This is a genomic window from Ensifer sp. ENS11 (genome assembly GCF_014851895.1).
GTDB classification, from domain to species: Bacteria; Pseudomonadota; Alphaproteobacteria; order Rhizobiales; family Rhizobiaceae; genus Ensifer; species Ensifer canadensis.
The window spans coordinates 1-115,343 of the sequence record NZ_JACVAN010000010.1; the positions used below are offsets into that span (position 1 = coordinate 1).

Consider the following 115,343-nt stretch of genomic DNA (forward strand, 5'->3'; position numbering starts at 1 on the left):
GTAGATCAGGCCTGTCTTCGACGAGCTCATTGATCCGCTCCTCGAATTTGATCTTGCCGACCAATCCGACTTTCAGACCGAAGTTGCGCAACAATCCGCGAATGTCATTCGCGATGGCGATGGCTTTCTCCTGCAAGAGTTTGCGCGCGGTCAGCAATGCTCGGTGCTTCTGGCTCGTCAATGTCTTCACATGCACAGGCCGATAGAGATTGACGCGCATCATCTGGGCGATGCCACGCGCATCGTTGCGGTCCGTCTTATTCGGTTGGGCTTTCAAAAATGCCTTGGCATGCCTGGTCTCGATGCAGATCACCGGCAATCCTGCCTTGGCAAGCCCTTCATAAAGCCATTGCGACAGTGGTCCGGCTTCAAGACCGATCCGCTCAATCTGCCACTTCGAATCCTTGATCACCGAGATCAAATCCTCAGGGTGAGTGGCAACTTTCGTCTCCCGGCAAATCTTGCCTGTCTCATCAACAATGCAGACCGCGGTCTCTTTCACCGATACATCCAGTGCACAATAGTGTTTCACTGCGCTTCTCCCTCTGATGTTTGAGGCTGTTGAAAGACATGACCTCATTTTACCATCAGTCAGAAGCGCAGCACCGCAATCCACAATGGTCAACGCTGAAACGCAAAGCCGAATATCCCATCTATCCGCGATGGTTCGTGGATGGGGAAACGCCACCTTCCCGTCGTCAACGACGATCAGGCTAACCTCTCAAGCCTGGGCGCACTATGGAACGAGGTGCGGCGAGACTACCCCCCGGGCCTAACCATTTTCCGAGTTGGCGTCACCCTCTACGACCCGTCACCGTCGCATGAGCGGCAACCCGATTTGCTGCTCAACGACGATCGGGCGGCGGAAGCGCTGGGAAAGCGCTAGCCGAGGGATCGACGCGCTCAATACGCGTTATGCCGGCACGGTGGTCAATCTCGGTGTTTGGCGGCCGCCGGCAGGCGGTCATGTCTCATGTCGGCGGTAAGATCAGCTACATGCGCATTCCATCTGCGGATGGATTTCTGGTGATGAAGAGCGGGAAAAGAACATTCGTGTCGGCGACCTGGCCGACAACCAAAAGCTCGAGGCGCTGCAGGCAGTGCTGTTACACGCACTTTGACACGCTCGATTGTCTGCACTTCGCGGGAACGTGAATTCCTCTACATCGACGAGCTCGAGCGTGAAACGTTATGCGGAGCGCGCTTGCCATGTGGGTCCACGGCGCCGCGCCCTGTCGAGGCACGGCGCGGCCTTCTCACTTCGGCTTGTTCTCGTTGTCGGCCTTGGCGTTGAAATCGCACTGATAGCTGACCTCGATCTTGGCGATGGGCGGAAGCGAGACCGCGATCGAGATTTTCAACTGGCCCTTAGGGGACAGTTTGGCGACTTGCCGATTGATGGCGCGTCCACGCCTCTGGTCCTCATGCAGCCAACTCTGACTTCAAGGTGATATGGGCGGAAACCTCCTTGGCTCCGGCTTCCCACAAGGCTTCTGCAGTATTGATCAACGTCGTCGCCGGCCAGCGCGGTGTCATCCGGGGTGCCTCCATGGCCGACGATGGCCTGCACACCACGCCTTCCGGATGACGATCGGGCAGGGGGGCCGGTTGCGGCGGCCTTCTGGATACGCAACACTTTTGCGCCGCCGAAAACGATGAAGACGAGCATCGCGATGGTCAGGTTGAAGAGGAAGCTGGACAGGAACAGCGATGTCGGCGCGAAGGGCAGCCCGGCCCTTTAACAGTTTCTTGACACGATTGGATTTCCAGCGATTTTTGCACCGCGACTTCAACCGAAATCCCCGCGCTCGATGGGGCAGGGAACATCGCGGCACATGCTTGGACATCAACCCTGGAGTCCAGCTTATGGATGTGGATCTGGGAACCCATGCCGTTCGGACAGAGCGGCAAGGATCTTGTCCTTTTCGGAAATGAACGCTCTTCCTTGAAAAACATCGGTTTGATGCTTCGATGCTTCGCCGTCCGCCAACACAAGCAGCGGCAGGGACTGGTTCTTGTCTCCCACCAGAGCAATGACGGGCGATCGCGGACGAGGCCACGCAACCCGTTCAACATCAATCTTTCGCGCTAAATCAGGAAACGAGGCCAGCACTCCCTCCATGAGGGCACAATGCCAACAGTAAAATTGCTGGCCCGGATAGGCGGGATCTTCGAAACCTGGTCGAAGCAGAAACAGTCTGTCTTTTTCCATCAGTTCAACTCGTCTATGCCGGTGTTATGGCTTTGATTATCTGCCCGATTGTCTGGTTCGGCCTGCCCGCGACCGGTGGCGCGATCGCCCACGGCCATTCACCAAGGGCGCAAGAGAAGGTGGCCCACCTTCGGCCTGCTGGTGGCAGCCATCGCCTTGAACACGTTTGTCACCTTCGGCGTTGAGGCGATGGGTATCCAGCTTTTGCAGGCGATGGGCATGGGCCTTACCGGGGCCGTCGCGGTTGCCTCGCTCCTTGGCGTCTTCAAAGTCGGCGGGCGTGTGATCGACCTTCCAGTTCACCACTCCCGCGGTTGAACTCCAAACGGAACCGGAACTGGCCTTCCTCATCATACCAAGCGGGAAAGTTCGTTCCCCAGACATTGTTGTGAAGATTAATGCTGATGCCTTCAAAGCCATTTGCCGGACGCTGGAAATTGAGAAGCTGAGGATAGCCCGGTGCTATCAATGGCGCATCTGGCGTCTCAACCGTCACGATGCCATCATGGCTGGCATAACGCGCGCCCGACATAACACCGTGGAGGTGGAAGCCGCCCCCGCTCGCCACCTCGAACGGCGAGATCCATTGGTCCATCTTATCGAATGCCCAGGCTTTTGAATCGGCGAGTGTGGGGGTGAACCGCAGCCAACTGGCTTCCGGCAAGCGAGTGGCAAGTTTGCCCTGCCAATTCACCCGCAACTCGACCTGCTCCCCGTCGGCTGGAAAGCTATAAAGCAATTGCCAGTCTCGGGGGGCGCCTATCGCAGTCGCTTCATCCGCGATCTCAAGGCTAACAAGAACCTCTGTTTTGCCCGCAACCTCTCGACACAAAACGGTTTTTAGCGCCGGACGCCATGCTTCGCCCGTTGCCCTATGCGCCGCCAGCCCGGGTTTGCGATAGTCCTTGGACGACCAGGCAACAATTTCAGGGCGGTCCCGATTGGCAATGTACTGCGACCAGAACCGGTCGTAGTCGTCCTCGCCAAAGCCCTGATAGAGAATGTCGACCAAGCCTTCGGCACTGGCCCATTCCCGGCCATCAGCTTGCGATTTGAGACTTGCAATTCGCCCGTTGCGACCAACCCTCAAGGTGAAACACCCTGCTGCAATCTCTTTCTCCGGATCGATCGCGCGCCAGTCTTCCCCGATAATTGCCACAGAGGGCATCACCGCCGCCAACGCAGTCTCTGCCTGTTTGGCGCGCGCCTCATCAAGGGTTGCGACGGCTGCGCCAAGATAGGCGCGCTGTTCTTCCCATGATTGTTCCACAATGCCGAATGCTCCTTTCCCGCGTACGTCGGCGAGCTGCGCCGGCGTATAGGACGCCCACTCGGGAAGATAGGTCTTGTGATCCATGCTCCAGGTATGTTCAGGTACCATCATTAGGTGATCGCTAAAGGCGACGATTGCTGGATCATCCGCCAAAGAGGCGTCTTGGTCGATCCAAGACCGACGCAAACGCAGAAGACTTCGATATCGGGCCATTTTAAGTGGGTCACTGCCGGCACCATGGATCCAGCTGTCACCGATCTCGTTCTCAACAACAGGGAGATCTTCGCGCACACTGCGCAATGCCAAGGCGAAGTCATCCAGTGACGAGGCACGAACCTCCGCGTCAGGAAAACGGTTACGCGCGCCTTTGAATACTTGCAGGATTTCATCGACTGACTGCGGGCCTAGATTGTCGTTCGTGTGGCCGAAACCAAGGAGGTCGTTGAGCCCCGCAACACGGCAATCCTCGCCATAGGCGTGCTGACAAATCACTGTGACTGCATGCTCGCCGACCTTCCATCGAAATACCGGTGGGACGTCAGGCATGGTTGATGCCTCATTGATGCCGATGTGAAGAAATTCTACCCCTGCTTCTGCGAGGATGGGAACAATACCCTTCGTATGCCCCGGGACGTCCGTCATTTTTGCTGCAATTGTCGTGCGTCCGAAACGATGATCGAGGCGACGCGACACGGTCAATCCATGGCGGAAAAGGGATGCGTCCATCAATTCGCTGTGGAAGGTAAAAGGCAAGGCATGCCAGACAAGATCGCCAGCTAATATACCTGCCTCAAGCGCCCGTCGGCGGGACGTGTCACTCACTTCAAGCGCGTGGAAAATCATCCAGGCCGGCAACGTCCACACGAGACGTTCCATGCCATTGGCCTGCCGCAGTTCCGCTGCGGCTTGGAGAGCGTTCGGAATATATTGCGTAACATACCGGTCCACAACCCGGGCGGCTGTATCTGTGAACCCCAAATCAACGTGGGTTTTAAAAATGAGATGCACGCTTTTCACGACGTAGTTTCCGATCTCGAACTTGGTCTGTGGGTTAAAAGTTCCGTGCTAGCTGCCTGAAACAACGTTGCCGTTAGCCCCATAAAGCAGGCATTGGTCCACCTTTGGACGCGCGTGTACCACGTCTGATAAGTGGCCCGGTTCATTCATATTCGGCCGAACGATGATCAAAGTTTCCTCAATTTCAACTGAAACAAGCGTCTCGGCGCCGAGGACATCCAGAGGGCGAAGCCTGCCAGCTGTTGCCATGGCGCGAACACATTCCGTTCGGCAATCAAAGTTCCCCGCCAAGGGCCGCAAGGCCTCGCGCAGGGTGTGCGATACCAGGCGTCAAGGGATAGAGCACCGCCTGGATGGAGTGGTAGAGGTCGGGCTTTCCCCGGAATTGCTTATCCGTTGGGCGGTTATCGGGATCAAGCTCCGGAAACCAGCCGCCATTCTGGTGATCAATCAGCCGGTCTGCTGCGAACTTCCACAGGCGCCGGTACCACTCCTCGTCTTCGTTCCGCCGCTCCAGTTTGATGAAGGCGGCAACCGCGCCGATCGCTTCGGTCACCGGCCACCAGTAGCGGTCCGCGCGAGCAACGGTCCCGTCATGGGCAAGGGTGTATATGAAGCCGCCGCGTTCCGTGTCCCAGGCATCCTGCAAAGCCTGTTCCATCAGGCGCCGTGCCTTGGCTGGCGAACCGTCGTCCGGGCGGCCGGAAAGGTCCCAGTATTGCAACAGAAGCCGGCTGAGCTCGAAAGAGTGGCCCGGTGTGCTTCCGGCGGGCCGGAAGATGGGATTGCCTTCGTAGAAGCGGTCGATCTGCCAGTCTGCTGTATAGTGTTCTGGCAGGCGCCACCCCTCGCGGGGAGCAATCCGTTCGATGAAGAAATCAAGGATTCTGCTGGCTTTGCGGAGATAGGAGGTCTGGCCCGTCGCCTCGAAGGCGGTTAGCATCGCTTCGATTGCATGCATATTGGCATTCATGCCGCGATAGGTGGAAAACGGGGTCCAGTCCCGGTTCCATTCGTCGGCGAAGAGACCCGGCTCCTCCTCCCAGAAATACCGGTCCAGAACATCGGTCACATCCTCCAGCAGATATTTCGCATCGGGATGACCGCAGGTCAGGGCGCTTGCGGCGGCCAGGAGCACGAAGACATGGCCGTAGGCGAGCTTTCGGCCGTCGGTCACCTCGCGGCCCCGCGTGGCATAGACATAACCGCCATGATCCCGATCCCGATGGACATTCAGCAGATGACGCATCCCTTGCTCGATCATCACATCGGCCCCCGGCGTGCCAATATGCCGTCCAAGGGCGAAGGAGTGCACCATGCGAGTGGTCGAGTGCAATTCTTGCGTGCGATCCTGCAGCGGGTTGCCCTGGCTGTCCAGATTGAAGAATCCACCCCTGGGATCGAGGCTTTTTCGGAAGAAAGCGAATTGTTGCCTGGCGTCGGCAATCAGCCATGCGCGGCGCTCTTCCCGGTCGAGCCAGAAGTCGGGCAGCGTTGGGCCGGTTGAAATGGCGGTCGTCGTCATGGAGTACTCCTGGAATCAGGCCCGGTCAGGCTGGAAGCTCGGGGGCGCGGTATCATCCGGCAAAGGTTGCAGAAATTGGCAGGATTCGGCTGGTGCACCCTCGATCCGGCGCAAAAGCCGTTCGCCGAGATAGAAGCCGGCCTCGGTCAGGTTTTCGTAGAGGCTCAGCATTTTCGGCCGCACGAGGTCGAAGATACCCGACGTCTGCTTGACCGCGAGATGGATGTCGCGACCGGGTACGAGCCCGCAGTCGGCGGCGGCGGCCATGGCGGCAAGACCGGACACTTCACCCGGACAGATCAGGCCGTCCAGTGGCGGTCTGGCCGACAGCCGGTCGCCCATCCAGCGAACAATCGTATCGGAAGGGCTGTCGAGCGTAATACCCTCGAGAATTTCATGCTGCATGCCGGTCTCGTGGATGACCGACATGAAGCCGTGCAAAAGATGGTTGGCGAAGGTGAAGCGCCGGGGCGGCAGCAGTAAGCCGATATGCCGCGCGCCGGAAGCGATCAGCGATTGCGCGGCCTTGCGGGCAAAGGCGAAATTGTCGAAATCCACGTAGGGATGGGCAGTCGCCAACTCGGTCCGGCCGTGCGAGATGAAGGGGAAACCTTTTTCCAGTAAATAGCGGACGCGTTGGTCGCTAGGCTCGGTTCGCGAGAAGATCACGCCATCGGCCAGTCTGTTGCGAACGATGCGGTCCACCTCATCGTTCCCGGGCTGCTCCTCGAATTGCGGCAGGATCACCAGGTGATACGGCGTGCCGCGCAAGGCCGTATTAATGCCCCTGATGATCGACGTTCCAAATCCCAGCACTTCGTCGTGCGGGTTGAGCATGAGAGCGATGACATTGGTCTTGCCGGTCCTGAGGCGCTGTGCGGCGCGGTCCGGAGCATAACCGATTTCCCGTGCAATCTTCTGGACGACCTCCCGGGTATCCCGCGCGATCTGGGGGTCATCGGCCATCGCCCGGGAAACCGTCGTCACGGCCAATCCGGAGATACCCGCGATGGTGCGAAGGGTCGGGCTCTTGTCCGCCACGCAATTTCTTCCTTTTCAAGTTGCCGATTTTCTAAATTTGCAACGATACAAACTTAACGCTTAATCGCTTATATAAAGCAATATCGCAATCCATAAAAATCTCCAACCAATTGATAAATATGTAATATAAAATCCTCAGAAAATTCCTTGTTGACACATTCTCATTTGTAACGTTACAAATTCCATCACTTGATCACGGTGAAGTGATCAATATCGCAAACCCTAAACTCGCAATTTGCTGCCGGCGCGACGTCTTCAAGGGAGCTGAACTGATTGGCGATACCGTGGCCTGTGCAGAAAGCCGCTCGGGCTCGACGTCGACGCCACTCACGCCTTCGATCGCCTAGAAATCAAAGTTACTGAACCTAACCGCCGCAGCATGGAGATGAGGATAGGTCAACAGACTGCCAGGCTGCATTCGTTCAACATGGGGAGGAGACCATCATGATCAGAGCTACTATCAGCGCCCTCGCGCTGAGCACTGCGTTATTCTCATTGCACACTGCGTCAGCCCAGGAGTTGGCGACAAAAGACAGGATCGGCCTGGAGAATGCGCCAAAGTCGCTTGTCGTCAGGCTGACCGGTGACAGCCCGAACAATGCCGATCTGGCTATAGCTGAGGGCTATCAGAAGATCTTCGTCGACTTCATCCAGAAGCATCCGGACTGGAAGTTGCAACTGCAGTTCATGTCCGCCGATATCGGAACAGAACAGGCGAAGATGCTCGAGCAGGCAAAGGCCGGCAATGCGCCCGATTGCGCAGCTGTCGATTCCTTCGTGTTATCTCAGTTCATGGTCAATCACGTGCTCGCCGACTTCACGCCCTACTTCACCAAGGACGAAGTCGCTGATCTCTTTCCCTTTATCCGCGACGGCATCACCGACAAGGATGGCACTGTCCGCGCCTGGTGGTGGGATACCGACTTGCGTGTCCTCTATCGCAACAAGTCGATCGTTCCCGATGCGCCGCAGACCTGGGACGACCTGAAGACGGCGGCATTGTCGTCCGTGCAACAGGGCATGGAGGGCGCGCTCTTCAATGGCGGCCGTTTTGAGGGCACAACGTTCGATTGGCTTGCCACTTACTGGGCGCTCGACGGCAAGCTGGTCGATGATACCGGCAAGCCGGTCTTTGGTGAAGGCGACAACAAGGAAAAATTCCTCAAGGCTCTCCGCTACTACAAGGATCTGGTCGATACGGGTGCAGCGCCGAAACGCGTGACCACAATCGCCAATTACGACGACCTCAATGCTGCTGCTGCAGCGGGTACGTCGGCCCTCTTCATCGGCGGCAATTGGCAATATGCCCAGCTGAAGTCCACGCTCGATGAGGACGATTTCAACAACTGGACCTTCTCGCCGATTCCCGGGCCGACAGCAGACCAGCGCTCGACTGGCACCGGTGGCTGGACGATCGCCTCGTTCAGCAAGGACAAGGAGAAGGTTGAGATGTGCGCCAACCTCGCCCGGGAAGTCTACATGGGTCCGGCGAACGCTCTGCAGCAGCAGCTGCCGACACGCAAGTCGCTCTTCGACAAGTATCCAGTCTTTGCGACAGACGCCAACAAGGTCTTCGCCAACGCGCTCGCCGACGGTCAGGCGCGTCCCGGTGCTCCGATCTATCCGGAAATCTCCAATCAGATCCAGATCATGATGGGCGACGTTCTGTCAGGCACCAAACAGCCCGAAGAGGCGCTGAATGCCGCCTTCGATGCGACCATGGAGGCTTACAAGCGTCTCTAACCCTCGAGATCGCGGCGGCGCCGAAGGGCGCCGCCAATGACCATCAAAATCCGGATAGAGAAGCCTTATGAGCACAATCGCAATGGAGGCCGCAAGTTCGCCTCATCGCCGCAGATCGTTCATGCGCAGTTTCGCAGGCGCGCCGTTGCCGTGGATGCTGCCTACCATCATCGTCATCGGGATCTTCTATCTCTATCCCGTTTTCGACGTCTTCCGCCTGTCTTTCACAAACGCCACGCTGATCGGTGACAATCAGCAATACACGTTCGGATCGATAACCAACGCGCTGACCTCTCCACAGCTGCCCGGTATTCTCTGGGCCACCCTTATCTTCGTCGGCGGCAGCGTCGTCGGCCAGCAGATACTCGGGCTTGCCGTGGCCGTCGTCGTGATCCGTGGCGAAGAGCGTGGTCTGTTCGGCACGACCATCTTGCGCACGACGGCGCTCGTCGCCTGGGTCGTACCGGGCATCGCCGGTGGCATCATCTGGCAGATGCTATTTTCCGAAGCGCCTTACGGGGCGCTCAACAGCATCCTGCGCCTGATGCACATGCCAACCGTCGCCTGGCTTTCCGACCCTTCGATCGCGCCCTGGTCGGCTCTGATATCCAATATCTGGCGCGGAACGGCCTTTTCCATGGTGGTGATGTATGCGGCGTTGAAGGCCATCGATCCGTCGCTCTACGAAGCCGCCGAAGTGGACGGTGCGACGTCCTCGCAGCAGTTCGCCTTCGTCACCCTGCCGCAGCTGCGCGCGGCGATCCTCGTCAACATGATCCTTATCACCATCATGACGCTCAACACATTCGACGCCATCATCACGCTGACCGGCGGCGGACCTGGACGGGCGACCGAGGTGATCTCGCTCTACGTCTTCAACATTGTTTTCAGGAATTACGATCTCTCGGGCGGCAGCGTCTTGTCGGTCTTGATGCTGCTGATCAGCCTCGGTCTCGCCTTCGTCTACGCCTCGTTTCTGCCCAAGGAGGAAGAACAATGAGTGCCAGAACCGGAAGCCGGTTTGGAGACCTGCTCAGCTACCTCTTCATGATCGTGATGTTCGTTTTTTTCGCAGGCCCGCTGTCCTATCTTCTGTCGCTGGCGATGCGCGACCGGCGGGAGATCTATCGCGGCGTGGCGCGCTACATCCCGGACAACCCGACTTTCGACAATTTCATAACTGTACTGACCAACGGCTACTTTCCGCTTTATCTTTGGAACGGTCTGAAGCTCGCGGCACTCAGCGGCGTAGGAGTGCTCATCGTGGCTCTGCCGGCGGCTTATGCCTTCTCCCGCTTTCACTTTCGCGGCAAGGGACTGTCGATGATGGGGCTGCTGCTCTTCCAGATGATTTCGCCGCTTGTCATCATGGTTCCCTTGTACCGCTACATGAACCGCCTCGGCCTGCTCGACACGCATTTCTCGGTGGTCATGGTCTATGTGGCGCTCGGCGTGCCATTGGCGACCTGGCTTCTGAAAGGCACCGTGGACGGCATCCCACGCAGTCTCGACGAGGCCGCGATGATCGACGGCTGCAACCGCTTCTCGGTGTTTTGGCGGATCGTGCTGCCTCTGTCGGCGCCTGGCATCGCGTCGGTGTTCATCATTACCGTGATCGCCGGCTGGTCGCAGTTCCTTGTTCCCTTTCTCCTCCTGACGCACAACAACCTGATGCCGATTGGTGTCGGCATCTTCAATTTCAGGGGGATGCAGACGGATTCATCGGTGCAATTGCTTGCGGCTGCTTGCCTGATCTCGGTCGTGCCTGCGATTGCTGCCTTCCTATCCCTGCAGCGGCTCATTCTAAGCGCAATGACGAGCGGTGCCGTAAAAGGCTGACATGAGTTCGCAAATGTCTTCGAGGTCAGCATGGAAAAACGCGACGAGGGTCCGATGACGCGGCACGCACGCGGCAACAGTGAATTCGCAGATCTTTCGACCGGCAGGGTCCATGTATCACGCGGGCTGAGGCAGATGAGCGTCTATGTCGCCGAAGCCGTCACGCGGAGGCGCCGTCATGCCGATGTCCGCCGCCCTGATGCTCGCACCCGCCGATCCCGAACACGTACCCGGTCACCGCTCAAGTTCATGGACAGGCTAGGTGCCTGAAGCAGCAATCGATCGGTTTGAGGAGGAACTGATATGAAAGTTGGATTTTACACATCGACCTTCGACGACCGGCCCTTCGAGGAGGTGGCTGATTTTTCTGGCACGCTTTCGATCGAACACGAGGACGCGGCCTATAGATGGCCCGGCAAGGACCTCGACGCACGCAAAGAGGGCGAACGGCTTGGCCTTGCCTATCTGCGCGACGTTCTAAGCACAATCTGACACCGGTAAATAGGGAGAACAACGATGGCGAATGTGTCGGTTAGCGATGCGCGCAAGGACTACGGCGCCTTCAAGGTGATCAAGGGGGTGTCTGTCGATATCAGCGACGGCGAGTTTGTCATTTTGGTAGGCCCTTCCGGTTGTGGCAAATCCACCCTTTTGAGGATGATCGCCGGACTTGAGGGCATCACCGGGGGCGAGATCCGGATCGGCAAGCACGTGGTCAACGAACTTGCCCCCAAGGACCGTGACATTGCCATGGTTTTTCAGAACTATGCGCTCTATCCGCATATGACGGTCGCCCAGAATATGGGGTTTTCGCTGCGGCTGAAGCGTATGCCGAAGCCCGATATCGCTGCGCGGATCGACAGGGCGGCTCGGATTCTTGGTCTCGAAAGCCTCCTGGAGCGTTATCCGAAGCAGCTCTCCGGCGGACAGCGCCAGCGTGTCGCGATGGGCAGGGCAATCGTGCGCGATCCGGCTGTTTTCCTGTTTGACGAACCCCTTTCCAATCTCGATGCGAAGCTGCGCGTGCAGATGCGCTCCGAAATCAAGGAACTGCATCAGCGGCTGAAAACGACGACGATCTACGTGACCCACGACCAGATCGAAGCAATGACCATGGCAGACAAGATCGTTGTCATGCGTGACGGCCGTATCGAACAGTCGGGATCGCCGCTTGATCTTTATGACCGGCCGAACAACCTCTTCGTTGCCGGCTTCATCGGTTCTCCCGCGATGAATTTCATCAAGGGCAGCATGACACCGGAGGGTTTTCGGACAGAGCAGGGAACCGTCCTTCCTGCCGACTTCAAGCCTGCAAATGCAGTCACTTACGGAATACGGCCCGAACACCTCCGTCTGGATCCTCAAGGCATCGAAATCGATATCGTTGTATTGGAGCCAACTGGCTCCGAAACACTCGTCATTGCGCGCCTCGGCGAGCAGACGCTTTCCTGTGTGTTCCGCGACAGGATCAGCCTGAAGCCCGGGGATAAGCTACGCGTGTCGCCGATCATCTCTTCTATCCATTTTTTTGACGGAAACGGGGACCGGATCGTGCCGACGAACGGCCACTAACGTTGCCAATGCGGCGAGACCCGGGATCTCGTCTTGGCCGCCGGTGGCTTCTCCGATGGCTCAAACCAATGCCTCACCCTTGATCGCCATGACCCCTAAGGGACACGTCAACGGCGTAAATATACGAAGACAGGATACGCGCCATGCAGCATCTGACACTTTCCCAGCGCCTCGATCGCCTCAAGGTTCGTACAGCCGAACTTGCCCATTGGCGCAACCGAGACACGATCGAAATCGACGGCTGGACCTTCGAGGGCAAACCCATCGCGCATCACGAAGATTGGCCCCACCGTGAGGGCATCGTGCATTTTGCAGCGATTGCACAGGCGCCGAAGGAGTGGCCACTCGAGGATATCCGTTTGCAGCTCGACCTCGGCGGCGAAAGCCTGATCACGCTTTCTTATCCCGGCGGTCAAACCGAGACCTTCGGCCTCGATCCCTATCACCAGGAGTTCGAGGTAAAAGACCGCGAGCTGTCGATCACGACCGACAGCGTCGCGCGCTTCCCCTTCGGCGAGCCCAATCGACATCCGAAGCTCAACCGTGCGAGGCTCGCGTGGTTGGATCCTTCGGTGCACCGCCTGCACCTTCTCTTGCGTCAAATCGCAGAGGCAATCGACGTTCTAGGCGAACACGAAGTGATCCCGCATCTCATGCATGCGTCCGAACAGGCGCTTCGAAGCCTCGACTGGCCCTCCGCCACCGCGGCCTACGTTTCCCGTACTTCGGGAGCGGAGTATCAGCAGAAAATATGGCAACTGCCGGAGCTTGAGGCCCGCCCCGCCGGCCTGGCAAGCGAGCAGAGCGCATCGGCCGGCGCGGCCTTCGAAGCGTTGACGACGCGGCTGAAGGAACTGCAGAAGCGCTACCCGCCGAATGGCGAGCTGATGCTGACGGGACATGCGCATATCGATCTCGCCTGGCTTTGGCCCTACGACGAGACATGCCGAAAGATGCGCCGTACCTTCAATACTGCGCTGTCCCTGATGGAGCGTTCGGAGGACTTTCGTTTCAATCAATCCACCGCGCACTACTACGCGCAGATGGAGGAAGACGATCCGGAGCTTCTGGAGCGCATCAAGAGGCAGGTTGAAGAGGGCAAGTGGGAAACCGTCGGCGGCATGTGGGTCGAGCCAGACACCAACATGCCGACCGGTGAGAGCCTCGCCCGCCAGGTGCTTTACGGCCAGCGCTACTTCGAGAGGATGTTCGGCACGCGCCATACGGTTTGCTGGTTGCCGGATTGCTTCGGCTTTTCGGGGGCTCTTCCGCAGATCCTTCGTCTCGGCGGGATCGACAGCTTCTTCACCATCAAGGTGAATTGGAGCGAGACGAACCGCTTTCCCTCGGATCTCTTCTGGTGGAAGGGTCTCGACGGCAGCAAGCTCCTGACCCATACATTCGACAATCCGATGCATGGCTACAACGGCTTCGTGCAGCCGGATTGTTTCGTACCAACCTGGAAGAATTTCCGGGGTAAGACGCAGCACGACACATCTTTGCTTGCGGTCGGATACGGTGATGGCGGTGGCGGCGTAACGCCCGAGATGGTGGAGCGCGAGGTGCAGCTGCGCGATTTTCCAGCAATCCCGCAAGCGCGCTGGGGCACCGTAAAGGCATTTTACGAGAAAGCCCATGAGACGGCTTCAAAAAAGGACCTGCCCGTATGGGACGGTGAAATCTATCTCGAGTTGCACCGCGCGACACTGACCACGCAGAGCGGTGTCAAGCGGATGCATCGCCAGGCAGAGCGCGCATTGATCACTGCCGAGACGCTGGCATCCCTGGCAAATCTGATCGGCGGCGAGGCGCCACGGAGCCTTGAGAAGGACTGGCGTTTCGTTCTGAAGAACGAATTCCACGACATCCTGCCGGGGTCCAGCATCCGCGAGGTCTATGTCGATGCCGAGCGGGAGCTTGGGGGCGTGATCGAGAACGCCAAGTCCGAACAGGACAAAGCCATGGCAGTGTTGATCTCGAAGCTTCCGAGCGGGACCATTGCCAATGCCGTGGTAGCCGCAAACCCGTCCCTTAGTGCCCGGTCGTTAAACGTCAGATTGACGGATGGCACGGTGCTCTCGACGGGCGACATGGTCGCGCCGCTTTCGGTTGCGGTTTTCGACCGCGCCGCACTGCGGCCCGCAAGCGAGTTGAAGGCGAGCGCGAACACACTTGAGAACGCCCATCTGTCCGTCACGATCGGCAAGGATGGCGCAGTGTCCAGTCTGGTTCACAAAGCGACCGGCCGCGAAGCGCTTGACGGCTCCGCAAATCAGCTCTGGGTGTATCCAGCCGACAAGCCGCGCAACTGGGACGCCTGGGATATTGAAGCTGACTATGCCGAGAAGGGCATTCGTCTGGAGAGACCTGAGAGTATAACGCTCGTCGAAAGCGGGCCGCACCGCGCGTCTATCCGCGTGGCCTATCGCTACCGGGATTCGAGCGTCACGCAGACCTATGTGCTGACCGCCAATTCGAGGCGTCTCGACATCGAGACGAAGATCGACTGGCATGACCGCCGCACGCTGCTGCGCACCCTCAATCCGGTTGCTGTGCAATCCCGCACCGCCACGTTCGAATGTGCATTTGGAGCGATCGAGCGCGCGACCCACACAAACACATCCTGGGATCAGGCCATGTTTGAGGCAGTGGCGCATCGTTTCGTCGATATCAGCGAACCGGGTTTCGGCGTCGCCCTTCTCAACAATGCGAAATACGGCCACAGTGCGCGTGGCAACGTGATTGGCATGAGCCTGGTGCGCGCGCCTGTCTATCCCGACCCGCTAGCCGACGAGGGGGAGCAAGGCTTCACCTACGCGTTGATGCCGCATGAAGGCACGTGGCACGACGGCGGCGTTCTCGGCGAGGCGATCGATCTCAATCAACCGCTCGTCAGCGCCGAGGCAAAGGGGCTCGCCGCCGGCGCCGTCCAGCCGCTTGTGGTTGAAGGTGTGCCGGTCGCCCTTTCTGGCCTGAAACGCGCGGAAGAAGGTGACGGCCTGGTTCTGCGTCTCTACGAGCCTGCCGGACGTCGCGGCGATCTTGCTCTCAAGCTACCTCATGGCTGGAAGCCTTCAGGTGCTTTGAACATTCTCGAAGAGCCGATGCAAAGACAAGGTCAGGCAGAGATCATGCCGTTTGAAATTCGCACCTGGAAGCTGCTGCAACACTGATCGAAAGTGCCCTACGGCCCTAGAGGGCGAACGACGATACGCGTTTCGGGCGGAAGGTCTTCGCCCGCCAGCAGGAAGCTTGGTTCAGTGCCAGGCTACGTTTGACGTCAAGCATGAACGTGGAGGAGCGGATCATGGCAGTTTCCAACACCAGCTAACCGGGACGAACGGTCCGGATTTGCAATTTGAAAAAGAGGGGCGCCGCGGGTGACTGCGGCTACCCTTTTCCAACGTCCATGGAGGACTTCATGCGTTTGCTTGTTCTCGGTACCGGCGGCATGGCCAACCAACACGCCGCGAATTTCAAGGCCATCAAAGGCGTGAGTGTCGTCGGAGGCGTCGATGTCGAGCCTGAGCGGCGCGCTGGGCGACATCGACATCCATATCGTCGATTTCGCTTCTTACGGTTCGGGGCTCGACGTCGCCCATGTCTTTGCGCGGTTGAAGACATTCGACAAGGCGCGTGGAAACAAGATCGGGGACTACGATCTCGATGCGAACGACAGCTTCACGATGAATGTCGATTTCATCGGCGGCGCGATCGCCACGATCCAGGCAACACGCACGGCCGCTGGCCAGTTCGACCAGTTGCGGCTGCGTTGCTAGGGTGAAACCGGCTCCATCGAGATGATCTACGACACCGGCAAGTAAACGCTGCGGGCCTGCCTTGGAGACGATGTACACACCTGCACGTGGCGTGACATCCTCTTCGATCCGGTCGAAACGAACTATCAGCGTTTCGTGCAGGCGGTCAGGGCCGGAAAAACACAGGAGCCATCTTTCCGCCGAGCCGCGAACATCCAGAAAGTCCTCGACAAGGCGCTTGCATCGGATGCGAGCCACAAGGACGAGGAGTTGGTTTGAGAGCCTCTACCCCGCGCTAACGGCAGGGACGCCCTAACCTGCCACTGGCGGCGGCAGCAACGCGTCGAGGAATGGCAGCAATGCCGCTCCGAGCGCGCCGCCGCCGCCGCTGAAGCTTGCCGGTTTGATCGGTGAAATCCACCCGTGTTTCCAATCGAGGTCTCGATAAAGGTTCGTCCAATCGAGTGGGGGCCAGAACAAGAACTGTTCCTGCAGGTCTCGCAAATCGCGCTTAGCAAGTACCGGCTGGGTTCACGGCCAGCTCTGACGACAGACACGCCATCCATCTTTGCGCGTTAGCTAAAGCCGCATGGTCGCATCAAATAGGCTAGTTGGTCTGCAGCAATGCCGGGGTGTATCAATGGCTTAAGAAACGGACTCGACAGGAGTGTCTCGGTATTGATCGCGTGGTGAGGGACGAAGCCGACGGGCGGGATTTCTCCTCTGTACAACATTGCCAACAACGTTGCGGCATACCCCGTGGCAACCGACGTCAATGCGTTCAATCTGCCTGACACCGGAATTGGCGAAAACCGGTGGCAAACAGTGCGTTCGATCGGCCGTTGCCGCTGATATCCACTTGCCGTCACGACCAGCAAGAGCACGTCGTCTTTGACGATCGGCAAACCGTTGTAAAGGAGTGATCTTAATGCGTCGCGACGATTGCGCAGGCCCAGATCATCGAGAAGGAAACGCATGTAATCGAGATGTCCCGGGTATCGGATCGTCTTGAACGTGACGTTCTTCGGACCCGGATCACCGAAGATCGATAGATCTGCAAGACCACCTGATGTCACGAATTCTTCGTAGCGCACTCCATCGATGCTCAGATGCCCGTAGTTCTCGAGCGGCGATAGCATGACTGCCTTGCCGTCGCGAACGGCCGCACTTGGTTGCGTATATTCATCGATGAGGCCATCGACGTTCCATATTTGCCCATAGCCTATGCGGTTTGTGGAAACCTTTGGTATGGCTCCGACCCGAATTGTCAGATCGGTGACTGGCGCAAAGGCCTCAAGAAGGCCGTAGGCGACATTTCCGATAATGCCTGGCGAGACCCCGCACCCCGTGAAGACGGCTCGGTGTTCGGCCAGAGGAGCCAGAATGGATAGCGTCTCCGGCGTCGCGCAAACGAAATCGAGATAGTGCGTGTCCGAACGAGCCGCAGCCGTTGCGATCTGCGGCACAATGCTTTGCGGGACGGCGGCGACAGCCACATCCTGGTCCGAGAGGATTTTCTGCAACTCTTCGTCATGCGTGTAGGTGCGCAGCTCCGCCGCGATGTTCAGGTCTTCCAACCTATCCAGGGCCTCTTCGGAACGGTCGAGGACCTGTATCGAAAATTCCTCAGGTCCGGCCAAGATCGACGCCAGGGCCGACCCGATATTGCCGGCGCCGACGATGGTCACTTTCATTTTGGGCATGGCACCTTATCCCTTGAACCGCGACACGAACGCTTGCAGCCGTGGATTCTGCGGATTGAGAATGACTTCATCGGACGTGCCGGTCTCGGCAATAACTCCCTGATCGAGAAAGAGAACCCGGTCGGAAACATCAGCCGCGAAGGCCATTTCGTGCGTCACGATCGCCATGGTCATACCCTTGTCGGCAAGATTGCGAATGACCGCGAGAACTTCGCCGACCAATTCCGGGTCGAGCGCACTCGTCACCTCGTCGAGCAGAAGAACTTCCGGCTCCATGGCAAGGGCACGGGCGATGGCAACACGCTGTTTTTGGCCGCCCGAAAGATGGTTGGGATAGGCGGCATGCTTGTCGGCAAGGCCGACCTGGCCGAGAAGGTCCATCGCCAGCTCTCGGGCCTCCCGCGGCGGGCGTTTGCACACGATAATCGGCCCCTCGGTCACATTCTGCAGGACGGTCTTGTGGGGAAACAAGTTGAAGTGCTGGAAAACCATGCCGACATGCCGGCGGAGCTTGCCGATGCCGATCTTTGTGCCCCGGTCGTTGAAACGGTCGCCGACTTGTTGCTGGCGGAAGCGGATCTCGCCGGCAGTCGGCGTCTCCATCATGTTGAGGCACCGGATGAAGGTTGACTTGCCCGACCCGGAAGGGCCGATCAATGCCACGACTTCCCCGCGTGCAAGACTGAGGTCCAGCCCCTTGAGGACCTCAAGAGCTCCGTAGTTTTTTCTGAGGCCGCGGGCCTCGAGGATAGGGTCAGATGTTTGGGAGTTCGCTATCATGTTCGGGCTCTCTTCCTTTAGTCGCTGACCCTGAGGCGTTTTTCGATCCAGTCCGCTGCCTGCGTCAAAGGCAGGAGCATGGCGATGTAGAGTGCGGCCATCACGGTGTAGGATTCGAGCGGACGATAGGTCTGGCCGTTCACGACCGCGGCCATATAGGCGAGATCGGCGACGGAGATGACCGAGACCAGCGAGGTGTTCTTGAACTGAATGACTGACTGGTTGATGAAGGAGGGCAGAACGCGTTTCAGCGCCTGTGGCAGGATGATCCGGCTCATCGACTGCATCGGGCTCATGCCGATCGCGGCGGCTGCCTCTCGCTGCCCCTTGTCGATCGAAACGATGCCGCCGCGGAAGATTTCCGCATAGAACGCACCGACATAGAGCGAGAGCGTCAGCATGGCCGCGACACGATTGTCAACGGAGCCCCCGATCAGCAGCGGGAACGCATAGTAGAACCAGAGCAACTGAACCAAAAGCGGCGTGCACCGGAAGATTTCCTGGTAGGCACGGGCCGTGAGGTTCAGGAGTTTCCAGCCAGACAGCCGTGCCGCGCAGGTTATGAAACCGATGATGACGCCGAAAAAGATCGAACTGAAAGTGTAGACAACGGTGATCCAGAGCCCCCAGAGGAAAAGATCGTAATACTGCCAGACGGAATGAAAGTCCCAGTTATAGCTCATCTCGTTCTCCTGTCTGGCCGCCGCGGATGCGTTGAGTTGCCGCGGTCCAAGTCAGGACACCGGCTATCAAGTGGGCTCGCAAACATAGTGTTCCCCTGGTCTGTGGTGTCGGTTCCTGAGATCGGCAGGGACCGACACGCGATACTCGTCTGTCCATTTCGTAGGGACAATGCAAAGCTGATGGTGAGCCTTACCGCATTTCTTGGAAGGCGGTAGCTGCGGACCCGAAGCGATTGAGAATGCCGGAAAGCTTGTTCCGGTTTGCATCTGAAATGGGAACCATCGGCAATCGCATTTCCGGACCTGCGAGATTGGCGAGCGCAAGAGCAGCTTTGACAGGGCCCGGGTTGGATTCAATGAACATGCCGTCCGTCAGCTCTGCGATCAGTTCGTGAAGCGCCAGCGCCTTGACGGTTTCGCCCGCATGCCAGGCATCGACCATCGCCACCATCTCGCGGGGTGCGATGTTGGCAACGACACTTGTCACCCCCACGGCGCCGAGCGAAAGGAAGGGCAACGTCATGCCGTCGTCACCGGAATGAATGACAAGCCGGTCGCCGCAGGCTGTACGCAGCTGGGTTACCCGAGCCGCCGTGCCGCCGGCCTCCTTGATGGCGACGACATTCTCGTGCCTTTCGACAAGCGTTGCGCAGGTTTCGGGCGCGATTTCCACGCCGCAGCGGCCGGGCACCGAATATAGCATCATCGGCAGTGAGGTTGCTGACGCGGCAGCACCATAATGCGCGATCAGTCCAGCCTGACTCGGCTTGTTGTAGTATGGCGTCACGATCAACACGGCATCTGCGCCTGCGGCCTCTGCACGCTTGATCTTGTCGACCGTCTTGGTCGTGTCGTTGGCTCCGGCGCCGGCCATCACCATGACCTGGCCGGCCGCGATCCGAACAGTGCGAGCGATGACTTCGACGGCTTCGTCATCCGAAAGGGTCGCTGCTTCTCCTGTTGTTCCAACGGGAACGAGGCCGGATACGCCGGCAGCAATCTGTCGTTCAACAAGCGCGTCATACGATGCGTAGTCGACGCCACCGTCCCTAAAGGGGGTAACCAGGGCGGTAAATACGCCTTTGAAGCGATCTGAAAGTGCTGTCATTTCGGTTTCCTCTCTCAAATTGTCAGTCGTTCAAGCTGTCTGCCAAAGTGTATCGGCCACGGGAAACGGCGCTCGAGACCAGCCATTGTGCGGCCGCAATGGCCCCTTCGGCGTAGGCAGCGACCGTGTGCACGCGATAGGAGAACACCGCCTCGGCCGCGCCCATGTCGAAGCGAACTTCGTTGATGCCGACGGTGTCGCCCTCGCGGTTAACCGCGATCGGCGGCTCAGGTGCATCGAAGCCCATGACGCGGCTACGCTCGGCTCGCAACTGTGCCGACAGAAGGCGGGATGTTCCCGAGGGATCGGTTTTCTTGGGGGCGTGGTAGGTTTCCAAGACCGTTATCTCTGCGCCCGGCATCCTGGAGGCAAACGCCAATGCCGATCGCTTGAAGGCTTCAAAGCCACATGCGAAGTTGGCGCTGATCATCATCGGGCGATGCATGCAGCATTTGTCCAGCAGCACATCGTCTTCTCTTGAGAAGCCCGTTGTCCCGATAACCATGGGAATTACCTTGGTCCCGATGTCTCGCTGCAGCGCCATGCTTGCAGCAGGCGTGGAGAAGTCGATCATGACGTCGCAATGACTTTTCATCGCTGCTTCGGCGGGACGATACTCGATGCTGCCGCCAGCTACAGGGACCCCGACGAGTCGAGATCCCGGTGACACCAGGGCCGCTGCCAATTCGAGCCCGGGACTTTCAAGAACCGCTTCGACGAGCCGTGTTCCCACCCGTCCAGAGGCTCCAACGATTCCGATGCGCATCGCGGCTGTTCCTCAGTCGATGACCACTTTTTGCTCCGACATCTCCCGAAGGGCGATACGAACGCCCTCACGGCCGAGACCGCTGCGTTTGACGCCGCCGAACGGGACGTGCTCCGCGCGGAAATCGGGGCCTTCGTTGACCATGACGCCACCAACCATGAGTTCGCGGGAGAACGTCTTGATTAGCGCATGATCGTTGGTGAAAACGCCGGCCTGCAGGCCAAAGGCTCCTGCATTGACTTCGGCAATTGCAGCGTTTGGATCGGTGAAGCTGCGGATGGCGATAACAGGACCGAATGTCTCGTCGGCGATAACAGCGGAATTCGGTTCGACGTCAGAGATTACGGTTGGCGAAAAGAGCGTGCTTTCGTGATTGCCGCCGGTCAGCAGCTTCGCGCCACCGGCAACGCTGGCCCTGACGCGTTGTGCCACCTCCTGGGCCGCCGGCAGATCGATAACCGTCCCCATGTCTGTGTCGTCGTTCGACGGATCGCCGAACTCGATGGCATCGACGGCGGCGAGGAGGCGTTGTGTGAACACCTGCTCGATGTCTTTATGGAGGTACAGCTTCTTCACCGCTGCGCAGCTTTGGCCGGCGATTTCGAACCGGTGGCCGACCGCAGTCGCGACGGCCTTGTCCAAATCAGCATCGGGTAGCACGAAGAGCGGGTCGTTGCCCCCGAGCTCCATCAGGCAACGGATGAGACCACTGGCATTCTTGAGCGCGAGACCGGCGCGCGGGCCCCCCGTGAAAGAAAGCAGATCAATAGGAGCACGGGCAAGCGATAGGGCGCAGTCCGCGCCACCATGGATGACCTGGAAAAGATCGCGCGGCCAGTTTGCCTTCTGCGTGAGTTCGAAGAGGCGAGCCGCAGCCAGCGGAGCCTTCGGCGAGGGTTTGGCGACGACGGCATTGCCGGCGGCAATGGCCGGTCCGAGCTTGTGGCACAAAAGGTTGAGCGGGTAATTGAAAGGCGTGATGGCGCCGATGACCCCAACGGGCTCGTATGTGATTGTGGCAAGACGATCGGCACCACCTTCAACGATCGCGCAATGCAGTGCCTCACCGTCGAGAAACGTTGCCGCATCTCCCGAGAGCTTCAACGTGTTCTGGGCGCGACGCACCTCGTTGCGCGCTTCGCGGATCGTCTTGCCCATTTCCGATGAAATGATCCGGGCCAGGTTCTCTGCGTCCTTGGCAATCTCGGCTGCCAGGGCGTTCAATAGTGCCCGCCGAACCGCAGGCGTGGAGTATCGGAATTCGCGCTGCGCTGTCTTGGCGCGCAAAACAGTGGCGGCGACGTCCGCTCCGGAATGCTCCGCAATCTCGCCGACGATCTGCCCGTTGAAAGGATTACGGACCATGATCGGGCGAGCTGGGGTGGGAGCGATTTTCTGCAGGGACGTCATTTGGAACCTCGTTCGTCGTTCGAATTGTGTTGGGAAATGGCGCGCGTCAAAGCGCCGATGGATACTGGGCGGATGGGCCAGCGCTGGCCCGTCAAATCGTTGGCCGCTGCTGGCGCTTGCGACGGGCTGATGAGGTTCAGCACTTCGGCAACATTTGCGGCGCAGAAGCGCCCTTGGCAGACCCCCATCGAAAATCGGCCGTTGTGTTTCACTTCACGTCCGGAGAGGCCATCGCTCCGTTGTGCAAGCAGCCGGAGATCCCCAATCGTGCGGCCTTCGCAGCGGCACAAGATAGTCTCGTCAGGAAGGGTGGCCAGCGGGGAGGTGGGGTCAACCGGCGCAAACAGCGCTGAGAGCAGGCTCTGAGCGCGACGCTGTTGTGCGATCGCGGCGTCGACGTCCTTGAGTGCGCGCGTTTTACCGGACAATAGGTTCACCACCTGGCGCCCCACGCGCCTGCCATCGGCTTCTGCTGCGATCGAACCGAGCGCTTCCCGGCAGTCGCCAGCCCTCATGATGATTGGTCGGGCGTCCGCCTTCATAGCGACATCGGGAAGGCCGAACTGGTTTGATCTCACGCCGTCGTGGAGGCCGACACGATCGACTATGATCGTCTGTGATTGACCTCTCCGATCACGCAGCGTCGCCTCCAGGCCCGTGTCGCATCGCCGAACCCCTGTGAGGACACAGCCTCGCAGCCAAGGGGTTCGGTTTGCCGTCATCTCGCACAGATAGGAAAATGCCTCGCTCAGAAGTCTGGGGTAAGCAAACAGGCCAAAGGTGACCAGCGGGTGCCGAATGGGATCGCCCGCTTCAACGACGGCGACTGGCGGGTTTCCCAACTTGGCCATTTGCGCGGCGACTGCGATAAGAAGCGGGCCGCCTCCGGCAAGTAGGATTCTGCCGTGCGGCGGTCGTCCTGTTTCCTTCATCATGACTTGCAACCCGCCGGCGGTGGAGACGCCCGAAAGTTCCCAGCCTGGACGAGGCAGTATCTTTTCGATTGCCCCTGTTGCGATCACGACCGCGCGCGCCTTGAGATGCACGACGGCGCCGTGAAGGCGATCCTCGACGAGGACGAGCCCATCACTGTCGATGCCGAGAAAGACACAGGAGTGGCGCAGTCGAATGCCCGATTGTCGATAGGCGGAAAAAAGTGCCTTCCATCGAGCCCGTGCCGTGCGGGGCTGAGGTACGGCTTCAACGCCGTCGATCGGTTGGCGATATATCGCGCCGCCGACATTCGGTCGCTGCTCGATGATCTCGACTGAGAGGCCAGATCCGCTTGCCTCTAGGGCGGCGGAAATCCCGGCAACCCCGCCTCCAACAACGATGATGTCCAGATCAGTCAAGGTCCACCTCCAATCCAACAATCACCATCCCATCCCATGCCGGGGTAAGGCAGGCCTCCGTAGCGACGCCATTGATGCTGACGAGGCAACATTGGCAGGCACCGATGCCGCAAAAATATCGGGTTTCGCGGTCAACGGCGTCGCGGCCGAAGCTCGTGATCCCGGCTGCCTCCAGTGCTGCCGCGACGCTTTCACCTTGGCGAAACGGGATATTCTGCGACATCCAGCGCAACGTTCTGGGACCGTTCATGTCATTCACACCCATGCGACGGTCTCACTTTTCCCAAACCGTGCAGGGTCGAATGCCGCAAGCGACATATCCGGCGTCTCCCCGCAGACCATCTGCGAAATTGCCTTTCCGGTGATCGGCCCGAGGCAAATGCCGTCGCCCTCGAAGCCGGTCGCGACATAGGCATTTATGAGATGCGGTAATCGCCCGACCAGTGGCAGCCCGTCGATCACCGCCGTGCGGACTCCGGCAAAGCTGCGCAGAAGCCTCACATCGGCAAGGCCCGGCACAAGGGCGACGGCATCTCGCAAGATCCGCGATACCGCGTCGATGTCATTGTTGCGGCGGTCCCCATGATCTTCGCGTGTTCCTCCAATCAGGAACTGCCCCGTTTGCAGGGGGTCGATGACAAGCCCCAGTCCCTTCGGGAGTTTGGCTTGTGGGGCATTTTGGCTGCCCTTGCTGAGCAGATATCGCCCTGACATGATCGCCCCGGGCATGGCCGCGTTCAGTGCGCGCGCCCTTTCGGTGATGAGAAGCTGACCCTTGCGTGGGATAAGGGCGTGTTCAATACCGAGCAATCGGGCCGATCCGGTGCCAGCTGCAACGACCACTGCGTCGGCTCTGACGTCGCCTTTCGCCGTGGCGACACCCTCGACACGGCTGCCGTCACTCGCAAGAAGCAGGCTCTCAACAGCGTGGCCGCGGTGAACAACGACACCGGCAGCTGTAAGGAAGCGGTGCACGATTTGATAGCCGATCGCGTGACCCTCATCATGCACCTCGACGATCATCAACGCGTCCGGCGACAGTACGGGAAATCGATTGCGGGCAGCCTGCGGGGCAAGTGTCGCCGTCCGCACGCCAGCACCTGCAAGTGCCTTCGAGTGGGCTTCAAGGACATCGCACTCCGCCTTGGAGGTTGCGACGATGAAGGTCGATCGGCTTTTGAAGCAATCTGCAAACAGACCGTCTCGCGCCAGCTGGCGATAGAGCGCGATGCCGCAAAGCGCCGCCTCCATCATCGGACCGGGGCGTTTGCTCGCCACGGAAACCGCACCGTCGGCTGCTCCCGTGGCCTGCGATGCCGGAACATCCGCATCGAAAAGGTCGACCCTCACTCCGCGGCGCGCAAGAAAATAGGCCGCCGCCGCACCGACGATTCCGGAACCGGCTATGACGACGGAAGATGGCTGTGCAAATGGCATCGTTGTTGAACCGGCACTGTTTCTAACTCGCCCTATGTTGCGGGCTGCCGGCGGCTGGCGTCGATACAAGAAGACGCCGTTGCTTGTTCACGAAATTTGTATCGGCTACTAACGAAGGGCCCCTTAATCCTCAGGGCGGGGGAATACAGTTATGGCCAAAATCAGCCTCACGCTCATCCAGACGTTCTACCAGGTCGCCAGATACGGGTCATATTCCGGTGCGGCGCGGGAGCTTAACTTGAGCTATCAGTCGGCCTCGAACCATGTTCGACGGTTGGAGCAATTGCTCAACGGAAAGCTCATAGATTCCGAGCAGGGTGCTAAGCGGATCACGCTGACCCCGAGGGGGCGCGCACTGTATAACCTCCTGCATCCCGAGCTGGACATCATGCTGGAGCGGCTGAGCAAGCTGATCGAGAGCCAACGGTCATCGCTGCGTGTTGGAATGCCGCAAGCAATTTTCTTCTACCTTTTTCCAAAGGTGCTTTCGAAATTTCGCGAGAGTTTTCCAGACATGGAGTTCGCAGTCTATGAACGCGATACGGTCTTGGCGGAGCTTGTCAAGAACGGAAGCCTGGATGTGTGTATTTCGGAGCGGTACTTCGGTGACCCGGTCGTGCCGCAGCGGCTGTTGGGTAGCTATCACCTCAGCCTTGTCTATCCTTGTCAATGGGGAGCGCCACCGGAGCAGAAGGACATCCCGTTATGGGCGAAGGATCGGCCGTTCATCACCTATGAGCCGGGTCAGACATTGCGCAATCTTGCGGTCGACTTCCTCGGTCGCGATGGAGCCGTCGTCCAGCCCGTGATTTCTACCTCGGGAAGTTCCAGCGTGAAACGCTGCGTCGAGGAGGGTATGGGCTTTTCAATCATCCCGTCCTGGTGCGTCCTGCCGGAAGACAAAACCATCGTCAGCACGAAGCTGGCAAACCTGCCAGAGGTCCGCGTGTACTTCGGTAGTGCAGGCTTTCTGCAAAAGCATCCGGCGGTACAGCAGCTTTTTGAGGAATGTCAGTCAGAGCTGGTCGGCCCCGTCCTGGATCCTCCGCGCAGCGGCGAACTCACTCCTGCAGCGCCGTAAACCGGCAACCTACAAAAAATGGGATAAGCGTGGTCGATTCTCTAGCATTGTTCCCGGCTGACTGCGCGGTAACCTGCTCGCGGTCGCAAGGACCAAAGAAGGCGCATGACTGATAAAATCAAACAGGGGAATATGGAGAACCGAGAATGAATGTTATTGCGAAAATCTGTAGTTGCGCCGCCGTCGCCCTGTCATTGCTGGGAACGACGGCGTCTGCTGGTACGATCGAGGATATAAGGGCGCGTGGTGCTCTTCGTATCCCCGCGATCCTCAATGAAGTTCCCTATTTCAACAAGGATCCGCGCACAGGAGAGTGGCAAGGATTTGTCATTGATATGGCCACCGACATCGCCAGAACGCTTAATGTGAAGCTTGAAGTGGTCGAGTCGAGTTGGTCGAATGCAATCCTCGATGTGCAAAGCGGCAAGGTCGATGTGGCTTTTGCGGTCACCGCAACCCCTGTGAGGGCGATGTCCGTGTCGTTCTCCGATCCGACCTACTACAACAGCTTTGTGGTCGTGTCGTCCAAGGATGAAGTCAATAACAAGACCTGGAGCGAACTGAACGATCCGAAATACACCTTCGCCGTCGACCTCGGTTCGGCTCAGGACTTGATTACGCAACAGTATCTGCCGAAGGCAAACATCCTTCGCTTCAAGACGCGTGACGAGGCGATCGTCGCAGTGACGACGGGCAAAGCCGACGGTCTCGTCAATACGATGCTGAATGGCCTTGTGATTTCAAAGAAGGCCCCGGCAGTTGGAAGCGTCAAGGTGCCAACCCCGGTTCTGGCCACGCCCTCGGTCATCGCGCTTAACTACGGTTCCGACGAGACCTTCAAGTCCTTTGTGTCTGCCTGGGCAGAGTACAACCGCCGCATCGGCAACAATCAGACATGGATCGTCAAGAGCCTTGAGCCTTTTGGCATCACCCTTGAAGATATGCCGGTCGGTTTCGGCTTCGGCGGCTGACGACGGTGACCCTGCTCAGTTTGCAACCACCCGTACTGAGCAGGGTCTTGAGTTGGAAGGGCGCCGTCGCGAACATCAGCAGGTCGTCGAGGAAGCTTTTGAGTGCGGGTCGGATGGCGGTCTGGACCGCGAACAGTCGAATTGGATCGCCTGCCTTCGTCGGCCGGATCTGAACGGATCCGTCCCGTGGTGGTCGTCTCCGACCATGCCGATCTTCTCTGCCACGCGTATTGACGGTAAATTGCCCGGGTCAATATCAGCGACAATACGGGTGAGGGCCGAGCGTATGAAATGCATGCTCCACGATTGGCCGAATTGCTTCAGCCGCAAATCCCTTTCCCCACGTCGAGCGACATAAGCGCCAGCCGATCTCTATTTCGGGACCAACATCGTCGTACGGTATGAGAAGAATCCAACCCGCGAACTGGTCAGGCTGCGCTTTCGGGAAGATTGACCAGTATCCGAGCCCTTCGCCGAACGAAGTTTCGATTCTGTCCTTCAGGAAGGCTTCATGCCTTGACGGCCCACGGGCCAGGAATGAATTTCGTTACCTCCGGGTCACGATCCATGGCAAGACACGCGTCAAAATCTGCCATTGTGCGACCTCGAACTAGAAGTCTTTCAGTTTCAAAAGTTGGCAACAACAAACTTCCTCCTTGTTTGAAAGCTCCAATCCGTGGCAATCAGACCGTCTTCCGGCTGACAAACAAGCCGCTTTCCTTTCGACTTCAAGGATGCCCTTGCCTACCTAAATGCCTCGGTGATCGCGCCATGTGCATTGCAGCGGCATCGAAAGAACCATCCTCAAAGGGTAAAGCGGTTTCATCGGCCTCCCGGCCTGTGACGCTTTTAAAACGGTAGTAGGTAGGCCGGGAGCTGCATGATCTCGCCGGGTGTGAACAGCGGGCGGGCTGAATGCCGTTTGCGCATTGCATTCTCCCGCGAATTTCCACGATGCTACTGGCGAGCCAGCTTATACGCCTTGCTGAGAAGTTCTCGGCATTCAGGGTAGCATCTATCCGGATTGACTGCGCCAACCCAGTGCATGCGTCCATAGACGGGGTGCGGCAGGAGTTGGTCGCGGGCTGCGTAGTCGAAATCGGCAGCTTCCAAAGCCGACCGGGACGGATGATCGGGGAACAGCGCCGCAAAACCATCCCGGCCAAGCGCGATATTGAGCCGGAATGATCCATCGCCATCGAGCCGAGCGAAACTGTCGAACTCGGTATCACGCGTAACAATGGTGGCGAACGGCATGCGCATCGCCGCGCCACGGAAAAAGAAGATGTCGGGCGTGCTCGTATCAACATGAATATCCGCCCCACTTGAAATGATGTCGGATTTGATCGTCTCCAGTGATGGCATGAGAACCTCCGGTTTAGCCAAATTTGGTCAAACGCGATATAGCGCTTTTGACCAAGCTTGGCTATAGGTGGCCAGAGAGATTGGGGCATCATGAACGTCACACGCCTGCTCGTCCTAGGGACGATTCGACATCTGGGCACCGCCCATGGATATGCGGTGCGCCGCCAGTTGGATGACTGGCGCGTCGAAACGTGGACAACGGTGAGATCAGGTTCAGTTTACCACGCGCTTGGGCAACTACAGAAGGAAGCAAAGCTGGCAACCTCCGGCAGCGAGGCCGGAGCGCGTGGCGCGGAACGCACTGTCTTTTCCCTAACACCGAGTGGTGAGACCGAGTTCTCTTCGCTACTGGAAGAAGCACTGGGAAGTTTCGATCTTACACAACTGAGCGCCGGCATTGCTTTCCTTGACCAACTGCCGTCAGAACACGCCCAAAATCTTCTTACAGCCTTACACGACAGGCTAAGCGCCAATAAGGATTTTCTCCTACGGCTTGCAGAGAAGGTGCCGAACGAACACGCCGTGCCCCGCACCGCTGATCTCCTGGATCTTTGGATCGGCTATCTTGATGCCACCGCACAGTCCGTGGCACGACTTAAATTGGGAATTACAAAGAAATAGCACATTTGAATGGCTGTGACTTTGGGAGCGCCTGTCGGCTATATGTCCTTTTGAGCCGCTCGAAAGGTTAACGCAATGTCTCGAATACCTAGACGCCAAGAGTTCGCTGCCGCCCCAACCGCCGCGAGACCTCGGAATGCCCTCCTTTAAGGTCAACCCAAGGCAGCCAGAAGTCATCCCGATCGCTGCGCGTGACGCTTCCATGCAAGCCCTGAGTTACGTCCGTGGAAAATACCTTTCTGGATAGCGGGTGTTTTTCGCACCCGCTATCCAGCGATCGACGGCGGTGACGAAAGCCGGCGCGGGCGTCGGCCGACCCTTGCGCTGTTGCTATTGTCCCCAGCCGGCAACGCCCTTGATTTCGAGGAAGTCCTCAAGGCCATATTCGGCATATTCGCGCCCATTGCCCGATTGCTTGTAGCCGCCGAAGGGAAGGCCGGTGTCCCAGTCGGGGTAGTTCATAAAGACGTTGCCTGACCGCATCCGCCTGGCGAACCGCCTTCCCTCCTCGACATTCTGGGTTTGCACATAGCTGGCGAGGCCATAGGGCGTATCGTTGGCCATAGTCACGGCCTCATCGGTGGTTGCGTAGGGCAGGATCGAGAGGACCGGCCCGAAAATCTCCTCGCGAGCGATGCGCATGTCGGGCGTGACGTTGGCGAAAATGGTCGGCTTAACGAAATAGCCATGTTCGCGTCCGTCGGGTCGGCCGACGCCGCCGGCAACTAGCATGGCGCCCTGATCAATCCCGACCTGGATCAGAGCCTGGATCTTGTTGAATTGCACCTCGCTGACGACGGGTCCAAGGACCACGCCCTGCTCGTCGGCGGGGCCAACGACATAGTCGGCAGCGGCTCGGCGGGCTATCGCGATGGCTTCGTCATGCAGATCGCGTGGCACGAACATGCGGGTCGGTGCATTGCACGATTGCCCCGAATTGCCGAAGCACCCTTCGACGCCCTTGGTGACAGCCGTTTCCAGATCGCAGTCGGGGAGCAAGATATTAGCCGATTTGCCGCCCAATTCCTGGGCTACGCGCTTGACGGTGTCGGCGGCGGCCTTGGCCACGGCGATGCCGGCGCGGGTGGAACCGGTGAAGGACACCATGTCGATGTCGGGGTGGCTCGAGAGCGCCGCGCCGACCGTTGGGCCATCGCCATTGATGAGATTGAAGACGCCTTTGGGTGTGGCGGCTTCGTCCATGATTTCGGCAAAAATCAAGGCGCTGAGCGGGGCGAGCTCGCTGGACTTCAGGATCATGGTGCAGCCCGCCGCAATCGCCGGCCCGACCTTGCACATGATCTGGTTGAGCGGCCAGTTCCACGGGGTGATCAGCGCTGCCACCCCGATCGGCTCCTTCAGTACCATCGAGGTGCCCTTCTGGTGCTCGAATGAATAGTGCCTCAGTACGTCGATGAGTTTTTCGAGGTGCCCGTCGCCCGAGCCGACCTGGCTGTCCCGCGCAAAGGGACGTGGCGCACCCATTTCCGAAGAAATCGCCAGGGCCAGATCGTCGGCGCGCCTGCGGTAAACAGTGAGCATGCGTTCGAGCAATGCCAGCCGTTCGGCGCGGTCGGAAAATCCGAAATCGGCAAATGCCCGGCGGGCCGCTATGACGGCGCGGTCAACATCGGCGGTCGAGCCCATGGCAATGGTGGTGAAGGGGCGGCCGGTCGAGGGATTGATGACGTCGCGCGTCGACAGCGCGACAGGATCAACCCATTTTCCGTCGATATAGAACTGATGATTGTTCAAGGTCTTTTGCCTTTTTAGCTAACGCGCTTCCCGACGAAAACGCGATAAACAAGGGAATTATGCAGTCAGCCGAAAGCGCCCGACGCCGCATGGGGGCAGCATGGGCCCGCCAAGAAGCGCCGTCCGCCCGGCAACGAGGGCTGAGACGTCGACCGGCTCCGGGCCGTGATTGAAGATGTAGCGATCGGGTCCATTGTCGCGCACCCGAATGTCGCGGTGCAGCTTTTGGGCGAGTATTCCAGCCTGCTCCAGGAGATTGGCCACAACCCGGTCCGCATAGGCCTGGTTCGGCTGTCCGGACAAGTAATGGACGCCATCGCGTGAACAGAGGGCGATCTGCCCATCAACGGTTTGATCGATCACGGAGACCTCTCCGGACGTGGAAACGATCTCGCGCCAAACCTCCAGCGCGTGGTCAGCATTGCCCGCGATGCCGATCTTTGCCTGCGGGGGCAGGGTTTCGACGCGCGTAACCCGAATGGGCAGGCGCGACTGTGCCGCGGTGCCGGGTGGCAGGGTTTCGGGAATTGAAAAGCTCGTTGTGCGCGAGCCGGTTCGTGGGCCGAGCAGGGGCACCTGACCATTTTGGCCGAAAGCGGCCATGAGCTTGTCGTCGATGGTGAACAGCCCCGGCACCAATAGCAGGCGATAGCCTTCGACTGCTTCAGGTTTTGCCGGCACGATATCGACGGTGATCCCGTGACGCCGCAGGGCGCGGTAGAAGGTCAGCACGAGCTTTCGATAGTTGAACTCGCGCCCCTGTGGCTGGATCTGCCAGGCCCAGTCGCTTTCGTAGTCAAAGACAATGGCCACATCGGCGCGCTGCGCGCCGACGCCCGATTGTGTCCCGATTTCCTCGGCGACTTGCGTGGCGACGTCGATGGCTTCATTGGGCGTGCCATCGGGCAGGCACAGGGCCTCGTGCATCTGCTCCTGCGCGAAGGGGGCCTGCCGCCAGCGGAAATAGCTGACGACTTCTGCACCCGCTGCGAACGCTTCCCAGGTCCATAGGCGCACTGCTCCCGGAGCGGGGGCCGGATTGTGCGGGGCCCAGTTTACCGGCCCGGGTTGCTGTTCCATGACCCACCAGCGACCGCGCCCGCAACCGCGATAAAGATCGTGAAAGAAGGCCTGGAAGTCGGGATCGCCGACGCGCAGGTAACGCATCTTGTGCTCGTCGCTGCAATCGTCGAGATCGAGGAACCCGAGGGGGTAGCTGTCCCACGACGCGACGTCGAGATCCTGCGACAGGCGCCAATGGTCGAACAGCGTCGGCTTGCCCATGAAGTTGTGAAGGACATCGCGCCCCGGCGAGTGGGCGCGGATGATTTCGACCTGGAGCGCGTTGAACGCCACGACTTGATCCGAGGAGTAGCGATGGAAATCCAGCCGATGGATCGGCGCGGCTTCCGCAACGGTCAGGTTGGGCAACTCGATCGCATCGAATACGCTATACTCCATCGACCAGAATACCGTGCCCCACGCGGCATTAAGCGCGTCGATGGTGCCGTATTTCTGCGCCAACCATTTCCGGAACCCCGCTTTGGCGGCGGGCGAATAGCTCAGGCCGGTATTGTGGTTGGCATATTCGTTGTCGATCTGCCAGGCGACCACGGCCGCATGGCTCCCGAAGCGCTCGGCGAGCGCCGTGACGATCCGGCGGCACTCCTCGCGAAATCCCAGATGGCTGAAGCAATAGTGCCGGCGCGAGCCAAAGCCGCGCACCCGGCCTTCGGCATCGACCGGCAGCATGTCCGGTATCTGATCCACCAGCCATTTCGGCGGCGTCGTCGTCGGTGTGCCGATAATGACCTGAAGCCCCTCGGTGGCCAGCGTGTCGATGGCCCGCTTGAGCCAGTCGAATTCGTAGCGCCCTGCTTCGGGCTCCAGCCGCGACCAGGCGAACTCGCCGATGCGCACCAGCTTGATCCCGGCCTCGCGCATCATGCGGGCGTCGACCGCCCAGCGCGCTTCGGGCCAATGCTCGGGATAGTAGCAAACACCAAGTTTCATGACAGACGCTCCGGATGGCGCAAGGCGACGCCGTCCGCGTCGAAGAGGTGGCATTGGTTGAGGGACATGTAGATGGTGGTGGTTTCCCCGGCCCGCCCCGGATCGTGGCCGCCGCCCTTGACGACGACGCTCTCTCCCCCCGCGAGGGTAACGTGGAACATGGTTTCCGATCCGAGCCGTTCGACGAGGCGAATGGTGCCGAGGAGTTTGATATCGCCGGTCTGCAGGCTGATATTTTCGGGACGCAACCCGAGCGTCAGCTTGCCCTTGTCGGCCCCGGTGAACTGTCCGGCATCGATCCTCGCCTCGTGGCCTCCGGGGAGCGTCAGGACGATTGCGCCATCCTGGCACGCCGCCTCGACCTCGATCAGGTTCATGCTGGGCGAGCCAATAAAGCCGGCGACAAAGGTATTGGCCGGCTTATGGTAGAGATCGAGCGGGCTGCCGATCTGCTCGATCTCGCCGGCCCGCAACACGACGATCTTGTCGGCCATGGTCAGGGCTTCGACCTGATCATGGGTGACATAGATCATGGTGGCGCCAAGGCTCTGGTGCAGATTGGCGATCTCCACGCGCATCTGCACCCGCAGCGAAGCGTCCAGGTTCGACAGCGGTTCGTCGAACAGGAACACATCGGGTTCACGCACAATGGCCCGCCCGATGGCGACACGTTGCCGTTGACCGCCCGACAATTGCGCCGGCTTGCGCTGCAGGAGTGGCTCCAGTTGCAGCAACCTGGCGGCTTTCGCCGTCTGTTCGGCGATTGCCGCCCTCTTGTGGCCGGTCATCTTGAGGCCGAAGCCGATATTTTCGGCCACCGTCATATGCGGGTAGAGCGCGTAGGACTGAAACACCATGGAGACGCGCCGCTCCGACGGCTCGAGCGCCGTCACGTCGCGTTCGCCGATCGACACGGCGCCGCCGGAGGTGCTTTCCAGCCCGGCAATCATGCGCAACAGGGTCGATTTTCCGCAGCCGGAGGGCCCGACAAACACACAGAACTCGCCATCTGCGATCTTGAGGTCGACGCCCTTGATGATCTCCACCGACCCGAACGACTTGCGTAGCGCCTTTAGATTTACTTCTGCCAATTCATTATCCCTTGGTAGCGCCGAGCGTCAGGCCCGCGACAAAGTGCTTTTGCATCAGGATGAACATCACTGCCGGCGGGATCGCCGCGACGATCGAGCCCGCGGCCACGAGTTGCCAGGCGGCCACCCATTGTCCCTTGAGGGCATAGAGCCCGGCCGTTACCGGCATGACGTGGTTGCTCTGCACCAGCACCGTTGCCCAGAAATAGTCATTCCAGACGAAGGTGAAGACCAGGACCGACAGCGCGGCGATTGCGGGCCTCACCAGCGGCACGATGATGAAGATGAAAATCCGCCATTCGCTGACCCCTTCCACCCGCGCGCTCTCGATCAGCGCGGTGGGCAGCGCCTTGATGAAATTGCGCATGAACAGAGTGCAAAAGCCGGTCTGGAAGGCGATGTGGAACAGGATCAGGCCGCCGATGCTGTCATAGAGGCCGGTTTGCAGCGTCCATTGCCGGACCGGCACCATTAGGATCTGGAACGGAACGAAATTGCCCGCCACGAATGTGATGAACAGCACGATGTTGAGCCGGAATTTGTAGACCGCCAGGGCAAAGCCCGCCATCGACGACAGCACCAGCGCCCCGATCACCGTCGGCACGGTGATCATCAGCGAGTTGAGCATGTAGCGAGCCATCGGGCTGCCGGTGAACACCGCCACGTAGTTTTCGAAGGCGAAGTCGGACGGCGCGCCGAAGTAGTTTCCGGCCGCGAGATCGCTCGCCGGGCGCACCGAGGTCATGGCGACGCCAATCAGCGGCAGCAACCAGATGCACAGTACGATGGGGATGGAGAGGGTATAGACAAGCCGCGCGCGGGGCGACATGTCCGCAATGGATTTTGGAAACATCAGCCGGCGCGCTCCTGCATCAGCATCCGATAGATGATGATTGAGATGAAGATCATCATGATGGCGAAGAGGATGACCGAGATGGCCGCGCCGTAACCCATGCGGTAGCCATATTCAGACAGTGCCTGCTCATACATGAAGAACGAGAGAACCCGGGTCGATCCGTAGGGGCCGCCGCTGGTCATGATCGACACCAGGTCGAAGGATCGCAGCGAGCCGATAATGGTCACCACCAGCGCCATGAACGTGGCCGGACGAAGCTGCGGCAGGATGATGTGCCAGAGCATCTTGAGGCCCTTGGCATTGTCGATGCGCGCCGCCTCGACCTGTTCGGGATTGATGTTGTTGAGGCCGCTGAGAAACAGGATCATGCAATAGGCCGTTTGCGGCCAAAGCCCGGCGGCAATGATGCCGAGCGTGGCAAAGCGCTCGTCGGCCAGGATGGCGATCTCGACGCCGGTCAGCGCCTTGATCGCCCCGGCGACCGGGCCGAAGCCGGGCGCGTAGAACCACGAAAAAATCAGGCCGACGACAACCTGGGAAATGATGAAGGGCAAAAAGAACAGCGACTTGTAGAGGCGAATTCCGGTGACGGTCTGATTGAGAAATATCGCCAGCGCCAAGCCTACAGGAACCGCCAGCAGATAGAGCGTCAGCCAGAGCAGGTTGTTCTTGAGCGAGACATAGAACACCTCGTCGGAAAATAATTCGGTGTAATTGTCGAGGCCGATCCAGATGGGGGCCGTAAACCCGTCCCATTCATAAAACCCGATCACGATCGACTGTCCGATAGGGACAACGACATAGACCGCGAACATGATGAGGGCCGGCAGAAGGAATAGCCAGGGCGTCAACGCGCGTCGCGCCCGCACCCAGGAATTCGGCACGACCTGATGCCTTGCTTGCATTGATATGGACCTTGTTGAGAAAAATGGGGTCCCCGCGAAGGGCCCCGCAGTCGCGCTATTTGTAGACTTTGAGCCGGACGCGCTCGAGGCGCTCCAGGATCCGGTCCACGTCATCGGGCTTGACCATGAATTCCTGGAAAGCCTCCATGCCGGCCTTGGCCATTTCGGCGGGCGCATCCCGATCGTAGAACTGGGCCAGGCCATCGGCGGTCGACAGCATCTGGAAGCCCGCCTGCAGGAATGGATCGTCAGCGGCCTTGGCCACATTGCTGACCGGCAATTGCTGCAGGATTTCGTTCATCGCCGTCTGGGCCTCGGGGGAGGCGACATAGGCGAGGAAACGCAGCGCGTCAGGCTTGTTCTTGGCGCCGGCGGGGATGTGGTAGGAATCGGTCGGCGCGTCTTCGGCGCGCGGGATGCCCGCAACGATTTCGGGGAACTGGAAGAAGCCCAGAGTATCGTTTGTCAGGCCCGCTTCCTTGAGCGGAGCGACGAGGAAGTTGCCCATCAGGTACATGGCGGCATTGCCCTGCACCATCTGGGGATAGGCGTCTTGCCAATCCAGCGCGGCGTGGTTGTCGAGGAACGCACCCATCTTGGCGAGCTCGCCCCACTTTTGGAACACGGCGCGAACCCGCGGATCGGTATAGGGCACCTTGCCCGCCGTGAGGTCCATGTGGAACTGGTAGCCATTAATGCGCAGGTCGAGATAATCGAGCCACCCTGCCGCCGGCCACAGCGCCTTGGTACCGATGGCAAAAGGTGTAACTCCGGCGGTCTTGAGGGTCTGGCTGGCGGCGATCAGCTCAGCCCAGGTTGTCGGAACAGCAATGCCGTGCTTTACGAAGATGTCTTTGCGATAGTAGATGCCCCACTGGTAGTAGGTGAAGGGCACGCCCCATTTCTTGCCATCGATCGTCATCGCCGAAGCGGCAGACTTGAGCGTGGTATTGAGGCCTTCTTTATTCCAGAGCGCGGTAACGTCCTCGAACAGGCCCGCTTCCACGAACGGGGCCATGCGATTGCCGGCCATCCAGGCGACCACGTCGGGCGGATTGGCTGTCAGGAAATTGCGAATGGCGGACTTGTAGCCTTCGCTGTCGAAATTGTTGAGGATGACGTTGACGTCGGGGTTTTTAGCCTTAAACCCCGCGATGAGCGTTTCGATGGCCTGCTTGGGCGCTACGCCCGATTTGTCGGCGTTGATGACGAGGTCCCCGGCCATCAACGTCGAAGCGGACATGAGCAGCACTGCTGCAAGACCTGCCAGTTTTTTGAATGTGTCCATGCATTCCTCCCTCAAGTGCGGCCTTACCCCATGTGGGAAGAGCGGCCGCGACGGCAGATTGCCGACGCATTGACGGTAGGGGGAAAAGTCGTGATCATCTTCCCGAAAATCGGAATTCATTTCCAGGAATGTAAGATCACGATGCTCTCCAAAACCGTATACCGCGAAGATTGCTTTTACGCCGAGGGCAGCGGCGGCACGCCCATGACGCCGGTGATCAACAATCACGGCTTTTGCGCCGCGCCGACGCTGGCGGTTCGCCCCATGCTGGGGCCACACATGCACAGCCAGGTGGAGCTCAACCTGCTGCTGAAGGGCTCGATGGAGGTCTGGTTCGACAACCAGCGTTTTGTCATCAACGCCGGTGAGCTGGTCCTTTTCTGGGGAATGCTCCCCCATCAGGTCACGGGTTGCACCGAGGGATCCCAATTTGTGGTGGTTCACGCGCCGATGGCTCTATTTCTCAATTTTTCGCGCTCCTGCGCGCTGCGGGAGGCGCTGTTCGCGGGCAAACTGATCCGCGTCGACAAGCTGCTGGCCTACGAGCAGGAACAGCTTTTGCAGTGGCGCGCCGATATCCTGACGCTCGATCGCGCCCGCGAGAAGATTTTGGAAGAGGAAGTGTCGGCCCGAGTCCGTCGCGTCGTCAGTGATGGATGGACGCTCTTGACCACTCCGGCGATGCGCAATGACCCGCAAAAACTGGCGGGCCACGAGCGGCTTCAGGCCGTCGAGCGGATGACCCGCTTCATCTACGAGAATGGCCACACCGAAATCACCGCCGTGCAGGTTGCAAAGTCGGTCGGCTATCATCCCAATTACGCAATGGCGGTGTTCAAGCGCAGCGTCGGTATCAGCATCAAGAAAGCCATTCTCAGGCACCGGCTCGACACGGCGCAGGCCCTGCTGCTATCGACCGATCGCGCCATTTCGGACGTGGCGTTCAACTCCGGCTTCGGTTCACTCTCCAGCTTTTATGCCGCCTTCACCAAGCGTTTCAACGCAAGCCCGGTGGCATTCCGTTTACAGGTTCGCACGGCGGTTCCTGCCTGTGACCAAATGGTCGTCCCTGCCTAACGCCGAATTTGAGGAAGGCCTCGGCGGCGCTCGGGCGGTTCTTGATGGCAGATCGGCAGACAGCGTCTGCCGCGGGAGACTTCGTCGGCGAAACGACGGCGGGGTACAGCGCGGCTATCTGGCGGCCTGAATCAGGCGGGAACTTGCAGTTCGATACAGTGCCGAGCCTTTCGGTCGAATGGGGCGGGCTTTACACCTCGGTGAATGGCCGGGCGCATGGTTTGCCGAGCCCAACCTGCTGCTCGTGCCGAATAGCGGCCTGCGGGCGGCAGGAGTGCTCGATCCCGCGCTACCCGCGAGATCCTACGGCAAACTTGCGAGAGCTTCACACTAAGCCCGGTACGACGAAGACGAGCCAGGCGACGATTGGGCCGATGATGGCGATGAGGGCGCTATAAACCAGCAGAGTTCTCAGGACGCCCTCCCGATCGGACTCCTGCGCATTGGCGACGACCAGTGCGCCGTTGGTCGAGAATGGGCTGGTATCGACGATGGTCGTAGATATGGCGATGGCGGCCACCACGCCAATGGCGCTGATATGGCCCTGCAGTAGGAAGGGCACAGCCAGCGGAATGATGGCTCCGAGCAGGGCTGTGGACGAAGCGAAGGCCGAGACGATCGCGCCGGTGAAGCATAGGAGCAGGGCCACCAGAAGTGGCATTCCGAGACTGGAAATCCCGTCCGCGACATAGTGGATCGTGCCGATCTTCTCCATGACGCTGACATAGGTGATGATGCCGGCGATGAGGAGCACCGTCGACCAACTGACCTTGTCGATCGCTGCCTTCTGCGTCTTGGGCGACAGGAGGGCCAGCGCGACCGCGACGGTGACGGCAACCAAGCCGACATTGAACTTGAACACCAGGGCGCCGATGGCCAGCGCGGTCAAGCCGATCACCGTCATCATCCGTTCAAGCGTAAGGCTGGAAAGCAGCGACGCGTTCTTCTGCGGCTCCTCGAAGACACGATGGCTGATCGGAGCGGCCGCGGTGCCTCCATGGCCGACGATGGCCTGCGCCACGCCTTCCGGATGAAGGTCGGGCAGGGGGCCGGTTGCTGCCTTCTGGATACGCAACACTTTTGCGCCGCCGAACACGATGAAGACGAGCATCGCGATGGCCAGGTTGAAGAGGAAGCTAGACAGGAACAGCGATGTCGGCGCGAAGGGCAGCCCGGCCTTGTCGACGATCTGGTTGGTGATGCCGCCGTAGACGCTGATAGGTGAAAAGCCGCCGGCCTGCGCGCCGTGGATGACCATGAGCCCCATCATCACCGGACTGAGGCGGTACTGAAAGGCAAAGCCGAGTGCTACCGGAGCCAGGATCGCCACTGCGGCCGGCCCGAGCGCGCCGAAGCCGGTGATGATGGCCGCGACGAGGAACATCACCCAGGGAATCCAGGCGACATGCCCGCGGACCAGCTTCACCGCCCCCTGGACGAGCCAGTCGATCGTGCCATTGATCTGTGCGATCGCGAAGAGATAGGTGATACCGACCAGCGTCAGGAAAAGGTCGCTCGGAAAGCCGGCGAAAATGTCGGCGGCTTTCATGCTCATGACGAGTGAGCCGATCAAGAAGGCGCATGCGAAAGCCAGCGCGCCCATATTGATCGGCTGCAGGGTCGCGATAATGAACATGCCGGCCAGCAGTGCGATCGACAAGATCTGGATGTTCATAATTTCCTCCCTCGGGAAACACCGCAAGGTGCCCGTTCCCACGTTCGACTCTTTTGCTTGAACACCCGCGCCGGTCTCACTCCCAAGCCGACACAGGTCCGTCGTGCCTGCTAGGCGCTGGTGTAGAGACCGCCGTACTGGTCGCGCAGCAGGTTCTTCTGCACCTTGCCCATGGTGTTGCGTGGCAAATCCTCGACGAAGATCACGCGCTTCGGCTGCTTGTACTTCGCCAGCCGGTCCTGAAGGGCCCGCAGGACGTCCCCTTCCGTCAGTGTCGCGCCCGGCCGGGAGACGACGAGCGCCGTGACGCCCTCGCCGAAATCGGGATGCGGCACGCCGATGACGGCGCTTTCGACGACGCCCTCGAGCAGGTCGATCTCGCTCTCGACCTCTTTCGGATAGATGTTGTAGCCGCCGGAAATCACCAGGTCCTTGCTGCGGCCAACGATATGGACATAGCCCTCGTCATCGATCTTGCCGAGGTCGCCACTGATGAAGTATCCGTCCGCGGTAAATTCTGCGGCGGTCTTTTCCGGCATGCGCCAATAGCCCTTGAACACGTTCGGGCCCTTGATTTCGATCATGCCGGTTTGCCCTGTGCCGAGTGTATGGCCGTTTGCCGGGTCGGTGACGCGCACCGAGACGCCCGGCAAGGGCAAGCCGACCGTGCCGGCGCGCCGCTCGCCGTCATAGGGGTTCGACGTGTTCATGTTCGTTTCGGTCATGCCATAGCGTTCGAGAATGGCCTGGCCGGTGCGCTGGCGGAACGCGGCATGCGTTTCGGCCAGCAGCGGCGCCGAACCCGAGATGAACAGGCGGATGCCGGCGACCGCATCCCGCTTCAGCCCGTCCTGTTGCAGCAGGCGGACGTAGAAGGTCGGTACGCCCATCATTAGGGTCGATTTCGGCATCAGCGAAAGGATCTCGTCCGGATCGAACTTCGCCAGAAGGAACATCGATGCGCCGGAAATCAGCGTGACGTTGGTGGCGACGAAAAGCCCGTGCGTGTGGAAGATCGGCAGCGCATGGATCAACCGGTCTGCTGCTGTCACCTGCCAGGTCTGCTGCAGGGCCCTGGCATTCGACAAAAGATTGTCGTGCGTCAGCATCGCGCCTTTCGACCGGCCGGTCGTGCCCGACGTATAGAGGATGGCGGCCAAGTCGTCGGGCGCGCGCGTCGCGTCGATGAAGTCGACGCCCTCATCGTTTGCCAGTTCCATCAGCGAACCCGAGCCGTTGACATCCAGGGTCTCGACGATCGCGCCGTACCGCTGCGCGACCATCGAGACATCTGACTTCGATTTCGGCGAGACTACGACGAGCCGCGGTTCTGCATCGCCGATGAAATATTCGAGCTCGGCCAGCGTATAGGCGGTGTTCAGCGGCAGGTAGACCGCGCCACACCGAACACAGGCGAGATAGAGCATCAGGGCCAGCGGGCTCTTGTCGAGTTGAACGGCGACGCGATCGCCGGGGCGAACGCCCAGCGTATCGATGGCATTGGCGATCTGGCCGGAAAGGCTCAGCGCATCCCCATAGGTCCAACGCCGGCCGTCGGTCGTTTCGATGAAGACCGCTTCGCCCGTCTTGGCCGATGCACGAATAGCGTCAAAGAGATGGTTGCTCATCGGTTCCTCCCGGTTGCTTCCAGTTCAGGTTCTCTGCTTTTCACCAAGACGCCATCCGGTGGGCGCGGATTGCTCCGTCTTCAGTCCGGCAATAAGGCTCTTCACCTTGCTCGATGCGGCGACTTCGCCGTGCTGTGCCAGCGCCTCGTGATTGGCCTCGATATCGTCGAGCTGGTAGAGATAGTTGACCATCAGGCCGTGCGATTGGCGCATCGCCTTGGGTGATTGATCGGCCAGAAAGTTCAATTGCTCCAGGCGCGCGCCGTTCCCCAGGTGGAAGCGGGCGACGGGGTCGACCGGACGCCCGCTGCCGTTGCGCTCCTTCAGGAAATAGCGCGCGGCGAGCGGCAGCAGCACCGCTTCTGCGGTTCGGGCAAGCTGCGGATCGTCGGCCCAGCCCGGCTCATCCAGATGGCCAAGGGTGGTGAGCGTCTGCGCGGTTAGCTCCGGGTCGCCGTCTTTGCGGAGTTTTGCCAGCCATCCGGCAAAGCCCGGTACCGGCGATAACGTGACAAAGGTTTTGAGGCCGGGCAGGTCGCGCCGCAGATCCTCGACGACCTGCTTGATCAGGAAGTTGCCGAAAGAGATGCCGCGCAAGCCGTTCTGGCAGTTGGAGATGGAGTAGAAGATCGCCGTCGTCGCGTCCTTAGCCCGGATTTGCAGGCGGTCCTCCTGCAGTACGTCGGCAATGGTGGAGGGGATTGACTTGGCGAGCGCCACTTCGACGAAGATGAGCGGTTCGTCCGCAAGGCGCGGATGGAAGAAGGCGAAACACCGACGGTCCTCCGGCGCGAGGCGCCGGCGCAGTTCCTCCCAGCCGGCGATCTCGTGCACCGCTTCGTATTGGATGATTTTTTCCAGGATGTCGGCCGGCGTCGACCAGTCGATCGGCCGGAGCGTGAGGAAACCCCTATTGAACCAGGAGGAAAAGAGATGCGCAAAATCCGCATCGACCGAGCGGAATTCTTCGGCTTCGCCCTTCATCTCCAACAGACGCTCGCGCATCGCGACGAGCTTCGCCGTGCCCTTCGGGGCGAGGTTCAGTCGGCGGATCAGCTCTTGGCGCCGCGGTTCGGCAGCCTGGTGGAGCGCCATGGCGGTGTCGGCATTTCTGTTTGCCCGGTATCGTTCGACGGCCCTTTCCAATTCGGTGGCATTCGCATCGAAGCGCTCATGCAGCAGGCGCATGAAGGCCGTCTGCTCGGCCGGCTCCATCGCGGCCCAGCGCTGCAGGATTTCCACCGCCAGGGCCATGCCCGAAGCCTCGCCGCGGCTCGACAGCAGCATATCACACAAGGCGTCGACGGGGGTTTCGACCGCCACCGGCGCCGCGCCATTGCGCGTTGCCACGGTCAACAGGCGCCGGCCGCGGTCGGAGATGCTTTGCATCATGTCGCTGAAGAAGGATGTGCCTGCCATTGTCGGCCCTCTTGGCAAAATCGTCGAAGTAAAACGCGTTCCGGTGCTTGAAGCGCGGTTGTTTGCGTACGGATAACCCAGTGTGGTATCGTGGTTTACCATTCTTGTGCGCAAAGAGCAACATCTTGTATACAAGAATATAAAAATTGCATTAGAGGATGGCAGCTCATGTCGGAAAACGTCGTTCAGAGGCTTCGCGACGAAATTGAAAATGCGATCATTTCCAACAGTTTCGCCCCGGGAACACGGCTTGACGAAGTGCAATTGGCGACCCGCTTCGGCGTGTCGCGAACGCCCGTGCGTGAGGCCCTGATGCAGCTGAACGCCATCGGGCTGGTTGAGATACGCCCGCGGCGCGGCGCGGTGGTGATCGATCCGGGGCCGCACCGCATATTCGAGATGTTCGAGGTGATGGCGGAGCTGGAGGGGATGGCTGGGTCGCTCGCAGCACGGCGGCATACCCAGGAGGATCGCGTCGCCATACTTGCCGCCCACGGCGATTGCGAGCGCTCGGCCTCAGCCGGCGACACCGACGCCTACTACTATGACAATGAGCGGTTTCACAAAACGATCTACGCCGCGAGCCATAGCGGCTTCCTGTCCGAGCAGTGCATTGCCCTGCATCGCCGCCTGCAGCCCTACAGGCGGCTGCAATTGCGCGTGCGCAACCGCATGGCAACATCCTTTGCCGAGCACAATGCGGTCGTCGATGCGATCCTCGCCGGCGACGCGGAGCAGGCCCGCCAGTTGCTTCGCCAGCATGTCAGCATCCAGGGCGAGCGGTTCAGCGACTTGGTGGCGACACTCGCGGAGCGTTAATTCGATCTTCGGTCGAGGTCTCCCCGGTGCATCGGCTGAACATCTCTTCGCAAGCTTGCGTGGACGGCCCCAGACTTGCAGGATATTTTTAGTCGGGACATTTGTGAAGCTTACTTGTTAGCTTATCACATGTTGGTCGGTCAGGTGCCCGCGCAGGAAGTCGATGAAGACACGTGCTTTAGCGGGCAGCTGTGCGCGGCTTGGATAAAGCAGCCAGGCCGCGGTATCAAAGTCACTGGTGGCGACGTCGTGATACGGGAATAGATCCACCAAACGGCCACCGGCAAGTTCGTCGCGGATCTTCCAGTCTGCCACGAGAGCGGGTCCGGCCCCGGCCACGGCCGCCGAATGTAACGCGAGCGCATTGCTGAAAACGATCGCGCCCGACACGGCAATGCGTTCTATTTCGCCTGCTGGAGTGCGAAACAACCATTGATCGCGATAGCCTGGTAGATCAAAGACCAGGCAAGGATGCTTGCTGAGTTCCACAGGCACCTCGGGCGGCTTTGTATTCTTTAGATAAATCGGGCTGGCCACAACACGATAGCGCGTAGGAAATAACCTAGTCCCGACGTAGCCAACTTCCTGCCGGGGGCCGAGACGAATGGCGATGTCGATGCGCTCCGCAACAAGATCGAGTTCGCTGTCGCTGGACACGATGTCCAATGTAATCGCCGGAAAGGCGCGCTGGAATGTGCCAAGCAGCGGCGCCAACAGTAAGACACTAAAGGCCAGGGGGCAGGCAACCCTGAGCCGCCCGGTGGGTCGGCGCGTAAGGTCGATGGCGGCGGTACGCGCGGACTCGATCTCGCCCAGCAGCGGCTCGATGCGCTCGAGATATAGCTTGCCACCTTCAGTGAGCTCAAGACTGCGCGTCGTGCGCTGGAACAGCCGAACACCGATCTCGGCTTCGAGAGCCGCAATGGCGCGCGATATCGACGAAGGCTCCACGTTACGTATGCGCGCTACAGCCGAGAAGCTTCGCCGTCTCGCAGCCTCAACGAAAAGCGATAGAGTGCTCGTGTCCATTATTGTGAATTTCGCAAAAGAGTTGTGCAAGCGATCATTTGATATGCGCCAAGCGCATTAGTATACCCCCTTGCGACACAGACAAGGGAGAAATTACATGGATGTGGTCGCAGTGCTTGGTCTTGGGGCGATGGGCGGAAGGATGGCAGCGAGGCTGTTGAAGGCGGGCTATCGGCTCCAGGTATGGAACCGCACGCCGGGTGCCGCCGCAGACCTCGTTGCGTCTGGCGCGACTTTGGCAGCCAGCCCGAGGGCGGCGGCGGCAGGAGCGGCCTTCGTCATCGCGATGCTGCGTGACGACGAAGCTTCGCGCAGGGTATGGCTCGACCCTATAGATGGCGCCCTTGCCGGTCTCGAACCGCAAGCCGTTGCAATCGAAAGTTCGACGCTCTCTCTCGACTGGATCCACCAACTTGGGCATGCGGCGCAGGAACGGGGCGTAAGGCTTGTGGAAGCACCGGTTGCAGGAACTCGCCCTCAGGTCGAAGCTGGCCAGTTGATCTATCTCGTTGGTGGTACGACAGCCGACTGGGCCCGGGCAGAGCCCGTGCTCAAATGCCTGGGATCGGCGATCCACCTTGTCGGACCGATTGGCAGCGGCGCGCTTGCGAAGCTCTGCGTCAATACGCTGTTAGGCGTGCAAGTTACGGCTTTGGCAGAACTTGTGGGCATGTTGAAGCGATCTGGAGTTGACGTCGAACAGACGATGAAAGTCGTGGCTGCCACCCCGGTCTGGAGTCCGGTGGCCGCAAGATCGATCGATTCCATGCTGGCGGGCAACTTCGCAACCCAGTTTCCCGTTGAACTTGCCGAAAAGGATTTCGGCTATGTACTGGCTGCTGCAGGCTCGCCGGCGGCGGCACCGACGATAGCCGCCGCCCACAACGTATTCCGAAATGCCCAGGCAAAAGGCCTGCAGCATTTGAACTTGACTGGTGTCGTTCAGCTCTTCTTGTAGGTTGCGCTCAACTGTCATGGCGCCGGCAATGTCGTGAATTCCATATGACTCGAAGTGCGCATCCATTTCCGGCGCCCAATCCGAAAAGTGAAGGCCTCGATTTAACAGGAAGCAGCCCCATGATGATTTTCACTGTCACTTTGAATGTTAAACAGGTCGCTGTTTCTTAGGATCCTGCATCAACTGGAGTGCTTTCAGGTCATCGAATGCTATCGCGGTAGCAGTGCTTAGCAAGAGCATATGAGTTCGACGCACGTGCAGGAGCTGTTGCTGCCCACGAGACTTTCCACGGGACAGGCCGCCCGGCGGCTCGAGGACAGATCGGAGGCTTGCCTTCAACAGGGCCTTCGCCCATCAAATGCGCATCAAAAGTGGCGCCACTTGAGATCACTCGTCACGGGCAACCTATCGAACAGATTGCGCCGTTGCACGGGAACTTTGTCCATTGTATCGCAGTCGCGACTGCAATGAATTGAGCGGGGTTTATTTTCGAGATGAGCGAGGACAATGAGGATTTTCGGCTAAAGATAGATCCGTCCAAGCCTGAGTATGACATTGAGGAATGGCCATTCTTCCACCTCACTCGGGTGATCTCACTTTATCATATGAAGATGGATGCGGCCTTGAAGCCCGTGGGCATGGACGTCTCGCGCTGGCGCGTGCTGAACATCTTGGCTGTCAACAAGTTCGCGACGATCACAAAGATTGCTGGCGATGCGGTTATGCGAATGCCGACGATGGCGAAAATTATTCAGCGCATGGTCAACGAGGACCTTGTGACGACCAGAGAAGCTGCGGCCGATGGCCGTTCTACCGAAGTTTCCTTGACAGACAACGGCCGCCAAATGCTTCTGCTCGCGAAGGCCAAGGGCAGTGTTATCGCGCAGCAGGCATTCATGAACATCAGTGATGACGAGTTGAAGGCCCTCAACGAAATCTGCCGGAAAATCTACGGCAATCTGTCTCCATAAGGTTCTGCCGGCCACGCAGGGGCAGGTCCTTCCGACTTCGGCAACGGGATATGGGGCCGTTGCCGAAGACATTGGTCTTCGCGTTCCGCGGTCGACTGCAGGCTCCATGGCCACAGGAAAGGTTCGTTCGACATGGCAAGCAGCAGGAGCAAGGCGTTCGATCACAACGGATACGTCAGGATTGTGCCGATTTGCGGATATAGGGCGCAAGCAGCGCCAGATCGATGTCTCCAAGCCTGTCGGGCACGCTGAGCGCCTGATGCCAATAGGGGTAGGGAAGTGCCGGCAAGCTGACGGCATCGAGGCGCTCCGTCTCGTCCAAGGTCAACCGGATGTCGATCGAGTCCAGGTTCTGCGCCAGTTGCTCTTGGCTGCGCCCACCGATAATGGCCGAGGTCACGCCGGGCCTTGCCAATAGCCAAGCCAGGACGATCTGGGACGCCGGGACATTGCGCGCTTCAGCAATGGCGACCAAGACATCGACGATGTTATAGAGCTTGTCCCAGTCGTTGATCACCGGCTCCCGATAGCCGCCGACATGCCGGCCGGTGTCCGGCCCGCCAGTGCGTCGATATTTTCCGGAAAGGAGCCCGCCGGCGAGCGGCGACCAGACCAGAACACCCAGCCCCTGATCCTGGCTGATTGGGATCAGCTCCAATTCCGATTCGCGCGCGTTGAGCGTGTAGTGAATCTGCTGGCAAACGAAGCGATGGCGGTTGTGGCGGTCGGCGGCGGCCAATGCCTTGGAAATATGCCATCCCGAATAGTTCGAGCAGCCGAGATAGCGCACCTTGCCGCTGCGCACGAGTGCATCGAGCGCCTCCACGGTTTCCTCTATCGGCGTCGATCCGTCCCATTCATGCACCTGGTAAAGGTCGATGACATCGGTCTTGAGCCGCTTCAGGCTTGCCTCGGCCTGTTCGATGATGTGGCGCCGCGACAGCCCCTCGCCATTGGGGCCGTCGTGCATGCGGAAGCGAACTTTGGTGCCGACCAACATGCGCTGGCGGCGCCCGCTCTCGGCCAAGGCGATCCCGATCATCTCTTCGGAAATCCCGGCATTGTAGACATTGGCGGTGTCGATCAGGTTCACGCCACGGTCGAGACAGAGGTCGATCTGTCGGTTCGCTTGGTCCTGATCGGTGTTGCCCACCCGTTCGGAGCCACCAAAGGTGACAGACCCCATAGTCAGCACCGATACCTTGAGGCCAGTGTGGCCAAGATTGCGATATTCCATTTCTCACTCCTTTGCGGCCAGTTTGCCGGCGTTCCAGCGCGCGTGGTCGGATCCGAATGAAGCCGATGCGGGTACCGATATGGAGCGTCTGGCCGCTACCGTGCCTGCGGGCAGGATCGGCAGAAACCAAGGAAGCTGCGTTGCATCTTCGATCATGCGCCACAGTCGGACTGGATCTCGATAGGTCGAAAATAATATGATATTTCATATAAGCGATTGTCAAGTGGGTTGCGAAGGGTGGGCATGGCCGCCCGCATGGAAGCGGCGTTGGGTGTTCTTTGAGGGCGTTGGCGGCTATGCCATACTGGACCGGAAAATCAGAGGAAACGTGAAATGCGGAGCGGAGAAACTCAAGCTGAGGATGACGCCAACGGTCTTCCTGCGCCTGGCGCTTTCGTCCCCAATTACCTGCTTTATCTGCTGGCGGCGACCAGTGATGCCGCGAGCGCCGAGTTCAAGGCGATCGTGCGCCACCACAATCTGCGGCATCCAGAATGGCGCGTTCTGGCCTGCCTCTACGACGAGGAGGGTCTGATGGTGACGCGCTTAGCCGAGTTGGCGCTGATGGAGCAATCGCGCTTGACCAAGATCATCGACCAAATGAACTTGCGCGGCCTGGTGCGGCGGGGTTCCGACGTTGACGATGGCCGGCGCGTCCGCGTCTTCCTGACCCCGAAAGGGCGCGATTTAGCGACCCACCTGGTGACCGCTGCCCAGCGCCACGAAGCGCAAATTTTCGATTACCTGTTGCCTGGCGAAGGCGCACTCCTGAAGGCGCTGCTGCATCGCCTGCATTGCCGATTCTCTGCCAAGCCCGCGGACGCCGACTAGCGGAGGCCGGCTATTCGGCACCTTGGAAAACCTGCGTCGAAATATGCAGGAGAATTTTATCTGGACCTCTGGGGATGCGATGATATATGAAAAAGACTATATCGTTCACGGGGACGTTGCAGATGGCTCGTCCCGAGAGGAAATGTGCTGCGCTTGATTGGTTGCGGCTGGTTTGGGGGGAAGCATGCAGCAGACATGGCGCTGGTTTGGCCCGAAGGACAGCATTATGCTCGCCGATATCCGGCAGGCAGGAGCGACGGGCATTGTGTCGGCCCTCCATCATTTTCCCATTGGCACGCCCTGGACCAGCGAGGCAGTCCGCGAACGTCGCAACATGATTGCTGAAAGCGGCCTGACTTGGTCGGTGGTCGAGAGCATTCCGGTGCATGAAGACATCAAGCGTGGGGCTCCGGGTGCGGATCGTTTTGTCGAAGCCTTCGTGCAATCGATGCAGGCGGTATCTGAGAACGGAATACATACCGTATGCTATAACTTTATGCCCGTGGTCGATTGGACGCGCACCAACCTCTTCCATCCCACGGGGACTGGAGCTGCGGCGCTTCGGTTCGAGATGGCCGAATTTGCCGCCTTCGACCTGCATATTTTGAAGCGCCGCGCTCGGCACGCCTATTCCGATGCGGTGCTCGAAAAGGCGGATGAGATTGCGGCCAACCTTTCTGCCGAAGATGCGCAGCGCATCGAGCGGACCATTATTGCCGGTTTGCCTGGAAGCGAACTACACCATGATCTGGCGTCATTCCGTGCTCTTCTCGACTCCTATGCGGGAATCTCGGCCGACGATATGCGGCAGAACCTGCGCCGTTTCCTGCAAGCAGTGGTGCCGGAGGCCCGTGCCCTCAGTGTCAGGCTCTGCATTCATCCGGATGATCCGCCATTCCCCCTGTTCGGCCTGCCGCGCGTCGTTTCCGGCCTCGATGATCTCAAATGGGTGTTGGCATCCTCCGATCTCGTCGAGAACGGCATCACTTTCTGCGCAGGATCCCTGGGATCTGCGCTGCGCAATGACGTTCTGGCTCTGTTCGCTGCGGTCGCTGATCGTGTGCATTTCCTTCATCTGCGCAACGTAACTGTCGACGCGGACGGCTCATTCGAGGAGTCTGCCCATCTCGATGGGCGAGTGGATATGGCGCGACTGATCCGGCTGATCCGTCAGGAGGAACGGCGGCGCCGATCTGCCGGCCGAACTGACTGGTCCATTCCGATGCGTCCCGATCACGGACATCTTTTTGATGTCGATCGGGCACGCGCGACCAATCCTGGCTATTCCTATGTCGGGCGATTGCGGGGGTTGGCCGAGTTGCGCGGTGTCGAGCGCGCCATCGACGCGTTCTGTCGCGATTAGGGTTTTCAGCGCCATCACCGCAGAGGCAATCCGTAGACCAGGCCGCAGGTCGGCTCTATAGCTTCGTAGCGAGGGTCAGGCACTGACGTTCGCGTATGTCGAGTTGCCGGAGTAGGCGGCAAGCTGTCCGCACAGTTCCGGTGCGCTTTCGCGGCAACCGTTGCCCAAGCGGTATGCCGCAGCGCCGGACGTCGAAATCCGGATCACCAAACGCTTCAACGACGCCTAAGACGTCACGATATTTTTTGATCGAACCGGCAGCGGCCGGATCGAACAGACGTGCGTGCAATCATGGAAGCTTGTGTCAAATACTGACCCTGCCTCAATCGACGTCAGCGCTTCGATGATTTCATCGTCGTCCGCAACTCTGCTGGCCGCCTTAAGGCCCTCATGAGATCCCATCCTTCGCGCGTTCGTCTGCGAAGCATGGGCGAATAGACAGCAAAGCTTCAGAGTAAACCCAATCATCAGGTGCCGGTACTGAAAACCCATCGCCTCAGAGATGTCGCGGCTCGCTCATGTTGTTTCTCGTGGGCGAGGTGAAGAGACGATTGTTCTCAGTAGGGCCTCGAATATTGGCCTGACCAAAATTCTGCCCGGCCCGATCCGGCAAGGGTTCTTGTGTATTCCCTGCCGCCGGCAACACCTGGACCGTGTCCAGGTGGGTGAACGGTGGCCAATTGATGCGGAAAGTGCCAAAAAATGGCAGGAATTTCCAGCTTTCCCGAACCCCTCAATTTCATCGATGCAATATTTGTCTCCTTTTCATATTTTGTGGCTTGACCAAAATGCGATGTGGTGCAATATGGACAGGCCAATCAAGGAGGATGTTTTGGACACTCAGCGCTTCGATGTTGTGATTGCTGGCGGCGGCCATAACAGTCTGGCCTGTGGCGCGCTGCTGGCGCGCAGCGGTCTTTCGGTCTGTGTCGTGGAGCGCAATTCATGGATTGGCGGCGGCTGCGTCACGCGTGAAGTGACTGCCCCCGGCTTCAAGCACGATCTTTTCGGCTCGTCGCATGTCTGGATTCATGCCAACCCGGATTTCCAGGAGTTGCTGCCGGAACTCAAGCGGTTCGGCCTGGAATATATCTGGGAGCAGAACCACATTACCGGTCATCCCAATACCGATGGACCGGGCATCGTCGTCTACAAGGACGTCGCCAAGACCTGCGAGAGCATCGCCCGCTATTCCCAGAAGGATGCGCAGCGCTACCGCGAAATTTACGACCAATGGGGTGGTATAAAGGAGGGCTTCATCAAGGCCATGTTTTCGCCGCCGGGCAAGCCGGCGGCCATGACAGCTGCCCTGCAGACCAGTTACGAGGGCCTGCTTAAACTCAAGGAATTCAATCTTTCATCGCGGCAGTTCGTGATGCAGAATTTCGAGAACGATACCGTTCGCGCCTTCATCCTAGGCTGGGCGTTGGCGCCGCAGATCTTTCCCGATACCGAGGCGACCGGCCAGTCCTTCTATATCCTGATCCCCGGCATCCACACCTATGGCGCAGCCATTCCGCTGGGGGGCTCCATGATGCTGCCGACCGCTTTGGCGCGCTACATCGAGGCTCACGGGGGCAAGGTGATGACCGAAGCGCCGGTCGACAAGTTCATCGTCGGCGACGATGGTGCATGTGCAGGCGTCCGGCTCAAGTCGGGCCAGCAGATCCTGGCAGCCAAAGGCGTCGTTACCGGCCTTGGGCTCAAAGTCTCGTTCATCGATTGCACTGAAGAACGGCACCTCAGCCCCGACTTCATCCAGGCCTGCAAAAACTTCTCCTACGGCTCGGTTTCGATCGCGCGCGCGCATTTCGCCCTTAAGGAACTGCCCAACTACAAGAACGGGCCGGAGATGAATGCCTGCGCCTTCCATCGCATCTTCGGCACGCTGCACGATATCGACGTGCAATATGCCGAGATCATGATGGGCAAGGCGCCTACCAATCCCTTCCTCTGGTCTGCCGGCTGGACCAAACTCGATCCGTCGCGGGCACCGAAAGGTCACCATACGCTGATCCTCGATACCTTCGTTCCAAGCCGATTGGCCAATGGCGTGAGCTGGGCGGACTATATCGAGGAGTATGTCGATACGGTGCTTTTGCCGGTGATGCGCCGCTACACCACCAACATGACCAAAGACAACATTCTCGGCACTTACTACGAAACCGGCGTCAGCCTCGAGGAGGCCAACCCGGCTTTCGTTTCCGGCAATACCACCGGTGGCGAACGGCTGCTTTCGCAGATGGGCTACTTCCGGCCGCTGCCCGGCTATTCGCAGTACAAGTCACCAATTCCCAAACTCTACATGACCGGCCCCAGTTGCCATCCCGGCGGCGGAATCACGGCCATGGGTACCATCACAGCCAATGTCATGCTGCGCGATTTCGGCATGCCTCACCGCGCTCTGAATTAAGCAGGAGAATATCTGAATGCGCCAGCGGATCGAAAAATACACCGCCCTCATTGTTCAACCGCATGTCGAAGTGGCAGTGGATCGCCAAGGGATCAAGCGCAACCTGCAGCGCGCCCTCGACCTGATCGACTTCGGCGTCGGCTATAACTGGGAAGTGCCGGTGCGGCTCGCCGTGTTTCCGGAGTATTTCCTGCAAGGTGTGACAACGCCGGGCAAGGGTGAGCACACTCTCCAGGACTTCATGAAGAAGGCGATTACTTTCGAGGACGAGGAAATCCAGATCCTGATCGAAAAGTGTCGGGAATACGACATGTACATTGCTGGCGGTGGCCTGATCGAAACGGTGCCGCAGTTCCCCGATCGCTGGTTCAACACCGCATTCATTCTCGGCCCTAAGGGGGTCGAACTGAAATACCATAAATACCACATCCCGGCATCGATCGGTCTCGGTACCTCGCCGCACGACATGTGGGACGAATACACGGCCGTCTTCGGCGACAGCATCGAAGACTTGTTTCCTGTGCTTGATTCCCCGATCGGCAAGCTAGGCTGCATGACCTGTCACGACGGCTGTACGCCCGAAGCGTCGCGCGCGCTCGGCTATAACGGCGTCGAAGTGATCTGCCATCCGGTCGCGCTGCAGGAAATTGAAGGCGTCTCTGCGCCATGGGATTTCTGGATGTTCACCCGACGCACGCGGGCCCATGACAACATGGCGTATCTGCTTGGCTCGAATTGGGGCACCGTCGACTACAAGTACTATCCGAAAGCCTTCTGCGCGGGCAATTCCTTCGGCATTGACTACACCGGCATGGTGATGCGCCACGCTCCGTATCCGGAGGAGCAGGTGCTTTCCGTGACTATCGATATCGAGGCGTTGCGTGAACACCGGACCCAGATCAACCACAACACGTGGGTTGATGTGCGCTCCGAGGCGTTCCGAAAGATCTACGAACAGCCGATCTATCCGCCCAATCTGTTTCCGTCGGGCAATCCGCCACGCAATCTCGCGCACAAAATGCAGGGCGCCTACACCTCCATGGATCAGATGTATGCGCGCGGTCAGTTCGTCATGCCGTTCGACAAACATGGGATGAAACACTCCGACCTGCTCAAGTCGCGCATCACGTCGGCGCAGGCCCGCGGAACCCTGAAGAAGGATTGAGCCGATGCGCGTGACCACACCGATCACGGATCTGGACGTGACCATCGCTAGCTTGCGGGTCAAAGACGGCGCCCTGGTTATGGAAAATGCGGCCACGGACGCCATGAAGACCTGCGCGGTGCTTGAGCCGAGCGACGTTCGTCTGGTGTTGCGTGCCGTCCTGCGTCCAAGCGTGATCTGGTTTGCGTTCACGAGCGCTTTCCGGCCCGCGGGGCCTACGCCCAGAGCTACGCAAAAGCCCATAGAAGATCATCCTACGGCAAACCCTTGGTAAGGCGACGAACATGAACAAACCTCTGAACTCCACCGAAAACGGGGCAGCCGAAACGACCTCCGTTGCGCAGCAAACCGGCGCCGACGTGCTGGTTTCTGCACTCAAGGCCAATGGCATCTCCACGATGTTCGGTTTGCCCGGCGGGCAGCTGGACAATCTGTTTGACGCTATTCAGCGCACCGAAGACTTCAAGATTATCCGCAGCCGGCATGAACAGGGTGCTGCCTACATGGCGTTCGGCGCGGCGCGTTCGACTGGCAAGCCGGCCGTGTTCTCGGTGGTGCCCGGACCCGGCATCATGAACGCCATGGGGGCACTCTCGACGGCTTGGGCCACCAATGCGCCAGTCCTCAGCCTTTGCGGCCAGATCCCGAGCGACGCCATCGGTTCGGGCCGCGGTTACCTGCACGAAATCCCGGATCAACTCGCCACCATGCGGACGATGCTGAAACATGCCGAGCGGATCAACACTCCGCACGCCGCCCCGCAGTTCATCAATGACGCGTTCGTGGCGATGCAAACCGGACGTCCTGGCCCCGTCCACCTGGAAATGGCGCCGGACGTCATGGGCGCGCAGACCCGTGCTGTCGACTGCCAGGCTGCCGATGTGCCCGAGCGCCCCAGCGCGAATGTAGCTTCGATCTCAGAGGCCATTGCGCTTTTGAGGACTGCCAAGCGCCCGCTGATCTATGTCGGCGGGGGTGCCGTGGGTGCAGCCGTCGAAGTCAACCAGTTGGCGCGCTTGATCGAAGCGCCGGTGACCAGCTTCCGCTCGGGGCGGGGGATCGTGGACGACCGAGACTATCACGCCCAAGTCTTCCCCGCCGGGCGGCGGCTTTGGGCCAATGCCGATGTGGTCTTTGCCATCGGAACGCGGCTCAAATATCCGCAACTCTATTGGGGGCTCGATGAGAACATCAAGATCATCCGGCTCGACATCGACGCGCATGAGTTCGACCGCTACGCGCAACCGGCCGTGGCGCTCCACGGCGACGCCCGCGCCACGTTGCGCCATCTTCTGCCTGAACTCGAGCGGTCGATGACGTCGCGCCCCGCTTCGCGAGAAGAAGAGTTGACTATGCTCAAGCAGAGCCTGAACGCCAAGATGGCCGACCGTGTGGGTCCGCAGATGGCCTATCTCAAGGCGATCCGCGATGTACTGCCAGCCGATGGTATCTTCTGCGACGAGATCACCCAGGTCGGTTACACCTCCTGGTTCGGCCTGCCGATCTACAATCTACGCGGCCATGTCAGCTGTGGCTTCCAGGGCACGCTGGGCTATGGCTATGCCACCGCGCTCGGCGTAAAGGCGGCCAATCCGGACAAGGTTGTGATCAGCGTTTCCGGCGATGGAGGCTTCCTCTTCACTGCCACTGAACTTGCAACCGCCGTCGAATACGGCATCAAACTGATCACCGTCATTTTCAACGATAACCGCTATGCCAACGTCTATCGCCAGCAGAAGGATTGGTACGACGGCCGCTTCATCGCCTCGGATCTGCATAATCCCGATTTCGTCAAGTTTGCCGAGTGCTTTGGCGCGAACGCCATGCGCGTCGCCAATCCCGACGAACTGCGACGGGCGCTTGAGACCGCGATGACGCTCGACGGGCCCACTATCATCGAGGCGCACCAGGAACGTGACCTGCCGGCACCGTGGCAATACATCCTTGAGGCTCCGGTCCGAGGCCCCAAGGCAGCGCTCGGAGCTTAAATCATGGCGCGCCACGTTCTCTCATCGACAACATTGAAGCGCCTTGAGCAGCCGGCTCCCTTCTGGATCGACGGCAAGCCGGTGCGCAGCGGGCGAACGGTCTCGCTCTGCAATCCGGCAACCGGCCAGAGCTTTGCAGAATGCCACGTCAGCACTGGGCACGACGTCGATCAGGCCGTGGCGGCTGCCCGTGCCGCGTTCGTTAATCCGGACTGGGCGGGGATGAATGCGGCCGTGCGCGCCCGTATCCTCTGGCGCCTGGCCGAGCTGATCGATGCCCATGCGATCGAGCTCGCGGAGCTTGAAACCCTCTGCATGGGCAAGCCGATCGCTGCTGCCATGCGGATGGAGGTACCATTCTTCGCCGAGACGTTTCGATATTTCGCCGGCTGGTGCACCAAGATCTCCGGGATGTCGGCGCCACTGTCCTTCCCTGCTGGTGATCTACATGGGCTTACCTTGCAGGAGCCTGTGGGCGTCGTCGGCATGATCCTGCCCTGGAACGGTCCGCTGGTCATTGCCGGCTGGAAGATCGCACCAGCGCTTGCTACCGGCTGCACCTGCGTGATCAAGCCTGCGGAAACCACGCCGCTCAGCCTGTTGCGGTTTGCCGAACTCGCTGCGCAGGCGGGTGTGCCTGATGGCGTCATCAATATTGTGACCGGCAGCGGCAGCGAGGTCGGCAGCGCCATCTCCCGGCATCCCGGCGTCGACAAGCTCGCATTCACCGGGTCGACGGGAACCGGGCGCGCGCTGCTGCAGGATGCTGCCGCCAGCAATCTCAAGAAGCTTAGCCTCGAATTGGGCGGCAAGTCGCCGGTGCTGGTGTTTGACGATGCCGATCTCGATGCGGCGGTTGATGGTGCGGTCGATGCGATCTTTGGCAATTCCGGGCAAGTCTGTGTCGCCGGGTCACGTCTCTACCTTCAAAAGTCCATCCGCGACGATTTCGTCGCCCGCCTGACCGAGAAAGCCAACGCATTGCGTATCGGTGATCCTATGGACGAGAAGACTCAGCTCGGTCCGATCGCATCGCAGGCTCATCTGGATGCCATTCATCGCCGGGTCGAAGAGGGTGTAGCCGGCGGCGCGGTTCTCCTTTGCGGGGGCAGACAGGCAGATAGTCCCGGTAGCTACTACCCGCCAACGATACTCGATGTCGCCGATCAGTCGAATGGGCTCGTTCAGGACGAGATCTTCGGACCGGTGCTTTGCGTCGCCACCTTCGAGTCGGAGGAGGAGGCCATCGCTCTCGCCAATGGCACGCGCTATGGACTCGCCGCCAGCGTTTGGACTAGCCAGATCGACCGGGCTTTTCGCGTCTCGCGTGCGGTTCAATGCGGCGTCTTTTGGGTCAACACCCACAATATTCCCGATCTCGGCACCCCCATCGGGGGGTATGGGCAATCTGGCTGGGGGCGTGAACTGGGTCATCTCGGCCTTAGCGAATACCTCCAATCTAAATCCGTAATGTTCAAAATCTCGCCGGCCCCGATGTCGGCAGGGAGGCTTCAATGACGATCAAGACCAAGTCAACGCTCGAGACGATCAAGCCTTACGTTCAGGGAAAGAGCACGCTCGAGGGCATTGCCGAGCCGCTCAAGCTCTCGTCGAACGAGCTTCCGTATCCGCCAAGTCCCGCTGCGATCAAGGCTTTCCATGCCGTGTCCGCATGTCTCGGCCGTTATCCCGATGGCGCCCAGACTGCGTTGCGCCAGGCAATCGCCGAGATCTATGGTATCGATGCCGGCAGCATCTTTGCCAGCAACGGATCCGAGGAGGCTATCGGTCTCGTTATCCGCTCCGTTCTTTCGGCTGGCGACAACATGGTCATCAGCGAGAACAGCTTCTTAATGGCCGAGATCTATGCGCGGTCCTGCGGGGCCGAGATCCGCAAGGCCAAGGAGACCGACTATCGGGTCGACGTCGACGCACTGCTGGCTCTTGTCGATCAGAATACGCGCATCATGTATGTTTGTTCGCCCAACAATCCCACCGGCACCTTCACGCCGGCAAGCGAGTTGGCGCGTTTGGAGGCGGCTCTTCCCCCCGGCGTGCTGATGATAATAGATTCAGCCTACGCGGAGTTCGTCACGGACCCAGCTTACGATTGCGGCATCGCCACGCTGTTCAAACCACAGGGCCGTGTTGTCGTCACTCACACCCTCTCGAAAGCCTACGGGTTGGCCGGTATCCGGATCGGTTGGGCAGCGGCACCCACCGATATTATCGATGCCGTGTCGCGCCTGCGCACACCGTTCAACACCAATATCGCTGCCCTGAGCGCGGCGGAAGCGGCCATTCGTGATCGCGGCTATCTGGACGCGATCACGGGAATGATCAATCAGACGCGCGAATGGTTCACCGAAGGTCTGACGGCGCTCGGCCTTTCGGTTGTCCCAAGTCATACCAATTTCGTTCTGATCGTCTTTCCAGCAGGGGGAAGTCAAGCGTGCGATCTGGATGCCACGCTGCAGCGCGCGGGTATTTTGGGACGCGCAGTGACCGGGGGGGCGAACGAGTTTCGCATTACCATCGGCACCAAGGAGCAGATGCAACAGACACTCGATGTGGTCCGCCAATGGGTCAGTTCGTACTCGTCATACTAGGCGCAGCCTGGAGGCGTAATTAAAGCGGGAGCCGACCGACCTGAACGAAGTACGGTTTGGTTGGGAACAAAGGGAGAGAGAAATGAAACGTCACGTTCGAGACTTGATCGCCGCCGCATCCGTGTTGCTCGCAACGACAGCTACGGTCAAAGCGGACAGCGATATTTCGCACAACTGGAACTCGGAAAGTGAAGTAGCCGCGCTACGCGTATTCCGAGCCAAGTATGAGGCGCTGGGAGGCACCTGGAAGGAGACGTCGTTTCCGGATACCGAAAAGAGCTTGGCGTCGACGAAGACCCGAATCATCGGCGGCAACCCGCCAATGGTGCTGCAAAGCGCTCTCGGGGGCACTCTGAAGAGCTTCCAAGAAGGCGGGCTTTTGCAGGATATGGACAGCGTCGCCGTTCCCGAGAACTGGGACTCCAGGTTGCCGGAAGTGCTGGCTGCCAGCGTTAAATATGAAGGCCACTACGTTGCCGCGCCTGTGTTCGTCGATGTCATCAACTGGATGTACACCAACAATGACGTTCTAACCGCTACCGGCGTGTCGCCGCCCAATAGCTGGAGTGAATTCATGACCGCCCTGCCTAAGATCAAGGCAGCCGGTTTCATTCCGCTGGCGGTGGGCGGCGAGTCCTGGCAGGAGGGTATCCTCTTCGATCACGCGCTGCTATCGGTTGGTGGAGCGGACCTTTATGACGCCGTCATGCGTGGCGACGTGGATTCCGTCGACGACGGAAAGCTAACCGAGGCCTTCAATGCGTTCGGTGCCCTGCGGGAATTTACCGATGAAGGCAAGGTCGGTCGCAGCTGGAACGACACTAATACCTTGATGGTGACGGGCAAGGCCGCGTTCTTCTTCATGGGGCCGTGGGCGGCCGATAGCTATGCTTCCCTCGGTGCTGAAGGCAGCAAGTGGTCCTGCCGTCTGACCCCGTGGTCGAAAGCGCTCGCAGTGGTATCCGGTGGATTCCAGTTCATTAAAGTCGCCGACGAAAACGACGTCAAGGCCCAGGCACTGTTCGCCACCGCCGTGATGGATCCGGCCACCCAGATTGCGGCAGCTCAGGCAATGGGCACGTTGCCTGCCGTCAAGAGTGTCGATCCGACCCAATTCAGGGGCTGCGTGGCCAAGGCCGGCTTGGCGATGAAGTCCGGTGACATCGTGGACCATTGGAACGGTCGCACCGCCATTGTCGGCAATGCGCTCAAGGACACGGTCACCGCGTTTTGGAATAGCGAGATGTCGTCTGAAGACGCGGTCGCTGCCTTCAAGGCGGCGCTGCAATAATTCCCGACCGGAGCCCGCGGCGCGCGGCTCCGGTCGATTTCTACTGTCAAAAAAAGGGGAGGGGTATGCGCGGAACCTGGAATCATACGAAGGCCGCCCTGGTGCTGATCCCCAGCGCCGTCGTCGCATTCTATTTCATCTGGGGATTCGGTGGCTACACGGTTTTCCTGTCGATCACCAAGTCGACTTTTCTTCCCGATCACACGGTGATCGGCGCTGCCAACTTCGCCGAGCTGTTCGCCGACAAGCGTTGGTGGGTTGCGTACCGCAACATGTTCATATTTGGCGGGCTCTACCTCGTTGGCTGCATAGTCGGCGGTGCACTTTTGGCCGTTCTGCTCGATCGGCTGACAAAGGGCGAGGCTCTGTTCCGGACGATCTTTCTGTACCCGATGTCGCTCTCCCTTGTGGTCACTGGCCTGTCGTGGCAATGGCTGCTCAATCCCACAAGCGGCATCCAGGAACTGCTTCGAAGCGCCGGTTTTCACGGTTTCAAGTTCGACTGGCTCGTTAATCCGGATCGAGCCATCTACGCGATCGTCTTTGCCGCAGTCTGGCACGGGACCGGCCTGATCATGATTCTGTTCCTCTCGGGCATCAAGTCGACGGACGTGGAGCTCTGGAAGGCTGCCCGTATCGATAACATTCCCGTCTGGCGTGTCTATGTCAGTATCATTTTCCCGCAGCTTCGTTCGACGCTGCTGACGGCCATCATGCTGTTAGGCTTCCAAGTCGTTCGCAGCTTCGATGTCGTCGTCGCATTGACCAATGGGGGCCCCGGCTTCGCTTCTGACGTGCCGGCGCGCTACGTATTCGAGTACTTCTTTCAGCGTGGTGAAATCGGTCGCGGTGCTGCAGGCGCTGTGGTCATGGTGGCCACGATGATCACAATCATTATGCCCTATCTGATCTTTGAACTGCGGAGGAAGCACTCATGAGACAACGGCGCACCTTCCGCACAGCTGTGCTTTATGCGGGCCTGTTTCTGTTCGCGCTCTATTTCCTCGCGCCGATCTATGTGATGACCGTGGCGTCATTCAAATCGCTGGACGACGTGCGCAGCTCGTCGATTATCGCCCTGCCGCGAGTTTGGACCATCGAGCCTTGGATAAAGGCATGGGCGGGCGCCTGCAGCGGCATGACCTGCGACGGCATTCGCCCCTATTTTATCGCCACTTTCGAGATCGCCATTCCAGCGGTGATCCTAGCGGTGCTGATAGGATCGCTCAATGGTTACGTGATGGCGAAATGGCGGAGCCGCGGCGCCGATGTCCTGTTCGGCATGCTGCTGATCGGCAGTTTCATCCCGCTACAGCTCTTCTTGATACCTCTGGCGATCACTCTTCGAGAGCTCAACATGTATGGCACGACCGTCGGCCTGATCCTGATCCACACCGTCTACGGCATTCCGTTAACGACGATGCTGTTTCGCAACTATTACGTGACGCTGCCCAATGAGCTTGTCAAAGCGGCGATCATGGACGGGGCTGGGTTCTTCAAGATCTTTTTCCACATTATCCTGCCTCTCTCCCCGTCGATCATCATCGTGGCCGTGATTCTGGTGTTCTCCGGCGTCTACAACGATTTCCTGTTTGCGCTGACGTTCGGGGATACCAGCAAGAAACCCATCATGGCGGCGGTGCAGAATATCGTGGGGTCCACCTATGGCATCAAGGAATACAACGTCAACGTTGCGGCTGTGATGATCTCAGCGTTGCCGACTTTGATTTTGTTCTTGGTGGCAGGAAAGTTTTTCGTGCGTGGTCTCACGCAAGGCGCAGTCAAGGGGTAGCCCAATGTCGTTGGAATTGGCGAATGTCGGTAAATCGTTCGGGAGCGTTTCCGTGCTCCAGGACGTCAACATCAAGATCGAGGACGGCGACTTTCTTGTCTTGCTAGGCGGCAGCGGGTGCGGCAAGTCCACATTGCTCAACTGCGTCGCCGGGCTCGACGACGCGTCCGCAGGGCGGATATTGATCAAGGGTCGCGATGTCACGATGCTTGATCCGAGCGCGAGAAACGTCGCGATGGTGTTTCAGTCCTATGCACTTTATCCCACTATGACGGTCGAGCGGAACATTAGTTTCGGGCTCGAATGCGCCGGGGTAAGCAAGGCCGAAAGATCCAAACACGTCGAGCGCGTTGCCGCGCTGCTCAGGATTTCCGACCTGCTCAAGCGTCGGCCTTTTCAGCTTTCAGGCGGTCAGCGCCAGCGGGTTGCCATTGGCCGTGCGCTCGTGCGCAATCCCGATATTTTTCTGCTCGACGAGCCGATGTCGAATCTGGATGCGAAGCTGCGCAATCAGATGCGTGAGGAGCTGCGCGAGCTGCACAAGACCCTTGGCGCCACCTTTGTCCTCGTGACACATGATCAGATCGAGGCGATGTCGATGGCAACGAAGATTGCCGTGCTCGACCGTGGCCGTGTCCAGCAGTTCGGTACGCCCTACGAAGTCTACCATCGTCCGGAAAACATGTTCGTGGCTGCGTTTGTTGGCGCGACCAAGATGAACTTCCTCGAAGGCAAGTTCGCTCTGGTTGACGCCGTTCCCCACATCCAGATTGGATCGAGCCGGATCTCGTTGGCTGGCTATGTGTATGCGGATCAGCCTCCGAAGGAGGGGGACACCGTCGTTCTCGGCGTTCGGCCCGAAAATATCTATCGCTCGCTGGAACGTGTCGAGGGCAATCACTATCTCGAGGTGGACCTCAAGGTCGAGCGGACTGAGCTGACCGGTGGCGATGTGCTCGCGTCCTTCGAATTCGAGCGGCAGGCACTGTTATGCCGGTTCCGCTCCAGCCGGACGCCTGATGTTGGCGCCGTCCAGAAGCTTTATGTGGATATGCAAAACTGTTCGCTTTTCGATAAAAGGACAGAACGCAGACTCTGAAGCATGCCTGGATGGAGACTTAGCCCGCATGATCAATTCACTGGCAAACGGTCGGCTTTATCAAAAGGTCGCAATTGATCTGGCGCATCGCATCAGTGCGGGAGAGTTTTCAACCTCGGATCGATTGCCGACGGAGCGCATGTTGGCTGAAACCCTACAAGTTTCGCGACCAACGGTTCGAGAGGCCCTGATCGCTCTGGAGATCAAGGGGCTCATTGAGATTCGGGGCGGTTCTGGCAGCTACGTGTGTCGCCAGCCGGATGTCACGACCGAACTCGATCGTCTGTTCGATCTGGGCCATTCACCGTTCGAGATCATGCAAACGCGCCTGCTCTTCGAGGGCGAAACGGCTGCGGTTGCGGCCGAGAAGGCCGGTGAGGCTGATCTGGCAGCGATGCAAGCGGCGATTGCAAAGTCTTGGGAGGAGTTCGAAGCCCACACCATGCGCCGCTCGAACATTGCCAACGATGCCGACGGCATGTTCCATTTTGCCATCGCCAATGCATCCGGAAACAGCCTGACAGCCTCGATCATCCACCATCTCTGGAAGCGGCTGCGCTCGCCGATTATGGGGGCGATGGAGGACCGGGTGGACATCGAACAATATGCCGAAATTCAGATCATGGACCATGAACGGATCTTCCAGGCCATTAAGTCCAAGGATGCGGCCGCGGCCAAGGACGCTATGCACCGTCACCTGCGTCGCTACATCAAACTGTTGCAGACCAAGTAAGACGTCCCGCCTTTCTTGCCGGAACCCGGTCGACCATCTGAAACGGTCCGTTTCGGACGGCGAGGCATGAGTACAACGCAGGAGCAGATCGTGGTGTTGAGGTGCAGGCAAGGACTATCGATCGGTGAAATCGTGGATTCCATCCGTGGTGACTTCGAAGAGCTTAGCGACCGGGTCTGGGAGACACCGGAACTGCTCTACCAGGAGGTTCGTTCCGCTTTGCTCCACCGCCAGGTTCTCGAAAAATACGGATTCCGTATTGAAGCGCCGCTCGGGGGTGTCGTTACCGCCATGACCGGCGAATTTGGAGCGGGCGGGCCGGTGATCGCCATTCTCGGTGAGTTCGATGCCTTGCCCGGACTTAGCCAGCGGGCCGGGCTCGATCGTGCCGAGCCCGTCGAAGCCGGCGGCAATGGTCACGGTTGCGGGCACAATCTACTCGGGGCCGGAGCTCTTCTGGCCACTGCTGCCGTGAAAATTTACCTGGCCGAACATGGCCTGCCGGGCCGCGTGCGCTATTACGGCTGCCCGGCCGAGGAGGGTGGCGCTGCCAAGACCTTTCTGGTGCGAGACGGATACTTCGCCGATTGTGCCGCCGCTCTCAGCTGGCATCCCATGGCATTTAATGGCTTGATTCCGGCTCGCTCGCTCGCGGCAGCCAGCATCGATTTCACCTTTGTTGGCCGTTCCGCTCACGCCGCGGCCAATCCGCATCTCGGGCGCAGCGCGCTCGATGCTGTTGAGCTAATGAGCGTTGGCGTGAACTACATGCGCGAACACATACCCACCGATTGCCGGGTACACTATGCCATTCTCGATGCTGGCGGACGTGCGCCGAATGTGGTGCAGGAGCGGGCGGTCGTGCGCTACTCGGTCAGGGCACGCAACCTGGCCGATATGGCCGGGCTGGTCGAGCGCGTGCGGCAGGTGGCCGACGGCGCGGCACTGATGAGCGAGACTAGGGTGAGCGCTAAGGTTGTTTCAGCAATGTCTGACCTCCTGTGCAATGCGCCGCTTAATTATCTTTTGCACGATAAACTGATCGAGGTGGGCCCGCCGCAGTTCGATGGTGCCGAACGAGCGTTAGCGGCTCGTATGCAGGCAACTTGGTCAGAGCAGACGACGGAGGCGGCCTTTATCTCGGCGGGTATTGCGCAACGTCCGGCCGTTCTTTGCGACTGGGTCTTGCCACATGAGGCCGATAGTGGGCAGGCGCCGGGGTCTACCGATCTCGGCGATGTCAGTTGGGTTGTGCCGTTCGCGCAGATCGGTATGGCAACCTGCGCCATCGGCACCCCGGGTCACACCTGGCAGATGACTTCACAAGGTAAGACCAGTGCAGCACATAAGGGCATGGTGCAGGCCGCCAAGGTGCTGGCGACGGCGGCCATCGAGCTAATCAACCAGCCGGAGACGCTCGAACGGGTCCGAGCTGACTTTGCACGCCGGACTGCGGAGAGGCCCTATCGGTCGCCGTTGCCGGCAGAGGCCATGCCGGGCGTTGTCTAATCGACGGTCACATAGCCAAGCCAAGTCAAGCCTCACATCGCACTCATGCGCTCCATCGGGACCGTCTCCGCCAGCATCGCTTGGTTCGATGAGGGTGTTCACTAAAGCAGTTCGTTCGGCGCCGAATTTCTTCTCATCACGAGAATGGAGGCTGCAGTTACAAGGCTTGGGTCCATCGGGTACGAAGTTATGGAAGAGATGCGAAGCCGGCCTCACCGATCGGAGTTGCTGTCTCCGCGGAACGATGGGCGCGGTTTCGACGGCGGTCAGGGCCGCGTCAGCACCGAATAGCTCGGATAGTCGCTTGCCCAACCGTGTTTAAGCGGGGCGACGAAAACATTCTCCGTGCGTGTGCGTGCAATTTTCCAGATGCCGTCGACTTTCTTATAGAGATTATTCAGGCGGCTTGAGCGAAGCAGCGCAGAGCCGTCGGAAAATATCCAAGGCTGGCAGTGGACCCACTGTCCGTCGGCGTGGTCGCCGTCGACGTGAATCTGTTCGGACGTCAAGTAATGGACGTTCAATAGAAGACGAGGATCGCGTTCCTTGTCCCAGAAAGCCTGAAAGTGCTTGCGGATAGCCGCCTTTCCTACACAGCGGCCAAACTGGTTGTCATAGTACTGTCCGACGCCTTCCCAGATCGCGTCCTCGGCGTAGAGGGCGAGTATCGCTTCGATCCGTGCTTCCTCGTTGACGATACTGTAGTCGGGGCACGGCGTATCGCAGAGGAACATGTAGCGTGCCTGGATACGGCGGATGTCTGCCTCCGCCTCCAGCAGTTCGATTCGACGGACCAGCCCCGCCACGGTTTGCGCAATATCGGTGTCCGACATCGTCTACGTCCTCTGTCTGTTGTCAAAATCTCGTTGCGCCGACTGCGACGATGCGCCCACGCGTCGCGGCGGGGTGAGTTGACGTGCCGCGGTCTGATGTCGGATGATATTGCCCTTCCGCCCGGGACGCGATTGCTTTGCCTTGAGGTCGGATACGGCACAGTCGAAGGGATGCAGGTCTTGAATGCCCGGAAAATGACAAATGCGAACCCGGTCCGCATCGATGTGGCCGATGCTCCTTCCGCAACGGTCTCTCTGGAGGACGGCGTCGAATCTACATTTTCTGGTAAGGGCGATTGGCCCTATTACTGGGTTTCCCGCGTCAGCGCGCTCTATGCGCTGGAGCTGGAGAAACGCCTGAAGCCCATCGGGCTCGACGTTTCGCGTTGGCGCGTGCTCGCGTCGTTGTTGGAGCACGGCGGCCTCGGTGTGTCCGAGATTTCCGACTATTGTATTTTGAAGCTCAACACCACCACCAAAATCGTGCAGCGGATGACAGCGGAAGGGCTGGTGACGACGCGCGGCAGCCCGTTCGACGGGCGCGTGACCGAAGTGCAGTTGACTGAAGCGGGGAGTGAAGCGGCGCTTCGCGCGGCGCGGATTGCGCAGCAGCTTTTCGAACGGACCTTCTCCGATTTCGAGAAAGATGAGATCGCCCAGCTTAATCGGCTTCTCAAACGGCTCTTCGCCAAGCTGGCCTGATCCGGTCGGCATGCCCACCCCCCTTCCCCTCGCAGCTCGAGCGGTGGCGCAGGCCATCGTTACAGGGCGGGAATTTCCAGCGCGCGTCCCATTCGCGCCTCGATGCGCATGAAGCGCCAAAGCCGGTATTCGCCGATTTCGATCGTCCGGAAGAGGTTGCACGCCGCCTTGACAGTCTCTCTGTCCGGGCAATCCGCCATCAGGTAACAGGTCCAGGGAAAGCCTGCGGGCGAGGCTCCGACCATTGTCTCGTCGTCATCGAGCGTACCGATGATGGACACGTTAGGCAGAGCCGCGACCCGCTGCAGGAACTGTGAAAAGCCCGCCCACACTGCGCCGATGTCCTTAGACGGCAGGTCGAAGAAATTCTGATCGACGGCGATGCAGAACAATGTGCGGATGGGTTTCATTTCGGTCATGTCGGACCCCTTATTCTCTTAGAGTTCAAGTGGTTGATGCGGCGCGTCTGCGATCGCGCACGCTGTATCTATGCCCAGCAGGGGCAAGGTCAACGGTTGAAAGCGTGCATCAAATTACTAGAAAAATAAAGTGAAAAATATAGTACATAATCGATTACGCCGCGGTGACATGGGCAGTCCCGTTGCAGTCTGGTCAAGGCTGGCTGCTGTGCGCCGCCCACGATCCTGCGGTTAGATAATAGAAAAAGAGATAGAAAATTCTAGTAAATTGCCGTGCCGGCGTTGACGCTTTACCGAAATACGGTAATATTACCGTTATTGAAGGGAGGGAGAGCCGGTGACTGAAACCCCTATGCAGCCACAAAATTCTGCGTTGTCCCAAACCTTCAGGATTGGGGGCGACGGCCTGACGGTGGCGATCAAAGAGTGCCTGTCGATCCGTGGCCTCGTCACCCGCTGCGGGTGCCGCGCGCTTGCCTGCGGCCCTTCGTCCGCGTCAAACGCTGATGTCGTCGATGCATTGATTGACAATGGTTGCGCGATCATCGGAACGGCCAATATGCATGAGTTGGCCTTTGGCGTGACCGGCGTAAACGATTATCTGGGAACGCCCCTCAATCCGCGGTGGCCCGACCGCATTCCCGGCGGCTCGTCGTCAGGCTCGGCTTCGCTCGTGGCGGCAGGCGCATGTGATTTCGCCGTCGGAACAGATACGGGCGGCTCCGTCCGCGTTCCGGCCTGCTGTACCGGGATCTTCGGGATGAAGCCGACCTACGGCCGAATTAGCCGCACGGGGGCCATTCCGGCGGAAAGCTCGATCGACTGCATCGGTCCGCTGGCCCTCACGGCTGCGATGCTTACGCGCTCTATGGAGTGCATGGACCCGTCTTTCAAGCGGCAGGATGCTGCCGGACCGTTCCGAATCGTTGCGGTAACCGTCGCGGCTTCGCAAGAGGTTCAGGCGGCGTTCGACGCAGCGCTCGAGGGGCTCGTTGCGGCTTCGACGCCGCTCGAAGGGTTGGCGCGAGCTTACCAGGCGGGCCTTGTCGTCATCAATGCCGAGATGGCGCGGGCATTTGGCGATCTCGCGCGGGCAAGCGAGGGCCTTGATCCCGAGGTGCGCAGTCGCATTCTCGCCGCTGTCGACAGTTTCGATTCGGCGGCGCTTGAGCGTGCCGAAGAGGTGCGTACCCTTTTCCAGCAAGAGGTCGATGCGGCGCTCGCGCATGCCGATGCGCTGGTCTTGCCGACCATGCCCGTCGTTCCGCCGCGTCTTGCCGAGGCCGGCGATATGCAGGCCCTCATCCCACTCACAGTGCTTGCGCGCCCGTTCAATCTGTCTGGGCATCCGGCTGTGACTGTCCCGATCCGCACTGCGGGCGGTCTGCCGGCTGGTGTTCAACTCATTGGCCGGCGCGGTGAAGACGAAACGCTTTGCGCCGTTACGGAATGGGTCGCGCAACAGCTGAAGATCAACGGAGATCCGCTTTAATGAACATCCCAATAGCCGCCAGACAGCGGAACGAATCCGCCGCTCTCGATGCGCTTCTCGACGAGATCCGTTGCCGGCGCGACGAATTTGAGAAACTGACATATGTGCCGCTCGACATCGTGGAAAAACTGCAGCAGGTCGGCGTCTATCGCGCCTTCGTGCCCAGGGAGTTTGGTGGCGATGCGCTCTCGCCGATGTCGTTCCTCAGGCTGGTCGAGGCGCTTTCAACAGCGGACGCCTCCACCGGCTGGGTCGCCAGCTTTGGCGTCTCATCGACCTATTTGGCGGCGCTGCCGCCCGAAACCTTCGCGAAGATATATGCTGACAACCCCGATACAGTCTTCGCCGGTTCGATCTTTCCGCCACAACAGGCCGTGCGAACCGACGGCGGCTTCAAGGTGGCGGGCCGCTGGCCCTATTGTTCCGGTTGCATGGGCGCATCGCTGATAGGTGCGGGAATCCGGAGCGACGAGGGCAATGCCGGTGGATTGCCGCGCATGGCCGTCATGCCGCGCAAACAAGTCGCGATCAAGCATACCTGGGAGACGGTGGGGCTTGCTGCGACCGGGAGTCACGACATTGTTGTCGAAGACGTATTTGTGCCCGAGGAGTGGACTTTTGTGCGCGGTTCGAAGGCGCAGCGCGACGATGCGATCTTCCGATATCCGTCAATGGCCCTCGCTGCACAGGTTCTCGCCGTTGTGGGTCTTGGAACAGCGCGCGAGGCGCTCGACTGGATCCACGCCGAGGCACTTTCGGGTCCGTCCATTACGGGGGCGCCGTCGATCGGCATGCGACCATACATCCAGGCCGAACTCGGGCGGGCAGAGGCGCAACTGCGCGGAGCACGGGCATTCTTCTATGAAACGACCGAGGAAGTTTGGGAGGCCGTAAACCGGGGCGATGAGATCTCCCCGCAGATGCGGGTGCGCCTCAGGCTTTGCGCAACCAATGCGGCGAACGAAGGCGCGGCGGTAGCCCAGGCGGCATTCCGCATGGGCGGCGCGTCGGCCATCAATCGGGGCCACGTGCTCGTGCGTTGTCTTCTGGATTCCGCCGCAGTGGCCCAGCACGCCTTCCTCGGAATCGGGACGTGGACATCGGCCGGTGCGGGCCTGCTCGCTCAGGCTGTGCCGCCCGGTTTTCCGTGAGGCAGTTGAAAGACACGTAGCTAACAAGCGTCAGCAAGGAGGGAGTGATGAACATCGCATTGAAGGAAGATGACCGGGATTATGCGGAGTGGGTCGGCAAGGACCGCGTCCGCACGCCCGTCTACAGCGACCCGTCGCTGTTCGAAGCAGAGATGGAGAAGATCTTCAGCAAGACATGGGTCTGGGTTGGGCATGTCTCCGAAGTTCCGGACAAGGGGTCGTTCAAGACCTCCTGGGTCGGCACGCAGCCTGTGATCATCTCGCGTGACCGCAAGGGAGACCTGCATGTTCTCGTCAATCGATGCCGGCATCGCGCGGCAACGGTCTGCGAACACACGCGCGGCAAGACCAGCTCCTTCCAGTGCCCTTACCACGGCTGGGGCTACGCCCTCGACGGCTCGTTGCGCGGCGTTCCCTACTCCGAAGGCTACGACGAGACGTTCGACAGGAGCCAGTTCGCACTGAAGCGGCTGAAGGTCGACGTCTATGCGGGCATGATCTTCGCCTCGTTCAACGGAGACGTGGAGCCGCTGGAGGACTTTCTCGGGAACGCGCGGCGCTGGATCGATCTCTTCATGAAGCAGGGTGGTGGTTTCCCCGTGAAGGTAAATGGCGAGCACCAGTTCCAGTTCCCGGGCAACTGGAAGATCCAGCTCGAGAATACCACCGACGCCTACCACTTCCCTGTGGTCCACAAACCTTTCCTGCAATCACTCGATTCCGAAACCGAGGAGCTTTTCTCCTTCCTCGGGGGGGACGGTTTCGTCGAAGATCTCGGCAACGGCCACTCTGTCATGGTGATGATGCCAAGCCTCATCGACCTCGATGGCGAAGGCTGGGAGATTCCAGACCGGTTCGCAGAACTCGCGGAGCAGTTGCGCGGCCGATATGACGAGGACCAGGTTTGCCGGATCGTCAAGGCGGTCGGTGGCGTCGGCTTCAACCTCAATCTGTTTCCGAATGTTGCCTGTTCCCTCTCGTTCTTCCGCGTGCTGCATCCCGTCAGCGCGGACCGCACAGACATCAGGCACCTCGCACTCGGCATGGAGGGTGGTCCAGAGGAAGCCAACCAGATGCGCTTGCGGCTGCACGAGCACTTTCAGGGGCCGATGGGCTTTGGCAGCCCTGACGATGCCGAGGTCTGGGAGCGTGTCCAGCGCGGAACGGCCGGCGCGCCCGAGCTCGATATCATGGTCAATCGCGGGGACGGGCTTGAAAAGCCAGGCCCGAACGGCCTGCCGCAGGGCGATGTCAGTGCCGAAACCGGCATGCGTGCGGCCTATGCGATGTGGAAGAGGATGATGTCCCAATGAACGAACATGTGAGAGTGGACGGCGGCATTTCGCTGCGTGAAGCCGAGGAGTTCATCTGGCGCGAGGCAGAGATTCTCGACCGCGCCGACTACAACGCTTGGTTAAAACTCTGGCTCGACGGGGGCTTCTATGTGATTCCGCTGAAGCCTGACGAAACCGACTTCAAGAACACGCTGAATATTGCCTACGACGATGCGCATATGCGGCGTATGCGAGTGGATCGTCTCCAGGGTGGCTTTGCCATTTCGGCGACGCCGGCAGCCCGCACTGTGCGCCTCCTGTCCCGTTTCGTCCCGATCGAGATCGGCGCGGATTTCATTCGGGTAAGATCGGCAATGCATCTGACCGAAGACAAATTCGGACGGCAGCGCTCGTTCATCGCAAATGTCGAACATCGCCTGGAACGGGGGGATGGCGGGCTTTTCATTCACGACAAGGTCGTGAGATTGATCAATGCCGATGGGGTGCTGACGTCGATCAGCTATTTGTTCTGATGCCAGCGCCTCTTCCCATCCTAACGCAGACGGCAGTGGTGACCGGCGCCGGGAGCGGCGTCGGAGCCGAAATTGCCAGGGCGCTGCACCGGGCAGGCTTTCGCGTCATCCTCACTGATATCGACGAGCCAGCCTGCAATAGGCTGGCCGAGGAACTGGACCTTGCGTCGGAAACGGCGCTGACGGCCTGTCTCGACGTGTCGAAGCCAGAGGATTTCCAACGAGTGCTCGACAAGACGGTTGAACGCTGGGGCTCTGTCGAGGTGCTCGTCAACAATGCCGCCGTCACGCGCGCCAAACCTCTTCTCGATATAGAGACGGACGAGTTCAACGCGGTTATGGCTATCAATGCAGGCGGCACCTTCACGGGTTGCCGGATCTTCGGCCGGCATTTCAAGGAGCGAGGCTATGGGCGGATCGTCAATTTGGCGTCGCTTGCCGGCCAGAACGGAGGCACCGCGACGGGCGCGCATTATGCGGCGTCCAAAGGGGCAATCCTCACGCTGACGAAGGTCTTCGCCCGTGACTTGGCGCCCTTCGGCGTCACCGTGAATTCGATTTCGCCCGGGCCTATGGACACGCCCATGGTTCGCTCCATCGTGCCGGAAGATGCCATCGACGAGATGGTGTCGGCAATTCCCGTAAAGCAACTCGGCGATCCGGCACTTATCGCTGACATGGCGGTGTTTCTCGCGTCGGCCAAGGCGGCATTCGTTACCGGCGCGTGCTGGGACGTCAACGGCGGGCTTTTCATGCGATGAGAGGACAGGGATGACCGAGGAAATATTGTCGCTAAAAGTCGTAGAACGCAATGAGGATCTCGGTGGTGTCCTCCGGCTGACGCTGGTGTCCGCCGATGGCCGCCCCCTGCCGGCGTTCGACGCGGGCGCTCATCTCGACATGCACGTCAAACACGGGGATGTCGATTTGTGGCGCCAGTATTCGCTGTGCGGCGATCCTGGGGAAAGGAACGTCTATCGGCTTGGCATTCTAAAGGACCCGAAAAGCCGTGGCGGTTCGGTTGCTGTTCATGAGATGGCGCGCGAGGGCGCGGTGCTCGAGGCCAATGTGCCCAGAAATCACTTCCCGCTGAAGGAGGAGGCTGAGCGCTCCATCCTGCTTGGCGGGGGTATTGGCATTACACCGATGCTGGCGATGGCGCACCGCCTCGGTGTGCTCGGTCGTGAATTCGAGCTTCACTACTGTACGCGGTCGCGATCGGTGACTGCATTTCTCGACATTCTTGAGGCCGTACCGTTTTTCGATCGAATCCGATTCCATCACGACGACGAAAAGACGTGCTTCGTTCCCGCCACGCTTCCACGCCCAACGCCGGAAACACATCTCTACGTGTGCGGGCCGCAAGGCTTCATGGACTGGCTGATTGGAGCCGCACAGAGTGCAGGATATGCCAGCGATCACATTCACCGCGAATACTTTGGTGCGAATGTCGATCTGACGGGTGGCAGTTTCGAGGTTGAAGCCCGCGCCTCCGGCATAAGCGTGACCGTCGGTCCCGGCGACACCATCGCCAAGGCGCTAGCGAAAGTCGGCATCGACGTTGAGGTTAAATGCGAGGAAGGCGTATGCGGTACCTGCCTTACGGAAATCATCGAGGGCGTTGCGGACCATCGCGACATGTTTCTCACCGATGAGGAGAAGGCCCAGAATGCGGAGATGACGGTGTGCTGCTCGAGAGCGAAGAGCCGCAAGCTCGTCCTGAACATCTAAGGAGGGAGCCGTGGAAAATACTGCACTGGAATTTCGTGAGGGCATGAGCCGTCTCGGCGCGGCCGTGAACCTTATAACGTCCGACGGGCCGGAGGGGCGTCACGGAATGACGGCGTCAGCCGTCTGCTCGATCACCGACAGCCCGCCAACCCTTCTGGTCTGCGTCAATCGCGGCAACAGGTCCCACGATGTCTTCAACGGCAATGGAAACCTCTGCGTCAACGTTCTCGCCAGCCGGCATCAGACGCTATCAAACGCCTTTGCGGGTCGCGGCGACGGCGATCGCTTTGCCGCAGGCGATTGGACTGTCCTTGCGACGGGTGCCCCGGTTCTCGCGGATGCTGTGGTCGCCTTCGACTGTCGTATAATCGAGCGACGAGCGATTGGGACGCATTCGGTGTTCTACGCTCGCGTTGCTGCCACGTACCTCGGTAACGTGCCAGCGGAGACCCTAATCTGGTTCGACCGCTCGTATCATCCGCTTATTGCCCGGACGTAGGATCATTGAGGGGAAGGTGCCAACCTTCCTCTTCCTGCGGCTTTGCTTGGAAACTAGAGGGGCCGTGATGCTGCGTCGGAGCCTTTCGCCGGGGCTTACGCCGATACCTAAGACAAAAAGCCAAGGCGCTCTTTCTTAACATCAACTCCAAAGACCTCTTCCGTCGGCACGGAAAGATGGCGTTGAGCATGCGATGATCGTGAAAAAAGAAGCTGGGTCGTCAGCTCTGAGCAGGTGGGTTGGCCCAAACTCAGTGTCCGAAAGCTGGCAATAGGCTGTGGCGCCGTACTATTTTTCCGAGGATTCTGGTCATGGTGGGCGTCCGGATCGACGCCCTGAAAAACTCTCCAGCTCGAGATGGTGTCGGACAAGAATTGTCCGCATTCGCACCTCCCCCTCAGGCCGTTACTGGCCGCATTCGCGACAGCGCGTTGGCAAAATAGGGGCGGAACGCCGCGGGGTGTTCGCTCATCGGAAAGTGACCGAGTTCATCCATAATGGTCAGGGTCGCACCTGGAATGGCAGACGCGGTCCGCGCGGCATCCTCTGGAGTACAGGTCAGGTCGTAGGCCCCGCAAAGAATGTGGACCGGCGTCTTATTCGTGTCGATCGATGCAAGCCTGCCGACCAGGCTGTCGTCGCGGGTGTAGAAGGAAAGGTCGCCGCGGAAGACGCCCGGACCCGATTGCATGAACATCCATTGCGTGTTCCAGCGCTCCACTGCCGGCGCGTATGGGGAGATGTTTGCAGAAACCAGTGCCGCGCCCATTTCTCCGCCGTGGGCGTCCGGGCGGTGGAACCAGTCGATGTCGTACCATGCTGGCTGGAAGTCGGATGCTTCGATCGCGATGAACCCGCCGAAGCGGGCAGGGTGCAGCGCCGCGAGTTGCAGGGCAATGCGCCCTCCCATCGAGCAGCCGGCAAGAAGCGGTCTGTCGAGCCCAAGCGCGTCGGCGAAGGCAAGGACCGTCGCCACGTAGGTTTCCGTCGTCAGGAGATAATCTTGCGTCTCGAAACCTTGCGGCGGCAAAGACTTGCCGTGCCAGGGCATGTCGAAGGCGATGAATCGGTGGTTTGCCGTCAGTTCGTCGTCGTTCAGGATAAAGCGCCACTGACGGCTGTCGGCGCCAGCAGTGTGGAGGCAGAGGACCGTGCGACCAGCGCCAGCCTCTTCGAAATAGATGCGTTGGGCAACACCTTCAACGGCGAGGTTGACATAGCGGCCACAGAGCGGCTCGAGACCTGCTATCGTCATGCTGCGGCTCCCCGGCGGCCGAGCGCCATGAATTCTTTAAAGAAGCGCAGGTTGCGAACCAGCGTGAGGATGTCTCCCTCGATGCGCCCGCGCCCGATTTTCACGAGCCCGAAAATGTCGTGGAAGCCGGGCTTCGGCAGTGGTTGCCAGAACTCGTCGAGCGCGGCCCGCTCCGTTCGAAGAGCGAAACGCCATGAGGTGCGCCGGCTTGGACCGCGGGCGAGGGAGATCAACGCGCCCTTCTCGAAGGTAAGGTAGAACTCCTCGCCGTCGACTTCGATAAGCACTGTTTCGCTGAAGAGCCGGCCAATACGCAACAGGTGTGGGCGGCGGAGCAGCGCCGCCTGCATCGTCTGAAGAATGTCCAGCATGATTTCCTCCAATGAAAGAACGCAAGGGGCAAAACACCTCCATTTGGCGGCGTTTCCTTGGGTTCGGTGTCGTTCTGACCGGCATTGGCGCCGATCGGCTCAATCGTCTCTGGCCGCTGGACCGGTTGTTTTCCCGTCCTTCGGTTCTCGAACCATTCTCCAATGCGTGACCCTGATGCCGTGTCTGGCTTCGGTCACAGAGTGGCGTTCGGCTCCCGGTTTCCCATTCTCCTTGAAGAGCGCAGCCCAGTCCTGCCGGGCTCGCTAGGAAGTCATCAGGACAACCGGGATATCGTCGACGCGCTTTCCATGGGGCTGGTGTCACGCCGCTCGTAGGCGCGCTGGTCACGCAGGATCTGGAAGGCGATCGTCAAAAGTTTGCGCGCCATCGCCACGCGCGCTTTGTTCACTCCTCTGATCTTCAGGTGCTCGTACTGGGCGCGCAGCTCAGGATCGCTGGCGACGGCCGGTGTCACCGCCTCGACGAAGGCCCAGCGCAGCCACTTGTTGCCCTGCCGGATGATCTTGCCGTGAAAGGTCTTGCCGCCAGAAGAATAGGTCGACGGTACGAGGCCGGCATAGGCGGCCAGCTTCTTCGGGTTGCGGAACCGGCTGATATCGTCGATCTCCGCAGCGATCAGCCGGGCGAAGAATTCACCGATGCCGGGGATCGTCTTCAACAACCTGACATTGGCATTGCTCTTGGTCATCGTCCGGATCGTCGCCTCCGCCTGCTTGATCCGCCCATCGATGTCGCCAATGAAGGCAAGGCCGCGATCGATCTGGATACGGTCGATCGCTGAGACCTCAATCTGCGCCAGTTGCACGCGGCCGGCCTTGCCGAACAGGTCTCCGAGCGCTTTGAGCTGGGCTGTCTGTTCCGGATAACGATCAAACACCGTGACGATGCGGTTCTTCGTCATCGTGCGCAGCCGGACGTAAAACATCCGCTCGCGCAGCGCGACGCGCAGCTCGCGGACCTTGTCGCTCGGTGCCCAGGCCTGCGGCACCAGGTCGGCCCTGAGCAGGTGCGCCAGCACCGTCGCGTCGATCTTGTCGGTCTTGATCTTGGCGTCGGCAATCGCCTTGACCTTCAACGGGTGGGCGAGAACGACATCATCACAAATGTCGTCGAGCCAGTCGTAGATCACCATCCAGTTGCGCGTCGCCTCGACAACCGCATGGCTGTTCTCGCGATAGCGTTCGAGAAAGCTGCCGAGCGACTGGCGATCGTTCTTCACCCGGCCGGATCTGAGCGTCTTGCCGCCCGAATCTTGCACCACCAGGTGGCTGTAGGATTTGTGGTAGTCGACCCCGATATGGTAATCATAGGACGCAGTCATGCTTCCAACTCCCGTGTTGAGATCTCCAAAACCCCAACAGGATAAGCCGACAGGCTGGAAGCGTGGCTGTCCCTCGATCATCGTCGCCATCTCAGTGATCCGTTCTCTCAGCGGGCACGGTCTCTTTCATGCCACCTCCTTGAAGATCGCCTCGAACATCGGCCACAAACGCCGCCACATCAATGCCTGGGGAGATATGCGGCAATACCCTTGTCGGCCGGTCAGGCTGGCAGATCCGGCTTCTGGACCAGCTTGCGGGCGATCTCGAGGAGCCGCTGGATATGCCGCTCGCGGTTATCGATGCGGTAGTTGATGGAAAGCCGCGTAACGGCATCAGCGCGTGCCAATGGCAAAAAGCGAACGCCTTGGTGGCCTGTCTGTCCGACAGAGCGAGGTACAATTGACACCCCCTCTCCAACAGCCACGAGGCTTATGGCGGTCTGGTAGTCCATGCAGAACACGCGGTTCTTCGGTCGGAAGCCTTCCGCCTCGCAAAGGGCGAACACGACGTCTGCGAAGCTCGGTCGAGGACGCTCGGGGTAGAGGATGAACGGCATGTCGTGCAGAGCGGCAAGCGGGATCGGCGCCTTCGTTTCGAGCATTGCGGTATCGCTTGACGCGAGTATGAGGGGCTCCTCGTGAAAGGGAACCGACTTAATCTCCGCATCCTTGAGTTCCGGCCGGGCAATTGCGATGTCGATCTCCCTGCGGATGAGCGCGCGATGCTGTTGTGCGTTGTTCATTGCGGAGAGAATAAGGTTCACCTCGGGATAGGTCCGGCGGAAGGATTTGATAAGATTGGGCAGGATACCGTGGGTTGCAGACCCGACGAACCCGATGCGCAGCCGGCCCTGGGCCCCCTGATCGATACGCCGCACCTCAAGGCGGGCGTCTTCCATCCGCTCGATCATGTCCCGTGCGTGCCGGAGCAGGGCCTCACCAGCCTGCGTCAGGCGTATTTGCCCACGTCCCCGATCGAATAAGGTTGCGCCAAATTCTTCCTCAAGTTGCATGATCTGACGCGACAACGGCGGTTGGGCCATGTCCAGGCGCTCGGCCGCCCGACCGAAATGCAGCTCTTCGGCGACCGCGAGAAAATATTCCAGACGTTTCAGATTAAAAGACATATCCATCCCCCCGGGCGATCGGGAAGACCTTAACCGCTCCGTGAGACCTGTCGAAGTACTTCCTCATCCACGGTGATACCGAGACCTGGTCCGGATGGACACCAGACCTGAAAATCGCGGTATTCGGCGCCTTTGCACACGAGGTCCTGCACAAGAATCTGCGGCCCGAACTGCTCAGTGCCCCGTTCAAGATGCGGTAGAGTCGAAAAAACAGCGAGGTGTGCGGCCGCGCCGATGCCGCTTTCGATCAAGCACCCGCCGTAAAGTTCCATCCCGAAGGACGACGCAACGCCGGCGGCGCGTTTCATTTCCATCAGGCCCCCGCTCTTGACGAGCTTGAGCGAATAGACGCTGCCTTCGGCATTAATGCCGGCGCGCGCGATGTCGGCGGTCGTGAAGGCGCCCTCGTCCACCATGATCGGGATCGGGCTGCGTGCCGCGACCCGTGCCATGGCAGCCACATGGTTGGCGGGCAGGGGCTGTTCTATGAGCCTGACGCCCATTTCATCGAGCACAGGAATGAAGCGGAGCGCCGTCGCTTCGCTCCAGGCTTGGTTGATATCGACGATGATAGAGGCCCGTCCTTGGAGTGCATCGACGATCCGGCGCAGTCGCCGTATATCATCCTCCGGAGACTTGAAGCCGAGTTTGATTTTGAACTGGCGGTGCAGCCGCTGTTCGAGTTTGCTGTTCGCTTCTTCGATCTCTTGTTCCGGATCGCCGGACGCAAGCGCCCAAATAACCTCTATCGACTGACGGACTGCGCCTCCGAGCAATGCGCTGGCCGGCAGGTCGAAGGACTTGCCAACCGCGTCGTAGAGAGCGCTTTCAATGGCAGCCTTGGCGGAATAGTTGCGTGTGGCTGCCGCGGCCATGCGAAGAGCGTTCCGCTCGAATGCCGATGCGTCCGTGCTGATGACTGCCGGCGCCAGATAGATGTCGATGACCGACTTGATGGATTCGACGCTTTCTTCCGCCCAACGAGGCCCCCCCAAGGTGGAGGCCTCGCCGTATCCTATGGAACCGTTGCGCAGCACGACCTTGACAATGACGTAGGACTGCTGGGCGATCTCCGTGTTGGAAAGCTTATGGCGCCTGGTGGTTGGGCAATCGACGATGTGGCTTTCAACGATATCGATTGTCAATCCGGAGGCGGTTTGACCTAGGATTTCCTTTACAGACGTCGTCGGGGCCTTGGAGGATGCAGTGGTCATGATCGTCTCTGCGCGGAGCCCGATTACTCGGCGGCCATGGAGGCCGCGAGTGCGGGCAGGGTGAAATCGAAATGAAGGATCAAATCCGTGTCGCCGCCGCTCGGGGTCTTCTGGAAGTGTCCCACGAGACTTTCCTTCACGGCAAAGACGGAATCGTTCTCCAGATAGTCGCTTTCACCGTCAAAGATCTGTGAGATGAGAGTCCGGTACCCTTCTTTGAAGAGCATGAAATGAATGTGCCCGGGCCGCCAGGGATGGTGTCCCATATAATTCAGCAGTTCGCCGGCCGTACCGTCATACGGAATGGGGTAAGGTAGCGGCCGGATGGCGCGGAAGGCATAGTGCCCGTTCTCGTCCGTCTCGAACCGGCCCCTAAGATTGTATTCCGGCTGATCCGGATCCTGCTGCTCATATAGGCCGTTCGGGGCGTCCTCCCATACGTCGAGCGTAACGCCGGCGATCGGGTTTCCAGCCGTGTCGCGAACATAACCTTCGACGAGGACCGTCTCTTCGTTGTCGAAATGCTTCTGTACCGTCGAGGCGCCCTTCGGAAGGACCGGCGGGTTCTCGCGGTAGAACGGGCCAAGTACGGTCGAAGCGCTTTCATTGCCGCGGACGGGATTGGTCAGCATGTCTACCAGTACCTCGACGCCGAGGATATCGCCCAACAGGATGAACTCCTGGCGTTTGCCGTCGCACATCTGCCCAGCGCGCATGAGATAATTGCAGCCGTCGATGAATTCTGCATGCGTCACGTTCACCTCGCGACAGAATGCGTGCAGGTGACGGATCAGGCCGGCGATGATCTCCCGCCGCCGGCCGGCGCATGGTTTATGCTTGCCGAGCGACTCGAGGACAACGTCGGTGACGTTCTCGATAGTGACGTTGCGCATGCTCAATCCTCCTCCATACGCGTGTTGTGGCCGGCGACATTTCCCCAGCGCGCCGACAATCTGATATTGCCGCGCAACGAAGGCGTGCGCCAATGACGAACACGGTATCGTGCGATACGTTGCTTGTGTGAAAGGGCACGAAGGTCGGTTTCTCACCAGTCGAACCTCGTCAATAACGGGACGAGGTGGTTCCTTGAACGGATGCACTTGCGCCGGTCACGGCTCTTCATTGCGCGAGGGTGCAGATCGGACGAGCGTGGGGGGGCGAGAGCTGAGGCGGCCGGCGGGGGGCTTCGATCGATAGGGCTTCGACTTGCAATGCGGCCGCGCGCGCTCTACACCAGTGTCGACGACCGCATAGGATCCGACCATTTCCACCGCCTACATGCCCAGAGCGTTGACATGGCCGTGGTAGGCGTCGCCCTCTTGCAGATGGACACGCAGCAATGCGAGCGGAAGCCTCCCACAAGCCCTCATCGATCAGGCTTTGCGGCATCGACGCATCGAGTCGGGATATGTGTTCGCCGCATCCAGCCCTGCTGGTTGCGGGCTCGACGATCCATGAATATGCGCCGAGCTTTAGCGCAAAGTTATTGGACGCCCCATGAAAACAGGCAGACGAAAACCCACTATCTACGACATCGCGACTGCGAGTTCGGCCTCTCCAACGGCGGTCAGCATGGTGTTGAACGGCCAGTGGAAAAAGCATCGTATTAAACCGGAGACGGCATCGCATATCCTAAGGTGTGCAGGCGAATTGGGCTATTCGGTTAACCAGAAAGCGCGAGCCTTACGCCTATCTCGGTCTGGCTTGGGAGGCATGGTCCTCCCGCACTATCGAAATCGGTTCTTTGCAGGGCTGGCCGAGGCTTTCGAAGCGGAGGCCCGCGAACGAGACCTGTGCCCGATCGTTGTCAGCACGCAACGCGACCCGTCCATTGAGGCACGTGTGGCCGAGACCTTGCTGGCCCAGCAGGTCGAATTTCTCTTTATAGCTGGGGTTCATGATCCTTCGCCCATAAATGACATGTGTACCGCCGCGGGGATTCGATGTGTCAATGTCGACCTACCAGGTCCCAAGGCACCTTCCGTTGTCTCGGACAACCGCGGCAGCGCGATGGAAGTTACCGAGTTGCTGATCGGTAAATTCCGCTCATCTGGCCTTCCCATCGATGACTGGTTCTTCTTTGGCGGCGTCCGGGATGACAATTCGACGCGTGAGCGGATCGAGGGCTTTAACGCAGCGCTCGCGAAACATGGAGTCAATCTCGGCGCGGATGCGTTTCGATGTGAGGGATACGCCCCCCGCATTGCCGCGAGCGCACTCGCGGATCGGTACTCCGAAATCGGGCGGCTGCCTACTGGGCTTTTCGTCAATGGCATAACCGGCTTGGAAGGGGCTGCGAGCTTCCTTGCCAGTCTCCCAAGGGAAACCTGGAACTCGACGCGAATTGCTGCCTTCGACTGGGATCCATTTGCTGCGCAAATGCCCTTCGACGTGACCATGGTACGGCAGGATGTTGAAGCCATGATTGCTGCCAGCTTCGCGCTTATCGACGATTATCCGGAAGGGCAAACGCCGTTGATTGTCGTTCCCGCCAAACTCCGCTGACACGTCGAAAGAAGCGGAATTCTCCAACGCACCCTCCGCTCTGTTTTTTAACGCATGCAAAGAAATATTTGCTAAACCGATTGCTAAATCCATTTAGCAATCGACTTTTAGCTGTTTTGGCTTTAGTTGGAGAACCTGCCCGGAGAGAAAGGGAAGGGCACTACCAATCTCAAATTGGCCATCCGAAGTCTGTGCTGCGATGTACGGGCAACGGATATCTGCGCCCGTCGAAGGCGCGATTTTCAGAGGAGGAACCGCAATGAGCATAAACGACTTCATGCAAAGGGCAGTAATCGACCGTCGCCGGTTTCTCATCGGCTCGGCGTTGGGCATCGGCTCGATCGGCGCGTCCGGTCTCGTACGTCCGGCATTCGCCGCCACCGGCTACAGCTTAGCGAGTTCCATTCGCTCTCTGTCGAACGCCTTTCATACGGCATGGAATAGGGGTGCAGAGTCCTTCGCCCAGAGCATCGGCGATCCCCACAGCGCATTGGTCACCGAGGGTAACAGCGAGAAGGGAATCGCCGACATCAAGGCATTCCTGGCAAAGGCCGGCGACAAGGCAATCCTCGGTGTCGATCCCAACGACTCGCCCGATGCCCGCCCGATCGTCGAAGCGGTAGCAGCGGCCAAGGGACACATCGTAACGGTGTGGAACAAGCCGAACGATCTCCACCCCTGGGACTTTGGCGACAACTACGTTGCGCACATGTCCTTCAATGGCGTGCCGGCTGGCGAGCAAACCGCCAAGGCACTTTTCGATAGCTTCGCCGGCGAGGGGGCAATCGTTGCTCTTGGCGGCATACCGTCAAACGTGTCCGCGATCGAACGCAAAGCGGGTCTGATGAAGATGATCGAGGCCTCTGGCGGAAAGGTTCAGCTGCTAGATTTCCAGGACGCCGACTGGGACTCGACCAAGGCCAACAACATCGTGGCAGCCTGGCTCACGCGTTTCGGCAGCGACATCAAGGGTATCTGGGCGGCGAACGATGGGATGGCGATCGGCGCGTTGGAGGCGCTTCGCGCTGAAGGGCTTGCTGGCCAGATCCAGGTTACCGGCGTCGATGGGACCAGGGACGCCGTGCAGGCTGTGAAAAACAAGGAAATGGCCGCGACGGTCGACTGGGATCCGTTTTGGATCGGCGGCATCGCGCTGTCCCTGGGGCATCATGCAGCCACCGGCGCATTTACGCCCTCCGAGCAGCCGAAGGACCATCGCGAGTTTTACGGCACAGGCGCGCTGATTACCCAAGCCGATGTCGAGGACTACTGGAAGAAGAACGTCGAAGCAACGCCGGAGGTTGACTGGAATGACCTTTGGCGGCGCGTGAGCGGTCAGATCAAGTACAGCTGATCAGTACCGAGGGGCCGCAGGACTCGATGCGGCCCCTTTCGAACGAAAATCCGGGAAGACAACATGACACGAACAAACTCGCGCTGGGTCAACGCCACCCCTTTGCTCGTCCTGATAGGACTCTGCCTCGCAATCGCCATATTCGATCCAAGATTCCTATCATTTGGAAATCTTGCTCGCATTGCGGCGGCAGCATCCGCTCCTCTCGTCCTCGCTCTCGGCGCTACCTTCATCATCCTTATGGGGTCTATCGACCTTTCAGTTGAAGGATCGATGGCCTTCTCGGCCGCTGTTCTCGCGGCTTTCGTGGCGAACGCTACCGGAACCGGTGTGGGTCTCGGCCTTGCGGCCATACCGATCGCCCTTCTGGCCGCCGGTGCCTTCGGCTGCATCATCGGCTTGGTTCATGTACACCTCAAGGTGCCAACTTTCATGGCGAGCCTCGGTATGGGTTTCGTTGGCGTCGGTATCGCAACAGTGCTCCTGGGCGGTGAGCGCGTTGGCATTCTCGATCAAAATATTCGCGCGCTGGCCTTGAGCCGTGTCCTCGGCCTCCCTCTATCCGTCTATGTGGGCGTATTGATGTTAGCTTTTGCTTGGTTCATCCAGGATCACACGCGCATCGGACGTCACATCATGGCGCTTGGCGGCGGCGAGGATCTCGCGGCTGCGTCCGGAATCAACGTCGGTCGAGTTCGAATTCTGGCATTCACCATTGCGGGCGTCTTCTTCGGGGTAGGCGCGGTTCTAACGTGCGCAAGGCTGGGTGCATCGAGCGCCCTGATCGGAAGTGGACAGCTTTTTACCGCAATCAGCGCGGTTGTCGTCGGCGGTACGGCATTGACCGGTGGCAAGGGAGGTGTCCTCCAAACGGTTGTCGGCGTCCTCATCGTCATTGTTCTGAACAACGGAATGATCATTCTCGGCCTTCCTTCCTTCGTCCAGCAGGGTGTCCTGGGTCTCTCGATCATCCTCGCAGTGCTGCTCAATTCGCCCGGTCGCAACCTGGCGATTGTCAAGTAGGAGCGCCAACATGCTTGATCTCAAGGAAATCACCAAGACTTTCGGTCGGGTGCAGGCGCTCAAGGGCGTCTCGATACAGGTCAATGTGGGCGAAGTGGTCGGCCTCGTCGGCGAAAATGGCGCCGGCAAATCCACCCTCATGAAAATTCTGAACGGTATCCACCAGCCTGACAGTGGGACAATCGAAATCAATGGCGCCGTTGTGGCGCTGCGGGGGCCGCGCGACGCTTCCTCCAAGGGCATTGGTATGGTGTTTCAGGAACAGTCGCTGATTCCGAACATATCGGTCGCCGAAAACATTTTCATCGGGAACGAGTCCCAGTTCGTGCGGGTTGGCCGCATCGATTGGAAAGCTATGGGGGATGCCGCAAAACGGCAACTCGACAAGGTCGGCCTCGATGTCAATCCACGTACCATGACGTCGGCGCTGACGTTCATGCAGCGGCAGATGGTCGAGCTTGCAAAGGTGCTGACACTTGAGGAAGCGGTGGACGGCAATCTATGCGTCCTGCTGGATGAACCGACGTCGGTCCTTGAGCAAGCCGAGATCGATATCCTCTTCGGGGTGATCCGCAAATTGAGGGAGCGCGCGGGCATCATCTTCATTTCCCATCGCCTCGATGAGGTGATCGACATCGCGGACACGATCTACGTCCTGAAGGACGGCGCCGTCGTCGAGCGCATGCCTAAGACCGAAGCGACACCAGATCGCATCCACCACCTCATGGTCGGCCGAGGAGCTGCTGGTTCTTACTACAAACAGGACGAACGTCGCCCTCCGTCCCAGACGGTTGCGCTTTCCGTGCAGAAGGTCTCGAGGGCACTTGAATTCTCCCAGATCAGTTTCGACGTTCACAACGGTGAAGTACTCGCATTGGTTGGCACGGAAGGTGCTGGATCCGAACCCCTGATCAGGAGTTTCTTTGGCCTTGAGCGAGTCCATCTCGGTAAGGTCGTCTATCGCGGCGCAGATCTCACAAACACATCGCCCGGTAAAGCTGTTGCGGCAGGGATGGGCTACGTGCCGCGCGAGCGAAAAATCGAAGGCATCATCGAAGAAATGTCCGTGCAGGAGAACATCTGCCTGCCCTTAGGCGGTCGCTTGACGCGCTTCGGCCTGTTTAATTTTCGGGCGATTTCCAGGAAGACGACCGAACTCATCGCTAAGCTGCGCATCAAGACCCCCGGTGGATCGGCCCTTTGCGCCAATCTGTCAGGGGGCAATCAGCAAAAGGTCGTTCTGTCCAAGTGGTATCGCACGGATGCGCGGCTCTTTCTGCTCGATCATCCCACGCGTGGCCTCGATGTCGGCGCCAAGGAAGATTTGTATGCCCTCATCAGGGAAATGTGCGCCGCCGGCGCCGCCGTCGTGTTGATAGCCGACACGCTCGAGGAGGCGATCGGGCTGGCGCATACGATCATCGTTCTCAAGGACGGCAGGCAAACAGCGCGGTTCGATAACACCGGACCGACACCTGTAACTCCCCTCGACCTCATTCCGCATATGGTGTGAATATGAAGCAACTTGGCAAGCTTGGCGGACTTATCCCATGGATCGCGCTCGTCGCTCTGATCTTAATGGTCGGCACCTTTGATACGGCCTTCCTGAGACCGGCGACACTTATCGGGCTGTTTGCGGATTCGGCAACACTCTTCCTGATGGCAATCGGTATGACCGCCGTCATCTACATTGGCAGCATCGACCTGTCGCTTCAATCGCTCGCCGCACTCAGTTCGGTCGTTCTCGCCCTGCTCATCCCAGACCATGGGATGATGGCCATACCTGCGGCTTTATCGGTCGGCCTTTTATTCGGTTGCATTTCAGGCTTCGCCCACGCGGTCTTGCGCCTGCCAAGCTTTATCGCAACTTTGGCCGTAGGCGGGATAGTCACCACCGCCGCACTGTATCTTTCCGGCCAGCGTTCGATTCAAATCGATGCCCAGCCCCGTGCGGGTTCCCTCTCATGGGCAATCGGAACGTCGTTTGGAGTTCCCAACGAAATTTGGGTGTCGCTGGCAGTACTTGCACTCGCGCTCGTCGTGGAACAGGCCACCCCCTTTGGGAAAGCAATGAAAGCCGTTGGCTGCGGCGAGGCTGGCGCCCGCGTCGCAGGCATTCCCATCCAAGGCATCAAGATCGCAGTCTTCATGGTCTCAGGTCTATTTGCGGCGCTGAGCGGGGTCGTGTTGGCCGGACGATTGTCCAGCGGCTCTCCGATCATCGCAAACGAGTTCCTACTGCCGGCCATCGCGGCCGTTGTGCTTGGCGGCACGTCATTGACTGGCGGTAGCGGAGGAGTGCTGCGCACACTCGTCGGAACGCTGTTGATCGCTGTGGTTCGCACCGGGATGACTTTCGTCGGCATCGACGTCCTAGCTCAGCAGATCGTCTTCGGACTCATCCTGGTCGCAGCCGTCGCGCTGAGCACCGGGCGCGCGCCGAAAGGCGTCATGAAATAAGCGTCCGTCCCGGCGCTCCTAAAAATCAAGTCAAAGGAGATTATCCCATGATACTCGAGAAATTCAGGCTCGACGGAAAGGTGGCTGTCGTCACTGGTGGCACCCGTGGTATTGGCCTGGCAATCGCCAAGGCCCTCGGTGAGGCGGGAGCCCGCGTCATCATCAGCGCACGCACACCGGCTTCGGAGGCTGCTGAGGTCCTGACCAATGCAAACGTGGATTTCGAGTTTATCGAAGCCGACATGCGCGAGGAGGGTGCCGCGGACGAGCTGACGAGACGGGTCATCAAGCGCATGGGCAGGTTAGACATCCTTGTCAACAACGCCGGCGTCGCAATCCATGGGGACAGTGGTGATTTCGACGACGAGACCTGGCGCAAAATCATGAGCCTGAATGTCGACGCGGTGTTCCGTTCCTGCCGTGCCGCGCTCGCGCCGATGCGCGCCCAGGGAGCAGGCGTCATTCTCAACATTGGTTCGATGTCTGGGATCGTTTCGAACATTCCTCAGAACCAGGTCGCGTATAACAGCTCGAAAGCGGCCGTTCATATGATGACCAAGAGCCTTGCCAGCGAACTCGCCCTCGAGAACATTCGCGTCAATGCCATGGCCCCCGGCTACATTGAGACCGATATGTCGCGTGGTGGCATCGAGAATCCGGATTGGTTTCCAATTTGGCGCGATATGACTCCCATGGGGCGCGTTGGACAGCCGGACGAAGTTGCAGCCGCAGCCCTGTTCCTCTGCTCGCCGGCATCAAGCTATGTGACAGGCGAGGTCCTGGTTATCGACGGCGGCTACACCACGCGGTAGGGACAAACCGCAGCTCGCATCCAAACTCGACTATTACTAGCCCCGTCGGTGGCCGCCATCGGCGGGGCCGTTTCATTTTGATGAAGACACGTTAGAGCTAGCGCGACCGGCTACGCCGGCGCATCCGCGATGCTTCTGATCATTGAGGCGCGGGAAACGCGTCGACGAGCGCCGGGAGGCTTCTCGCAATGCTTGCGCAGGTGTAGCTCAATCGCGAACCGGCCCATTTCATTTAGTTTTGCGCGATCAGGTAGAAAAGACCACCACAGGCAACTTACCCAATTGAATTAAAAGAGCAATTACGTCCACCTTCCCGGAAGGTTGTAGGAATGCATCAACACGTTTACCGCGTTTAGCTGCGGGCTGCCGTCATTGGACTTCGTCCAGGTGGCTCCAATACCGGTCATTGACAGGATGTCATGCCCCCTCACTTGCGCGTCTTGGAGTCATCCTCAAAACGGCCAGATTTGGCACAAATAGCGAAATTCGTGGCCGGCTGGAGCGTTTGACAGACAGTCGGCCGCGAACTGCACCTTCATTGTCGTCGGGTCCCGTCGGCTTCTTCGTCAAGAAGGGGCCGGACCCCCTCGAGCGTCGGCCGGCGCGAGACGAACTTGGCCATCTTGCTATCATCCCGCTTCAGGATATCCAGCGCATCAGGAATGTTGCAGTTCAGCGAATGCGAACCGACCGGTTTCAGCTGGCGGACGGAAGATCTCGAAGGGCGCGATGGAAATGCGGGTCTTCGACGACACTGACAATGCCGGTCGCATCGGCCATGAAATCAAAGGAGCAACGCCCTTTCGACAATTCGGCGGAGCCTGACGATCCTGCTCAGCTCATGTTCGCCGGCAAATGCGAACCGGCTTTCGTTGATATCGACGACCGTGACGTTTTCCACGTCCTCAGCCTACAACGAAAGCGCGAGCACCGAGCCGATTGGCCCCGCATCGACGACGAAGGGCGTCGCGCGGCATGGCCGCGCCATTGCGCAGGCCGGCGCTGCCGAGCTCGCGCACCACGCAGGCGAGTGGTTTGGCGAGTGCAACCATAGGGTATGTCGCCGATGCCGTGCAGGTGGTCGGCGCACACGATGCTCAATCGGCAAACACGCCATTGTGCGAGACGCCGTAAGACTTGAGGTGCGGCAGATGTTCGTCAGCAACTCTTGGCAGGCGGATCAGCGATGCACGGAAGGTTCGGATCGACGGCCACGCGGTAACCGGCGCGAAGACCGATCGCTTTCATGCTGCTCGCCATGGATCAGCTCATCCAGTTGCCGCCGTCGACATTGTATGTCTGGGCGAGGATGTAATCGCTGTCCTTCGACGCGAGGAAGACGGCGAGGCCCTTGATGTCTTCGGCGGTGGCAAAGCGGCCGATCGGAACGGATTTCGCGACAGCGGCTTTCTTCTCGCCGGGCATCAGGCCTTCCCATTCGGCAAACTTTGCGTCGACGATGTCCCAGTGCTCGCCATCGACCACGCCGGGCGCGATCGCATTGACATTGATCCCGTACTTTACGAGCGCCAGCGCTGCCGACTGCGTAGCGGAGATGATGGCGGCCTTGGAGGCGCAATAGAGTGTCACCAGCGCTTCGCCGCGCCTGCCGGCCTGGCTGGCCATGTTGATGATCTTGCCGCCGCGGCCACGGGCGATCATCACATTGGCGACAGCCTTCATAGTGAAGAGCGGCCCTTTGAGATTCACGTTGAAGAGGCGGTCGTAGCTGTCTTCGGTGATCGCCTGGATAGGCGCCATATCGAAGATCGCAGCATTGTTGACGAGGATGTCGATGCCGTCGAAGTCTTCGTCGACCGTCTTGATCACGGCCTCGATGTCGGCAAGGTTCGTGACATCGAGCTTGAGGGCCGTTGCTGCGGAGCCTATAGATGCGGCCGCTTCGCTGGCGCGCTCGAGGTTAATGTCAGCGATAATGACCTTCGCGCCCTCAGCGGCGTAGGCTTCCGCGAAGCCGAGGCCAATCCCGCGCGCGCCGCCGGTGATCAGGGCGATTTTGTCTTGAAGTCTCATATCGGTTTCTCCATCCGGTCGCCACAACGAGGCCTGCGTGGCAAATTCTGTTGATCGAAAGCTTTGCTAACGTCGGGGAGCGCGCGGCAAGCCGCGGGCTGGAGCCCCTAATTGATGTAGCCGGAGCGGGTCATGTCGCGCTCGACTTGGGTTTGTGCCGCTTCGAAGACCGCATCGAACGTCTGCTGGCCGGCGATCGTCGCGCTAAGTTGTTGGCCGACTAAGGTGCCAATCGCCTGGAGTTCCGGCTTGGCGACGCAGCAGACAATAACAGAATGCGAACAAAGGTCCTCACAGCCCGCCCCTCCTTTACGGATGTTCATACATAAAACTACACGCGTAAAGAAATGTATCCGCCGAGACACCTCACATTGTCAAGCGGCAAGTTCGCTTATCAATCCGTAGTATGGCCGTATTTGAGATATTGACGTTAGAATAAGGATATATGCTGAAAACTGTTCGAAAGAATTTGGCATCTGCATCCATGAAAGACATTCGGAATTATATTCACGCGTGTAAAAATTATTGACCTTTCTGCCGTCGTTCCGTTACCTCCCGATCTCCCGCAATACGCAGCGGGCGCGCGCACTGTCACCAGGCAGGGACCGATGGAAGGCGTTTCCAGCAAGGCGATTCGGCCGCAGGCCGGGAGGTAATGGCATGAGCACTATTCTGACCGGACTTGCTGCGGCCCGTCGCGAGGGTCGGCCCTACGGCATCGCGTCTGTATGTTCCGCCCACCCCGTCGTGCTTCGCGCAGCCCTGCGCCGGGCAGCGGGAAGCGGCAGTCCCGTCCTCATCGAGGCGACCTGCAACGAGGTCAACCTGATGCGCGCCGTTGGCACGGGCGCGGCACTAGCCAAGCGCGGACTTGCCATGGTGTTCCCGCCCTACGCGCTGCATCCGCATATGTCGATGCGCAACAATATCGCCATTTCCGTTGAAAATGGCGAAGATGGATCCGGCTGCGATTGACAAGAAGGTGACCGAAGCAGACAGCGTTCTCAACCTGTCGAACTATTTCGACCGCCGTCCGGGCCAACTGTCCGGCGGCCAGCGTCAGCGCGTCGCCATCGTGCGCGAACCGTCGGCGTTCCTATTCGATGGGCCACTCTCCAACCTCGATGCTGCATTGCGCGGCACCATGCGGCTTGAGATCAGCGAACTACGCCAACAGTTGCAGTATGCTACCCGGCGCGGCGCCTTGAGAACTAGAGGTCTCTTCGCAACTCGCAGCTGCAGAAGCGGCCAACGAGAGTTATGCTGAATGCCGCATGATGAGCCGCGCTTCCAGGCGTTTAACATTGGACTGATCGCCTGCTCGAGGCGAAGTCTCGCCGATGCGCGCAAACAGCATGTCGATACCGGTTGCCGCAATGCCCTGATAGTCCTGTGCCACGGTCGTCAGCGGCGGGCACGAGAAGCGGCTGAGCGGATGGTCGTCATGGCCGGCGACGCGCAGATCGCTGTCACTGTCACGCCCGACGCGTCGGCGCCGCTCGAAGGCGGCCGCGATGACGCCAAAGGCCAGCCGGTCGTTGGCGCACAGCACGGTGCGGGTCGGAAACCCGCCCTTGTCGAGGATACGGCCGGCCTCCTCGTAGCCGGCTTGTTCGAAGGTCCAGCTTTTGGCAGGCATGGGCAATGTGATTGGTTCCAGCCTCAACCGCTCCATGGAGGCAATGTAGGCGTTCCGGCGCTCGATCGCGTTCTGGTTAACCAACGGCATCTCGAGAAAACAGGGATGCTCCCCTGTGCGGGAGAGATACTCTGTTATGATGTCGATGCTCTGCTTATTGTCCGTTCCGACGAAGGGCTTGTCGCCGATGCCGTTGTCCAGAAAGACCATCGGCATGGCGTTGGAAAGGCTTTCGATCAGGCGCACATCGGTCTCAAAACCGAGCGGCGCCATCAGCACGCCGGCAATGTTGAGCGAGAGGAGGGTGCGCATGGCGCGCGCCTCCAGCTTCCGCTCCCCGTGCGAGGAGAGCACGATCGTCCAGTAGCCTTCCGCAAGGCACCGCATTTCGATCTGACGCACGATCTCCGCATAGAACGGGTCGGAAATGTGGGGAACGATCAGGCCGATATTCTTCGGATTCTTACGGTTAAGGCTGACGGCAAAAATGTTGGGCCGGTAGTCGTAGTCCTTCAATGCTTTTTCGATGCGGGTGCGGGTCGAGGGTTTCACGCTCTCCGGATTGTCGAAGTATTTCGATACTGTCGGACGGGAAAGGCCACTCGCGAGGGCGAATTCCTCCATTGTCCTGACTTTGCTTTCACTCATATTCGCTTCCAAGACTTGCAAAAAAGCAGATGCGCTGCGTTGCGCGTTTCTCATATGTAAAAATAAAAGTTTTCAGCAGCCAGACAACAGGCGGTCCACACTTTCACGCGGGCTGGCTCCCGCTCGCATATAAGCATCACGACGATAGGATACCAAACGTTTTTCGCATGGAAAAAATTAGCGCGTATAAATTAATTTGTTGATGCGCTAACTAATCTAGGTCACAGAATGCCCCAGGTTAATCAACTGACATGCGCTCGTCCAAGGGAAAACAGTATATCCTTCACTGGGCAAATCTTGATTGAAACTAATCGGATCGGGATGTGGCCGGGCATGCCTGATGCCCGGCACGCTTTCTGGTTACTTCTCTGCCGGATAGCCTGCGGCGGCGAGGATCAGGTTGGCAATGGCGCGCGGGTGCGAAATAAGCGAGACGTGACTGGAATTGAGCTCGACGGTCGTCGCATTCATGCGCTTGGCAAGAAAGCGTTGGAGATCAGGATTGGTCGTCCGATCCTTCGTGGAAACAGCATACCAACTTGGCTTGGCTTTCCAAGCAGCACGCGACGTCTTGGATGCAAACAAGGTATCGGAAATCCGGCCTTGGACGGCATAGAGCGCTAGCGCATCGTTTCGGCTGAGATCACCTGCAAAGTCCTTGACGAACGCCTGTTCGCTGAGTTGCGCGAAGCCGTCCTTGCGAACCAGGCCCTTGCTTGCGGGGGCTGCCGGAAATTTTTTGGTGAGTGCAGGATAGTCTTCGCTGGCGTCCGGCGCACGCGCGGCAACATAGACGAGCGCAGAGACTTTGGGGTCGACGCCCGTCTCGCTGATAACCATCCCCGCATAGGAATGCCCTACGAGCACAGTCGCGCCCTCTTGCAATGCAAGCACTCGCTCCGTAGCGGCAACGTCGTCGGCAAACGACGTGAGCGGGTTTTGAACCGAGGTGACTTTCAGTCCGGCCTTCTGCAACAGCGGAATGACCTTCGACCAACTGGAGCCGTCTGCATAGGCACCGTGAACGAGAACTACGTTGCGCGCCTTAACCGGGGCGTTTGTTGCTGCGGAGGAAATGTGAGCAGAAAAAACTGTGGCAAGGAGTGCCGTCAAAGCGAAGGCGGTTTTCTTGAAGATGTTCATCGTCGGTCATCCATATTGTTTCGTTCTGAAGCCCGATGCTTCAAAAGGTTCATTCGGATGTTCCCCGCGCAGCGCAACATGATCACGCTTTTGTTACAGGTCGACTTTTTTTCACCCGGCTATGTAATGAAACGCGATCGGCAGCGAATAGGTAGTCTATGACCAATCGTGAGAACATATGGGCGGGTGCGATGCGTGCCGCCATACATGGAGACGCGGCTGCGTATGAGAGGTTGCTCGAGGATATCGGGCGAACGCTGCGCGTGATCGTGTGCCGTAAACTTTCGCGTTTCGGCATGAACACCGACCAAGCGGAAGATATAGTTCAGGAAGTCCTTCTAGGCGTGCATATGATGCGCGATCGTTGGGACGCCGGTAGGCCCTTCCTTCCCTGGCTACACGCTATCGTTCGATACAAGATTGGCGATGCGGTGCGTAAACGCAGCCGAGAGGCGCGCCACCGCTGCAATGTGACGCTTGACGAACTCGCCGAGGTCGTTGCTGCGCCCGAGCTGGCTGCAGGCCGACATATGCCGGATATGGAACGCGCGCTGGAAAGCCTTTCCGAAGGTCAGCGAGACATTGTTAATTCCCTAACGATCGATGGACAATCCGTGCGCGAGACGGCGCAACGACTAAAGACCAGCGAAGGTGCGGTCCGCGTTACTCTGCATCGCGCTCTTCAGCGGCTCGCTGGCTTCGCTAATCGCGTGCCGAATTGGGCAGAAAGAGGCAAGACATGAGATCCGTAGAGGACACTTCCGCTCTTATTAAGGGTATGGCGCAGGAGGCGGCCGAGCGAAAGCACCGTTACCGTCCTTTGTTGGACCGTCTTCTAATTCCGGCCGCGCTTGGGTCGCTGGCGCTCTCGATCGTATTTGCCCTTACTCTTTTTGGCATCCGCCCACACCTCAGCACAGTTCTTGTTGGCACGCCTTTCCTGTTCAAGTTTGCAACTATGCTTTTACTTGCGTCTGGAGGTCTTGTCGCGGTGCGCCGGGCTGGAAATCCGGGCTCGGGCAGTCAAGTTGGACTTGCGCTCGTTCCTGGCGTCATTCTGCTTGCGGCCGCCACCGTGATTGACGGCTCGGGCTTTCCAATACTCGGGCGTAGCGGCAGTTCCGTTCCAAGCTGTGTTGGTGCCATCGTGCTTTTGTCGCTGCCAACGCTCGCTGTCGTTCTTCGGGTTTTGAAGTATGGCGTACCGACGCAACCGGCAAGGGCTGGGATGTCAGCCGGTTTGCTCGCAGGGACAATCGGCGGAGCGGCCTATGCCTTCGTGTGCCAGAACGACGGCGCCGTCTTCGTTGCCGTCTGGTATGGCCTTGCCATCTTCATCGTTGCCGGATTTGGTGCGGTGATTGGATCTCGGGCACTGTCCTGGTAGAGTCTAGGATGCGAGGCCATATACTGTTCCCCGGCTGCAAAGGTTGCACTATTTCCATTGGCTCTGAAAAACTTGCTGGTCGAACCGGTGGAATCGCGCCAGCGATGCCAATGCAACTGCTTCGAAGTGAGCTGTAGTTCAGGGCGCAAGCGATGGTGGCTCTCACACCTTAACTTCCTACGATGGGGCCGGCCATGCCTTCATCGCGGTGTCTGCAACCTCTCTCAGTTCATCGACGGTCGCGCCATCGCGCGCCTGGATGGACATTCCTTGCTGGACGCTGAGAAAATAACGCGCAACTACTGAAGGGCTTACGTCGGATTTCAACTCGCCGGTGGCAATAGCTTCTTCAAGTTTTCGTTCCACGAGAAGGAGCCCCTGGCGCCTTGCCGCCTCAACAAACTGACCAAGATGCTCGCTTCCCTCTCCACGGACATCTGAGAGCGTTACCATGCACCCGCTCGGCTTATTTATCCCAGGCAGCACCTCAGCGGAATCACGGAGAAATGCTTGAACGGCGTCACGAGCGGTCGCAGCCTTTTGGAACCGATCCCAGATACGGGGCGCCACATTTGCCATGTAATATGAAATGCACTCTTCATAAAGGCGCTCCTTACTGCCGAAAGCCGCGTAAAGGCTCGGCGGCGCGATTGAGAGTGTTGAGCAGAGGTCAGCCATCGATGTCGCGGCAAATCCCTTTCGCCAAAACATGTCCATTGCGATAGCTAAAGCTCTCTCTTTATCAAATCCGCGGGGTCGTCCAGTTCGCATAACATCTCTCTCTTTAACGATCGTTAAATAATTGTTCTTGACGCGTGATGCAATCATTTCGTACGACTTCTTTAATGCTCATTAAAAAAGGAGATGGAATGATGCGCAGACTTGAAGGAAAACGAGCACTCGTGACAGGTGGCAGCCGTGGCATAGGCGCGGCCATTGCACGGCGCCTTGCCGCGGAGGGCGCCGATGTTGCGATTACTTACCATCGCGCAGCGGACGCTGCGAACAAGGTGATTGAGGAAATCCGTTCGACGGGAGGACGTGCGCTTGCGTTCGCGTCGGATAATGCTGATGATCAAGCTATTGATCGAGTAGTATCGTCTGTCGTGAACGAGTTCGACGGGGTGGACATCCTGGTTAACAATGCTGGGATTTTTGAAGTCGGGCCCCTTGAAAAGACTACTGTCGAAGACATTGAACGCAACCTCAATATCAACGTTCGGGCAGTTGTTCTTGCCAGTCGGGCTGTCATTCCACATCTTCGGTCAGGCGGACGGATCATTAACATTGGAAGCTGCTTGGCCACACGAGTTCCTGCTCCGGGCATCGCACTTTATGCACTGACGAAGTCAGCGCTGATAGGATTTACGAAAGGCTTGGCGCGCGATCTCGGAAGCAATGGTACGACCGTGAACATCGTCCATCCAGGACCGACCGATACGGATATGAACCCTGCAGCCGGTGATGGCGCGGAGGGGCAGCGGCAAAGGATTGCCCTGGGGCACTTTGGATCGCCAGAGGACATTGCAGCGAGCGTCGCGTTCCTTGCTAGTGAGGATGGCCGCCACATTACCGGCGCGGAATTGGCTGTTGATGGCGGTATCAACATTTAAACGGTCACGCCACAGCGCGCCCTGACACACTGGGGCCTTTCTCACCGCGAAGCGGGAGCCGTGGTTTTGCCTGCTAAGCGTTCACCACGGCCCCGGTCCCGCCAATGCGGATGACCGCTCGGCATTAACGGTCAGATCTCGATCTTTGGGCGAAGAAAGTCCGGCTCGCAGAACTCACCGGTGCATCGGCCACGTTCGTCAGCATTGTGGGGGCGCTGATCTCAGTTATAGGCCATCCCCATCGTCGGCGGGTTATTGGCGTCCGCCGGACTGATCTTTGCCTAAGAGCGCGGCCTCCGATCGCCATTGATTTCAGGACTGGCTAACCGATCCAGCCCGGCTAGTTACTCTGAGTGGGGGATGTCCCTCAAACCGCGTTTTATGGCCGCTTTTTTGACGGGACAATCTCGGCAAAAGGTTCCGCGCGATTGCATTCGTGCGGCTGTGGAACGATCTAGCCCCGCGATTTGATCAACGTAGGGCGGCTTCTACGTCGATCGCGTAGTACTCCGAACCGTTAGTTGAGCCAAACAAGGGCTCACAATGATCGTGGTTACTCATGAAATAGCGTTTGCTCGCGAAGCCGCCGATCGCGTCGTGTTCATGGACGGCGGCAATATCGTCGAAATGGGTGGGCCGAACAGGTCATCGGTGGCCTCGGCATCCCGGCACAATGGCGTTCTCGGCCCGGTTCCAAGAGCGGTGGTGGGGCCCATTCGACATTAGGCGAGAAGCGCTTCGAAACGTGTCGAAAAATGAGGGCACTTTGAATGCGCACCTACAGAACCGCATTTCGTTGGATCGCTCGCGGCTGAGGATGGACCTCCAGGAACGATTTCTTGCGCAGATAACTAGGCGTTGTTTGCCGAGATAATTTCTCTGCAAAGAAATCTACGAACGCACGCACGCGTGCCGCGAGATGTGTATGATCCACAAACAGCGCATTAATGGGTTCGTTACGTCCGTAATGGTACTCCTGCAACAGCGGCACCAGGCGACCTTCTTCAATGTCCTCGCCAATATGGAACGATGCCAATCGCGCGATGCCCATCCCAAGGAGGGCGAGTTGGCGCACTGTTTCTCCATCGCTTGCTGCAATTGCTGAGCTTATCCTCTTGGTGATACCGCGACCGTTTGAGGGTTCCTTGAACAACCATTCGTTCAATCCCTGATGAAAATTGAAACCGATGCAGCGATGCTGTTCCAAGTTCTCGGGGTGGTCCGGTATTCCGTACCGAGCTAAATAGCCTGGTGAGGCAACAAGCGTACGCCTGCTCTCGCCGATCTTACGAGCCTTCAAAGGGCAATCATTGACTGCCCCAACACGAATAGCGATATCCGCCGTATTCTGCATCAGGTCAATAGAACTGTCATTGAGCGAGAAATCGAGTTCGATTTCCGGATAAAGCTCGGTGAACTCCGGGATTAGAGGCAATAAAACGCAACGCGCAAACGGAACCGAAGCCGAGATTCTGAGCTGCCCCCGGGGTGTCACATTAGGGCCCTGCGACAGCATGCTTTCGGTATGTCGAATGTCGGCAAGAATCCTGCAGGCGCTACGATAGTAGACCTCTCCCTCGGCTGTCAGGCTCGCCGTCCGAGCAGAACGCAACAGCAAGCGCGTCTGAAGTCGGCCCTCGATCCGCGAAACCAACTTGCTTACTGAAGACGGCGACATATTCAGGTGCTTTCCAGCTGCTGCAAACCCGTGATTTTCGACGACCGCAATGAAGACTCGCATCTCGCCTGCTGCGTTATCCATGGCTTTTCTTCCCTATTTGCCGGCAATTGCCTCCTGAAATGACTTTAGCAGGTCTTGGCGTGAATTGAATTCACGCCTGCCATTCAAACAGGCCGTCTTGTGCGGCCTGTGTCGCCAATTCATTATTTGCCTGTCACAGTAGCAAGCCGAGCCAAAAGCTCGGTCCATCGAACAATCTGAAGATCTTATGACTGCCGCGATCGCATCACGGCGGAGGAAGTATTATGGACAAAAAAGACCCCTCCATCACACTATTCTACTCGCCCGGCGCTTGCTCGATCGCGCCCCACATGGCCCTGGAAGAGACGGGCCTTCAATACTCAACCACGCTCGTTTCGCTCGAAGCTGGAGTCCAAAACAGCCCTGAGTTCAGAAAGATCAATCCGAAGGGACGAGTTCCGGCGCTTCGTGTCGGATCCGACGTCATTACTGAGAACCCAGCAATTTTGCGCTACATCGCCGGGCTTGTTCCTGCCGGTGTCCTGCTTCCAGAGGATCCTCTCGAGCAAGCGAGATGCGATGAATGGCTCGCGTGGTGCGCTTCCTCTGTCCACGTGACTTACGCCCATGTCCGACGACCCGAGCGCTACGCTGATGCGGATAGTGCGATAGCCAATGTCATCGAAAAAGGCCGACAGGCGTCACGAAATATTTGGCGGGCGACTGATGAAAAACTCGCTGGCAAGGCCTGGGCCGCCGGCTCTTCGTTTTCTATCGCCGACCTTTACCTTCTAGTCTTTTGGCATTTCGGGCGCTCATCGACGCTTGGTTTCGACATGGAAACTGACTTTCCGAATTGGGATCTTCACGCAAAGCGCGTCGCTCAACGACCGGCTGTCCGCACCGTCTTCGAACGGGAGGGGGTCGTCCTCCCGTGAGGAGGTGACTTCAGCGAGAGGAGGAGGGTCGTTTGCCATGCTGTACTCATTTGAATTCGCCGACGTCATCGAGGCGTGGCCTGCACTGTTGGCCGGAGCAGCCAGCACGCTCTGGCTCTCGGGAGTATCAATCGCACTTGGTGTTGTTGTCGCGTCGATAGGCGCGGCAGCAAAAACGCTCGGCCGCAGCCGGGTACGGTTCTTGATCGACTGCTACATTGAACTCATCCGAAACACCCCGTTTCTCGTTCAAGTCTTTCTCATTTTTTTCGGACTACCGGCTGTCGGCCTCAAGATGTCCCCGAACACCGCGGCAATAACCGCAATGGTGGTGAATTTCGCCGCATACGCAATCGAGATCATCCGGGCAGGGATCGAGAGCATTCCGAAAGGGCAAACCGACGCTGGAAAAGCACTTGGCCTCAGCCAATTTAACATCTTCCGCCTCGTAATTTTTAAGCCAGCCCTGCAGGCAGTGTATCCCGCACTGACGAGCCAGATGATCCTCCTGATGCTGAACTCCAGCGTTTGCTCAGCAATCGCGGCAACCGAACTCACGGCAGTCGCAGGCGACATTCAATCGCGAACTTTCCGGAGCTTCGAAGTCTATTCCGTGGTTACAGCGATGTACTTCGTTCTGTCGGTGTTCTTTTGGTCAATGTTCGCAGCGGTGCATGCCATGCTGTTCAAAGCGCGCTCGCGTGGTGCAGTAAAATGAGAGAACTAACTTCCGGCGAACTTCTATACATCGCAAGCGCAATGCGCTGGACCATAATTTTGTCCGTCGTCTCGCTTGTTTGCGGGATGGCTGGTGGGCTGCTACTCGCGCTTGGACGGACCAGCGAGGTCAAAGCACTTCGGGTTGGCTCCACCGCCTACTTGAAGATCATGCAAGGCACGCCGCTTCTCATGCAAATCGTCATGGCATTCTTTGTGCCGGGTGTCTTCGGTTACGACGTTAATCCGTTTCTTGCCGCTGCAACCGCCCTGTCAATGAACGCCAGTGCGTTTCTGGGCGACATTTGGCGCGGGTGTATAGATGAGGTCCCCAAAGGTCAACGAGAAGCCGCGAAAGCCCTTGCATTGCCTTACTTCGTGACCACCTTTTTGGTCGTCATTCCCCAAGCAATCCGACTGGCCGTGCCGCCGTCTGTGGGCTTTCTCGTTCAACTTATCAAAGGCACGTCGCTCACTGCGCTCGTCGGTTTTGTAGAAATCACCCGCGCCGCGCAAGTCGTCAACAATGCCACTTTCAAGCCCTTTCTGATCTTCAGCTTCGTATGCGCTTGCTACTTCGTCGTTTGCTGGCCGCTGTCGCTTTTCAGCAAGTATCTCGAGGGCCGCATGCGCCCACCGTCGCACTAAACATTCAAAGGGAGGAACCAGAATGTTTTCGAGCACAACAAAACTAAGGATCGTTCAAAAGGCCGCCGTTGCAGCCTCGATCTTCGCCGCAACCTTCGGCGCAACGACTGCTCACGCGCTCACAACTGACGAGGTGAAACAGCGAGGAAAACTCGTCGTTGGCGTCTTGACCGACTATCCGCCGTTCGGGGGCACCGATGCCAATCAAGAACCGGCGGGCTATGACGTGGATGTCTCCCGTCTCATGGCAAAGGAGCTTGGTGTCGAATTACAGATCGTTCCCGTCACCGGTCCCAACCGCATTCCATTTCTTCTGACCAGAAAGATTGATGCGGTTGTGGCGACATTCGGCATCATCAAGGAGCGGACGAAGCAGGTCAACTTTTCCAATCCCTACAGCGCCATGACCATCTATATCCTGGGGTCGAAAGACCTTCAGGTTTCCAAACCCGATGACCTGAAAGAAAAACGGGTCGGAGTGACGCGGGCAAGCACCCAAGATACTGCGGTCATGGAGATCGCGCCGAAAGAAGCGACGATCATGCGCTTCGACGACGATGCCACAACCACACAATCAATCATCTCCGGTCAGGTTGATGTGATCGGGGCTAGCAACACCGTGCTCGCCACCATCAATACACAGTTTCCAGACCTTCAAATACAGCCAAAATTCGTCATGAAGGAGCAGGCCAACGGCATCGCATTCCGCAAGGACGATACGCAGTTTCTCGAATGGACGAACGAATTCATCGCCAGAATCGTCGAAGACGGGCGCCTGAGCGAGGTCAATCAGAGATGGTTCGGTGCCCCGCTGAAAGAGCTGCCAGCCATGCCGAAGTTCTAAACACTTTAAAACTGGGCGACGGGTCAAACCGTCGCTCTCATCGAGTGAGTTGAAGAAAATGAATGATCTTGCGATTCGGTCGCTTCTACCCATAGATCACTATACTGGTGCGCTGGTCGGCCGCATCTGGCGTCCTGGTATCGGTCCCGCGATCGTAGCCATCCGGGAGGATGGTGTGTTCGACGTCTCGAGCACCTTCCCCCTGATGAGTGCATTATGCGAGGAGAACGATCCCGCAGCGGCGGTTCGTGGTGCCCCCGGTGATTACGTCGCGTCCCTCGACGCCATCGCGAGAAATACGGTTGAGCAGTCCAGGAAAAACGACGCGCCCTGGCTTTTGTCGCCTATCGACCTCCAGGTGATCAAAGCAGCAGGAGTTACCTTTGCTCGCTCCATGCTTGAGCGCGTGATCGAGGAAAGGGCAAGGGGGCGAGCCAGCGAAGCCTCGCAATTCCGCGATGAAGTTCTCGACTTGATCGGGACCAATCTCAGAAATGTTCGTCCTGGATCGAGTGATGCACAAAAGTTGAAGGACTTCCTTCTCTCGAGAAATGCCTGGAGCCAATATCTCGAGGTCGGTCTCGGTTCCGATGCCGAGATTTTCACGAAGGCGCCATGTCTGTCTTCCATCGGCACGTTCGTGTCGGCCGGATTTAATGGCGCCTCAACCTGGAATAATCCCGAACCGGAGGTCGTTCTCGTCGTCTCGTCGCGAGGCAAGGTATGCGGCGCGACACTAGGGAACGATGTCAACCTCAGAGACTTCGAGGGTCGCTCGGCGCTGTTGCTGTCGAAAGCGAAGGACAACAATGCCTCATGCGCCATTGGTCCATTCATCCGGTTCTTTGACGACAACTTTTCGATGGAAAACATTCAAACCATGGATCTGACGCTTACAATCGAGGGGCCAGATGGATTTCGGCTGACCGACGTAAGCTCGATGACAGAAATCAGTCGGGAACCATTGGACCTCGTATCTCAAGCCATCAACACCAATCATCAATACCCAGATGGTTTTGTTCTATTTCTGGGCACGATGTTTGCTCCGACAAAAGACCGCGGCACTGCCGGCATGGGCTTCACACATCACGTCGGAGATGTCGTCTCGATCACCTCCAACTATCTCGGCACTTTGACCAACCGCATGAAGGCAAGCAGCGACTGTGAGCCATGGTCGTTCGGATTCACTTCATTGATGCGATCGCTTCACGATCGTGGGCTGCTCGGGCAGAGGCCGTCATAGCCCTGATTTCACCGGATAGCTGGTTTTAAGGGAGGAAAAAGTGAGTAAAGCGGTTTCTGCAGGGGAAAGCCCCAGAAAAAGTGGCGTCGAATCCGAGCCGATCATCCGGCTATCGGGCGTGGGCAAATGGTATGGGCAGTTCCAGGTTCTTCGCGACATTGATCTAGATGTTCGTCGCGGTGAGAGGATCGTCATCTGCGGTCCATCCGGATCAGGCAAGTCCACCGTGATCAGGTGTATCAATCGACTGGAGGAACATCAGCGCGGAGCTATTGTCGTTGATGGTCTCGAGCTTACGAACGATGTCAATAATATCGATGAAATTCGCAAGGAAGTGGGGATGGTATTCCAGCACTTCAATTTGTTTCCCCATCTGACAATTCTGCAGAATTGTACGCTGGCACCCATCTGGGTCCGGAAGATGCGCAAGTCCGATGCCGAAGAAGTCGCGATGCACTATCTTGAACGAGTGAAAATCCCGGAACAGGCGCATAAGTACCCGGGACAGCTATCTGGGGGCCAGCAGCAACGCGTCGCCATAGCTCGGGCACTCTGCATGAACCCGAAGATTATGCTCTTCGACGAGCCAACCTCCGCGCTGGATCCTGAGATGGTCAAGGAAGTTCTCGACACGATGGTCAGCCTCGCTGGCGAAGGAATGACCATGATGTGCGTCACCCATGAAATGGGGTTCGCGCGGCAAGTTGCCGACAGGGTCATATTCATGGATGCCGGTCAGATCGTCGAAACAAACGCACCGGACCAATTTTTCAGAAACCCGCAGCACGAGCGCAGCAAACTCTTTCTCAAGCAGTTGCTTCACTAGTCACTTATTTTGAGGCGCGTCATGTCATTCAATGAAAATCTGGACCTGTTCGTCATAGGTGGCGGGTCGGGCGGGGTTCGGGCCGCCAGGGTCGCGGCCGAGCATGGGGCCCGCGTTGCGATCGCGGAGCAGAGCCGCTTCGGTGGCACCTGCGTCATTCGGGGATGCGTTCCAAAGAAACTGTTGGTCTATGCCGGTCGGTTCAAGGATGAGTTCGAATCCTCACGCGCGTTTGGATGGAATTTCGAAGCTGCCACCTTTGACTGGAAAACCTTCCGTGCGAAGAGCGATGCGGAAATAGCTCGTCTTGAACGAGCATACCGCTCAACTCTTGAAAAGAGCGGCGTCGAGATCTTTGACGATCGTGCACTGGTCGAAACACCCAACACTATCCGTCTCGTTAATGCGGATCGTTGCATCACAGCCAAGCAGATTCTCGTTGCGACTGGCAGCCGTCCAGCCCTTGCCAACTTTCCCGGTTGTGAGCATTTGTTGACGTCAGACGATGTGTTCAGTTTCGAAAAGGTACCGGAGCGGCTTCTCTTTGTGGGCGGTGGATACATCGCGGTTGAGTTCGCTAGTATTTTCGCCCATCTCGGTACAAAGACGACCATCGCATACAGAGCGCCAAGACTCCTACGCGGTTTCGATCTGGATATCTCCGATCACATCGAGACCCAGTTCAAGGATCGTGGAATAGATCTCGTTGCCGCAGCCACGATAAGTAGCATCGAACAGATGGAAACAGGCGGCTTCCGAGTGGTCTTAACCAATAGCGAGGTCTTGGAGGAGGATGCCGTCGTATCGGCCACCGGTCGTTTGCCGAATACATCGCACCTAGGTCTCGAAGAAGTCGGCGTGAAACTCGATTTTGCGGGCGCAATCCTCGTTAACCGTGAGCATCGGACGAGCATCCCGTCGATCTTCGCGGTCGGCGATGTGGTCAATCGTGCGAACCTAACGCCTGTTGCAATCCGGGCAGGACATGCTCTTTCCGACAAACTCTTTGGTAACATTGAGGTCTGCGGCGCAGCCGGCCCGATCCCAACGGCGGTGTTCACGACGCCCGAAGTTGGCACAGTTGGCCTTTCAGAGGAGGCGGCGCGCCAGACCTATGAGAATGTTAGGATATTCCGATCTGAATTCACGCCAATGAAGGCAAGTTTCGCCGCCAAGCGCAGTCGAACGTTGATGAAACTGGTCGTGGACGGTCTGTCGGACAAGGTCTTGGGCGTTCACGTCGTTGGCGTCGACGCCGGCGAAATCATTCAGATGGCAAGCGTTGCGCTGACGATGGGAGCGACAAAGGCTGATTTCGATCGCACCGTTGCTGTCCACCCGACAGCGTCGGAAGAACTCGTGACCATGCGCCGTGAACTCGCCCAAGCGACTGAATGAAGCGCCCACAGGACTCTTTCAAACAGGAAGGTGTACAGATGTTCCAGAATCTAATTGGTGGCGAATGGGTAGGCGGAGATGGTGCGAAGAACACCAACCCGTCCGACACCAACGACGTGATCGGGGAATATGCCCGCGCCTCGGCCGAGGATGCGAAGGCGGCGATCGCCGCGGCCAAGGCCGCCTTTCCGGCCTGGTCGCGATCCGGCATCCTCGAGCGCCACGCAATCCTTCGAAAGACCGCCGACGAGATCCTGGCGCGCAAGGACGAGCTCGGACGGCTGTTGTCGCGCGAAGAGGGCAAGACGCTGGCGGAAGGCATTGGCGAGACCGTGCGCGCCGGCCAGATCTTTGACTTCTTTGCCGGTGAAGCGCTCAGGCTCGCAGGCGAGGTCATCCCCTCGGTGCGTCCTGATATCGGCGTCGAGATCACCCGCGAGCCGGTCGGTGTCATCGGCATCATCACGCCGTGGAATTTCCCGATCGCCATTCCCGCCTGGAAGATCGCGCCGGCGCTCTGCTATGGTAACACCGTCGTCTTCAAGCCGGCCGACCTCGTGCCGGGCTCGGCATGGTCGATTGTCGACATTCTCCATCGTGCCGGCCTGCCGAAGGGCGTGCTGAACCTGGTGATGGGCAAGGGCTCGGTCGTCGGCCAGACGATGCTCGACAGCCCCGACGTCCAGGCGATCACCTTTACCGGCTCGACCGGCACCGGCAAACGCGTGGCACTGGCCTCGGTCGAGCACAATCGCAAATACCAGCTGGAAATGGGCGGCAAGAACCCGTTCGTGGTGCTCGACGACGCCGATCTTAGCGTTGCCGTCGAAGCCGCCGTCAACTCCGCCTTCTTCTCCACCGGCCAGCGTTGCACCGCCTCGTCGCGGGTGATCGTGACCGAAGGCATTCACGACCGGTTCGTGGCGGCGATGGGCGAGCGCATGAAGGGGCTCACCATCGACGACGCGCTCAAGGCCGGCACCCATATCGGCCCGGTGGTCGACCAGAGCCAGCTCAACCAGGACACCGACTACATCGCCATCGGCAAACAGGAAGGCGCCAAACTCGCCTTCGGCGGCGAGCTTCTGAAGCGCGACACGCCCGGCTTCTACCTGCAGCCGGCGCTGTTTACCGAGGCAACCAACCAGATGCGCATCTCGCGTGAAGAAATCTTCGGACCGGTCGCTTCGGTGATCCGGGTGAAGGATTATGACGAGGCGCTTGCCGTCGCCAACGACACGCCGTTCGGGCTGTCGTCGGGCATTGCCACCACCAGCCTGAAACATGCGACGCATTTCAAGCGCAATGCCGAGGCCGGCATGGTGATGGTCAACCTGCCGACCGCCGGCGTCGATTTCCACGTGCCCTTCGGTGGCCGCAAGGGCTCCTCCCATGGCTCGCGCGAGCAGGGTCGCTACGCCGCCGAATTCTACACAACCGTCAAGACCGCATACACCCTGGCTTGAGCAATGGCTCGGCAGGGAACATCGCGGTTCACCCAGACGAGCCTTGCGAGATGAAACGAAAAACAGCGGCTTGGCAGGACTCATCGCAACCATAGCCGCGGATGTGGCTAGGGCGGATCACAGCTCATACTGCGATGGCCCCGCTGCATCGGCAAGCGTTGAAGGTGTTGGATGTGCCTCTAGCGAAAACAAGGGGCCATCCAGTGGCGGCCCAAATGAAAAAGATGCTCAGTGCATGCAGCGCGCTCGCGCAGACCCGTCGGCCAGGCAAGTTAGCTGCCCGAAAAAGGGAGAAAACGGCTTTCGATCCGGAATTGGCGCTCGCCTATTGAAACCTGCAAGCCGCGCCGCCTACCGGCGTGGCAGCTCATGGCTCAGGCCGCTGGTGTCAGTTTTCGAAGGTTAGCACGAATTACTGCACTGTCATGTACCGGAATGTCTCCGATTTCGGTCATCTTTGCATCAAGCTTGGCAAGCATCTCGGCAAAGACATGAGCGAGAGCGGGGTCGTTGGCGCGGTTATGCAGCTCGAACGGGTCCGCCTCGCAGTCGAAAAGCTCCCACTCGGGCGGCTCGTCGCCAGGATGTGCTCCAAGCTGGTCAAGCGGATCATTGTACCAATAGATCAACTTGTAGCGGCCGTCGCGCACCCCATAGTGAGAAAATGCATTGTGGAATTCGTCCTTATGCATCCAGTAGCGATGATAGGCGACGCGTTGCGGATCATGGGCAGCTGTTTGTTCCAGCGTTGGGCGGATACTTTCGCCCTGCATATAGCTTGGCGTTGCCAGCCCCGCGTAGTCGAGAAATGTCGGTGCAAAATCGACGTTGGTGGCGATCGCGTTCGATGTCGTACCCGGCTTGATTCCGGCCGGATAACGGATCAGGAACGGCATCTGCAACGATTCCTCGTACATGAATCGCTTGTCGAACCACCCGTGCTCGCCGAGGAAGAACCCCTGATCGGACGTGTAGATGACGATGGTATTCTCGCTCAGCCCCTCGCTGTCGAGATAGTCCAGAAGCCGTCCGACATTGTCGTCCACAGCGGCGATCGTCTGCAGATAGCGCATCATGTAACGCTGGTATTTGAACAGGTCCAGTTCATCCGCGTCGGTGAAAACGTAGGCCTCGCCAGTGTTTGTGTCGATCAGCCGCAGTTCCTGGCCTTCGGTGATCCCGGGGACTTTGCGCTGAGACCAGCCGGGCAGAAGAAGTTCACCGACTTCCTCGCCGCCTTCCGGCTGCACGAGCCCCAGATCCTTGTAGGTCAGATCCGAGCGGATGCGCATCTTGGCAGCGGCGGCCGCCGCCGCGCGATTTGCATAGTCGTCTCCAAACGTTTCAGGGACCGGCAGCTTGCCGTCGGCATAGAGATGGCGATGGCGTGGGTGTGGCTCGAAGCTGCGGTGCGGCGCCTTGTGGTGGCACATCAGGAAGAACGGACGGTCTGCGTTACGCTTGCTCAAGAAGTCCAGGCATTTGTCGGTGATGATATCCGTGGCGTAGCCTTGCTCTGTGTGGGGCCCGGTCCGGTCGATCATGACAGGATCAAAATACTCTCCCTGACCCGGCAGGACGGACCATTCGTCAAAACCGGTCGGCTCATGGGCCTTGCCTTCTCCCAGATGCCACTTTCCGAAGATCGCTGTCTGGTAGCCGCCGGCGCTCAGATGTTTGGCGACGTTCGGCAGGCGGTTGTCGATATGCGTGTCGAGCGTCGTGACCAAATTGACGTGATTGTACGTGCCTGTGAGAATTGCGGCCCGGCTTGGCGTGCAGATCGAATTAGTCACGTAGCATCTGTCGAGACGCATGCCTTCATTGGCTATGCGGTCAAGATTGGGCGTACTGTTCAGACCCGAGCCATACGCGGAAATCGCCCTGGCGGCATGGTCGTCCGACATTATGAAGAGGATGTTGGGCTTCTTGGTCATTGGAGGCTCGCTAAAAGGTGCCCGACGCATCGCGAAGCGTCGCGTCAGGCAATGGGAAATTAGTTGCCGGCGTAGAGGTCAGCCAAGTAGTAGTCTTTTGGGTCGAGCGGGTTCTGCAGCTTGCCGAAAGCGACGAATTGTTCATTCAGGCCGTTCAGCCAGTTGAACACGGTGCCATCCTTTGTTGCGGTGACGAGCTCAGCCGACGTCAGGAACTGACCGTTCTGGCTTTCCGTCACGAGAGGTTCGGCAGGAACACTGAGGAACTTGGCTGTAATGTCGACTGAGCGGGGTACATCCGCGGCGCGATAGTCATTGGCGTCCTTCATGACGGCGATGAACTTCTTCACCAACTCGGGATCCTGGTCAGCCACTTCGTTGCGCGCCACGAAGGCTGACGGGAAGGAGTTGGCGGGATAGAAATCGGCGCTCTTGGCGACTTCCACGAGATCCGGAACCGTCTTCTTGATGATGCCAACCAGCGGATACCAGATGCCAGCGCCATCGATCTGCTTCGAGGCAAAGGCCGACACGACTGTCGGAGGATCCATCTTGATCACTTCGACATCGGAAAGCTGCATGCCGGCCTTGGCCAGTGCCAGCCGCAACAGCATGTCGCCTGACGTGCCCTCGGGAACGCCGATCTTCTTGCCCTTCAGGTCTGCCATCGAGTTGAAGCCGGCCTGGGCGATGACGCGGTCGGACAGGCCGAGCGCGTTCATTGCAACAAGCTTGGCCTTGCCGGTCGCGGGCAGCCAAAGGGCACCCGGACCGACATAGCCGAAATCGAGGCTGCCGGCGCCAAGCGCCTGGATCTGGATGGGGCCGTTCGTAAAAACCTTGAGTTCCGGCTCGAGGCCATGCTTGGCCCAAAGGTCCTGATCGCTCGCAATCGCCGTCAGGCTCGTGCCGAAATAATCGGCGATATAGCCGATGCGCACGGGCGTAGCCTGGGCGAATGCGCCGCGCGTCGTAAGCGAGAGCGCTGGGATGGCAAGCGCTCCGGCCGCTGCTGTGGTCAGGAAATGGCGTCTGGTCAGTTCCATGTCAGAGTTCCTCCTCTTAGATGCTTGGTTCGATCTGGGGTTTTTGATGGTAGACGGCATGCCAAACCCGATTGCGGATGTCCGCGAACGTCTGTGACAGACGGATTTCTTCGGTGCGTGGGTATGGCAGATCGACAGGGATGATGTCGTGGAGCCGGCCAGGACGCGCAGCCATGACGACGACGCGATTGGCGAGGTACACAGCCTCGTCGACGTCATGCGTGATGAAGATCACCGTGCGCCGCTCCCGGGTCCAGGTATCCAAGAGCTGATCCTGCATGTTCACGCGGGTCAGCGCATCCAGGGCGCCGAAGGGTTCGTCCATGAGCAGGATTGAGGGATTAACCGCATAGGCGCGCGCGATGGCGCATCGCTGCTTCATGCCCCCCGACAGGGTCTTGGGCAGCGCGTCGGCAAAGTCGGTCAATCCGACCAGACCGATGAAGTGATCCGATACGCGCCTGCGCTCAGTAGCCGCCATGCCCTTTATTCGAAGTCCGAACTCGACGTTCTGGCGGACAGTCAGCCAGGGGAACAGCGCATATTGCTGGAAGATGACGCCGCGTTCCGGTCCCGGACCGTCAACGCCCTTGCCATCGACAAGCACCCGGCCGTCGGACACGTCGGTAAGGCCCGCCGCAATGTTCATAGCTGTCGACTTGCCGCAGCCGGAGGGGCCAACCACGGTAATAAATTCGCCATCAGCAATATCCAGTGACAGGCGATCCAGCGCGAGTAAGCTGCCGCCGCCCTCGCCGAAGCGCCGGCTAACGTTCTGAAACGAGATCTTCGGGTCGGCGATCTGGGAAAGGGTCATCAGACGCGCTCCTGCCATTGCGTGAGTCGGCGCTCCGCTGCCTGAACCAGACGGTCCATGAAAAGCCCGAGAATGCCGATGCTTATCAGGCTGACGAAGATTGTCGGCAGATCGTAATAGAGCTGCGCCTGCTGCATCCGGAACCCGAGCCCCGACTGCGCCGCGATCAACTCTGCAGCGACAACGGTTGCCCAGGCGGAGCCGAGGCCGATGCGCACGCCGACCAAGATGAATGGAGTAGAAGCGGGGATGATGACCCGCGCGAAAATAACGCGATCCTTCGCGCCCAGCACGCGGGCGGCGTTGATGAGCGTGCGGTCGACGCTGATCACGCCTTGATAGGTGGCAATGACGCAGGAGAGAAAGGAAGCTAAAAAGATGACAAACACCTTTGGCGCCTCATCGATGCCCATCGTGACGATCGCCAGCGGAATGACTGCCAGCGGCGGTATCATTCGAAAGAATTGGATGTAGGGTTCGATTAGGGCGCGCGCCACGCGGTACCATCCCATCAGAAAACCGACTGGGATCGCGAATGCGACGCCGAGACAAAATCCCGTCAGGACGCGACGCAGGCTGGAGACAATATCGACCAGCAGTTGACCACTCATGATCAGCTCGATGCCCCGTTGGAAGACTTCCAGCGGCCCCGGCAGCACCACTAGCTGTACCGCCGTTATTGCCCACCAGACGGCGACGCCGAATGCAAACGCAACAAAGTTGAGGATAATAGGAGGCCAATCGGCGAGCGACTTGCTCCGCGCGCGTTCGCCTGCGGAAACTGCGTTCATTGCCTCACTCCCGAATAGAAAAAATGATCCAAGGCTACCGCCGCGCCGCCGATCGCTCCCGAAAGCGGGCCAAAGCCTGAGCGTTCAATCCGCAGCACGCCGCGCATATGCGGCATGACTCTGGGCGGCAGATTTTTGAGCAAATGGTCAAACAGGCTGTCCGGGGCCTCACCCAGATGGCCGCCGAGAATGATCAGGTCGGGCGTCAGGAGATTAATGGCGATTGCCAGAGAGTCGGTCAGCCGGTCGAGCGTTGGCATCCACGCTTCCGTTGCCTCAAGACGCTCCAGGAGATTGCCCGGTGCCTGCCCCTCGAGTCCGACAGCGCGCATGAGCACGTTCTCATTGACGTAGCTTTCCAAGCAGCCGTGGTTGCCGCAACTGCAGAGCGGACCATCGCGCGAAATCTGGATGTGGCCCAGTTCGACTGCGCCGTGCCCGCCTGGCCGGAACGGCATTCCGTCAACGACCAGCCCGGCGCCCAGCCCGGTCCGCAAGTATACGTACAATACAGCCGGAACGCCGCGCCCGATGCCATATCTAACCTCGGCCAATGCCATGGAGCTGACATTGTGCTCGAGGACCACGGGAAGGCCGGTTTGCGTTTCAAACTTACTTGCCAGCGGCAGGTTGCGCCACCCGGTGTTGATTGAGGCAAGGATGGAGCGCCGTTCTGCATTCACGGGGCCTGGTACGGCAACGCCGATGCCCAACAGGCGAGGTTCGCCTATCTCGATCCTCAACCTGGACAGCGTTTCGGCTGCGCGGGACACGACGTCGTCCGGCCCTGTTTCGCGAAGCGAAAAATCAAATGAAGCTGTCGCTTTGGCGCGGGCCCTAAGATCTGTGATCGCGATTTGCACGAGCCCTGCGCCAAGGTGAATTCCGGCGACATGGAACGCGTCAGGGATGAGTTTGATGGCTTGTCCCGGCCGGCCGACGCCTGTGGATTCTACAGCTTCACATTCGGTGACCACACGATCGCTAAGGAGCTGGGCAGTGACGTGAGTGAGAGTTGTGGGCGACAGCTTGCTACGTCGCGCGAGCGATGCGCGCGATTGAGGACCCTCGTCCCGAAGAATGGAAAGCACCTGCCCATGATGGATCCCCATCACACGTCCCCCATTAATTTCTAAAGATTAGAAAATAATTGACTGGCATTGTCAAGCCTGGCGGGCGAACGGAACAATTGCGATAGAAGCGCGCGGCTTTAGCACAAGGTAAGACTGGCGCGAGGATTACCACCTGGGCAAGTTTAGATACGACGGCGCTTTCTCCGCGCGCCTGAAGACGTTCAGAAACGGATAGAGGAATATCGCAATGGTGCTGAGGACGGTTTCCACTGCGCGCTTGTGCTGTTGGCATGAAATGGAAGTGTCGAGAGCATGCGCCGGCCATCTCTCCGATGGCCTTGGCGAAAAAGACCATGCAGATCCACTTGCACCGCATCATCGGCGCCTTCGTCGGATCGGCCCATGGTACCGAGCAGCTGTATTCCCGCGCAGTTTCCGGGGCGCGACGCCACAGCCAACGCGTTGAACGACCTCCCCGACGAGGATCTCGACGGTCCAGTCGGCTACGACAGCGCCGACCATCGAAATGATATTACCGGAATGCAAGCGCTCGCGATGAGCCCTTTGGTACAACCGCCGCATCGGCAACAATCGAACATGGATCGTCAAGAGCCTTGAGCCTTTTGGCATTACCCTTGAAGATGTGCCGGTTGGTTTCGGCTTCGGCGGCTGACGACGGTGACCCTGCTCAGTTTGCCAGCACCGTACTGAGCAGGGTTTCCAGTTGGAAGGGCGCCGTCGCGAGCATCAACGTTGTCGAGGAAGCTTTTGAGTGCGGGTCGGATGGCGGTCTTGCCGGCGTGGAAACGCTGACTGATCCGAAGCTTGCCGACATGAAGAATAGCCCCGCTGTGCGCTTTCTGGACCGACTAGAACTTTCCGAACTGCAGATAGGCTTGCTGAGGATCGGTGCCGGACAGGATTGCCTTGCGGACAAGGCTTTCGGTGCTGATCACAACCTCGACCTTCGTCACGACCTCCTCTGCGATTGACTGTGGTATGACGACGATCCCATCGATGTCGGCCAGAACATAGTCCCCGGTTTCTATTCGCACGTCACCAATAGTGATCGGTTCGCCGAACGCCTCGGGCCGCCAGGCTGCGACGACGTCGCGGGGCGTCTGGAAGCGTGAAAACAGCGGGAAGCCAATCTGCCGGATGAAAGCGTTGTCGCGCGACCCACCGTCAACAATATAACCGCGAAGGCCGCGGTACTGGAGTGTTTCAGCGGACAGCTCGCCCATCATCGCTCGAACATCGTCCTGCGGTTGGCAGACGACGACATGGTCTGGAGGGGCCACACTGAGGAATTGCGTCCATTCAAGCATGCTGGCCTCGGCGGAGATTGTGTCGTCAGGTGTTCCGCGCAATGTGAATATCCGTCCCGAAACACGCGTGTCAGGGTCGATGGCGCGGATTTGGCGTGGCAATACGCAATTGGGTCGCCCCATCTCTCGCATCACATCGTAGATCGCGCCTGAATAGCAGTCATCTAAGCGCTGGGTGAGATCGTTCATGATATATGGTCCTCTTCTGACCTGTGTCTTTCGTGAGCAGTAGAAACCACCATCGCGGGGTGTCTATTTTTCTTGTCGATCGGTTTTGTTACCGGATCTGCGTCCGGCTACGACGATAGCGACGATCGTCAAGAAGCAACACAGCATGAGGTAGCACGCGACGAGCCACGGCTTGCCTCCGGCGAGATTGACGAGCGCCGCGGCGATGAATGGGGTTGGGCCTGCGACCAGCGCGCCGTTGAGTTCACGCGCAAGGGCTAGTCCTGAAAAGCGGTATCTTGTTTCGAACAGGTCTGAAAGAAACGCCCCCTGCGCTCCTGCCATGGCGCCGTATCCGATGCCGTAGAGCAAGCTCATTGCCACCGTTGCTATGAGGACGCTGTTGGTATCAAGCAGCCAGAAGAATGGGAAAGCGAAGACGAGTGCAAAAATGGCGCCCAGTGCAAAGACTTTGGTGTGTCCGATGCGATCGGAAAGCGCACCCATCAATGGTACGCTAACAATAGCAACCGTTGTAGAAGCCGTGACAACAAGCAGACTGTCCGAGCGGCTCATTCCGACCGTGTTGATCAGATAGCTTAACGCAAAGGCCGCCAGGATGTAGGCATTCGCGTTATGACCGGTGACGGACAGGAAGCCGTAGACAAGTTCTTTTCGCCCGTTTGCGAGGAGTTCTCGCAAGGGGGTCTGTTGTTGTTTGCTTCGAGCTTTGGCCTGCTCGATGGATGCGACATATTCGGGCGTTTCGTCGAGGTGCTTCCGAATGTAGAGGGCCACGACGAAGAGTACACCGGAAAGCAGAAACGGGATGCGCCACGCCCAGCCCAGCAATACGTCCTCTGGTAAGTATGAAATCGTGAGGAACGAAAAGGTGGCAAGCAATATCCCACCCGCGGGGGCGGCGTTGACGATCGACGTGTAAAAGCCCTTACGGTGCGGAGGTGCGTATTCGGCGACGAGCACGATGGCACCGGCGAGTTCTCCCCCAGCGCCGAAGCCCTGCAGCAAGCGAAACAGTACAAGTAGGACTGCTGCCCAGACTCCTATCTGCTCAAATGTCGGCAGCAGACCCATTGCTACGGTCGCGCCCCCCATAAGCATGATGGTAAAGATAAGCGCCGGCCTTCGGCCAAATTTGTCACCAATGTGCGAAATCAGGAGCCCGCCCAGAGGCCGGGCCACGAAACCGACCGCAAACGTAGCGAATGCTGCAAGGATGCCGCTCGCCTCGGATAGATTGGGAAAAAAGAGCTTGTTGATCACCAATCCAGCGGCAGCGCCATATAACGCGTAATCGTACCACTCGATCAGGGTCCCGACCGTGGCCGCCCCAACCGCCTTACGAACACCGGAATTGACACTAGCCGCATCTTTAACCGGTTCAATTTTAAGCGACGATTCGCTTCGATAAGCGCTCAAAAACAATCCTCCCATTATTGCAATGCGATGCGCATTTCATCCCATGATTAAAATAATATATCCCATATAAACCGTCAAGCACAGGGACCGGATCTTGCCGTGGTGCAAAAGTCAGAATGGGCTTCATCGCGTGGTCAGCTTGATTTGCAATTCCGAGCGGGATACTCGGAGCAATCTTGGTTCCCTTCAGTGTAGAAAAACGGGATAGAGGCCAACACTTGAATCCTAGGAGGATAACTTGCCCAAAGAAGATCCCACTGGAGATCAGGCCTCCAACCAGACGAACAGTTCAGGCCGCAAGATTAGGCTGGTTGTGGACATGATCGGCTCCGCTATCGCGAACGGAAAATACAAGCCGGCGGAGACGCTGGCCACCGAGTCGATTATGTGCGAGCAGCTCGATGTGGGGCGAAACGTCCTGCGTGAAGGTTTGAAAATACTCGCCGCAAAGGGTTTGGTACGCACCGTACGTAGGGCGGGTACATCTGTGCTGCCTCAGTCTGAATGGAATATGCTCGACCCTGACATCCTGCGCTGGATCTTGGGGACTGAGGAACTTCGTATGGAGATGCTTCGGGAGTTATCCCAACTGCGCAGGATGATCGAACCAGAGGTAGCGGCGCTGGCTGCAACGAATGCAACGACAACCGAAATCCTGCGCCTGTTCGAATGCTATGAAGAGATGGAAAAGTTCCAGGATGACCCCGCGCTGGCAATCGAGGCGGATATTTCATTTCATCAGCGTATGTTCGCGGCAGCACATAGCCCACTCCTGTCCAGTCTCCTGCGTGCATTTATGATATTGTTGCGGGCGAATTTTATGATGACCGTCGATTCTGGCTACACAAGCAATCTGATTGAACACCGTTTGATCGCCGAGGCTATCCGGGATCGCAACCCGCAGACAGCTCATGCTGCGATGCTAAGACTCCTCACCAATAATGAAAACGCCATGGCTAAGTTGACGGGAGCGTCGTCCATACCAAACGTTCTGCTTTGCTCCTCAGGCGCAAACGATCAATCCTAGCACCGCTTTGGCAGATTGAATTTACGTCTTCCGGTTCGAAGGTGACGATGTGGACATCGGACGACTGTGTCCATCAAAACCACGGCGCTGATGTCGGGTCCCATGCCTTGTGATGAGGCGGATATCGGCGAGCATGACCCCTGCGTCGGCTGAGGCAATGGTATTCCCTGGTCTCTGTGGGACAGTGGCATGGAGGATGTGATCAACAACCATTCGTGATCCGTCACATCCCTGCACAACGCGCCGTCCATCGGTCATACCGTCGACGGTTGAAGTCAACCCGGTCCATGCGACCTCCGTCGGATCCTGAGCAGATCCGAAGGAGATCATATACTACTGATTTTTCCGTTGGGTCTTTTGAGCGAGATGAACAATTCAAGGAAAGCCATCTCGCTCATCTTCTACACAAGTGCGTAAACCTACATGACACCGAAACGCGCGAATGCCTCGACCGTGGTCATGCCGGGATGGCCAGGCGAACCTGGTTTCCGTCTCGGTTTTTTCGAATGCAAGAGCGATCGCTTCCTGCTGTTATTTTCCGCATGTCGTTCCTGCAAAACCGCCGCACACTTTGCGCGATATACACTAGCCCCGATAGACG

The 115,343-nt window shown here is 58.9% G+C and carries 102 protein-coding genes and 7 pseudogenes (1 of these 109 running past the window's edge); 58 read left to right on the forward strand and 51 right to left on the reverse strand.

Annotated elements, in window-relative coordinates:
* The 6 genes and pseudogenes from IB264_RS19385 to IB264_RS19405 all read right to left on the reverse strand — a co-directional run.
* Window positions 1–580 (reverse strand): transposase (locus IB264_RS19385; protein WP_210335644.1); only part of this gene is annotated, 580 nt, incomplete at its 3' end.
* Between the two features lie 957 nt (window positions 581–1,537).
* Window positions 1,538–1,738: pseudogene (locus IB264_RS35620) on the reverse strand (hypothetical protein); the annotation flags it as partial.
* 126 nt (window positions 1,739–1,864) lie between these two features.
* Complete coding sequence (locus tag IB264_RS19390) at window positions 1,865–2,212, reverse strand: DUF3088 domain-containing protein (RefSeq protein WP_081788988.1); 348 nt, start codon at window positions 2,210–2,212, stop codon at window positions 1,865–1,867.
* A 265-nt stretch (window positions 2,213–2,477) separates the two neighbouring features.
* Window positions 2,478–4,502, reverse strand: coding sequence for a DUF5054 domain-containing protein (locus IB264_RS34685; RefSeq protein WP_192433931.1), 2,025 nt, complete (start codon window positions 4,500–4,502; stop codon window positions 2,478–2,480).
* Between the two features lie 274 nt (window positions 4,503–4,776).
* Complete coding sequence (locus tag IB264_RS19400) at window positions 4,777–6,027, reverse strand: AGE family epimerase/isomerase (protein WP_057224571.1); 1,251 nt, start codon at window positions 6,025–6,027, stop codon at window positions 4,777–4,779.
* A 15-nt stretch (window positions 6,028–6,042) separates the two neighbouring features.
* On the reverse strand, window positions 6,043–7,068 hold the full coding sequence (locus IB264_RS19405) for a LacI family transcriptional regulator (protein WP_025429798.1): 1,026 nt from the start codon (window positions 7,066–7,068) through the stop codon (window positions 6,043–6,045).
* 444 nt (window positions 7,069–7,512) lie between these two features.
* Between IB264_RS19405 and IB264_RS19410 the strand changes: the two genes are divergently transcribed.
* The 7 genes and pseudogenes from IB264_RS19410 to IB264_RS19440 form a co-directional block, all read left to right on the forward strand.
* On the forward strand, window positions 7,513–8,811 hold the full coding sequence (locus IB264_RS19410) for an extracellular solute-binding protein (RefSeq protein ID WP_057224569.1): 1,299 nt from the start codon (window positions 7,513–7,515) through the stop codon (window positions 8,809–8,811).
* 67 nt (window positions 8,812–8,878) lie between these two features.
* Complete coding sequence (locus IB264_RS19415; RefSeq protein WP_025429800.1) at window positions 8,879–9,811, forward strand: carbohydrate ABC transporter permease; 933 nt, start codon at window positions 8,879–8,881, stop codon at window positions 9,809–9,811.
* Window positions 9,808–10,650 (forward strand): carbohydrate ABC transporter permease, encoded by an 843-nt coding sequence (locus tag IB264_RS19420; protein ID WP_025429801.1) that lies wholly within the window; start codon window positions 9,808–9,810, stop codon window positions 10,648–10,650. The genes IB264_RS19415 and IB264_RS19420 overlap by 4 nt, the downstream gene beginning before the upstream one ends.
* Window positions 10,651–11,013: 363 nt before the next feature.
* Window positions 11,014–11,142 (forward strand): annotated as a pseudogene (locus IB264_RS19425) (sugar phosphate isomerase/epimerase); the annotation flags it as partial.
* Window positions 11,143–11,166: 24 nt separating this feature from the next.
* A complete protein-coding gene (locus tag IB264_RS19430; RefSeq protein ID WP_025429803.1) occupies window positions 11,167–12,222 on the forward strand; it encodes an ABC transporter ATP-binding protein in 1,056 nt (351 codons plus the stop codon).
* A 143-nt stretch (window positions 12,223–12,365) separates the two neighbouring features.
* Window positions 12,366–15,395, forward strand: a complete 3,030-nt coding sequence (locus IB264_RS19435) for a glycoside hydrolase family 38 C-terminal domain-containing protein (RefSeq protein WP_057224567.1) — start codon at window positions 12,366–12,368, stop codon at window positions 15,393–15,395.
* A gap of 354 nt (window positions 15,396–15,749) precedes the next feature.
* Window positions 15,750–16,259 (forward strand): annotated as a pseudogene (locus IB264_RS19440) (Gfo/Idh/MocA family oxidoreductase); the annotation flags it as partial.
* A gap of 33 nt (window positions 16,260–16,292) precedes the next feature.
* On the opposite strand, the gene IB264_RS19445 reads toward IB264_RS19440, so the two are convergent.
* From IB264_RS19445 to IB264_RS19490, 10 genes are all read right to left on the reverse strand, one after another.
* Entirely contained in the window at window positions 16,293–16,460 is a 168-nt protein-coding gene (locus tag IB264_RS19445; RefSeq protein ID WP_156612968.1) for a hypothetical protein, read from the reverse strand.
* Between the two features lie 95 nt (window positions 16,461–16,555).
* Window positions 16,556–17,683, reverse strand: a complete 1,128-nt coding sequence (locus IB264_RS19450; RefSeq protein ID WP_025429806.1) for a saccharopine dehydrogenase family protein — start codon at window positions 17,681–17,683, stop codon at window positions 16,556–16,558.
* A 6-nt stretch (window positions 17,684–17,689) separates the two neighbouring features.
* On the reverse strand, window positions 17,690–18,463 hold the full coding sequence (locus tag IB264_RS19455; RefSeq protein WP_081788989.1) for an amino acid ABC transporter ATP-binding protein: 774 nt from the start codon (window positions 18,461–18,463) through the stop codon (window positions 17,690–17,692).
* 17 nt (window positions 18,464–18,480) lie between these two features.
* Window positions 18,481–19,146 (reverse strand): amino acid ABC transporter permease, encoded by a 666-nt coding sequence (locus tag IB264_RS19460; RefSeq protein WP_025429808.1) that lies wholly within the window; start codon window positions 19,144–19,146, stop codon window positions 18,481–18,483.
* A gap of 190 nt (window positions 19,147–19,336) precedes the next feature.
* Window positions 19,337–20,254 carry a 4-hydroxy-tetrahydrodipicolinate synthase gene (dapA, locus tag IB264_RS19465; RefSeq protein WP_025429809.1) on the reverse strand — a complete coding sequence of 306 codons (918 nt, stop codon included), beginning with the start codon at window positions 20,252–20,254 and terminating at the stop codon, window positions 19,337–19,339.
* A 22-nt stretch (window positions 20,255–20,276) separates the two neighbouring features.
* The gene (locus tag IB264_RS19470) at window positions 20,277–21,020 is read right to left on the reverse strand and encodes a dihydrodipicolinate reductase C-terminal domain-containing protein (RefSeq protein ID WP_057224565.1); all 744 of its coding nucleotides are present in this window, start codon (window positions 21,018–21,020) and stop codon (window positions 20,277–20,279) included.
* A 12-nt stretch (window positions 21,021–21,032) separates the two neighbouring features.
* Window positions 21,033–22,430, reverse strand: a complete 1,398-nt coding sequence (locus tag IB264_RS19475; protein ID WP_192433933.1) for an aldehyde dehydrogenase family protein — start codon at window positions 22,428–22,430, stop codon at window positions 21,033–21,035.
* On the reverse strand, window positions 22,427–23,803 hold the full coding sequence (locus IB264_RS19480; protein ID WP_309141658.1) for an FAD-dependent oxidoreductase: 1,377 nt from the start codon (window positions 23,801–23,803) through the stop codon (window positions 22,427–22,429). The genes IB264_RS19475 and IB264_RS19480 overlap by 4 nt, the downstream gene beginning before the upstream one ends.
* On the reverse strand, window positions 23,775–24,032 hold the full coding sequence (locus tag IB264_RS19485; protein WP_192433935.1) for a 2Fe-2S iron-sulfur cluster-binding protein: 258 nt from the start codon (window positions 24,030–24,032) through the stop codon (window positions 23,775–23,777). The genes IB264_RS19480 and IB264_RS19485 overlap by 29 nt, the downstream gene beginning before the upstream one ends.
* A gap of 5 nt (window positions 24,033–24,037) precedes the next feature.
* The gene (locus tag IB264_RS19490) at window positions 24,038–25,219 is read right to left on the reverse strand and encodes an FAD-binding oxidoreductase (RefSeq protein WP_192433937.1); all 1,182 of its coding nucleotides are present in this window, start codon (window positions 25,217–25,219) and stop codon (window positions 24,038–24,040) included.
* Between the two features lie 151 nt (window positions 25,220–25,370).
* Here IB264_RS19490 and IB264_RS19495 point away from each other — a divergent pair, with 151 nt between their 5' ends.
* Entirely contained in the window at window positions 25,371–26,300 is a 930-nt protein-coding gene (locus tag IB264_RS19495) for a LysR family transcriptional regulator (protein ID WP_025429815.1), read from the forward strand.
* Between the two features lie 146 nt (window positions 26,301–26,446).
* Complete coding sequence (locus IB264_RS19500) at window positions 26,447–27,271, forward strand: transporter substrate-binding domain-containing protein (protein ID WP_192433939.1); 825 nt, start codon at window positions 26,447–26,449, stop codon at window positions 27,269–27,271.
* A gap of 256 nt (window positions 27,272–27,527) precedes the next feature.
* On the opposite strand, the gene IB264_RS34690 is transcribed toward IB264_RS19500, so the two are convergent.
* Together IB264_RS34690 and IB264_RS19510 are read right to left on the reverse strand one after the other, a co-directional pair.
* The gene (locus IB264_RS34690) at window positions 27,528–27,806 is read right to left on the reverse strand and encodes a GNAT family N-acetyltransferase (protein WP_309141661.1); all 279 of its coding nucleotides are present in this window, start codon (window positions 27,804–27,806) and stop codon (window positions 27,528–27,530) included.
* A gap of 422 nt (window positions 27,807–28,228) precedes the next feature.
* Window positions 28,229–28,636: a DUF6194 family protein gene (locus IB264_RS19510; RefSeq protein ID WP_025429817.1), complete on the reverse strand. Its 408-nt coding sequence runs from the start codon at window positions 28,634–28,636 to the stop codon at window positions 28,229–28,231.
* Between the two features lie 90 nt (window positions 28,637–28,726).
* On the opposite strand from IB264_RS19510, the gene IB264_RS19515 reads away from it, so the two are divergent.
* Window positions 28,727–29,257 (forward strand): PadR family transcriptional regulator, encoded by a 531-nt coding sequence (locus tag IB264_RS19515; RefSeq protein WP_025429818.1) that lies wholly within the window; start codon window positions 28,727–28,729, stop codon window positions 29,255–29,257.
* A 330-nt stretch (window positions 29,258–29,587) separates the two neighbouring features.
* Here the strand turns inward: IB264_RS19515 and IB264_RS19520 are convergent, their stop codons facing one another.
* From IB264_RS19520 to IB264_RS19545, 6 genes are read right to left on the reverse strand one after another with little or no spacing between them, the layout of a single operon-like run.
* Window positions 29,588–31,012 carry an aldehyde dehydrogenase family protein gene (locus tag IB264_RS19520; protein WP_192433941.1) on the reverse strand — a complete coding sequence of 475 codons (1,425 nt, stop codon included), beginning with the start codon at window positions 31,010–31,012 and terminating at the stop codon, window positions 29,588–29,590.
* Between the two features lie 57 nt (window positions 31,013–31,069).
* Entirely contained in the window at window positions 31,070–33,079 is a 2,010-nt protein-coding gene (locus tag IB264_RS19525) for a beta-galactosidase (RefSeq protein WP_309141659.1), read from the reverse strand.
* Window positions 33,022–34,116, reverse strand: coding sequence for an ABC transporter ATP-binding protein (locus IB264_RS19530; protein ID WP_192433943.1), 1,095 nt, complete (start codon window positions 34,114–34,116; stop codon window positions 33,022–33,024). Before IB264_RS19530 ends, IB264_RS19525 begins: the two co-directional genes overlap by 58 nt.
* 4 nt (window positions 34,117–34,120) lie before the next feature.
* Window positions 34,121–34,969, reverse strand: coding sequence for a carbohydrate ABC transporter permease (locus IB264_RS19535; RefSeq protein WP_192433945.1), 849 nt, complete (start codon window positions 34,967–34,969; stop codon window positions 34,121–34,123).
* The gene (locus IB264_RS19540) at window positions 34,969–35,877 is read right to left on the reverse strand and encodes a carbohydrate ABC transporter permease (protein ID WP_246811788.1); all 909 of its coding nucleotides are present in this window, start codon (window positions 35,875–35,877) and stop codon (window positions 34,969–34,971) included. Before IB264_RS19540 ends, IB264_RS19535 begins: the two co-directional genes overlap by 1 nt.
* A 55-nt stretch (window positions 35,878–35,932) precedes the next feature.
* A complete protein-coding gene (locus IB264_RS19545) occupies window positions 35,933–37,165 on the reverse strand; it encodes an ABC transporter substrate-binding protein (RefSeq protein WP_192433947.1) in 1,233 nt (410 codons plus the stop codon).
* Window positions 37,166–37,255: 90 nt separating this feature from the next.
* Between IB264_RS19545 and IB264_RS35400 the strand changes: the two genes are divergently transcribed.
* Window positions 37,256–38,242 carry a helix-turn-helix domain-containing protein gene (locus tag IB264_RS35400; protein WP_192433949.1) on the forward strand — a complete coding sequence of 329 codons (987 nt, stop codon included), beginning with the start codon at window positions 37,256–37,258 and terminating at the stop codon, window positions 38,240–38,242.
* Between the two features lie 325 nt (window positions 38,243–38,567).
* Here the strand turns inward: IB264_RS35400 and IB264_RS19555 are convergent, their stop codons facing one another.
* From IB264_RS19555 to IB264_RS19565, 3 genes are all read right to left on the reverse strand, one after another.
* On the reverse strand, window positions 38,568–39,917 hold the full coding sequence (locus IB264_RS19555; protein ID WP_192433951.1) for an SLC13 family permease: 1,350 nt from the start codon (window positions 39,915–39,917) through the stop codon (window positions 38,568–38,570).
* 110 nt (window positions 39,918–40,027) lie between these two features.
* Window positions 40,028–41,545: a malonyl-CoA synthase gene (locus tag IB264_RS19560; protein WP_192433953.1), complete on the reverse strand. Its 1,518-nt coding sequence runs from the start codon at window positions 41,543–41,545 to the stop codon at window positions 40,028–40,030.
* Between the two features lie 24 nt (window positions 41,546–41,569).
* Window positions 41,570–42,964: a malonyl-CoA decarboxylase gene (locus tag IB264_RS19565; RefSeq protein WP_192433955.1), complete on the reverse strand. Its 1,395-nt coding sequence runs from the start codon at window positions 42,962–42,964 to the stop codon at window positions 41,570–41,572.
* Window positions 42,965–43,132: 168 nt separating this feature from the next.
* Here IB264_RS19565 and IB264_RS19570 point away from each other — a divergent pair, with 168 nt between their 5' ends.
* Window positions 43,133–43,783 (forward strand): GntR family transcriptional regulator, encoded by a 651-nt coding sequence (locus IB264_RS19570; RefSeq protein ID WP_057224546.1) that lies wholly within the window; start codon window positions 43,133–43,135, stop codon window positions 43,781–43,783.
* A gap of 117 nt (window positions 43,784–43,900) precedes the next feature.
* Here IB264_RS19570 and IB264_RS19575 read toward each other — a convergent pair whose 3' ends face one another.
* Window positions 43,901–44,812, reverse strand: a complete 912-nt coding sequence (locus IB264_RS19575; protein WP_192433957.1) for a LysR family transcriptional regulator — start codon at window positions 44,810–44,812, stop codon at window positions 43,901–43,903.
* A gap of 97 nt (window positions 44,813–44,909) precedes the next feature.
* Here IB264_RS19575 and IB264_RS19580 point away from each other — a divergent pair, with 97 nt between their 5' ends.
* Entirely contained in the window at window positions 44,910–45,770 is an 861-nt protein-coding gene (locus IB264_RS19580) for an NAD(P)-dependent oxidoreductase (protein WP_057224541.1), read from the forward strand.
* Window positions 45,771–46,264: 494 nt separating this feature from the next.
* Window positions 46,265–46,741, forward strand: coding sequence for a MarR family winged helix-turn-helix transcriptional regulator (locus IB264_RS19585; RefSeq protein ID WP_025429832.1), 477 nt, complete (start codon window positions 46,265–46,267; stop codon window positions 46,739–46,741).
* A gap of 175 nt (window positions 46,742–46,916) precedes the next feature.
* On the opposite strand, the gene IB264_RS19590 is transcribed toward IB264_RS19585, so the two are convergent.
* On the reverse strand, window positions 46,917–47,978 hold the full coding sequence (locus IB264_RS19590) for an aldo/keto reductase (RefSeq protein ID WP_025429833.1): 1,062 nt from the start codon (window positions 47,976–47,978) through the stop codon (window positions 46,917–46,919).
* Between the two features lie 333 nt (window positions 47,979–48,311).
* Here IB264_RS19590 and IB264_RS19595 point away from each other — a divergent pair, with 333 nt between their 5' ends.
* From IB264_RS19595 to IB264_RS19660, 14 genes are all read left to right on the forward strand, one after another.
* The gene (locus IB264_RS19595) at window positions 48,312–48,809 is read left to right on the forward strand and encodes a MarR family winged helix-turn-helix transcriptional regulator (protein ID WP_025429834.1); all 498 of its coding nucleotides are present in this window, start codon (window positions 48,312–48,314) and stop codon (window positions 48,807–48,809) included.
* A 184-nt stretch (window positions 48,810–48,993) separates the two neighbouring features.
* Window positions 48,994–50,172 (forward strand): mannonate dehydratase, encoded by a 1,179-nt coding sequence (uxuA, locus tag IB264_RS19600; protein WP_025429835.1) that lies wholly within the window; start codon window positions 48,994–48,996, stop codon window positions 50,170–50,172.
* Between the two features lie 502 nt (window positions 50,173–50,674).
* Complete coding sequence (locus IB264_RS19605) at window positions 50,675–52,585, forward strand: NAD(P)/FAD-dependent oxidoreductase (RefSeq protein ID WP_210335642.1); 1,911 nt, start codon at window positions 50,675–50,677, stop codon at window positions 52,583–52,585.
* A gap of 16 nt (window positions 52,586–52,601) precedes the next feature.
* Window positions 52,602–53,750, forward strand: a complete 1,149-nt coding sequence (locus IB264_RS19610; protein WP_025429838.1) for a nitrilase-related carbon-nitrogen hydrolase — start codon at window positions 52,602–52,604, stop codon at window positions 53,748–53,750.
* A gap of 4 nt (window positions 53,751–53,754) precedes the next feature.
* The gene (locus IB264_RS19615) at window positions 53,755–54,024 is read left to right on the forward strand and encodes a hypothetical protein (protein ID WP_025429839.1); all 270 of its coding nucleotides are present in this window, start codon (window positions 53,755–53,757) and stop codon (window positions 54,022–54,024) included.
* Window positions 54,025–54,034: 10 nt separating this feature from the next.
* Entirely contained in the window at window positions 54,035–55,738 is a 1,704-nt protein-coding gene (locus IB264_RS19620) for a thiamine pyrophosphate-dependent enzyme (protein WP_025429840.1), read from the forward strand.
* Between the two features lie 3 nt (window positions 55,739–55,741).
* Window positions 55,742–57,256, forward strand: a complete 1,515-nt coding sequence (locus IB264_RS19625; protein WP_192433959.1) for an aldehyde dehydrogenase — start codon at window positions 55,742–55,744, stop codon at window positions 57,254–57,256.
* The gene (gene hisC, locus IB264_RS19630; RefSeq protein ID WP_057224537.1) at window positions 57,253–58,347 is read left to right on the forward strand and encodes a histidinol-phosphate transaminase; all 1,095 of its coding nucleotides are present in this window, start codon (window positions 57,253–57,255) and stop codon (window positions 58,345–58,347) included. The genes IB264_RS19625 and hisC overlap by 4 nt, the downstream gene beginning before the upstream one ends.
* An 82-nt stretch (window positions 58,348–58,429) precedes the next feature.
* Window positions 58,430–59,638 (forward strand): ABC transporter substrate-binding protein, encoded by a 1,209-nt coding sequence (locus tag IB264_RS19635; RefSeq protein WP_192433961.1) that lies wholly within the window; start codon window positions 58,430–58,432, stop codon window positions 59,636–59,638.
* 65 nt (window positions 59,639–59,703) lie between these two features.
* Entirely contained in the window at window positions 59,704–60,576 is an 873-nt protein-coding gene (locus IB264_RS19640) for a carbohydrate ABC transporter permease (RefSeq protein WP_057224533.1), read from the forward strand.
* The gene (locus IB264_RS19645; protein WP_025429845.1) at window positions 60,573–61,430 is read left to right on the forward strand and encodes a carbohydrate ABC transporter permease; all 858 of its coding nucleotides are present in this window, start codon (window positions 60,573–60,575) and stop codon (window positions 61,428–61,430) included. Before IB264_RS19640 ends, IB264_RS19645 begins: the two co-directional genes overlap by 4 nt.
* Window positions 61,431–61,434: 4 nt before the next feature.
* Window positions 61,435–62,529 (forward strand): ABC transporter ATP-binding protein, encoded by a 1,095-nt coding sequence (locus IB264_RS19650; protein ID WP_025429846.1) that lies wholly within the window; start codon window positions 61,435–61,437, stop codon window positions 62,527–62,529.
* A gap of 28 nt (window positions 62,530–62,557) precedes the next feature.
* Window positions 62,558–63,262 carry a FadR/GntR family transcriptional regulator gene (locus IB264_RS19655; RefSeq protein ID WP_025429847.1) on the forward strand — a complete coding sequence of 235 codons (705 nt, stop codon included), beginning with the start codon at window positions 62,558–62,560 and terminating at the stop codon, window positions 63,260–63,262.
* Window positions 63,263–63,328: 66 nt separating this feature from the next.
* The gene (locus tag IB264_RS19660; RefSeq protein ID WP_082571808.1) at window positions 63,329–64,771 is read left to right on the forward strand and encodes an amidohydrolase; all 1,443 of its coding nucleotides are present in this window, start codon (window positions 63,329–63,331) and stop codon (window positions 64,769–64,771) included.
* Between the two features lie 266 nt (window positions 64,772–65,037).
* On the opposite strand, the gene IB264_RS19665 is transcribed toward IB264_RS19660, so the two are convergent.
* Window positions 65,038–65,604 carry a nuclear transport factor 2 family protein gene (locus tag IB264_RS19665; protein ID WP_025429849.1) on the reverse strand — a complete coding sequence of 189 codons (567 nt, stop codon included), beginning with the start codon at window positions 65,602–65,604 and terminating at the stop codon, window positions 65,038–65,040.
* 96 nt (window positions 65,605–65,700) lie between these two features.
* Here IB264_RS19665 and IB264_RS19670 point away from each other — a divergent pair, with 96 nt between their 5' ends.
* Window positions 65,701–66,306, forward strand: coding sequence for a MarR family winged helix-turn-helix transcriptional regulator (locus IB264_RS19670; protein ID WP_200954035.1), 606 nt, complete (start codon window positions 65,701–65,703; stop codon window positions 66,304–66,306).
* Between the two features lie 59 nt (window positions 66,307–66,365).
* Here the strand turns inward: IB264_RS19670 and IB264_RS19675 are convergent, their stop codons facing one another.
* Window positions 66,366–66,725: a hypothetical protein gene (locus IB264_RS19675; protein WP_025429851.1), complete on the reverse strand. Its 360-nt coding sequence runs from the start codon at window positions 66,723–66,725 to the stop codon at window positions 66,366–66,368.
* Window positions 66,726–67,062: 337 nt separating this feature from the next.
* Here IB264_RS19675 and IB264_RS19680 point away from each other — a divergent pair, with 337 nt between their 5' ends.
* Genes IB264_RS19680 through IB264_RS19710 form a run of 7 tightly spaced genes read left to right on the forward strand, consistent with a single transcriptional unit; the run spans window position 67,063 to window position 73,405 of the window.
* Window positions 67,063–68,217, forward strand: a complete 1,155-nt coding sequence (locus IB264_RS19680; protein WP_244445452.1) for an amidase — start codon at window positions 67,063–67,065, stop codon at window positions 68,215–68,217.
* Window positions 68,160–69,368, forward strand: coding sequence for an acyl-CoA dehydrogenase family protein (locus IB264_RS19685; protein WP_246811790.1), 1,209 nt, complete (start codon window positions 68,160–68,162; stop codon window positions 69,366–69,368). Before IB264_RS19680 ends, IB264_RS19685 begins: the two co-directional genes overlap by 58 nt.
* A 47-nt stretch (window positions 69,369–69,415) precedes the next feature.
* A complete protein-coding gene (locus IB264_RS19690; protein WP_025429854.1) occupies window positions 69,416–70,681 on the forward strand; it encodes a Rieske 2Fe-2S domain-containing protein in 1,266 nt (421 codons plus the stop codon).
* Window positions 70,678–71,175 (forward strand): aromatic-ring-hydroxylating dioxygenase subunit beta, encoded by a 498-nt coding sequence (locus IB264_RS19695; protein ID WP_025429855.1) that lies wholly within the window; start codon window positions 70,678–70,680, stop codon window positions 71,173–71,175. Before IB264_RS19690 ends, IB264_RS19695 begins: the two co-directional genes overlap by 4 nt.
* A 38-nt stretch (window positions 71,176–71,213) precedes the next feature.
* On the forward strand, window positions 71,214–71,936 hold the full coding sequence (locus tag IB264_RS19700) for an SDR family NAD(P)-dependent oxidoreductase (RefSeq protein WP_244497461.1): 723 nt from the start codon (window positions 71,214–71,216) through the stop codon (window positions 71,934–71,936).
* A 10-nt stretch (window positions 71,937–71,946) separates the two neighbouring features.
* Window positions 71,947–72,906, forward strand: a complete 960-nt coding sequence (locus tag IB264_RS19705) for a PDR/VanB family oxidoreductase (RefSeq protein ID WP_057224522.1) — start codon at window positions 71,947–71,949, stop codon at window positions 72,904–72,906.
* A gap of 10 nt (window positions 72,907–72,916) precedes the next feature.
* Complete coding sequence (locus IB264_RS19710) at window positions 72,917–73,405, forward strand: flavin reductase (RefSeq protein WP_038578018.1); 489 nt, start codon at window positions 72,917–72,919, stop codon at window positions 73,403–73,405.
* Window positions 73,406–73,802: 397 nt separating this feature from the next.
* Here the strand turns inward: IB264_RS19710 and IB264_RS19715 are convergent, their stop codons facing one another.
* From IB264_RS19715 to IB264_RS19740, 6 genes are all read right to left on the reverse strand, one after another.
* On the reverse strand, window positions 73,803–74,660 hold the full coding sequence (locus IB264_RS19715; protein WP_025429859.1) for an alpha/beta fold hydrolase: 858 nt from the start codon (window positions 74,658–74,660) through the stop codon (window positions 73,803–73,805).
* Window positions 74,657–75,031: a hypothetical protein gene (locus tag IB264_RS19720; protein WP_025429860.1), complete on the reverse strand. Its 375-nt coding sequence runs from the start codon at window positions 75,029–75,031 to the stop codon at window positions 74,657–74,659. Before IB264_RS19720 ends, IB264_RS19715 begins: the two co-directional genes overlap by 4 nt.
* A 275-nt stretch (window positions 75,032–75,306) precedes the next feature.
* Complete coding sequence (locus IB264_RS19725; protein ID WP_192433963.1) at window positions 75,307–76,374, reverse strand: IS110 family transposase; 1,068 nt, start codon at window positions 76,372–76,374, stop codon at window positions 75,307–75,309.
* A 221-nt stretch (window positions 76,375–76,595) separates the two neighbouring features.
* On the reverse strand, window positions 76,596–77,501 hold the full coding sequence (locus IB264_RS19730) for a LysR family transcriptional regulator (RefSeq protein WP_038578679.1): 906 nt from the start codon (window positions 77,499–77,501) through the stop codon (window positions 76,596–76,598).
* A 29-nt stretch (window positions 77,502–77,530) separates the two neighbouring features.
* Complete coding sequence (locus IB264_RS19735; RefSeq protein ID WP_082571807.1) at window positions 77,531–78,715, reverse strand: muconate/chloromuconate family cycloisomerase; 1,185 nt, start codon at window positions 78,713–78,715, stop codon at window positions 77,531–77,533.
* Between the two features lie 23 nt (window positions 78,716–78,738).
* Entirely contained in the window at window positions 78,739–79,608 is an 870-nt protein-coding gene (locus IB264_RS19740; RefSeq protein ID WP_025429863.1) for an intradiol ring-cleavage dioxygenase, read from the reverse strand.
* Window positions 79,609–80,212: 604 nt separating this feature from the next.
* Here IB264_RS19740 and IB264_RS19745 point away from each other — a divergent pair.
* The 6 genes from IB264_RS19745 to IB264_RS19770 all read left to right on the forward strand — a co-directional run bounded on the left by IB264_RS19745 (window position 80,213) and on the right by IB264_RS19770 (window position 86,869).
* Window positions 80,213–81,220: a substrate-binding domain-containing protein gene (locus IB264_RS19745; RefSeq protein WP_025429864.1), complete on the forward strand. Its 1,008-nt coding sequence runs from the start codon at window positions 80,213–80,215 to the stop codon at window positions 81,218–81,220.
* Between the two features lie 259 nt (window positions 81,221–81,479).
* The gene (locus IB264_RS19750; protein ID WP_025429865.1) at window positions 81,480–82,574 is read left to right on the forward strand and encodes a sugar ABC transporter substrate-binding protein; all 1,095 of its coding nucleotides are present in this window, start codon (window positions 81,480–81,482) and stop codon (window positions 82,572–82,574) included.
* 102 nt (window positions 82,575–82,676) lie between these two features.
* A complete protein-coding gene (locus IB264_RS19755) occupies window positions 82,677–83,597 on the forward strand; it encodes an ABC transporter permease (protein WP_375154975.1) in 921 nt (306 codons plus the stop codon).
* Between the two features lie 10 nt (window positions 83,598–83,607).
* On the forward strand, window positions 83,608–85,110 hold the full coding sequence (locus IB264_RS19760; RefSeq protein WP_171520286.1) for a sugar ABC transporter ATP-binding protein: 1,503 nt from the start codon (window positions 83,608–83,610) through the stop codon (window positions 85,108–85,110).
* A gap of 2 nt (window positions 85,111–85,112) precedes the next feature.
* Complete coding sequence (locus IB264_RS19765) at window positions 85,113–86,057, forward strand: ABC transporter permease (protein ID WP_025429868.1); 945 nt, start codon at window positions 85,113–85,115, stop codon at window positions 86,055–86,057.
* 47 nt (window positions 86,058–86,104) lie between these two features.
* Window positions 86,105–86,869 carry an SDR family NAD(P)-dependent oxidoreductase gene (locus IB264_RS19770; protein ID WP_171520287.1) on the forward strand — a complete coding sequence of 255 codons (765 nt, stop codon included), beginning with the start codon at window positions 86,105–86,107 and terminating at the stop codon, window positions 86,867–86,869.
* Between the two features lie 1,263 nt (window positions 86,870–88,132).
* Here the strand turns inward: IB264_RS19770 and IB264_RS19775 are convergent.
* Both IB264_RS19775 and IB264_RS19780 read right to left on the reverse strand, forming a co-directional pair.
* The gene (locus tag IB264_RS19775) at window positions 88,133–88,903 is read right to left on the reverse strand and encodes an L-iditol 2-dehydrogenase (protein ID WP_057224520.1); all 771 of its coding nucleotides are present in this window, start codon (window positions 88,901–88,903) and stop codon (window positions 88,133–88,135) included.
* A gap of 107 nt (window positions 88,904–89,010) precedes the next feature.
* Window positions 89,011–89,226 carry a hypothetical protein gene (locus IB264_RS19780; protein WP_025429871.1) on the reverse strand — a complete coding sequence of 72 codons (216 nt, stop codon included), beginning with the start codon at window positions 89,224–89,226 and terminating at the stop codon, window positions 89,011–89,013.
* A 337-nt stretch (window positions 89,227–89,563) separates the two neighbouring features.
* On the opposite strand from IB264_RS19780, the pseudogene IB264_RS19785 reads away from it, so the two are divergent.
* Both IB264_RS19785 and IB264_RS19790 read left to right on the forward strand, forming a co-directional pair.
* A pseudogene (locus IB264_RS19785) lies at window positions 89,564–89,728 on the forward strand (class II D-tagatose-bisphosphate aldolase non-catalytic subunit); the annotation flags it as partial.
* 18 nt (window positions 89,729–89,746) lie between these two features.
* Window positions 89,747–90,086 (forward strand): annotated as a pseudogene (locus IB264_RS19790) (ATP-binding cassette domain-containing protein); the annotation flags it as partial.
* Window positions 90,087–90,161: 75 nt separating this feature from the next.
* Here IB264_RS19790 and IB264_RS19795 read toward each other — a convergent pair.
* Both IB264_RS19795 and IB264_RS19800 read right to left on the reverse strand, forming a co-directional pair.
* Window positions 90,162–91,190 carry a LacI family DNA-binding transcriptional regulator gene (locus tag IB264_RS19795; RefSeq protein ID WP_057224516.1) on the reverse strand — a complete coding sequence of 343 codons (1,029 nt, stop codon included), beginning with the start codon at window positions 91,188–91,190 and terminating at the stop codon, window positions 90,162–90,164.
* Between the two features lie 360 nt (window positions 91,191–91,550).
* Window positions 91,551–92,333 (reverse strand): alpha/beta fold hydrolase, encoded by a 783-nt coding sequence (locus tag IB264_RS19800; protein ID WP_025429875.1) that lies wholly within the window; start codon window positions 92,331–92,333, stop codon window positions 91,551–91,553.
* Between the two features lie 158 nt (window positions 92,334–92,491).
* On the opposite strand from IB264_RS19800, the gene IB264_RS19805 reads away from it, so the two are divergent.
* The gene (locus IB264_RS19805) at window positions 92,492–93,076 is read left to right on the forward strand and encodes a sigma-70 family RNA polymerase sigma factor (RefSeq protein WP_057224513.1); all 585 of its coding nucleotides are present in this window, start codon (window positions 92,492–92,494) and stop codon (window positions 93,074–93,076) included.
* Window positions 93,077–93,111: 35 nt separating this feature from the next.
* Complete coding sequence (locus tag IB264_RS19810; RefSeq protein ID WP_057224511.1) at window positions 93,112–93,720, forward strand: NrsF family protein; 609 nt, start codon at window positions 93,112–93,114, stop codon at window positions 93,718–93,720.
* Window positions 93,721–93,897: 177 nt separating this feature from the next.
* On the opposite strand, the gene IB264_RS19815 is transcribed toward IB264_RS19810, so the two are convergent.
* Window positions 93,898–94,548 carry a TetR/AcrR family transcriptional regulator gene (locus tag IB264_RS19815; RefSeq protein WP_246811791.1) on the reverse strand — a complete coding sequence of 217 codons (651 nt, stop codon included), beginning with the start codon at window positions 94,546–94,548 and terminating at the stop codon, window positions 93,898–93,900.
* Window positions 94,549–94,592: 44 nt separating this feature from the next.
* On the opposite strand from IB264_RS19815, the gene IB264_RS19820 reads away from it, so the two are divergent.
* Together IB264_RS19820 and IB264_RS34700 are read left to right on the forward strand one after the other, a co-directional pair.
* Window positions 94,593–95,333, forward strand: coding sequence for an SDR family NAD(P)-dependent oxidoreductase (locus IB264_RS19820; RefSeq protein ID WP_192434025.1), 741 nt, complete (start codon window positions 94,593–94,595; stop codon window positions 95,331–95,333).
* Window positions 95,334–95,858: 525 nt separating this feature from the next.
* Window positions 95,859–96,027 (forward strand): annotated as a pseudogene (locus tag IB264_RS34700) (ectoine/hydroxyectoine ABC transporter ATP-binding protein EhuA); the annotation flags it as partial.
* 84 nt (window positions 96,028–96,111) lie between these two features.
* Here the strand turns inward: IB264_RS34700 and IB264_RS19825 are convergent.
* Entirely contained in the window at window positions 96,112–97,095 is a 984-nt protein-coding gene (locus IB264_RS19825) for a LysR family transcriptional regulator (RefSeq protein ID WP_192433965.1), read from the reverse strand.
* 224 nt (window positions 97,096–97,319) lie between these two features.
* Between IB264_RS19825 and IB264_RS19830 the strand changes: the two genes are divergently transcribed.
* From IB264_RS19830 to IB264_RS19865, 8 genes are all read left to right on the forward strand, one after another.
* On the forward strand, window positions 97,320–97,973 hold the full coding sequence (locus tag IB264_RS19830; RefSeq protein WP_192433967.1) for a glutathione S-transferase family protein: 654 nt from the start codon (window positions 97,320–97,322) through the stop codon (window positions 97,971–97,973).
* Between the two features lie 40 nt (window positions 97,974–98,013).
* Window positions 98,014–98,691: an amino acid ABC transporter permease gene (locus tag IB264_RS19835; protein WP_210335645.1), complete on the forward strand. Its 678-nt coding sequence runs from the start codon at window positions 98,014–98,016 to the stop codon at window positions 98,689–98,691.
* A complete protein-coding gene (locus IB264_RS19840; protein WP_192433970.1) occupies window positions 98,688–99,338 on the forward strand; it encodes an amino acid ABC transporter permease in 651 nt (216 codons plus the stop codon). Before IB264_RS19835 ends, IB264_RS19840 begins: the two co-directional genes overlap by 4 nt.
* A 22-nt stretch (window positions 99,339–99,360) precedes the next feature.
* The gene (locus IB264_RS19845) at window positions 99,361–100,182 is read left to right on the forward strand and encodes a transporter substrate-binding domain-containing protein (RefSeq protein WP_192433971.1); all 822 of its coding nucleotides are present in this window, start codon (window positions 99,361–99,363) and stop codon (window positions 100,180–100,182) included.
* A gap of 58 nt (window positions 100,183–100,240) precedes the next feature.
* On the forward strand, window positions 100,241–101,425 hold the full coding sequence (locus IB264_RS19850; RefSeq protein WP_192433972.1) for a fumarylacetoacetate hydrolase family protein: 1,185 nt from the start codon (window positions 100,241–100,243) through the stop codon (window positions 101,423–101,425).
* A gap of 100 nt (window positions 101,426–101,525) precedes the next feature.
* On the forward strand, window positions 101,526–102,251 hold the full coding sequence (locus IB264_RS19855) for an amino acid ABC transporter ATP-binding protein (RefSeq protein WP_192434027.1): 726 nt from the start codon (window positions 101,526–101,528) through the stop codon (window positions 102,249–102,251).
* Window positions 102,252–102,272: 21 nt separating this feature from the next.
* A complete protein-coding gene (gene gorA / locus IB264_RS19860; RefSeq protein ID WP_192433973.1) occupies window positions 102,273–103,649 on the forward strand; it encodes a glutathione-disulfide reductase in 1,377 nt (458 codons plus the stop codon).
* Window positions 103,650–103,687: 38 nt separating this feature from the next.
* Window positions 103,688–105,115, forward strand: coding sequence for an aldehyde dehydrogenase family protein (locus tag IB264_RS19865; protein ID WP_375154976.1), 1,428 nt, complete (start codon window positions 103,688–103,690; stop codon window positions 105,113–105,115).
* Between the two features lie 374 nt (window positions 105,116–105,489).
* On the opposite strand, the gene IB264_RS19870 is transcribed toward IB264_RS19865, so the two are convergent.
* The 5 genes from IB264_RS19870 to IB264_RS19890 are packed head-to-tail and all read right to left on the reverse strand — an operon-like array spanning window position 105,490 to window position 110,818.
* Window positions 105,490–107,052 carry a sulfatase gene (locus IB264_RS19870; RefSeq protein WP_192433975.1) on the reverse strand — a complete coding sequence of 521 codons (1,563 nt, stop codon included), beginning with the start codon at window positions 107,050–107,052 and terminating at the stop codon, window positions 105,490–105,492.
* Window positions 107,053–107,111: 59 nt separating this feature from the next.
* Entirely contained in the window at window positions 107,112–108,092 is a 981-nt protein-coding gene (locus IB264_RS19875; protein ID WP_375154977.1) for an aliphatic sulfonate ABC transporter substrate-binding protein, read from the reverse strand.
* A 22-nt stretch (window positions 108,093–108,114) separates the two neighbouring features.
* Window positions 108,115–108,915 carry an ABC transporter ATP-binding protein gene (locus IB264_RS19880; protein ID WP_192433977.1) on the reverse strand — a complete coding sequence of 267 codons (801 nt, stop codon included), beginning with the start codon at window positions 108,913–108,915 and terminating at the stop codon, window positions 108,115–108,117.
* Window positions 108,915–109,706 carry an ABC transporter permease gene (locus tag IB264_RS19885; protein ID WP_025429892.1) on the reverse strand — a complete coding sequence of 264 codons (792 nt, stop codon included), beginning with the start codon at window positions 109,704–109,706 and terminating at the stop codon, window positions 108,915–108,917. Before IB264_RS19885 ends, IB264_RS19880 begins: the two co-directional genes overlap by 1 nt.
* Window positions 109,703–110,818: an ROK family transcriptional regulator gene (locus tag IB264_RS19890; protein WP_192433978.1), complete on the reverse strand. Its 1,116-nt coding sequence runs from the start codon at window positions 110,816–110,818 to the stop codon at window positions 109,703–109,705. Before IB264_RS19890 ends, IB264_RS19885 begins: the two co-directional genes overlap by 4 nt.
* A 277-nt stretch (window positions 110,819–111,095) precedes the next feature.
* Here IB264_RS19890 and IB264_RS19895 point away from each other — a divergent pair.
* A pseudogene (locus IB264_RS19895) lies at window positions 111,096–111,304 on the forward strand (hypothetical protein); the annotation flags it as partial.
* A 344-nt stretch (window positions 111,305–111,648) separates the two neighbouring features.
* Here the strand turns inward: IB264_RS19895 and IB264_RS19900 are convergent.
* Both IB264_RS19900 and IB264_RS19905 read right to left on the reverse strand, forming a co-directional pair.
* Window positions 111,649–112,296, reverse strand: coding sequence for an RraA family protein (locus IB264_RS19900; RefSeq protein WP_192433979.1), 648 nt, complete (start codon window positions 112,294–112,296; stop codon window positions 111,649–111,651).
* Between the two features lie 63 nt (window positions 112,297–112,359).
* The gene (locus tag IB264_RS19905) at window positions 112,360–113,715 is read right to left on the reverse strand and encodes an MFS transporter (protein ID WP_246811792.1); all 1,356 of its coding nucleotides are present in this window, start codon (window positions 113,713–113,715) and stop codon (window positions 112,360–112,362) included.
* 238 nt (window positions 113,716–113,953) lie between these two features.
* Here IB264_RS19905 and IB264_RS19910 point away from each other — a divergent pair, with 238 nt between their 5' ends.
* Entirely contained in the window at window positions 113,954–114,742 is a 789-nt protein-coding gene (locus IB264_RS19910; RefSeq protein WP_192433981.1) for a FadR/GntR family transcriptional regulator, read from the forward strand.
* A 585-nt stretch (window positions 114,743–115,327) separates the two neighbouring features.
* Here IB264_RS19910 and IB264_RS19915 read toward each other — a convergent pair.
* Window positions 115,328–115,343 carry the end of a mannonate dehydratase gene (locus IB264_RS19915; RefSeq protein WP_192433982.1) on the reverse strand. The gene runs 947 nt beyond the window's last position, so only the last 16 of its 963 coding nucleotides appear in the window; its start codon lies off the right edge, out of view — the gene reads right to left on this strand; it ends in the stop codon at window positions 115,328–115,330.

What these genes read in the sequence shown, in the direction of transcription:
- IB264_RS19625 (WP_192433959.1), top strand. Translation starts at nt 55,742, where the DNA reads ATGGCGCGCCACGTTCTCTCATCGACAACATTGAAGCGCCTTGAGCAG.
- IB264_RS19595 (WP_025429834.1), top strand. Translation starts at nt 48,312, where the DNA reads ATGCGGAGCGGAGAAACTCAAGCTGAGGATGACGCCAACGGTCTTCCT.
- hisC (WP_057224537.1), top strand. Translation starts at nt 57,253, where the DNA reads ATGACGATCAAGACCAAGTCAACGCTCGAGACGATCAAGCCTTACGTT.
- IB264_RS19805 (WP_057224513.1), top strand. Translation starts at nt 92,492, where the DNA reads ATGACCAATCGTGAGAACATATGGGCGGGTGCGATGCGTGCCGCCATA.
- IB264_RS19675 (WP_025429851.1), bottom strand. Translation starts at nt 66,725, where the DNA reads ATGACCGAAATGAAACCCATCCGCACATTGTTCTGCATCGCCGTCGAT.
- IB264_RS19455 (WP_081788989.1), bottom strand. Translation starts at nt 18,463, where the DNA reads ATGATAGCGAACTCCCAAACATCTGACCCTATCCTCGAGGCCCGCGGC.
- IB264_RS19580 (WP_057224541.1), top strand. Translation starts at nt 44,910, where the DNA reads ATGGATGTGGTCGCAGTGCTTGGTCTTGGGGCGATGGGCGGAAGGATG.
- gorA (WP_192433973.1), top strand. Translation starts at nt 102,273, where the DNA reads ATGTCATTCAATGAAAATCTGGACCTGTTCGTCATAGGTGGCGGGTCG.
- IB264_RS19695 (WP_025429855.1), top strand. Translation starts at nt 70,678, where the DNA reads ATGAACGAACATGTGAGAGTGGACGGCGGCATTTCGCTGCGTGAAGCC.
- IB264_RS19605 (WP_210335642.1), top strand. Translation starts at nt 50,675, where the DNA reads ATGTCGCGGCTCGCTCATGTTGTTTCTCGTGGGCGAGGTGAAGAGACG.
- IB264_RS19800 (WP_025429875.1), bottom strand. Translation starts at nt 92,333, where the DNA reads ATGAACATCTTCAAGAAAACCGCCTTCGCTTTGACGGCACTCCTTGCC.
- IB264_RS19780 (WP_025429871.1), bottom strand. Translation starts at nt 89,226, where the DNA reads ATGAACATCCGTAAAGGAGGGGCGGGCTGTGAGGACCTTTGTTCGCAT.
- IB264_RS19735 (WP_082571807.1), bottom strand. Translation starts at nt 78,715, where the DNA reads ATGACCACTGCATCCTCCAAGGCCCCGACGACGTCTGTAAAGGAAATC.
- IB264_RS19475 (WP_192433933.1), bottom strand. Translation starts at nt 22,430, where the DNA reads ATGACGTCCCTGCAGAAAATCGCTCCCACCCCAGCTCGCCCGATCATG.
- IB264_RS19460 (WP_025429808.1), bottom strand. Translation starts at nt 19,146, where the DNA reads ATGAGCTATAACTGGGACTTTCATTCCGTCTGGCAGTATTACGATCTT.
- IB264_RS19515 (WP_025429818.1), top strand. Translation starts at nt 28,727, where the DNA reads ATGAACGTCACACGCCTGCTCGTCCTAGGGACGATTCGACATCTGGGC.
- IB264_RS19490 (WP_192433937.1), bottom strand. Translation starts at nt 25,219, where the DNA reads ATGCCATTTGCACAGCCATCTTCCGTCGTCATAGCCGGTTCCGGAATC.
- IB264_RS19665 (WP_025429849.1), bottom strand. Translation starts at nt 65,604, where the DNA reads ATGTCGGACACCGATATTGCGCAAACCGTGGCGGGGCTGGTCCGTCGA.
- IB264_RS19400 (WP_057224571.1), bottom strand. Translation starts at nt 6,027, where the DNA reads ATGACGACGACCGCCATTTCAACCGGCCCAACGCTGCCCGACTTCTGG.
- IB264_RS19820 (WP_192434025.1), top strand. Translation starts at nt 94,593, where the DNA reads ATGCGCAGACTTGAAGGAAAACGAGCACTCGTGACAGGTGGCAGCCGT.
- IB264_RS19670 (WP_200954035.1), top strand. Translation starts at nt 65,701, where the DNA reads ATGTCGGATGATATTGCCCTTCCGCCCGGGACGCGATTGCTTTGCCTT.
- IB264_RS19450 (WP_025429806.1), bottom strand. Translation starts at nt 17,683, where the DNA reads ATGCCCAAAATGAAAGTGACCATCGTCGGCGCCGGCAATATCGGGTCG.
- IB264_RS19420 (WP_025429801.1), top strand. Translation starts at nt 9,808, where the DNA reads ATGAGTGCCAGAACCGGAAGCCGGTTTGGAGACCTGCTCAGCTACCTC.
- IB264_RS19635 (WP_192433961.1), top strand. Translation starts at nt 58,430, where the DNA reads ATGAAACGTCACGTTCGAGACTTGATCGCCGCCGCATCCGTGTTGCTC.
- IB264_RS19705 (WP_057224522.1), top strand. Translation starts at nt 71,947, where the DNA reads ATGACCGAGGAAATATTGTCGCTAAAAGTCGTAGAACGCAATGAGGAT.
- IB264_RS19810 (WP_057224511.1), top strand. Translation starts at nt 93,112, where the DNA reads ATGGCGCAGGAGGCGGCCGAGCGAAAGCACCGTTACCGTCCTTTGTTG.
- IB264_RS19570 (WP_057224546.1), top strand. Translation starts at nt 43,133, where the DNA reads ATGTCGGAAAACGTCGTTCAGAGGCTTCGCGACGAAATTGAAAATGCG.
- IB264_RS19740 (WP_025429863.1), bottom strand. Translation starts at nt 79,608, where the DNA reads ATGCGCAACGTCACTATCGAGAACGTCACCGACGTTGTCCTCGAGTCG.
- IB264_RS19660 (WP_082571808.1), top strand. Translation starts at nt 63,329, where the DNA reads ATGAGTACAACGCAGGAGCAGATCGTGGTGTTGAGGTGCAGGCAAGGA.
- IB264_RS19760 (WP_171520286.1), top strand. Translation starts at nt 83,608, where the DNA reads ATGCTTGATCTCAAGGAAATCACCAAGACTTTCGGTCGGGTGCAGGCG.
- IB264_RS19435 (WP_057224567.1), top strand. Translation starts at nt 12,366, where the DNA reads ATGCAGCATCTGACACTTTCCCAGCGCCTCGATCGCCTCAAGGTTCGT.
- IB264_RS19885 (WP_025429892.1), bottom strand. Translation starts at nt 109,706, where the DNA reads ATGAACGCAGTTTCCGCAGGCGAACGCGCGCGGAGCAAGTCGCTCGCC.
- IB264_RS19390 (WP_081788988.1), bottom strand. Translation starts at nt 2,212, where the DNA reads ATGGAAAAAGACAGACTGTTTCTGCTTCGACCAGGTTTCGAAGATCCC.
- IB264_RS19750 (WP_025429865.1), top strand. Translation starts at nt 81,480, where the DNA reads ATGAGCATAAACGACTTCATGCAAAGGGCAGTAATCGACCGTCGCCGG.
- IB264_RS19830 (WP_192433967.1), top strand. Translation starts at nt 97,320, where the DNA reads ATGGACAAAAAAGACCCCTCCATCACACTATTCTACTCGCCCGGCGCT.
- IB264_RS19470 (WP_057224565.1), bottom strand. Translation starts at nt 21,020, where the DNA reads ATGCGCATCGGAATCGTTGGAGCCTCTGGACGGGTGGGAACACGGCTC.
- IB264_RS19720 (WP_025429860.1), bottom strand. Translation starts at nt 75,031, where the DNA reads ATGCTGGACATTCTTCAGACGATGCAGGCGGCGCTGCTCCGCCGCCCA.
- IB264_RS19850 (WP_192433972.1), top strand. Translation starts at nt 100,241, where the DNA reads ATGAATGATCTTGCGATTCGGTCGCTTCTACCCATAGATCACTATACT.
- IB264_RS19640 (WP_057224533.1), top strand. Translation starts at nt 59,704, where the DNA reads ATGCGCGGAACCTGGAATCATACGAAGGCCGCCCTGGTGCTGATCCCC.
- IB264_RS19775 (WP_057224520.1), bottom strand. Translation starts at nt 88,903, where the DNA reads ATGAGACTTCAAGACAAAATCGCCCTGATCACCGGCGGCGCGCGCGGG.
- IB264_RS19900 (WP_192433979.1), bottom strand. Translation starts at nt 112,296, where the DNA reads ATGAACGATCTCACCCAGCGCTTAGATGACTGCTATTCAGGCGCGATC.
- IB264_RS19485 (WP_192433935.1), bottom strand. Translation starts at nt 24,032, where the DNA reads ATGAACGGTCCCAGAACGTTGCGCTGGATGTCGCAGAATATCCCGTTT.
- IB264_RS19430 (WP_025429803.1), top strand. Translation starts at nt 11,167, where the DNA reads ATGGCGAATGTGTCGGTTAGCGATGCGCGCAAGGACTACGGCGCCTTC.
- IB264_RS19590 (WP_025429833.1), bottom strand. Translation starts at nt 47,978, where the DNA reads ATGGAATATCGCAATCTTGGCCACACTGGCCTCAAGGTATCGGTGCTG.
- IB264_RS19845 (WP_192433971.1), top strand. Translation starts at nt 99,361, where the DNA reads ATGTTTTCGAGCACAACAAAACTAAGGATCGTTCAAAAGGCCGCCGTT.
- IB264_RS19620 (WP_025429840.1), top strand. Translation starts at nt 54,035, where the DNA reads ATGAACAAACCTCTGAACTCCACCGAAAACGGGGCAGCCGAAACGACC.
- IB264_RS19690 (WP_025429854.1), top strand. Translation starts at nt 69,416, where the DNA reads ATGAACATCGCATTGAAGGAAGATGACCGGGATTATGCGGAGTGGGTC.
- IB264_RS19865 (WP_375154976.1), top strand. Translation starts at nt 103,688, where the DNA reads ATGTTCCAGAATCTAATTGGTGGCGAATGGGTAGGCGGAGATGGTGCG.
- IB264_RS19525 (WP_309141659.1), bottom strand. Translation starts at nt 33,079, where the DNA reads ATGCCACCTCTTCGACGCGGACGGCGTCGCCTTGCGCCATCCGGAGCG.
- IB264_RS19770 (WP_171520287.1), top strand. Translation starts at nt 86,105, where the DNA reads ATGATACTCGAGAAATTCAGGCTCGACGGAAAGGTGGCTGTCGTCACT.
- IB264_RS19575 (WP_192433957.1), bottom strand. Translation starts at nt 44,812, where the DNA reads ATGGACACGAGCACTCTATCGCTTTTCGTTGAGGCTGCGAGACGGCGA.
- IB264_RS19585 (WP_025429832.1), top strand. Translation starts at nt 46,265, where the DNA reads ATGAGCGAGGACAATGAGGATTTTCGGCTAAAGATAGATCCGTCCAAG.
- IB264_RS19655 (WP_025429847.1), top strand. Translation starts at nt 62,558, where the DNA reads ATGATCAATTCACTGGCAAACGGTCGGCTTTATCAAAAGGTCGCAATT.
- IB264_RS19650 (WP_025429846.1), top strand. Translation starts at nt 61,435, where the DNA reads ATGTCGTTGGAATTGGCGAATGTCGGTAAATCGTTCGGGAGCGTTTCC.
- IB264_RS19715 (WP_025429859.1), bottom strand. Translation starts at nt 74,660, where the DNA reads ATGACGATAGCAGGTCTCGAGCCGCTCTGTGGCCGCTATGTCAACCTC.
- IB264_RS19500 (WP_192433939.1), top strand. Translation starts at nt 26,447, where the DNA reads ATGAATGTTATTGCGAAAATCTGTAGTTGCGCCGCCGTCGCCCTGTCA.
- IB264_RS19495 (WP_025429815.1), top strand. Translation starts at nt 25,371, where the DNA reads ATGGCCAAAATCAGCCTCACGCTCATCCAGACGTTCTACCAGGTCGCC.
- IB264_RS19555 (WP_192433951.1), bottom strand. Translation starts at nt 39,917, where the DNA reads ATGAACATCCAGATCTTGTCGATCGCACTGCTGGCCGGCATGTTCATT.
- IB264_RS19410 (WP_057224569.1), top strand. Translation starts at nt 7,513, where the DNA reads ATGATCAGAGCTACTATCAGCGCCCTCGCGCTGAGCACTGCGTTATTC.
- IB264_RS19565 (WP_192433955.1), bottom strand. Translation starts at nt 42,964, where the DNA reads ATGGCAGGCACATCCTTCTTCAGCGACATGATGCAAAGCATCTCCGAC.
- IB264_RS19535 (WP_192433945.1), bottom strand. Translation starts at nt 34,969, where the DNA reads ATGTTTCCAAAATCCATTGCGGACATGTCGCCCCGCGCGCGGCTTGTC.
- IB264_RS19415 (WP_025429800.1), top strand. Translation starts at nt 8,879, where the DNA reads ATGAGCACAATCGCAATGGAGGCCGCAAGTTCGCCTCATCGCCGCAGA.
- IB264_RS19890 (WP_192433978.1), bottom strand. Translation starts at nt 110,818, where the DNA reads ATGGGGATCCATCATGGGCAGGTGCTTTCCATTCTTCGGGACGAGGGT.
- IB264_RS19560 (WP_192433953.1), bottom strand. Translation starts at nt 41,545, where the DNA reads ATGAGCAACCATCTCTTTGACGCTATTCGTGCATCGGCCAAGACGGGC.
- IB264_RS19765 (WP_025429868.1), top strand. Translation starts at nt 85,113, where the DNA reads ATGAAGCAACTTGGCAAGCTTGGCGGACTTATCCCATGGATCGCGCTC.
- IB264_RS19645 (WP_025429845.1), top strand. Translation starts at nt 60,573, where the DNA reads ATGAGACAACGGCGCACCTTCCGCACAGCTGTGCTTTATGCGGGCCTG.
- IB264_RS19610 (WP_025429838.1), top strand. Translation starts at nt 52,602, where the DNA reads ATGCGCCAGCGGATCGAAAAATACACCGCCCTCATTGTTCAACCGCAT.
- IB264_RS19540 (WP_246811788.1), bottom strand. Translation starts at nt 35,877, where the DNA reads ATGCAAGCAAGGCATCAGGTCGTGCCGAATTCCTGGGTGCGGGCGCGA.
- IB264_RS19870 (WP_192433975.1), bottom strand. Translation starts at nt 107,052, where the DNA reads ATGACCAAGAAGCCCAACATCCTCTTCATAATGTCGGACGACCATGCC.
- IB264_RS19815 (WP_246811791.1), bottom strand. Translation starts at nt 94,548, where the DNA reads ATGATTGCATCACGCGTCAAGAACAATTATTTAACGATCGTTAAAGAG.
- IB264_RS19795 (WP_057224516.1), bottom strand. Translation starts at nt 91,190, where the DNA reads ATGAGTGAAAGCAAAGTCAGGACAATGGAGGAATTCGCCCTCGCGAGT.
- IB264_RS19880 (WP_192433977.1), bottom strand. Translation starts at nt 108,915, where the DNA reads ATGACCCTTTCCCAGATCGCCGACCCGAAGATCTCGTTTCAGAACGTT.
- uxuA (WP_025429835.1), top strand. Translation starts at nt 48,994, where the DNA reads ATGCAGCAGACATGGCGCTGGTTTGGCCCGAAGGACAGCATTATGCTC.
- IB264_RS19545 (WP_192433947.1), bottom strand. Translation starts at nt 37,165, where the DNA reads ATGGACACATTCAAAAAACTGGCAGGTCTTGCAGCAGTGCTGCTCATG.
- dapA (WP_025429809.1), bottom strand. Translation starts at nt 20,254, where the DNA reads ATGACAGCACTTTCAGATCGCTTCAAAGGCGTATTTACCGCCCTGGTT.
- IB264_RS19730 (WP_038578679.1), bottom strand. Translation starts at nt 77,501, where the DNA reads ATGTCTTTTAATCTGAAACGTCTGGAATATTTTCTCGCGGTCGCCGAA.
- IB264_RS19725 (WP_192433963.1), bottom strand. Translation starts at nt 76,374, where the DNA reads ATGACTGCGTCCTATGATTACCATATCGGGGTCGACTACCACAAATCC.
- IB264_RS19745 (WP_025429864.1), top strand. Translation starts at nt 80,213, where the DNA reads ATGAAAACAGGCAGACGAAAACCCACTATCTACGACATCGCGACTGCG.
- IB264_RS19840 (WP_192433970.1), top strand. Translation starts at nt 98,688, where the DNA reads ATGAGAGAACTAACTTCCGGCGAACTTCTATACATCGCAAGCGCAATG.
- IB264_RS19510 (WP_025429817.1), bottom strand. Translation starts at nt 28,636, where the DNA reads ATGCCATCACTGGAGACGATCAAATCCGACATCATTTCAAGTGGGGCG.
- IB264_RS19615 (WP_025429839.1), top strand. Translation starts at nt 53,755, where the DNA reads ATGCGCGTGACCACACCGATCACGGATCTGGACGTGACCATCGCTAGC.
- IB264_RS19825 (WP_192433965.1), bottom strand. Translation starts at nt 97,095, where the DNA reads ATGGATAACGCAGCAGGCGAGATGCGAGTCTTCATTGCGGTCGTCGAA.